Here is a 115,343-nt window from a genome sequence, read left to right on the forward strand (position 1 = left end):
AGAATGCTTTGCTCCGCCGCTGTCGGCTGGTCGAGCAGGCGCAGCGCCTGGTCGCTGTGGCAGGCGAAAATCACCTTGTCGAAATGCTCGATGCCCTGGGCGCTGTGCACGGTCACGCCAAGCTCATCGCGTTCCACTTTCAGCACCGGGCAATTGAGCCGGATGTGCTGGCGGAACGACGCAACGAGCGGCTCCACATAACCACGCGAACCGCCGCTGATCACGTGCCATTGCGGCCGGTTGTTCACCGACAGCAGGCCGTGATTCTTGAAAAACTGCACAAAGAAACGCAGCGGAAAATTGAGCATTTCGCCCAGCGACATCGACCAGATCGCCGCGCCCATCGGCACGATGTAGTGGTCGATAAAGCGCTGACGATAGCCGCGCGTTTTCAAATAAGTCCCCAGCGTCATGCCGGAGTTGATTTGCTGGTTTTCCAGCTCGGCCAGCGCTTCGCGGTTGAAGCGAAGAATGTCGCGCAACATGCCCCAAAACGTCGGTGACAGCAGGTTGCGGCGCTGGGCGAACAGGCTGTTCAGCGTGTTGCCGTTGTACTCCACGCCGCTCTGCAGGTCGTGCACCGAGAAGCTCATTTCGGTGGGCTGGTAGGCCACTTTCAGTTTGTCGAGCAAGCGGATGAAGTTCGGGTAGGTCCAGTCGTTGAACACGATAAAACCGGTATCCACCGCGTAGTCGCGGCCATCGACCTGCACGTCCACGGTATGGGTGTGGCCTCCGATCCAATCGCTGGCTTCAAATACCTGAATATCGTGCTGGCGATTGAGCAGATAGGCGCTGGTCAGCCCTGAAATACCGCTGCCGATAATGGCAATTTTCATACGTCGTCCTTGGCGGAATGCTGAGCAGGCTCAGAGGTGCGGGCCATGCGTTTACCCATGGCCAATTGCACGGTGGAAGGCAGGCTGGCGAGCAGCTTGAGCACGGCGATAAAGGGGCCTGGGAAGGCGATTTCGTGAGGGCGTTTCGGCAGGCGCTTGGCGATGTGTTTGGCGGCTTTTTCAGCGGACCAGGTCATCGGCATGGCGAAGTCATTGCGCGCGGTCAGCGGCGTTTCGACGAAGCCCGGGCTAACCAGCGTGACGTCGATGCCTTCGGCGGCGAGGTCGATGCGCAGCGCCTGCATCAGATAACGCAGCGCCGCTTTCGAGGCACCGTAGGCTTCGGCGCGAGGCAACGGCAAATAAGTCACTGAGCTGGCAACCGCGACCAAATGCGGCTGGTGGCCGGCACGCAACAGCGGCAATGCCGCTTCGATGCAGTAACTGGCCGACAGCAAGTTGGCGCGCATGACGCGTTCGACCATGGCCGCTTCAAAGTGCTGAGCGTCGATGTATTCGCAGGTGCCGGCATTCAGAATCGCGCCATCCAGCGCACCCCATTGCCGGGCGATCTGCTCGCCAATTGCGCGCACTTGTTCGGCTTCGCCCAAGTCACCGGGCACTACCAGAACGCGTCCCGGAAACCGCTCAGCCAGGGCTTGCAACGGTTCCACACGGCGCGCACTGAGGGCGAGGCGGTTGCCTTGCGCCAACAACTGTTCGGCCAGGGCCGCGCCAATGCCGCTGCTGGCGCCGGTCAGCCAGATACGTCTGCCGCTGCTCATGCCAGGCGCCCCTTCAGCCAGTGAATAACCCGGCCCATCACGGGCAGGTGTTCGTACAGCAGGGCGCCGGCATCGAAGTAGTCGTGGTGTGCGTACACCTTGTCGTGCCACAGCAGGTGCGAACAGCCTTGTACCGCGATGGCGTTGCCGCCATTCAAACGCGGGTGGCGGTACGTCATGGTCCAGCGCAGATAACCGGCGCCGGGTGCCAGTTCATCGAAGCCGTGGAATTGAAAGTGCAGGTCCTGAACGTTGGCGTACAGCTGCTCGAAGTACGCACGCATGGCCGGCAGGCCGTGAATCTCATGCAGTGGATCCTGGAAGCGCACGTCGTCGCTGTAGAGCTGGCCGAGTGTGTCCAGATTGTCCGCGTTCAAGGCGGCAAAGCCGTTAGCGAAGCGTCGGAGGAAGTCGCGCTGTTCACTGTCACGCTGCGGCTCGTCGCCGGGCGCTGATGCTCGTTCAAGGGGCATGGCTCAGTTTCTCCAGGGCACATCGCTGTCGTCGCCAAACAGCGGCGGAAGTTGGGCATCGCCCAGGCTCTTGAACGCGCTGATGGCGCGGGCACGGCTACTGCTTAAATCAACAATCGGCGCGGGGTAGTCCACGCCGCCAAACAGGTCGGCGCCTTTGCGCACGTGCGGGTTGTGCACGTCTTTGTCGCTGAGGGCATTCAACTGCGGCAGCCAGTGGCGAATAAAACGGCCTTGGGTATCGAAGCGCTGCGACTGGCTGACCGGGTTGAAAATGCGGAAGTAGGGCACCGAGTCGGTGCCGGTGGACGCGCTCCACTGCCAGCCGCCGTTGTTGGCGGCGAGGTCGCCATCGATCAGGTGGCGCATAAAAAAGCGCTCGCCTTCACGCCAGTCGATTAGCAGGTTTTTGGTTAGAAACATCGCCACCACCATGCGCAGGCGGTTGTGCATCCAGCCGGTGGCCAGCAACTGCGCCATGGCCGCGTCGATCAGCGGAATGCCGGTGCGACCTTCCTGCCAGGCAGCGAGGTCTTTGGGCGCCTTGCGCCAGGCCAGCGCCTCGGTTTCCTGGCGAAACGCGCGGTGCCGCGACACACGGGGGTAGCCGGCGAGAATGTGCTTGTAGAACTCGCGCCAGAGCAGCTCGTTAATCCAGGTAATGATGCCGGTGTTGCCGCTTTCGAACTCACCGTGGTTGCTCATCAATGCGCGGTGCAGGCATTGGCGCGGCGACACCACGCCCGCCGCCAAGTACGTCGACAGTTGGCTGGTGCCCGGTTTGGCCGGCAGGTCGCGGCTGTCGTGGTAGTCGCCGATGCGCTCGTCAGCAAAGGTGTCCAGGCGCTCATGGGCCTCAGCCTCGCCCGCCGGCCACAGTGCTTGCAGGCTGGCAGGTGGCGTGGCGAAACCGGGCACGGAGGAGGGCAGAGCATCGCTGGCAATGCCCAGCGCCGGCTGCTTTTTCGGCAGCTGCACAAGCGGCGGCAGCGCGGTGTGCAGGCGGCTGTAGCAGACCTTGCGGAACTGGCTGAACACCTGAAAGTAATTGCCCGCTTTGGTCAGAATGCTGCCCGGCTGGAACAGCAACTGATCGAGGTGGCTGTGCCACAGCACGCCTTGCTCGCCCAAGCGGTCGGCCACGGCATGGTCGCGCTTGGTTTCGTTGATTCCGTACTCTTCATTAACTTGCACGCAGCCAATTTCATGCTCGTTGCACAGCTCGGCAATCACCTGCGGCGCGTCGGCCCAGGTGTCGGCCTTGCGGACCAGCAGCGGCACGCCCAGCTTTCCCAGCGCGTCGCGCAAGGGCGCGAGGTTGCGCAGCCAGAAGTCGACTTTGCACGGCGCGTCGTCGTGTTGTTGCCATTGCGAAGGGCTGAGTAGAAACACCGCGAGCGTCGGCCCCGCCTGCATGGCGGCGGTTAGGGCGCTGTTGTCCTGCACGCGCAGGTCGGTGCGAAACCACATCAGCTGGCGCATCACGCGTTGGCCTTTTTGGCGCCGAGCAAGTCGAGCTGCTGCAAGGTTTCCAGGGCCAGCAAAGGATCATCGGCCAGGTGCAAGCCGTTGAGCTGGGTTTGTAGTGCGAGCAAATCGGCGTGGTGAATGCGCACGGTCGGGCCCACCAGCAAGCGCGGGCAACTGCTGTCGGCGAGCAGCTTGGGCAACTGCGCGCTGGCCAGCGCCTGGCCGGAATACAACAGCGTGGCGCGCGGCTTGATGTGCTCGATGGCCAGCGCCAACTCCAGCGGCGGCAACGGCCAGTCGAATACCTCGACGGCGCAATCGGCGCTGCTCAGCAGCCAGGCCGACAGCCACAGCGCCGGTTCCATCGGCAGGTCCGACAGGTTCACCAGCAGCAACGGCGCGCCGCTCTGCTGACGGTTGTTTTGATAAATGCGCGAACCCAATTTGCTGCGCAGCCAGGAGAAGAAAAACACCTTCTCCAACTGCGCGCCGAACTGGCCTTGCCAACGCTGTTCCAGCTCGGCAAGCAGCGGCAGCAGCAGTTGTTCGCAGAGCAGTTTCGGCGGGTACAACAGCTCGACGCGCTTGAAGGCATCGTCCAGCCGACGCTCAGCTTGTTCGCTAATGGCATTGAGCAGCGCCACGCGGGCTTCTTCCCAGCCATTACTGTCGACATGGGCGTTAGGCAGCGCGGCGGTTTTCAGCAGCGCCTTGACCTGGCTGACCGCCACGCCGCGATTGAGCCAGGTGAGAATTGCCTGAATACGGGTGATGTGGTCTTGCGTGTACAGGCGATGCCCTTTGGCCGTGCGCTGCGGCACGATCAACCCGTAGCGACGCTCCCAGGCGCGCAGGGTGACCGGGTTGACGCCGGTAATGCGCGACACGTCGCGGATCGGCAACAAGTTATTGGCCAGCGCCGCTTGCAGCTCGGCATCGGTGCTGTCTTCGGGTTCATCGTGCTGGGGGGCGTGTTTATTCATGTGTCTGTTCCAATTCAGAGCGCGTTGCGCAGGCTCAGCGTGGCCGGGTGCGGCTGCAGATAAACCTGTTGCGCAACGTAGTGATCAGGGTGCAAGAGGAAATGGTGTTTAAGCAGCGTGAGCGGCACCACCAACGGTACGTAACCGCGGCGATATTGCTCGATCAGCTGCTGCATTTCGGCTTTTTCTTTGGTGCTCAGCGTTTGCTTCAAGTGGCCGCTGAGGTGCTGCAACACGTTGCTATGAGTGCCGCGCGTGGCGCATTTGCGCAGCGCTTCCATTAGTGCACTGAAGTAGCGTGGGGCGAGGTCTTTCAAATCGTGCAGCACCATGTCGCCAAGCAATTGGCCCAGGGCGCGGTACTGCTCAGGGTTGGTCGCCAGCAACAGGTATTTGTAGCGGGCATGAAAGTGCGTGAGGCGCTGGCGGGTCAGGCCGGTTTGCAGCAGCTCCTGCCAATCGGCATAGGCGTAAACGCGGGTGAGGAAATTTTCCCGCAGCACCGGGTCGTTCAGCCGGCCTTCTTCTTCCACTGGCAAATCCGGCACAGCCGCACAGAACGCAGCGGCGTACAGACCACGACCACCGCCCGGCGCCGGCAAGCCATTGGCCTGATACACCTTGACCCGGTACAGCCCGCACGAGGGCGACTTCTGCATAAAGATGTAGCCGCTGATGCCGGTGAGCTGCGTGGCCATCTTCTCGCCGTAGGCGGTGAGTGCGTCAGTCACTTCCAGCTCAGGGCTCACGGTGCCCACCGCACGCGGTGCAGCGATATCGCCCACCAGGCGGATCGGCTCGCGCGGCGTGCCCATGCCGATCGCCACTTCCGGGCAAACGCCCACCAGATCCACGTGCTCAGTCAGTTGCTCGGTGCACAGCGTTGAACGCTTGTGCCCGCCGTTGTAGCGCACCTCATCGCCCATTAAGCAGGCGCTGACGGCTATTTTCGGTTTGCTCTGACCCATGTCTGCCCCTACGGCTTACTTGTACAAGAGAAAGATCTTGTACAGCTTTAGGCGAGAGACTAGTGATGTACTTGTACAAGTGCAAGCGCCTTGTACAAGTATTTCCGCAGGGGAGCAGCCGCGGCGATTAACGGCGCGTCAGCAGAACGCCCGATTCCATGTGATGGGTGTACGGGAACTGGTCAAACAGCGCGCAGCGCTCGATGCGGTGCGTGTCGTTCAACTGGGCGATGTTCGCCGCGAGGGTTTCCGGGTTGCAGGAGATGTACAGGATGTTATCGAAACGCCGCGTGAGCTCGCAGGTGTCGGGGTCCATGCCGGCGCGCGGCGGGTCGACGAATACGCTGCCGAACTGGTAGGCCTTGAGGTCGATGCCTTGCAGGCGACGGAACGGCCGCACTTCGTTGAGCGCTTCGGTCAGTTCTTCGGCCGACAAACGCACCAACGTCACGTTGCTCACGCCGTTGTCATCCAGATTGGCGAGCGCCGCGTTCACCGAGGTTTTGCTGATTTCCGTGGCCAGCACGTTGCGCACGCGGGTGGCCAGCGGCAGGGTGAAATTGCCGTTGCCGCAATACAGCTCGAGCAAGTCGTCGCTGCGTTGACCGAGCGCGTCGTACGCCCAATTGAGCATGTGCTGGTTCACGGCGCCGTTGGGTTGGGTGAAGGCGCCTTCCGGTTGTCGGTAACTGAAGGTGCGGCCGGCAACATCGAGTTTTTCTACGACGTAATCGCGGTCAACCACCAGCCGTTGCCCACGGGAGCGGCCGACGATGCTCACGCCCAGGTCCGCCGCCAACTGCTCGGCGGCAGCCTGCCATTCCTCGTTCAACGGGCGGTGGTAGCACAGGGTTATCAGCCCGTCGCCGGCCAGCGTGGTCAGAAACTCCACCTGAAACAGCTTGAAGCCCAGCGCCTTGCTGCCCTGCCAAGCGGCTTTGAGCAACGGCATCAGCGCGTTAATGCGCTGGCTGGCGATGGGGAAGTCTTCGAGCAGGATCGGCGTGTGTTTATCGCCGGCGGCGAACATGGCGTAGAAGCGTTCTTCACCTTCGCGCCACAAGCGGAACTCGGCACGCAGGCGATAAAACTCCCGCGGCGACTCGAATACTTGCGGTGCGGGTGCATCAAACGGCGCGAGCAAATCCTGCAGGCGCTGCTTCTTTTCCGCCAGTTGGGCGTCGTAGGTGCTGGGGTCGAATTGGGGCGCGCTCATGCGTTGAACCACCCCAGTTTCACCACAAACAGTACGGCCAGAATCACGATGGCCGGGTTCAGTTCGCGCCAGCGGCCGGCGAGCAGCTTGATCACCGCCCAGGCGATAAAGCCAAAGGCGATGCCGTTGGCAATCGAGAAGGTCAGTGGCATGGCCAGGGCGGTAATCACCACCGGGGCGGCGACGGTGATGTCGCTCCAGTCAATTTCTGCCAGGCCGGCGGTCATCAGCACGGCCACGAACAGCAACGCTGGCGCGGTGGCGAAAGCCGGCACGCTGCCCGCCAGTGGCGCGAGGAACAGCGACAGCAGAAACAGAATGGCCACCACCACGGCGGTAAGCCCGGTGCGGCCACCGGCGCTGACGCCCGCTGCCGATTCGATGTAGCTGGTGGTGGTCGAGGTGCCGAGCACCGAACCGACCATGGCCGCGCTACTGTCGGCGATCAGGGCGCGGCCCATCTTCGGCATATGGCCGTCGGCGCGCATTAGGCCGGCCTTCTTGGCCACGGCGATGAGCGTGCCGGAGTTGTCGAAAATATCCACAAACAGGAAGGCAAACACCACGGTCACCAGGCCGATGTTCAACGCGCCTTTAATGTCCAACTGCATAAAGGTTGGGGCCAAGGACGGCGGCATTGAGAACACGCCGCCGAACTGCGAAACGCCCAGGGCGATGCCCGCTGCGGTGGTCACCAGAATGCCGATCAACACGGCGCCGGTGATTTTGCGAGCTTCCAGCGCAACGATAATAAAGAAGCCGAGAATCGCCAGCAGCGGCGCCGGTTGGCTGAGGTCGCCCATGCCCACCAGCGTGGCCGGGTTGGCGACGACGATGCCCGCTTCTTTCAGCGCGATCAGGGCCAGGAACAAACCGATGCCGGCGGCAATGGCCGAGCGCAGCTCCAGAGGAATGCTGTTGATGATCCATTCACGGATGCGAAAAATCGACAGCACGAAAAACATGCACGCCGAAAGGAACACCGCACCCAGCGCCACTTGCCAGGTGTGGCCCATGTGCAGCACGACGGTGTAGGTGAAAAACGCGTTCAAGCCCATGCCCGGCGCGAGGGCGATGGGGTAGTTGGCGATAAAACCCATGATCGCCGAGCCGATGGCGGCGGCCAGGCAGGTCGCCACGAATATGGCGCCTTTATCCATGCCGGTCTCGCCGAGGATGCTCGGGTTAACGAACAGGATGTAAGCCATGGTCAGGAAAGTCGTGATCCCGGCGAGGACCTCGGTGCGCACCGTGGTGTTGTGTGCAGTGAGTTGGAACAGTCTTTCCAGCATGGGCGGGCTCCGCGGATGTGATCAGTGGCCGTCTTGTTGCTCATCGAAGCAAAGCACAGACGCCTGGCTGGCGCTCTGTGGCTCGGTTCCGAGGAGTCGGGTGCGGCGAAAAAAGCGGCGCATCATACCAGTTCGCAAGGGCGCACTCGTGCCTTGCATCGGGCGCAGGCCGGTACTGCAGGAAACGGTGACTGATGAACGAGATCGGGAGGAGGCCGGGGCGAACGATCCTGCATACTCAAAATGTATGTAGGAAAAGGCTGTTAAGCGCTGGTAGGACTTCCGACTCTAACGAGGTGCTGCAGGTACGCCAAGGGCTTTTCGTCGCACCGAAAAATAAACCTGGCAAACGCAAAAATTACTTTTTCCTGTCACGTTTTTTGGAGTATCTAAAAGGCAGACCGTCGTAACTGGCACGCAGCAGCCTCTTCTCTGCTGGTGCAATTCCCCCGCTGCGGCCAGGGAATGAAACGGCGGTCTGGTGCGGCGGAGCGCTGACCTGGCATTCCGTCGCTTGGCTCCTATAAGAAGGTGACCGAGTATGGATGACCACGGACGCTCCAGCCCTACTGCTCCAATCCTCTACGCCCTCGATACAAACGTTCTGATCCACGACCCCAACGCCCTCCTGAATTTCCAGGAACACCACGTCGCCATCCCCATGACCGTGCTCGAGGAGCTGGACAAACTCAAAACTGGCAAGCAAGGCGTCGCAGCAGAATGCAGGCAAGCCATCCGCCTGATCGACAAGATCCTCGGCGGTGCCTCTCCCGAAGAAGTCGAACACGGTGTACCGATTCAACGCGATAAAAGCGGTCCCTGCGGTTACCTCTCCATCCTCATGAGTCGTCGCGCCGAGCCCATCACCTGGCTGCCCGAAGACCTCAACGACAACAAAATCATCAACCAGCTGGTCGACTTGCAAGCCCGCAAGCCGGGCCTCTCTGTGGTGCTGGTTACCAAAGACATCAACATGCGCCTCAAGGCGCGCGCCTGTGGCATTGAATCCGAGGACTACCACACCGACCAACTGGTCGACGACATCTCGCTGTTGCCGCGCGGGTATCACACCCTCAGCGGCTCGTTCTGGGATCGCGTCAACAAGGTCGACACCCGCCAGGACCATGGCCGTACCTGGCACCGCGTGCAGATGACCGACAACTTGCCGGCCGTACACATCAACGAATTCATCATCGACGAGCAGGGCTTTGTCGGCTGGGTCAAAGGCATCAAAGCCGATGAGCTGCTGCTGCTCGACCTGCACCAGGAACCCTTGCTGCATCAGGAAGCGTGGGGCCTGCGCCCGCGCGACATCTACCAGAGCCTGGCGCTGTTCGCCTTGCTTGATCCGGACATTCACCTGGTCAACCTGTCCGGCGCTGCCGGCTCGGGCAAAACCATTCTGGCCCTGGCGGCCGCCATCGAACAAACCATGGTCACCAAGCGTTACCGGCGCATCATCGCGACCCGTAGCGTGCAAGGTCTGGATCAGGAAATCGGTTTCCTGCCCGGCACCGAAGCGGAAAAAATGGAGCCGTGGCTGGGCGCCATCACCGACAACCTCGAAGCCCTGCACATGGACGACGAGAACACCCACGGCAGCGTCGACTACATCCTTGGCAAAGTGCCGCTGCAATTCAAATCGCTGAACTACATTCGCGGTCGTAGCTTCCAGCAAAGCCTGATCCTGATCGACGAATGCCAGAACCTGACGCCGCACCAGATGAAAACCATCATCACGCGTGCCGGTACCGGTTCCAAAGTGGTGTGCCTGGGTAACCTGGCGCAGATCGATACGCCGTATCTGTCAGCACCCAGCTCGGGGCTGACCTACCTGACGGAGCGCTTTAAAGATTTTCCACATGGGGTGCATATCACCCTGCAAGGCGTGCCACGGTCGGTATTGGCCGAGTACGCGGAAGCGAATATGTGAGGGTTGGATAGGAGGGAAAAAACCGGGCGATTGGGCCCGGTTTTTTTTGGCTTGTAAATCCACAGCCCCTCACCCCCGGCCCCTCTCCCGCGAGCGGGCGAGGGGGGGACGTTTTGCGGGCGAACGGAGATCGGCTCCCTCTCCCGCCTGCGGGAGAGGGCTGGGGTGAGGGGCCGTTTAAAACCTAGCGCACCACCGTCTTCACCTGCACCCCGCTGTCCTCATTGCGCCCATAAATATCCTCATACCGCTCAATGTCGTCCTCACCCAGATAACTGCCGGACTGCACCTCAATAATCTCCAGCGGAATCTTGCCGGGGTTAGCCAGCCGGTGAACCGAGGCGATGGGAATGTAAGTGGACTGGTTCTCCGTCAGCAGGAACACGTTTTCATCGCACGTCACCTCGGCGGTGCCCGACACCACAATCCAGTGCTCGGCGCGGTGGTGGTGCATTTGCAGGGACAACTGCGCGCCCGGTTTCACGGTGATGTGCTTGACCTGAAAGCGCCCGCCCATGTCCACCGAGTCGTACGAGCCCCACGGCCGATACACCTCGCAGTGGTTTTCGGTTTCGCTGCGGCCGGCTTCTTTCAGGGTGTTGACCAGCTGCTTGACCTCCTGCACGCGGTCTTTGCTGGCGATCATCATGGCGTCCTTGGTTTCCACCACCACGATGTTTTCCAGGCCGATCACCGACACCAGCTTGCCGTTGCCGTGTACCAGGCAGTTGTGGCTGTCGCGCACCACCACGTCGCCCTTGGTGACGTTGCCGGCGTCGTCTTTTTCATGCACATCCCACAACGAACTCCAGCAACCCACGTCACTCCAGCCAGCGGTCAGCGGCACGACGCAGGCGCGGTCGGTTTTTTCCATCACGGCGTAGTCGATGGAGTTGTCCGGGCAGCACTCGAAGGTGGCGGCGTCAATTTCGATGTTTTCGCCATCGAAGGTGCTGCGTTCCAGGGCCAGCAGGCAGGTGTCGTAGATGTCCGGGTCGTGGCGTTTCAGTTCGTCGAGGAAGCGGCTGGCGCGGAACAGAAACATGCCGCTGTTCCAGAAATAGCTGCCGGATTTAACAAACTCGGCAGCGCGCTGGGCATTGGGTTTCTCCACGAACTGCTCGACGCGGCTGACGCCTTCGGGCAGCGCGATGTCCTGGCCGGCTTTGATATAGCCATAGCCAGTTTCCGGTTTGGTTGCCGGTACGCCGAACAGCACCAAGTCGCCCGCCTCGGCGGCGATGGTGGCGATGGCCAGGGCACGCTGGAAGGCTTTCTGGTCATCAATGACGTGATCGGCCGGCATCACCAGCAACAGCTCGTCGCGGCCTTCATTGAGCAGCTTCATCGCCGCAATAGCCACGGCCGGCGCGGTGTTGCGGCCGAAGGGTTCCATCAGCACCGCCTGGCTCGCCAGGTTCAGCGCCGAGAGCTGCTCTTGCACGATAAAGCGGTGGTCTTTGTTGCACACAATTACCGGCGGCTGCATGCCTTCGAACACCAGGCGTTCGAGGGTTTGCTGGAACATGGTGTGCTCGCCGGTGAGTGCGAGGAATTGCTTGGGAAACTGTTTGCGCGATAGCGGCCAGAGTCTGGATCCGCTGCCGCCCGAAAGAATAATTGGAATCATGGGAATCTCCTTTACATGTGAGTCCGTGCGATCTGCTGCGCGTCGGCCTGCCTGCGTTAAAACCAGCCCAGGACTGCTCATTGGCTACAGCCAACTGCGCTTCCTGGTCTGGTTTTGCCTTGGCACGCTCTAGCTCGCGAGATCGATATTCACGAAGCGAAAAGCCAAAAGCTGGTTTATTCAGTGGCAGCAGGGCGCTTGACCCACACTGGCGAAAGCTTGCTGCCGGAGCCGGTGACGTACAGCGCAACCGCTTCACCCCGAGCGAGCGAGACCGGCTTCAGGTCGCTAATCTTCTGCGAGCCGTTGAACAGCGCGAGCTTGACGTTCACCGGGTTGATTTCTCGGTCGCCACGGGCGGCGGGGGCGACGTCTTCGACGACGGCGGTTTTACCGTCGGCGGTTTTCAGGGTGACCTTGGTGTCGCTGAGGTTTTGCACGCGCACCAGGGCTTTCTGTTTGTTTTTGAATGGCGGCTCTTCCACCAGTTTCGGTTGGCCGCCGGGCAGGGCGACGATGGTGTAGTACTTATCGGCGGCCAGCTTTACCGGCACGGTTTGCGAGCCGACCTGAGCGCTGTAGTCGCCGCCCGGCAGAAAGCCAAAGTCGCTGCTGCCCAGTGGGCCCACGTCGTTGAGCTTGGCACTGCCCACCGTGGCGTTGATTTCCTGGCTGCCGGCGTTGTACACCCGCACGAATGCCGAGCCCTTCGGCGCGGTGGGGCCGTAGAGCGCGGCTTCGTCGGCGTGCACCTGGGTGGCGAGCAGGCCAACTACCACGAACGCGCAGGCTTTACCGAGGCGGTTGTTAACGATTGCATGGGTGATGGATGGCTTCATTGTGTCGTTCTCCATGATGGGTGGCGCCCGCCCTGAAAGGCGCGAGCAGGGCACCGGTCTAGCGGTTTGCCTGGATTGGCAAGGAGGATTGGCGGCCGGATGCGGCCACGTCAGTAGCCGCACCGGCGGCCTTGAGTTGAGCGACCCACTTGGGATCGAAGTCGCTCAGGTTGGTTTTCATCGGCAAATAGCGCTCGGGGAATTCCCAGATCACCACCTGGGGCGGCGCGTTTTTCAATTCATCGCTTTGCAAATACTTGAGCATCGGCTCAATCGGCCCGTGGCCCTGTTCGGCGTAGCTGACCACGTCGCTTTTCAGCGCTTGTTGCAGCGCGCCGACGAAATTCCAGTTCGGGTTGGCGCTGTAGCTGGTGCCCACCAGTGCCACGGGCACTTGCGCATCAGCGAACAGGGCGTCATCGCCTTCTGCGCCCGGCTCGTCAGCGGCGCGAGTGGTGCGCTGTTGCAACTGGTCCGGCTTGGGCAGCAGGTCGCTGAACAGCGGGTCCAGCGGCAGGAACGAGGTGAGATCGCCCTTGTACGGCTCGGGCTGTTTCGATTCGGTAATGAACTGCTGCGGCGCGGCATTGATCGGCGCCTGTTTCGCCACCGTGGTACTGAGGTTCTGCGCCACCACGTCGGCGCCCATGGGCGTCCAGTGCGTGTCGGTGCGCAGAAACACTTGGCCTTGCAGCTTGGCGTGTTGCAGCGGCATGAGCAGGTCCGGGGCGACAATGCCAGCCTGTTCGGCGCTGGCGTGGAAGCGTTGGTACAAGTCGCTGTGCAACGAGGCCGGGGCTTCGTCGCCCAAGTGCTCGGGATACAACCGCGCCTTGGCCGGCAGAATGGCCAACACCAACTTCACGCCCTGTTTTTCCAACTGCTCCCGGGCGCCCTGAATCAGCGCCAGGTTCTCTTGCTGATAATCCTGGCCGTTGGCGATGGGCTTGAATTCCTCATCGCTGAACAGCCATTGGTCACGGCCCAGCACCACGCCGGGGCGGCCTTCATTGAACAGCGTGTAATCCAGCGCCGCCCATAAGTTCGTGCCCAGGCGTTTAAGTGGGAACTCCTTGTCGTACTGGGTTTCGGCGGCCTTGGCCCATTTGCCGTTCAGCACCGTGTCGGTTGGCGTGGTGCTAAAGCCCATAAAGGCGCGCAGCGACCACAGGCCTAGGCCCAGCAGCAGGCCGAGGAACACGGCGATATACAGAATGCGTAATGATCGGGTCATGGCTGGGCTCGCTCAGAACTGGAAGTAAAGGAAGGGCGAGTAGCTCTGCGCCGAGAGCTTGAGAATCGACGCCACGAACAGCAGCAACACCAGCGCTCGCATGGCGTAGCGCGGCCAGTCGGCGGTCCAGTACGCGGCTTGCACCTGTGCATCGGTGCCCACGGTGAAGCCGGGCACATGAATGTTCGGCTGCTCGCCCGGCACTGCTTTAACGGTGCCTGGTTGCGCAGTGGCGGGGCCGTCGGCCTCGGCGGTTTTGCGCTTGTCGATGGGCAGGTTGGCGTAGAAATCACGCAGCCCGAAGAAGGCGAGGGTGGCGTAAGCAACCACCAGCGTCGCCACTTGCAGGCCGGTGAGGTTGGCGCGGTTGAGTTCAGACAGGTTCCAGTCGCCAAAGCCAAACATGGCGCCGTACATGCGGCCGGCCACGTGCAGGTTTTCCGCGCGGAAAATCACCCAGCCCATGATCACCAGCAAGAAGGTGAAGGCCCAGCGCAGCACGTTGAAACTGCGCGGTGCGGTGTTGATGCCGATGGCTTTTTCAATCGCCAGCCACACGCCATGCCAGGCGCCCCACACGATGTAGGTGATATTCGCGCCGTGCCAGAGGCCGCCCAGCAGCATGGTCAGGAACAGGTTCCGGTACGTCGCCACCTTGCCGCCGCGATTGCCGCCCAGGGTGATGTACAGGTAATCGCGCAGCCAGGTGGACAGGCTGATATGCCAACGCCGCCAGAACTCGGTGATCGATTGGCTGATATACGGCTGCTTGAAGTTCTCCATAAAGCGAAAGCCCATCATCAGGCCCAAGCCGATGGCCATGTCGCTGTAGCCGGAGAAATCGAAATACAGCTGCGCCGTATACGCCAGCGCACCGAGCCAGGCATCGCCGGTGGTGGGGTTTTCCAGAGCGAAGCAATGGTCCGCGACAATCGCCAGGGTGTCGGCGATAAACACCTTTTTGATGAAACCCTGCATAAAGCGCGTGGCGCCTTCGGAGAATTTATCCAGGGTGTGGGTGCGGTTGTTGAACTGGTCGGCCAGGTCGCGAAAGCGCAACACGGGGCCGGCAATCAGGTGCGGGAAGATCGCCACAAAGGCGGCGAAGTCGATGAGATTGCGCGTGGCCGGCGTGTCGCCCCGGTACACATCGATGATGTAGCTGATCGACTCGAAGATATAGAACGAGATGCCGATGGGCAGCAGCACGTGGGTGAGAATGAACGGCTCCAGGCCGAACGAGGTGATGATGGCGTTAAGGCTGTCGACGCCGAAATTGGCGTATTTGAAGTAACCGAGAATGCACAGGTCCACACCCACACCGAGCAGCAGCCAGCGCTGCGCCGGCTTGGTCCGTACCCCGGCGGCACCGACCTTGAGGCCGATCCAGTAATTCCACAGCGTGACGCCGGCAAACAGCGCGAGAAAATCCACCCGCCACCAGGCGTAGAACACGTAGCTGGCAATCAGCAGCAGCAGATTGCGATAGCGTTGCCCGCTCAAATAGTACAAGCCGAGGAAAATCGGCAGGAATAAGAACAGGAACACATTGGATGAAAAAAACCATCCGACTCTCTCCATCGTCACCTTCGGTTCAGAGGACGTGGCTAGCGCCACATCCCCCCCAAACCCCCCCGGGATTTCCGGGTGGATTGTGTTATTTCGAGCTACTCGGTCAGTCCCCTCTCCCGCTTGCGGGAGAGGGTTAGGGTGAGGGCAAACTTGCTGCCCTTACTCAATTGCTCGGGCTGAAATCCAACCCCCTCTCCTAGCCGGCCGCCCCCAGCCCTCTCCCCGCTGGGGCGAGGGGGCCGAATCGCGATACTGCGTCTAGCTCGGTCAGTCCCCTCTCCCGCTTGCGGGAGAGGCGGTTAGGGTGAGGGCAAACTTGCTGCCCTTACTCAATTGTTGGGGCTGAAATCCAACCCCCTCTCCTAGCCGGCCGCCCCCAGCCCTCTCCCCGCTGGGGCGAGGGGGCCGAATCGCGATACTGCGTCTAGCTCGGTCAGTCCCCTCTCCCGCTTGCGGGAGAGGGTTAGGGTGAGGGCAAACTTGCTGCCTTTACTCAATTGCTCGGGCTGAAATCCAACCCCCTCACCTAGCCGGCCGCCCCCAGCCCTCTCCCCGCTGGGGCGAGGGGGCTGAATGGTGTTGCCTGGGCAAACACCATCCGCTTAAAACTCAGGAATCCTTCTTGCCCTTTTCCGCCTGCGGATCAAACACGCGGGTCAAATCGCCACCCAGGCGAAAGGTCTTGAACGGCTGCATCGACTGCTTCCACTTCAACGTATCGCCGGCGCATTGGTAGAGCTGGCAGTAAGGTTCCAGCCAGGCGAATTTGCTGTCGATTTTCAGGTCGTCCATGTCCTGCTTTACGCCGGCTTTGCTGGCGAATTCGCCGGGGTCGTTGACGCCTTCCATCACGCGTTTGGCCAGGCGGCTGAGGGCGTCGCGGTTTTCTGTGCGCAGGTCTACATCGTTGGCTTCGGCGAAGCTGGCGATCATGGCCAGCGGCGGCAGGGCGTAGTTGTGGTAGGCGAGGGCGCGCTGTTTGCGTTTCAGCTCGTTGGGCAAAAAGCCTTCCTCGTCGACCTGATTGGCGCCCACGCGGTATTGCTCGATGGCCCAATCGAACAAGTCTTGCCGGTCGGTCGCCACCGCCGTGGCCATCACCGACCACGCCGCCCAATACGAGTGGTTGTTCACTTGTTTCAGCGGCAGGTAGCTCCAGTCTTTCACCACCTGATCGCCCAACTTGCCGAACCAGCGCTCGATCAGTTGCGCCTGTTGCGGGTACGCCGCCAGCGGTTTCGATTCGGAGAACTTCAAGCGCAGGTACGCCGACGCCACACTGCCCAGCGCCCATTTGCGCATCGACTTGCCGGTGTGGTTGAAGTCAGTGCTGAGCAACGCGTCGGCCTGTGCCCAGGTGGTCAGCCAGCTCAGCGTGCAGTCGAGCTGTTCCTGGCGACCGTCACGCATATAGCCCATCACCTGCTTGCTCACGCCGCGTTCCAGCGTGGTGATGCTGGCGGTGGAGTCGCGGAAGGCTTTTTCCGATTCCTTGTTCAGCGTGGCGCGGGCTTTGTCGGAGCCTTCGTATTTGCTGCGAAACACCAGCTTGTCGGTGTAGGGCTTGGGCGGCGCGCCACATTGTTCTTCCGGCGGTTTGCTTTTCTTGCTTTCAATCGGCGCGTAGTAGCCCTGGGGCGGAACCAGGGCAGCACTGGCGCTGCCGGCCACCAACAAGGTGCTCAACGCTGCACTACGCAGCAAGGTGTGAGGGATGTTCATAGGTTCGTGCCTCCTGCGGCTTTTGCCGTTAGGGTGCCGGCCCCGCCTGCCGGACGTTTGCACAGCGTGGCTTTTACGCTGAGGCCGTCGGGCATTTGCTCGGGGCTGTGAATTTCCATGGCGAGCATGTTCAACTCTGCCCAGCCAGGGTCGTTACGCAGTTGGAACACATAACGGCCACCAGTATCGGCGGCGGCGCTTTGTTCCAGTTTGAGGTTTTCGCGGCGGCCGTTGAGGTACCAGATGGTCGCTTGCAAGGTTTTCACCGAAGGGTCGCTGAAGGTCAGGTCGATCTGGTGTTGACCGCCTTGCAGGTCGAGCAGTTGGCTTTTGCCGTTGACCAGAATCTCGGTGCTGCCGTTGTGCAGTTTCACGTCATTTTTCAGCAGTGCTTTTTGCCCTTCACAGCCGTTGTCTACCAGCGGCATGGCCTGGCGGTAGAAGCTTTTCTGCGCCATGTCGTAGTGGGTGGCGAATTCCCACACGATGATTTTCGGCGGGTGCTCGTGGAACTCCTGGCTGCTCAGGTACTGCAGCAGCGAGCTGTCGAAGCCGCCGCCAGAGATGGCGTTGTTGAGAATTTCGGCACCGCTGTATTGCTCAAGAAAACCGGCGAAGTTGTATGCGGGGCCGCTGTTACTGGTGCCCACCAGCGCCACTTGCGGCTGCGATTCATCGCCGAACAAGTCATCACCGCCGCCGCCTTCACCGCCGCCACTGTCGGCCACGGCGGTTTCGAAACGGTCGACGTACTGAGTGGCGTAGCTGTTGCCGCACAACTGCGCGGCGGCTTTGTGAAAGGTACCGAGTTTCGACAACAGGCCCACGCGCTTGCTTTCGTACTGCTGCTTGGGAATGTCGTCAAAGCCTGGGATTTCTTTCAGCGTGGCGGCGGTGATTTTAGCGGTGCGCTCGGCACCGTAAGGCGTCCAGTGGTGGTCGCCTTTGAAGTAGTAGGCGTGCTGTTCGTTTTCATCGAACAAGGGGCTGAAATCCGGCACCCACATGCCGGTCTGGCGCAGCTTTTCCACGGTGGCGAGGTAGTTCTTTTTCGCCAGCTCGTAGTTGAACGCCTTGCGCTCGTCATCGGTGAGTTTTTCCCGGTTGATAAGGCCGCGTGTCGGTTGATACACCACCACCAGTTCGATGCCTTTTTTCTTCAGGGCATCGCGCAACGCTTTGAGTTTGGCGTAGCCCTCGGGCGTGGTGCCGAAGTCGGTGCGCAGGTCGTAGGTGGTACGGAACAGCCAGTCGTCCTGGGCCTGCACCAAGTGGGTAAAGAAGCCCAGGTACTTGGTGTTGTACAAATTGTTGTTCGCTGCCGCCGGGCACAGCGGCGGATTACCGCGCACGCTGTACTGCGGCGCACCGGTTTCGGCGCCCTCGGTCATAGGGGCGGCGGCGAGCAGGGCGAGCGCCAGTGCAGACGGGGCGAGCCATTTGGCTGGGCGCGTGTCGGTGTGCAGGGGCTTGTGTACGTACATGAAATGCATGCTCCTCAGTCCTGAAGTTCGGCCTGGCTTTCAACGGGGTCGATCAGCACTGCCTTATCCTGGCGAACCATCAGGTCCAGAATTTCGTTTTGCTTGTCGCCGAGAATTCCGGAGAAGCTGATGCCCGACGATTTAGTCGGCGCCAGCATGGCCACCCGGTACAGCTCCACACTCAATGGCGAGTCGATGGACAGCGGCCCGGAGCCGTTGCTGATCAGTTCGCCGCCGACCACGATCATCGACACCTTGGTGTCGAACGGGTCGAGGTCGATGTCGCGGTCGGTGTCGCTCAGGTCTTTGATGTGGCCGTACACGCCGACCAGTTTGTTGTCGGCGGCGAGGTTCTCGTACAGGCGAATGTTCACGCTGTTGCGCAGGCGAATGCCGTGGCGCGCGTTGCTCATCACCTGGTTGCCCCAAATCAGATTGTTGGAGCTTTCGTACAGGGTGATGCCGTCGGATTTATTGCGGTAAACCTCGTTGTAGGCGACGAGGTTGTTCACGCTGTTACGGTCGATGACGATGCCGGACAAGGCGTTGTCGTACACCTTGTTATTGATGATCCAGCTGTCATCCACCTCGCGGGAAATGATGATGCCGTGCTTCTTGTGCGTGCCGTACACGGTGTTGCCGGAAATCACCAGGCGGCGCGAGCGGTCGTGGGGGTCGATGCCGTAGATGATGTTGTCGCGGTAGACGTTGTCTTTGATGACGAAGTCCTGGGTTTCGTAGCAATAGAAGCCGTACCACATGTCCGAGAACTCGGAACCGATGATCCAGCCGGTGGGCATTGGCCGGCCCATCTGCTTGCTCATGTTTGGCGTGTACTGGGAAATACTCACGCCGTACGACTTGCTGGTGCTGTACCCGAAACTGGCGATTTTGCTGTTGACGATGTACGTCTCGGTGCCACCCCAAGAGAGCAGGAACGGGCGAAATTCTTCGGGCTTCTTGAAGGTAGCCGGCGCCTTCTTCGCCTCGTTCCAGCCGGTGAGTTGGGTGTCGGTGATAAACAGCTTGCCGTCGTTGACGATAAACGCGCCGCGGTCTTGCGAAAGGCGCAGTTGCTTCACGTCTTTGTCGATCTGCAGCGTCGCGTCTTTGGCCACCACCAGCGGCAAGCGCAGGGTGAACACGCCATTGGCATCGGCGGTGAAGTACTGCTTGGGCAGCGTTTTCGCCACCTCGCCGAGGCTGACGTAGCCGCCTTCGATAAAGATCGCCTGTGGCATGCCGCGCTGGCGCGTCACCCATTCGGCCATGCGGTTGTTGCCGCCGATAAATTCTTTCAGGGCGTCTTGCTGCACCATGCGCCGCACGGTGACGCTGCCTTTTTTACGGCGGTCGATCTTGGCGTTTACCGCCTCGGCGGTGTAGCCGCTGAGGTCGGGCAATTTCGGTGCGGCCAATTCCAGCGCCTCGGTGGGCGCGGTGGTCACGGTGTAGCTTTTGGCCTGGCGCAATTCCTTGGTGGCCTGCGGCTTGCCGTCGGTGCCAGGCAGCGGCGCATCACTGGCGCGCGCCGCGTCTTGTTGGTTATCGGCGGCGGGCGGCGCCTCCACTGCCAGGGCCGAACCGCTAAGCGCACCCATCAGCAGCAGCGTGCCAGCCAGCAGCAGCGGGTTAAGCGGCAAGGTGTGTGCAGTCATCGCAAAGGTTCTCCTGGGCGCGGTCATCAGTAGCGCCAGATCACGTCTACAAACGCGCGGTGCATGTACGAGTCGGCGTCTGGGCCATAGGCGTCGCCGGGCTTGAACACGCCACCGCGAAAGCGCACCAGCGCAGAGGGTTCGTCGATGCTTTCGCTGACGGCAGCCGGCAGCAGGCCCTGTTTGAAGTACTTGGTGAGCACCACGTCGACTTCCTGGCCGATGTCTTTCTCGCCGTCCTGCATGGCGGCGTTGATGCCGCTGGTGCCGATCGGTTGTTCGTCATCGACGCGCCAGAACTTGTGGTACACCAGGCTCGCGTCGTAGTTCTCGCGCAGCTGCCATGAGCCGAACAGGGTGGCCGCTTGCAGGTTGCTCAACTCGCCACGAAACGCCTCGCCGAAGCGGTGCACCCGCGAGCGCGTGCCGGTGTAGGTGGAGCGGTTACTTTGCAGGCCGGTCTGCTCGAAATTGTCTTCGCCGCTGTCGCCACCGCCGCCGCTGCCTCGGGCATAGGCGGCGCCGACTTTCCAGTTTTCATCCAGATTGAAACGCAGGCCCAGGTCGGTGCCCCAGGCGTTGACGTCGCCGCTTTGCTTGCCTGTGGCGACTTGCTCGCCGCCCACCGTGGTGGTGTTCAAGCGGTCGCGGTCGCCGGTCAGCCAGGTGGCGCTGGCCCAGTAGTTGAGGCGGTTTTCGTTGCGATGGTTGTAGGCATCGCTGTTGGCCTGGATGCCGAGCCAGGTGAGGTCGCCGGTGCTGGTTTTATCCAGCTCGTCGACGGTTTCGCCAGGGCGATTGAGGTCGCCAGCGTCGCGGGCGTGTTGCACGTTGAGGCCGACCCACTGGCCGGGCGTCCACTGCGTTTCCACGTCGCCGTAAAGATGCAGCCGGTCTTTGTCTTTCGGCGCCAGTTCGTCGAGGTCGGTACGGTATTCGCTGAAGCGTTCGGCGGCACCCAGGTGGGCGCGCAGCAAGGTGGTGTCGAAAGTCCAGTTCAGCGCTTCGATATTGGTGTCGCGCCACATGCCGTCGTCGTTGCGCAGGCGCTGGCGGCCCAGGCGCAGCTCTTCGCCGGGGTAGGGCGTAAGGCCGGAGTAGCCGACCCAGAATTCGCGCAGCGCCAGGTAGCTTTTGTCGGGCTGGCGGCTGTCGTCGCTGCTGTTGCTGCTCTCGGCATTTTCGCCATCTTCGGGTTGTTGCAGGGTGTCGGTTTCGATGATGTCGGTGGCGCTCACCGCCTGGCCCATGGCGTAGCCGCTCCAGTTGCCGCGCTTGCCATATACCCAGGGGCGCAGGTCGATACCCACACCGCTGACGTCGCCGCCGCTGCGGGTGCCGAGGTCGCGGTCGTCTTCGGACTGGGCGGTAATCTTCACGTCCAGGCCCCAACTGCTGCTGTCGGTCATTTGCACGGCCCAGGCGGAATGGGCGGTGATCAACGTAGCGCTCAGGCCGAAACCGGCGCTCATCCATGCTTTAGTGGTTTTGCGTTTGGTGTGGCTCATAGCGGCTCCTGCCCGTCCTGAGGTTGCATGGCTTGCATCTGTGTCGCCTGTTGTAGAGCGGCGCCGCGCAAGGCTTGTTCCTGTTGCAGCAGGCGCTCGGCCTGGGGACGTGAGCCAGGGGGTAATTGCTGTTCGATTTGCGCCGCCAGTTCGGGCGCTTGCGCAGTGCCTTTTTGCACGGCGATCTGGCTGAACACGAAGGCATTCACCGGATCGGGCTGAATGCCACGGCCCTGGGAGAACATCTGCGCCAGGGCGAAGTCGGCGCTGTTCTGCCCGGCGCGGGCAGCGGCCAGCAGGTGGTCCAGCGCCTGTTGCGGCTGCACCTTGCCGAGGTAGCCACGGCGATACATCTGGCCCAGGTAGTAATTGGCGCTGGTTTCGGTCGGCGCCGCTTTAAGCAGGTGTTGTTCGGCTTTCTGCGGGTCGGCCGGCAGCAGCTTGCCTTCGTAATAAAGTTTGCCGAGCAACAGTTCGGCGCGCGGTTGTGCGGCGTCGCGGCCGTTTTTCAGATAGCCGAGCATCTTGTCGATGTCGCCTTGTTCCGGGTAGTCGTACAGCAGTTGCGCGAGGCCGACCCACGCGGCGGGGTAGGTGGGGGCAATCTGCTCGAGCAATTCCTGCGCCGTGGCCGGGTCGGTTTTGCCGCCGTTTTCGCTGTCAGCCGAGGCGGCGACCAGCTCCTGATCGGCCAGCACCAGGGCCACACCTTCCATCCGCGCGGCCGGCACCACGCCACGGCCATAGGCGCTGCGCAGTTGCTCGACCAGGGCTTTTGCTTCTCTGCATCGCCGCGTTTCTGGTACACGGTGGCGAGTTCCACGTAGCAGACGTCGGCCGTGGCCAGGGCCTGTTGGCAGATTTTTTCGACGTCGGCCAGATGCGCGTCATACGTGCCTTGCGTGCGGTACAGCAGCACCTGCGCGAGTTCCGCTTGCGGGTGGCCCTGTTCGCGCCATTGGCTGATTTTTTCCTGGGCATTCACCTCGGGAAAAGTCTGCGGATACTGCAAATACAGCATCGCCAGCGGCAGCACAGCGCCTTCTTCGCCGTTGGCAAACGCTTGCTTGAGGCGCTGCTCGGCTTCCTTGTGCTCGGCCTCGGTGGCGTTGGGTTTGGTCGCCAGCAAGCGGCCCAGACGCGACGCCGCGCGCGGCGAGTTGTCCGCTGCTTGCCGGAAGGTGTCCTCGGCGGCGGTCAGTTGCGCCGGGTCGCCGCTTTGCAGCTGGATATCGGCCAGCCCCACCGAGGCGTCGGCGTAGCCCATGTCGGCCAAGGCTTTGTAGTTGGCCTGGGCGGTGGCGGTGTCGCCGTTTTTCAGCGCCTCGTTGGCCAGGCGTTGATCGGGCAGGCCCGCGCAGCCGGCCATGGTCAGGGCGAGCACCAATGGCGTGACGGCCAGCCACGGCGTGCGTGCAAACGAGTGGAGAGTAGGGGCGGCCATCGGTTAAAGCCCTGCCGCCAAGGCCTTGTCGGCGAACCAGCCGAAGGACGGACCGTTGTCGCTGCTCACTTCTACCGGGCGACCGGCCAGGGCGTTATCCAGCGGCTCGTCGGGCTGGATTACCACGCGAATGTCCGACGACAAATTACCGGTGTCATTCAGGCTGCTGCTGAGCACCTTGCCGCTGCGCACGTCGTCCACGCCCGCGACTTGGAAATTCACCCGAGCGCCGGGTTTGATTTCGTTGAATTTGCTGTAGGGAAAACGCGCTTCGATTTGCGCTTTGGCCTCACGAGAAACCAAGTCGAAAATCACATCGCCCTTGCTCGCGTATTGGCCGTCGGCCACGTATTGCTTGGCCAGCACGCAGTCGCATGGGCTGGTCAGGGTGCCTTTCATCTGCTTGCTGAACAGGGTGGCGACGTTGGATGGGCTCAGTTGTTTGTCGTCCAGATGGCCCTTGAGCATTTCCAGCATCGAGGCGCTGAAAGTGGCGATGGGCGCGCCTTTCTTAACCAGGCCATCGGCGCCGATCAGGCTTTGCACCGTGCCTTCGCGCGGCATCGTCACTTGCATACCCGGCACGTTAACCAGCGCCGATTGCGCGTGGGTGACGAAGTACAGGCTGTAGATGGATTTGAACAAAAAGCCGAACGCCAGCAGACCGACCAGGAACACACCGACACTAAAGGTGACCGCGCGCATGCGGGCAAACGCGCTCATGCCGCCGCCGGCTTTTTGCTTGCGCTCTTTGGTGAAGTTCTCGCGCTGCAAGGTGGTGAGCAATTCACCAACGCTGACCAACTCGCCGCTCAAGTGGGCCGTAATCAAATGGCGCAGCGTGGCGATTTCCCGGGGCGCATGTTGCTGAATTGGCAGCCGACGCGCTGGGTGTCGGCGTCTACCGAGCGCACCTGAAATTCGGTGTCGATGGCCAGGGTGATGTTGTCGATCACGAAGAGCATTTTGCCTTTGTGAAAGTCGCCCACCTGCACGTTGCTGGTGGCCGCCGCGTAGCTGAAGCCGCCGGCAGACATGTCGGTAACGGTCTGTTCCACCACTTCGCGGTTCTTACCGCTAAAGCGGATTTTGGCCGGCAGGCGCACCCGGGCGAACTGACGCTGGGCTTCGGATTCGTGCACCACATTGACGTTGACGGCTGTATTCATGGGCTTGTTCCTACTCGAGAGTCGTTGATGCATTGGGGTCGCGCTCACACCACCAGCAGCAGCGTGGCGACAAACACACTGGTGGCAGAGAAGGTCATGGTTCGCGACGACCAGGTGTTGAACCACTGCTGAAAGCTGGCGAGGTCGCGGTTGAGCTTGGTCGGCTGGCGGGTCCAGGATTGCTGGTCAAGGCGGAAGAACACGTAGATCTTCACCATCGCGCCGACGATCTGGTTGTAATAAAGAATCACCGGGTAAGCGGGGCCGATGTGGTGGCCGCTGACTGCGAGCAGCAGGGTCAGCACCAGGCGGGTAAAGCCGATCCACAGCAGGTACACGAGAAAGAACGCGATGCTGTATTTGAGGCTGGCGATGATCGCCACGGTGAGGCCCAGCAGGCAGGTCCACATCGACACGCGCTGGTCGAACAGCACCACGCTGGTGAACAGCCCGAGGCGTTTGACACCCAGTTTCATGGCCCGCGAATTCTGCCGCAGGTTGTTGCCGTACCAGCGAAACATCAGCTTGCGGCTGGCCTTGATAAAACTCTTTTCCGGCGGGTGCTCGACCGTGTTGATCGCAGCGTCGGGCACGTAGAACGTGTCGTAGCCCAGGCGCATCAGGCTGTACCAGCTGGACTTGTCGTCGCCGGTCAGAAATCTGAAGCGGCCCAGGCGCCAGTGGTCGAGCGAGTCGCTTTCCACGTCGGCGATAAATTCAGGGTTGCTGATCACCGGGGCGCGGAACATCGACATCCGCCCGGTCAACGTCAGCACGCGTTTGGACAGGCCCATCGAGCACATGTTGATGTGCCGCTGAGCGAAGCGCAGCTTGTGCCACTCGCTCATGATGTAGCTGCCGCGCACCTCGCAGAACTCGTTGGTGGTGAGGCCGCCGACATTGGGGAACAGCTTGAAATACGGCACGGTGCGGCGCACCACGCCAGGCTCGAGCACGCTGTCGCCATCGATCACCGCCACCACGGCATCGCGGTCAGGCAGGTGCCGGGAAATGGCACGGAAGCCGTGGGCCAAACCATCGCGTTTGCCAGTGCCGGCGATACGCACGAAGTCGAGGGTGACGCGCTCCGGCGGGTTGTATTTCTCCCACAGGCTCTTCACCAGAAATTCATCGGAAAGTTCAACGATCGAGCACACCACGGTGGTGGGGTAGCCGCATTCAATCGCCTCGCGAATCACCGACTGATACACCTGCGCGGTGGTCAGTGCATCGATGCGAAAACTAGTGACCATTAGAAACACGTGGGATGGGTCTGCCGCCTCGCCAAGCTTCTGCGCTTTGCGCCGGTAGTGGGGGAACACCACGTACAAAAACAGCACGCCGCGTAAAAAATGCAGAGCGCCCATGGAGTAGCGCCAGATGCCCACCACACCGATGAGCAGAATGAAGTGTTTGGACTCGGGGTCGAACACTGATCGGGGTAGCGCGAGGGCGAGTGCGCACAAAAGGCTGAGGTAGAGCAGCCACCCCGCGCCTTCTGTTAAACCCTGCTTGAGCCTATCCATTTAGGTGTCCTGTCCGTTTATAAACTAGCCGTCACTCCCCGCGAAGGCGGGGGCCCAGGGACAAATGCAATTGCATTAGGAGAACTGGAGTCCGAATCGTCGAACCGCCGCTTGCGTGGGGCCGACAGTAATTTCGGACTTACGGCTACCAGCAGATGCCTTCGGTAGTGCCGTTGCTGGTGTGCTTCATAAAGCCCACCAGATCGACCACTTGCTTGCCCTCGGGGGCATGCTGCGCCAGTGGCCGGAAACGCTCGTCGCGGTTGCCCAGAACGATGATGTCGGAGTTATCCACCACCTCGTTGAAGTCGCTGTTGAGCAAGGATGAAACGTGGGGAATCTTCGACTCGATGTAGTCCTTGTTCGCCCCGTGCACCCGCGCATATTCGACGTTGCTGTCGTAGATGCTCAGGTCGAAGCCTTTACCGATCAGCATCTCGGCGAGCTCCACCAGCGGGCTTTCGCGCAGGTCATCGGTGCCGGCTTTAAAGCTCAGGCCAAGCAGGGCGACTTTGCGTTTGTCGTGGCTGGCAATGATGTCGAAGGCGTTCTGCACCTGGGCCACGTTGCTGCGCATGATGGCGCCCAGCATCGGGTGTTCGACGTCCAGCTGGCTGGCGCGGTAGGTGAGGGCGCGTACGTCTTTGGGCAGGCACGAACCGCCAAAGGCAAAGCCGGGGCGCATGTAGTACTGCGAGAGGTTGAGGGTTTTGTCCTGGCAGACCACGTCCATCACCTCGCGACCATCGACGCCGACGGCCTTGGCGATGTTGCCGATCTCGTTGGCGAAGGTGACCTTGGCCGCGTGCCAGACATTGCAGGTGTACTTGATCATCTCGGCGACTTCGATGTCTTTGCGGATGATCGGCGCGTCCAGCTCGCTGTACAGCGATTCCAGGGCGTCGCCCGATTGTTTGTCTAACTCGCCGATGACGGTCATCGGCGGCTGGTCGTAGTCTTTGATCGCCGTGCTTTCACGCAGGAATTCCGGGTTCACCGCTACGCCAAAATCCACACCGGCCTTTTTGCCCGAGCAATCTTCGAGCAGGGGAATCACCACATTTTTCACCGTGCCGGGCAGCACGGTACTGCGCACTACCACGGTGTGGCGGGTCGTTTTATCACGCAGTACAAAACCGATTTCGCGGCACACCGACTCGATGTAATCGAGTTCCAGGTCGCCGTTTTTCTTGCTCGGGGTGCCGACGCACAGCATCGAAAGTTCGGTGTCGCGTATTGCAGCGGCAACATCGGTGGTGCCTCGCAGGCGCCCGGTCTCAATACCCTGCTGTAACAAGGCTTCGAGGCCGGGTTCGACAATTGGCGATTTACCGCTGTTGATCAAGTTGATCTTGTCTTCGGATATATCCACACCTACAACTTCGTGACCACGTGCAGACAGGCAGCCGGCACATACTGCGCCGACATAACCTAAACCAAAAATGCTAATACGCATTGTATTCACCTTATTACCTTGAGTTACGCCGTTAAACCGTGGGTGATTAACTAGCCACCGCCCATGTAAAGCGCTTCGCTTATATAAGTCGCAAAAGCGCAGGCATAAAAAGTTCGTCACATCCAACTGCGTGAATGCGTGTTTGGGCATGTTGTAAGAGGATGCGCCCGGCTAGCGGGCCTACGCGCCAACACTGGTCGTAGAGCCTTTGGTGAGGCTGTGCAGGTAGGTCTTTTAGGTACTGCTTCTCCATCGTTTGCTGCTTCGTTTACATCGGATCTGTAGCGCTTTGCTTGTAGCGACTTATAGCGAATAAACAACCACGGCTTATTGCGCAAGTTGGGTCGGCTAGTGCGGGCGGCACTAAGAAAGTCGACCTGTAAAGTCATTACGGGGGTTATGAGCCCGCTGGGGAAATGATAGTTCCTACCGTTCGTCAGGGTTTCGCAATACTTTGCAACAAGCCGTCTGTTTGAGGTGATTTCAATATAGTGGCAGTGGCGCTGTATGCCTCCGGATATATAGGGCGCGGCGCGGTTCAATAACTTTTGGCCACTACTTTAGGATAGTTAAAGTGCCACCAGTTAGAGTTAGGACGATAGTGTTGTAAATGCCCGCTTAAAGTTGGGGTAAAGGTGGGGAACTTTGAATGGCAGCCGGTGTTTGCGGCGCCGTTGCGCAGATGTAAACGTCGGGTTAACGAGAAACGCGTGGTACCTGTGGGAGCGGCTTTAGCCGCGATTGGGTTTGGCAGGATAACGAAGATCGTTTGGCCCAAAAGCATCGCGGCTAAAGCGGATCGCCGCCCGGCCGTTCCCACAGGGCCCGCACAATTCTGTGGGCGCGGCTTTTGCCGCGATTGGGTTTGGCAGGATTACGAAGATCGTTTGGCCCAAAAGCATCGCGGGCTAAAGCGGATCGCCGCCCGGCCGTTCCCACACGGATCGCATCAATCTGTGGGGAGCGCATCAAACTGTAGGAGCGGCCGGGCGGCGATCCGCTTTCGCCGCGATGCTGTTATTCCCCTCTGCCGCGTCGCGCAAGAACACCACGTGATCCGGCTTGGACTGCGCCGCGTCGAACCGGTAACCCTGGTAGTTGAAGTCCTTCAAGCCGGCCGGGTCGGTGAGGCGCTCTTTAATGACGTACCGCGCCATCATTCCCCGCGCTTTTTTGGCGTAGAAGCTGATGATTTTGTACTGGCCGTTTTTCAGGTCTTTGAAGTCGGTGTTGATGATTCGCGCTTTCCAAGGCCTGACGTTTTACCGCGCCAAAGTATTCGTTGGAGGCCAGGTTCAGCAGCACGTCATCGCCTTGCGCTTTGAGCGCCTGGTTCAGCCAGCCGCTGATGCTGTCGCCCCAGAATGCGTACAAATCTTTGCCGCGCGCATTGGCAAGTTTGGTGCCCATTTCCAGGCGGTACGGTTGCATCAGGTCCAGCGGGCGCAGTACGCCGTAGAGGCCGGATAGCATGCGCAGGTGTTTTTGCGCGAAGTCGAAATCGTCTTCGCTGAAGTCGTCGGCATGCATGCCGGTGTACACGTCACCTTTAAACGCCAGCAGTGCTTGCTTGGCGTTCTTTTTGGTGAATTTTGGCGACCAGCTACCGAAGCGCGCCACGTTCAGGGCAGCGAGCTTGTCCGACAAATGCATCAGCTCCGCCACTTGCGCCGGGGTGAAGTCGCGCAGTTGGGCGATCAGTTCCTGGGCATGGTCGATGTGTTGCGGTTGGGTATGGCGGCTGGTAACAGGCGGGGTGTCGTAGTCGAGGGTTTTGGCGGGTGAAATCACCATCAGCATGGCAGGCGTCTCTAAAGGCTGCGGCGATTCTATGCGGTGACGGCCGTTTTGTCTGGCGGCTGTTAACCGCGCGAAGCGTTGGCGAAAGGCCCCAGGCGTTTCGCCGGATAAATGCTTGAACAGTTTGGCAAAAGCCGCACGGTCACCGAAGCCGACGTCGGCGGCCACCTGTTCCAACGAGCGCGCCGGCTGACGCAGCGCCGCCTGGGCCGCGCTAATGCGTAGCCGCTGCAAATACTCGTTGGGCGTGATGCCGGTGCTGGCGCGAAAACGCCGAAGCAAGGTGCGCGGTGAGCAATTGGCCTGCTGGGCCAGGCGCGGGAAGTCCAGCGGCTCGGCGTGGTGTTTGCGCATCCAGGCCAGCAGCGGATGCAGCGGGTCAGTGCGCGGGGTGTCTGGCACCAGTGGTGCAAAGCGGGTTTGCTCGCCACGGCCCTGGTCGAATACCAGCGCGGCGGCCACTTTTTGCGCGAGGTCGGCACCGGCATGCCAGCCGATCAGGTACAGGCATAGGTCTAATCCGGCGTGCGCACCGCCGGAGCAGAACAAGCGGTCATCGTGGGTGAGCAGGTGTTCGGCTTGCAGGTTTACGAGTGGAAAACGCTGACGAAACTGCGGTGCGAGGCTCCAGTGGGTTGTGGCAGTTCGGCCATCAAGAACCCCGGCGGCGCCCAGCAGAAGAGGCGCTGCTGCACAACCTGGCGAGCAAACGGTGCGGCGCCTGTTTCGCGAGCCAGGGCAACAACGCAGCGTTAACGCTCAAGGTGGTGTCGATGGCGCTGCCGGTCGCCGGCAGCAGGATCAAGTCGGCGTTCTCGGCGAGGCTCATGTCTGCGTCTACGCTGATGCTCGCGAACTGCAATTGCACGGCGCGGCCGTCCAGGCTGAAGCGCTGCAAGTTGAACACGCGCTCCCCGGCCAGTTGGTTCGCCAACTGAAATGCGTCCATCGCCATGCTTAGGCTCGAGCACACCGTTTGCGGGCAAATATAAAGGGCGATGCGCAGCATGAAGCGCCAACCAAAAAACGAGAGGGTGGCTATTTTGAACACAAATTTGTCTATTTAGCCAATCGTGGATTTTTGTCAGTGGCTCGATAATGCCGCCACTTCCACCGCCAGCCGGAGCCGCCATGAGCCACCCCAACGCCGAACTGATCACTCGTTTCTACCAAGCCTTCCAGCGCAAAGACGCTGAAGCCATGGCCGCGTGCTATGCCGATGACGTGGCCTTCAGTGATCCGGTGTTTCCCGCGCTCAAGGGCAGTGAAGCCGCTGATATGTGGCGCATGCTCACCAGCCGTGCGCAGAACTTCTCCCTCGATTATTCGAACGTGCAAGCCAACGACCAACGAGGCAGCGCGAACTGGGTCGCTACTTATCTATTCAGCGGCACCGGGCGCATGGTGGTTAATCGTATTCAAGCGAGCTTCGTTTTTCGCGACGGCAAGATCGTTGAGCACCACGACCGTTTTGACTTGTGGAAATGGTCCGCACAGGCACTCGGAACCAAAGGCACGTTGCTGGGCTGGACGCCGTTGGTGCAGGGCGCAATTCGTAAACAAGCGAGCAAGGGCTTGGCGGCGTTTCGTGCTGGGCGGTGAGACGGCCCGTTACCCGCTTTCCGGCCGCTCGGCGCGCTGGTGCAACAGTCGCAGCACCTGAATCTCGTTTTTGACAAATCGATAGGGCGCGATAAAGGGCAACTCGTTTAACACCAGCTCCCGAATGCCGGGAGCCTGTGAGAGCCGGCCCAGCCCGTTGAACCGCTGCAAACAGTGCAGTGAGTCGAGTAGGCGCACCACGAGGGCGTCCGCATGGGCCGCCCCCACTAGAGGTTCATAGTGGTCGTGGATCGCTTGCAGATCGCTTTCGGCTTTATTGGTCAGTACGAGTTTTCGCACGGTTCACCCACTTCGCTTTCACTGCGTCGATATCCGTGAGGTTGCCAGCGTCGGCATCCTCAATTCCTTGGATGGTGGCTTGAAGCTGCCAAGACTCGGCTTCCACATAGCGCGCCAGTGCGCGCTTGAGGTGGTATTGGCGATCACGATCTGTCGCTTGGGCGAGCTCGTCCAAGCGTTCAACCAGATCGTCTTCAACGCGAAATGACAAGACAGGCGATGCCATCACAGGGACCTCATTGGTATACAGCGTTAGCATAGTGTCGCTCCAGTATACGGGAGGCATCAGTGTATTCAGCTTGCTGGGTGGGCGCAGGTCGAAGGATCCTGGGGTGCGGCCTGGAGAGTCCGGCGATGCGCTAGGAAAAATGCGGTGAATCGCCCAACTATGTGCAGCCGTGCCTCGGTTACCATGCCCAACCCCTGCGCTGCCGGCGCAGTAATACTTTCTACAAGGTACTCAGGTTGCAGTTGTCCGCTTCCCCCAGTGATGGCGAATCCCCATCCGTTTGCGAGCCGCCCCCCGTGTGCAAGCCAAGCGGCAAGCCCTGGTTCGTCTACTTGGTCCGCGCGGCCAATGGCGCCTTGTACTGCGGCATCAGCGATGACGCGCATCGACGCTTCGCGGTGCATCAGAGCGGAAAAGGCGCGCGTTTCTTTTATTCCAGTCCGGCGGTGGCGCTGGTGTATGTGGAGCAGTGCGAAAACAAGGGCGATGCGTTGCGACGTGAACGCGCGATCAAACGGCTGAGCAAGAAAGCCAAAGAAGTGCTTGCGGCAAGCGGCACGGTGATTCGTTCGGGTGATAACGCGCCATCAGCTTGATTGGGTGGGCCGGGGCCACTTTGCCGCGTAAGCTTCAGCGTTCATCTAGCGCCCCGGAGCCGTTATGTCTGAGTTGATTCTGCACCATTACCCCACATCGCCCTTTGCTGAAAAAACGCGGTTGATGCTGGGATTCAAGCAGTTGTCTTGGCGCTCGGTCATGATCTCGCCGGTAATGCCCAAACCCGATCTGGTCGCCTTGACCGGCGGCTACCGTAAGACCCCGGTGCTGCAAGTAGGCGCCGATATTTACTGCGATACCGCCTTGATTGCCCGCCGCCTGGAAGCAGAAAAAGCCACGCCCGCGCTGTTCCCGGCTGAGCAATTGTTCGCCATTACCGGCTTTACCAACTGGATCGATTCCGTGCTGTTCCAACACGCGGTGGCCCTGGTGTTTCAACCGGATTCGGTTGCCGTGCGCTTTGGCAAATTGCCGCCTGAGGCGGTGAAAGCGTTTATCGCTGACCGCGCCGGTCTTTTCAGCGGCGGCAGCGCCAGCCGTGTGCCGTTGGCGCAAGCGCAACACCATTGGCCGCAATTCATGGCCCGTTTAGAGCAGCAACTCGCGGCCAGCGGCACCGAGCTTCCTGTTCGGCGATGCCAGCCATGCCGACTTCGCCCTGGCTCACCAGTTGTGGTTCCTCAAGGCCACGCCGGTAACCGCGCCGTTGGTGGATGACTATCCGTTGGTGTCTGCCTGGCTTTGGGCGCGTGCTGGGTTTTGGCCACGGCTCATCCACGCCGATGACGGCAGAAGAGGCGCTGGAAGTCGCTCGTTCCGCCACGCCGGCGCCGTTGCCCGATGAGGCATTCGAAGACCCGAACGGTTTCAAGGCGGGACAACAGGTGACCATCGCCGCGACGGACTACGGCGTCGATCCGGTGGCGGGTGAGCTGCTGTTCGCTGGGCGCGAAGAGTTGATTCTGCGTCGCGAAGACCCACGCGGCGGGGTGGTGCATGTGCACTTCCCGCGGTTTGGTTTCAAGATTGAAGCGCAGTGATTACTGCCGAATCGCCTGTTGCAACAATCGAGGCTGAAGCCTCTCCTACATCAGAAATGCGATCCCTGTGGGAGAGGCTTTAGCCTCGAAGCTCTGCAAGATTAAAGAAAAACGCCCGGCAGACACCGGGCGCTTTTTTGACGCGCTCCGGGTCAAATCCCCGACTTGATCGTGCTCCAGCTCCGCGTAATCACCCGCAGTGCAGCTTGCGACGGTGGCAGGCTGACAAACATTTTCGCGATCAGTTTTTCGTCTGGGTAAATCGCCGTGTTCTCACGCACCGCTTGGTCCTGCAGCGGCTGCGAGGCGGTGTTGGGGTTGGCGTAACGCAGGTAGTTGCTGATGCCGGCGATAACCTCCGGGCGCATCAGGTAGTTGATAAACGCATGGGCGCCGGCGGCATTCTTGGCTGTTTTGGGAATCGCCAGGTTGTCGAACCAGATGTTGCTTCCCTGATCCGGCACGCTATAGGCCACGTCATTTTTCTTGCCCGCGTCGATGGCGCTTTGCCGCGCTTGCAGCACGTCGCCGGAAAAGCCGACGGCCACGCAGATGTCGCCGTTGGCGAGGTCGGCGATGTATTTGGTGGAGCTGAAATAGGTGATGGATGGCTTGAGCGTTTGCAGCAATTTGGTGGCGGCGGCGATCTCCTCGGGATTTTCGCTGTTCGGGTCTTTGCCCAGGTAGAACAGCGCCAGCGGAATAATCTTGGTCGGCGCATCGAGCATGGCCACGCCACAGCCTTTCAGCTTGGCCAGATTCTCCGGTTTGAACACCAGTCCCAGCTGTTCACGGGCGCGTTATCGCCCAGGGCGGCTTTGATTTTGGCGGTGTTATAGCCAATGCCGATGGTGCCCCACAGGTACGGCACGGAGAAGGTATTGCCGGGATCCGACGCCTCGAGGCTTTTCATCAGCTCGGGGTTAAGGTTTCTGGCGTTGAGCAACTGGGTGCGGTCGAGCGGGCTGTAAATACCTGCCTTGATTTGGCGGGCGAGAAACTCAGCGGAGGTCACGACCACGTCGTAGCCGGAGTTACCGGTGAGCAGTTTGGTCTCGAGAATTTCGTTGGAGTCGTAGGGCTCCAGCACCACCTTGATGCCCGTTTCCTTTTCAAAATCGGCGAAGGTGGTGGGGCCGACATAATCGCCCCAGTTGGCGAAGTGAATTTCCTGCGGGGCGGCACTGGCGTGCAGTGAAAACCCCAGAACTAACCCCATGGCACAGCCGAGGGTGGTTTTGCCGAACGAGCCTTTCATTATGCTTACTCCGAAGAACCGAGCAGGTAATTGAGAGTTATGCCTTACATCGATTCGTTGTGGGTTTGCCGAACCACGGCGTGGCCGGCGCGCAATTACGTAAAGCGGGCAGGGGCTCGAATCTAGGGGCTGGTGCGGCGGGAAGTCTTTCTCGCGTGCACGCGCGGAAAAGTGCGGGAGTCAGGCGGGGAGAACGGGGCGGCTGCCCCGTCCGGTAGTGCGCGGGTTGACGAGGGTTTACTCGCCGATGTCTTCATTCCACAGCTGCGGCTGCTCGGCAATGAACTGTTCCATCAGCGACACGCAGGTGTGGTTGTGCAGCACGTCAACCTGCACGCCGCGGCTGCGCAGCAGCTCTTCGTCGCCCATAAAGGTCTGGTTTTCACCGACGATTACCCGGCGAATGCCGTAGAGCAAAATTGCGCCACTGCACATGGGGCAGGGCGACAACGTGGTGTAGAGCACCGCGTCGCGGTACAGGCTGGCGGGTTGGCGACCGGCGTTTTCCAGCGCATCCATTTCGCCATGTTTGATCACGCTGCCCTCTTGCACGCGACGGTTGTGGCCGCGCCCGATGATGCGACCGTCATGCACTAACACCGAGCCAATCGGAATGCCGCCTTCGGCCAGTCCCAACTGTGCTTCTTCGATTGCCGCTTGCATAAAGGCGTCCATGGTTTCTCCTGACATGGGATAGCGATAACCACACCCTAGGCGATTGGGCGCGTGGTGGCGATGGCTTTGTCGCTGCCAATTCACGCTTGCAGGAATGTGCAAACACGCCGCAGTAATCGAATAGCCCTCACTTGCCCGGCGTTCTTAATCTTGATCCCAGACCTGCTCAGGCAGGACCTCTAAAAAACGGATCAGGAGATACGCCATGCAAACAGTTCAGAAAGTCATCGCCATCACCGGCGCCAGCAGCGGTATCGGCGAAGCCACCGCACGCCTTCTGGCCAGCCAGGGCGCCAAGGTCGTGCTCGGCGCCCGTCGCACTGACCGCCTGGAAACCTTGGCCGCCGAAATTCGCGAAGCCGGTGGCATCGCCGATGTGCGGGCGCTGGACGTTACCAATATGGAAGACGTGCAGGCGTTTATCGACTTTGCCGTCGAGCTGCATGGTCGCGTTGATGTGCTGGTCAACAATGCCGGTGTCATGCCGCTGTCCAAACTCGAAGCGCTGAAGATCAATGAGTGGAATCAGATGATCGACGTGAACATTCGCGGCGTGCTGCACGGCATCGCCGCCACGTTGCCACTGATGCAGAAACAACGTGCCGGGCAGATCATCAACATCGCCTCGATCGGCGCCTACGCCGTCAGCCCGACTCGCCGCTGTGTATTGCGCCACCAAGTACGCGGTGCGGGCGATTTCCGAAGGATTGCGTCAGGAAGTAGGCGGCGACATTCGCGTCACCGTCATCGCGCCGGGCGTTACCGAATCCGAGCTGGCCGAAAGCATCTCCGACGAAGGCGGGCGCGCTGAGATGCGTGAGTTCCGCAAGATTGCCATTCCGGCATCGGCCATCGCTCGCGCCATCGCCTACGCCGTTGAGCAACCAGCAGATGTCGACGTCAGCGAGCTGATCGTGCGACCGACCGCAAGCCCGTACTAACCCTCCCACACACTCAGTGGCGACCGGCGCTATCCGCCTGTGCATAGGCTTATATATCTAATAAGTGGATATGTTTAGGCGGATATTTTGCGCTTTTCGCAGTAAATAAATCGATCAATACTAGCTTCACACCCAAGCAAACAAAACTTCTGGAGCGAACATCATGAAAACCAACAAACTGATCCTCAGCTTGACCCTCTCCGTACTGGCCGCCAGCGCTGTGACTGTTCACGCCACCGACCTGTACCAACAACTGAATTCCCAAGCAGTCGCTGAAAGTGGTGCCGACCGTACCGGCGCCAACCGCGTAGCCGAAGGTGGTGCCGACCGCACTGGCGCTAACCGCGTAGCCGAAGGTGGTGCTGACCGCACTGGCGCTAACCGTGTAGCCGAAGGCGGTGCCGACCGTACCGGCGCCAACCGCGTAGCTGAAGGTGGTGCTGACCGTACTGGCGCTAACCGTGTAGCCGAAGGTGGTGCCGACCGTACCGGCGCTAACCGTGTAGCTGAAGGTGGTGCTGACCGTACCGGTGCCAACCGTGTAGCCGAAGGTGGTGCCGACCGCACTGGCGCTAACCGTGTAGCTGAAGGCGGCGCTGACCGTACTGGCGCTAACCGCGTAGCCGAAGGTGGTGCTGATCGTGTAGGTGCTGGCCGTATTAGCTAACAACTGACGCAGTAAAAAACAAAGCCCGGCGGATGCCGGGCTTTTGTTTCTTACGATCAAGAGAATCGAGGCTAAAGCCTCTCCTACAAAATCCGTTGGAGTGTAGGAGAGGCTTCAGCCTCGATTCCTGCAAACGGCGACCGCGAAACTTACACCCGAAACTGATTAATCCAGCCGCCGTTGCTGCTCGGCCAATTTGGTCAATTCCGCGCTCGCCTTGCTGGCCTCATCCGCGCCACCGGCCACCTCGGCCGCCACCTGGCCGATGTTGGTGACGTTGCGGTTGATGTCTTCGGCCACCGCGCTTTGTTCTTCGGCGGCGCTGGCGATCTGGGTGTTCATGTCGTTGATCACCGACACCGCTTCGGTGATCGCATCCAGCGCGCCGGCGGCTTGGGCGGCGTGCTTAACGCTCTCGTCGGTTTTGCCCTGGCTGTCTTCCATGACCTTCACCACCTCACGGGTGCCGTGCTGCAGTTGCTGGATCATGGCCTGAATTTCTTCGGTGGCCTGCTGGGTTTTTTGCGCCAGGTTGCGCACTTCGTCCGCTACCACGGCAAAGCCGCGGCCCTGTTCGCCGGCCCGCGCTGCTTCGATGGCCGCGTTCAAGGCGAGCAGGTTGGTCTGCTCGGCAATGCCGCGAATGGCGGTGAGGATGGCGTTGATGTTTTCGCTGTCTTTGGCCAGGTTCTGCACCACCGCCACGGCGCGACCGATTTCAGTGGCGAGCGAGGCGATGGCTTGCGAGGTGTTGTTGACGATGCGTTTGCCTTCGTTGGCCGAGCGGTCGGCGGCATTGGCGAGACTCGGCTGCCAGAGTGGCGTTACGCGCTACGTCCTGGGCGGTGGCGGTCATCTCGTGCACGGCGGTCGCCACTTGGTCGATCTCGGTCATTTGTCGCTGCACGCCCTGGTTGGTGCGGATGGCGATGTCGGCGGTGTTCTCCGAAGAGTCGCTGACTTTCTGCACCGAGCCCACCACATCACGAATCATGTTTTGCAGCTTGTTGGAGGAACGTGTTGAAGCCGTTGGCGATTTGCCCCAACTCGTCGGCGCGGTCCACTTGCAGGCGCTTGGTCAGGTCGCCGTCGCCTTTGGCGATGTCGTCCAGCATCACCACCATCTGTTTCAGCGGACGGGCAATGCCGTAGCCGACGAACCAGATCACCAACAGGCCGATGCCGGCAATCACCAGGCCCACCAGGGTCATGCCGAGGGTGTCGGTTTGGCGTTGGTCGTTGAGTTTCTGGTGCAGGGCGTTGAGTTCGGCATACACGGCTTTTTCCGGTACTTGCAGCACGAGGGTCCAGCGGCTGCCGGTTTCGGCGATGTTGAATGGCATCAGCAATTGCAGCTCGCCGGTGTCTTTGTTGGTGCTGAAGGTCGCCTGGCCCAGCGGCAGCGATTTTACGTCGCCAATGCCCGGCAGCACTTCGGTGCTTGGCGCGCCGAGTTTGCTGGGGTCTTTGGTGTAAGCAACGATGCGGCCGTTGTTGGAAATCAGGCCCAGCTCACCGGCGCCGTCGTAAAGCTTGGCGTCTTCGGTTTTAAGCAGTTCCTGAATGAAGTCGACGGTGAGGTCGGCACCGACGATGCCTTTGAATTGGCCCTTGGCCAGAATCGGCACGTTGAACGAGGCGAGCATGACCATCTTGCCGCCCATTTCGTAAGGAGCCGGATCGATCAGGCAGGTGCGTTTGGTTTCGCGCGGGCAGAGGTAATACTCGCCGGCACGCACGCCGGTGGGCAGCAGCTTGCTGCTTTCGATATCCGGGCCGAGGGTGTCGAGGGTCAGGCTGCCGTCCTCTTTGCGGTACCACCAGGGAATAAAACGCCCGATGTCGCTGGCGCCCTTGGCGGTCTGCCCGGCGTAGGCGGCGTCATTGCCGTCAAACGCGCCAGGCTCCCAGCCGATATAGGCGTCTACCAGTTTCGGATTCTTTTGCAGGGCGTCGTGCAGCAGGTTGAGTAACTCTTCCCGCGACAGGCTCACCGCCGGCGCGCCGCTGCTGTCGGTTTCGCCCACCAGAGCATTGGTTTGCGCGACGCCGGCGGCGATGACCAAGGGATATTCCAGCTCACGCAAAATTTGACTGACCTGCGCCTGGGCCAGTGTGGTCAGACGCTGGTGAATCATTTCTTCCAGCAACGACTGGGTGCTGGTTTTCACCATGTCCTGGGTGCGCGCACCGGCGAATAGCGAATACAGCACCAGCGCGGCCACGACAGCCAGCACGCTGGCACCGGCCAACAGGGCCACGGAGAACTGGATGGATTTCAAACGCATGAACACCCCCACATCGGACTTTGTTGGCAACCTGTCCCTGGCGTATCGGCCGCCTGCGGCGAAAGCATGAGCGGCGGACATGTGTAGCAAAGATGGCCGATTGCCAGAGCGCAAGTGTGGTTGTTCTGCAAAGGTGGGCGCACTAGCATACGAACCCGTTTATGGAGGACCGGTATGAAGCACTCTTTTCGTTTGACGGTAGTGGCCGCAGGCCTGCTACTGAGCGCCTGTCAGGCGGTCAACACCACCAGCGGCGACTCTGTTGGAGTGGGACGCAAGCAATACATGTTCAGCATGCTGTCGACCCAAGAGGTCAACCAGATGTATGCGCAGTCGTACCAACAAACTCTTAGCGAGGCCAAAGGCAAAGGCCAGCTGGACAAGACCAGCGCCAACGCCAAACGCGTTGACGCAGTGGCCAAACGGCTGATTGCCCAAGCGCCAAAGCTGCGTCCGGATTCGGCGCAGTGGGCGTGGGAAGTGAACCTGGTCGACAGCGAAGAGCTCAATGCCAACTGCGGCCCTGGCGGCAAGATCATTGTGTACAGCGGCCTGATCGACCAACTGAAACTCACCGATGACGAGCTGGCCGCGGTCATGGGCCACGAAATTGCCCACGCCCTGCGCGAGCACGGCCGCGAGGCCATGTCCAAGGCCTACGGCATGGAAATCGCCAAGCAAGGGGCCGGCGCATTGCTGGGGCTGGGCGAAGATTCGATGGCCTTGGCCGACACGGTTGTGGAGTACAGCCTGACGCTGCCCAACAGCCGCGAGAACGAAAACGAAGCTGACCTTATCGGCCTCGAACTGTCCGCCCGCGCCGGTTACAACCCCAATGCAGCGGTAACCCTGTGGCAGAAAATGAGCCAGGCCAGCGAAGGTTCACCACCTGAATTCATGAGCACGCACCCGGCCAGCAGCAGCCGCATCGCCTCGTTGCAGGCGGCGATTCCGAAAGTTGAGCCGTTGTATCAGCAGGCCAAACCGAAGTAATGAAATCCTTGGGAGCGGCTGGCGGTATTGGTTAGCCGCGCTTGGTCAGGCTTAGAAACGGCGACTGACCTATCGCGGCTAAAGCCGCTCCCACAGGTTTTTTGTATTGGTTCAGGGCAACGCTACTTCGGCGAACGGCCAGGTCACCAAACCCAGCTGTGAGCGGAAGCTTTCCATGTCGAAGATGGTGCACAGCTCTTCGATTTCACCGCCGCAGGTCAGCGTCCAGCAGGCCATGGCCGAAATGCTCAGCACTTTGTCACTGGCGGGATAACCGAGGGTGGGTTTTTCCAGCGTGCCGATCAGGGTGCTCCAGGTGAACACCTTGTTGCCTTCGGCCAGCATTTCCTCGACCACTACAACCAAATCGGGCATGGCGCTGCGGATGTCGACGACCATCTGCCCAAAGGCTTCGCTGTCGAGCGGGCGGCCAACGAACGAACTTTTGTAGATAAAGCTTTTGCTGTGCAGTTGTTCAGCGAGGGCGATTCGACCTTTATTCCATGACAGGTCGATGTGGTGGCGGACCAGCCTTTTCATATCATCCAATGACATAGCGGCGCTCGGCAGAGTTGGGCTAGAAGGGCTTCCTTTAACCAGAAGCAAGCCTAGCGGACTCTGCCTGGCGCCGCTGTGAATCGGCATTGGCCGAAACGCCAGTAACCTGGCGTCAGATAGTGGTGCGGGTTAAGCCATGCCGCTCGCTTGCAGTGCTCGGTAAATCGCGATGCCTGCGAGGATGAAAAACGCGCCAGCGGCCAGGCGTCGAATCAAGGTGAGTGGAAGTTTGTCGGCAGCGAAATTGCCGGCCAATACCACCGGCACGTTCGCCAGCAACATGCCCACGGTTGTGCCAATGATCACCAACCACAGCTCGGGATATTGCGCGGCGAGCATGACGGTGGCGATCTGCGTTTTATCGCCGATTTCAGCGAGAAAGAACGCAATCAGAGTCGTGAGGAATGGGCCAAAGCTACGGGCCGTAGTCGTTTCGTCGTCATCGATTTTGTCCGGCACCAGGGTCCACAACGCGGTCGCGGCAAAGCTCACGGCGAGAATCCAGTGCAGAACCACATCGGAGAAAAATCCGCTGACCCAAGCGCCCACCGCGCCGGCGGCCGCATGGTTGGCGAGGGTAGCCACAACAATGCCGGCAATGATCGGCCAGGGTTTACGGAACCGCGCCGCCAAAATCAGGGCGAGCAGCTGGGTTTTGTCGCCAATTTCAGCCAAGGCGACAATAACCGGTTGGAACGAGAAGGGAATCAAGCATCAGGCTTCCTCAGGGGCGGGTAGACACGGCTATGACACGTACTTCTTCCCGCCCCGGGTAAGGAGTTACGTGTCATAGGTCTTGTCAAACCCCTGGGTCCGTCTAGGCGGACCTTGGGTCGCACGCGCCATGCTCTGAGGAGCAAGTATGTTGACGCGTGCCGGGCGAAGCGCTGGCAATTGCAGTGCTTGCGGGAGACTACTCCCCTAGGACGGAGCGGATTCTGCCCGAGGAAGCTGTAAGCGGCAAGCCAAAGTTAATGCCGTTTGGCTCGGTAAACGCGAAAACCCTGACCTTCCCCCAGCGTGGCGCACGGGCCCAGATGCTGTTCGATGAGCGGCGGATATTTCAGAAAACTGTTGGCCACCAGGCGCAGTTCACCTTTGTGCTCCAGGTGTTTTACCGCCTTGCGCAACAGCTCTTCCGTGGCGCGGTAATGGGTGTGCACGCCTTCGTGGAAAGGGGGATTGGTCAGAATGGCCATCAGGTTTTTCGGCGCGGCATCGATGCCATCGCCGGTGATCACATCCGCCTCAAGGCCATTGGCCGCCAGCGTTAAGCGACTGCTGGCCGCCGCGAACGCATCGACATCCAGCAGCGTGACCGAACTCTCTGGATAACGCCGTTTCAGCACCGCGCCCACCACGCCAGCGCCGCAACCGAAGTCGAGCATGTGCCCGCTCGGCAGCTTGTCTAGGTGCTGCAGAAACAGTGCGGTGCCGCGATCCAAACGGCCGTGACTGAATACGCCCGGCAAGCTGAGGATGGTCAGCGGGCCGTCATCCAGCTCCAGCTCGTAGCGCTGCGCCAGGGCATTCAAATCCGGTGCGGCCGGTGCGTTTTCCACCGTCACTTGCCACAGCTGACAGTGCCGCGCGCTGTCGAGTTTGCGTGGGCTGCCGAAGGGTTGCAGTTGCTTGGCCGCACGCTCGATCCCGGCGCGTTTTTCACCCACCAAAAACAACTGGCGACCGGCCAGGCGCGACGCCAACACCGTCAGCAGGTAATCGGTCAGTTCGCGAGACTTGGGCAGAAACACCACGGCGGCATCAAAGGGCTGATCGCTCGGCGCCACGCCGAAATGGCAGCGCTGGGCGAAGCGCTCGCTCAGGTTGTTGTGGTCGCCGGCATGCCAGCTCCAGCCATGTGCAGCAGGCAGTTCGCCGAGTAAACCGTCAGCCGGCAAACCCGCCAACAGCACGTTACCGGTGAACAGTTCGGGCTGACGCAGCAGCACTTCGCTTCGCGGGTCCATGGGCGTCTCCTTGGATGGGGGCGGCAAAAAGCGGGGCAGCTTAGCCGACCTGTCGTTTCGGCGCACCGAGGAAAAATGCCTCGGCGTTTTCGCTCAGTTGGCCAACGATGCGCTGGCGCGCTTCGCGGCTTCCCCACGCGCTGTGGGGCGTGACGATCAGCCGTGGAATGTCGTTCGCCAGCAACGGATTGCCAGCGCTCGGCGGTTCCTGGCTCAGCACATCCGTGGCCGCGCCGCCGAGATGACCCCGGCGCAATGCATCAGCCAATGCTTGTTCATTGACCAGGCCACCACGGGCGGTGTTCAGCAAAAATGCGCTGGGTTTCATCAGCGCCAGCTGCGGTGCGTCTATCAGGTTGCGGGTGTGTTCGTTGAGCGGGCAGTGCAGGGTCAATGCGTCGACTTGCGGCAGCAATTGCTCCAGCGGCAGGCGATTTTCACGGGGCGGCCGTCCCGGCAATTGCCCCAGCAACACGCGCATGCCAAACGCCTCGGCCAGCTTCGCCACCGCGCTGCCCAATTCGCCATGACCAAGCAGGCCGAGGGTTTTACCTTCCAGTTCGACGATGGGGAAATCCAGCAAACAAAACTGCTTGGCCTGCTGCCATTTGCCTTCTCGAATCGCCTGTTGGTAATCGGGCAAACGGGTCGCTAAGGCCAGCAGCAACATCAAGGTGTGTTGCGCCACTGAAGGCGTGCCGTAACCCTGGCAGTTGCACACCACCACGCCGTGTTCACGGGCGGCAGCGAGGTCGACATTGTTGGTGCCGGTGGCGGCCACCAACACCAATTTCAGCGCCGGGCAAGCGGCGAACGTTTCAGCGCTGAGAGGAACTTTATTCGTGATCACCACCTCGGCGTTTTGCACGCGTTCGGCCACTTGCTCGGGCGTGCTGCTGGCATGCAGCGTCAGCTCGCCGAAGGCGGCGCGCAGTGGGGCGAAGTCGAGGTCGCCGAGGTCGAGGGAGTCGTGATCGAGAAACACGGCGCGGCTGCGGCTGGTCATCAGCTGTACCTTTTTTGCGGTCGGGGGAGGGCGTATCGTGGCCAGCCTAACAGACTGCGGAGCGCCACTTATGTACTGGACGGAGTTTCTAACCGTTGCCCTGATTCACCTGTTGGCAGTGGCCAGCCCCGGCCCGGATTTCGCCGTGGTGGTGCGCGAAAGCGTGGCCAATGGGCGACGCGCCGGCACCTGGACCGCACTCGGTGTGGGCTGTGCAATCTTTCTGCACGTTACCTATTCGCTGCTGGGCATCGGGCTGATCGTGTCGCAATCGATTGTGCTGTTCAGTGCGCTGAAATGGCTGGCTGCGGCGTACCTGATTTACATCGGCATCAAGGCCCTTCGCGCGCAGCCGGCGAAGCCCGGCGACGAGCAACAGCAAGCCGTTGAACCGGTCCAGCGCAGCGCCCGCAGTGCGTTTGTCAGCGGCTTTGTCACCAATGGTTTGAACCCCAAAGCCACGCTGTTTTTCCTCTCGCTGTTTACCGTGGTCATTAACCCGCACACGCCGTTGCTGGTGCAGGCGGGCTACGGCGTTTACCTGGCCGCCGCGACGGCTACGTGGTTTTGCATGGTGGCGTGGTTGTTTAGCCAGGAGCGTGTGCGCGCCGGGTTTTCGCGCATGGGGCACTGGTTTGATCGGGCGATGGGCGTGGTGTTGGTGGGGTTGGGGGTGAAGGTGGCGTTGGCGCGGATGCCGTAATGATCAAAAGCCCTGTAGGAGCGGCTGGGCGCCATTCCGATTAGCCGCGATGCCCTTGACCTGAAAAGCATCGCGGCTAAAGCCGCTCCCACAATAGTAATGCGTAAAAAAAGCCAGGCATCAGAGCCGGGCTTTTTCATTTCTGGCGAAGCGTTACAACAGCTCAACCGCCACCGCAGTCGCCTCGCCACCACCAATGCACAGCGACGCCACACCGCGTTTGCCGCCGGTGTTTTTCAGCGCGTTGATCAGCGTGAGGATGATGCGCGAGCCCGTCGAACCCACCGGGTGGCCCTGGGCGCAGGCGCCGCCGTAGACGTTGACCTTGGCGTGGTCCAGACCGTGTTCGCGCATGGCGAGCATGGTCACCATGGCAAACGCTTCGTTGATTTCAAACAGGTCGACGTCGTCTTTGTTCCAGCCGGTTTTGGCGAACAGATTGCTCATGGCGCCGATGGGCGCGATGGTGAATTCGCTGGGGTCTTGGCTCTGGGTGGCGTGACCGACGATTTTTGCCAGCGGCTTCAAACCACGACGCGCAGCCTCTTCGGCTGTCATCAGCACCAGCGCGCTGGCACCGTCGGAAATCGAGCTGGCGTTGGCGGCGGTGATGGTGCCGTCTTTGCGGAACGCCGGTTTCAGGCCGGGAATTTTTTCCAGATTGGCGTTCAGCGGCTGCTCGTCATCCTTCACCACGACCTCGCCTTTTCGGCTGGTAACGGTGACCGGCACGATTTCGGCGGCCAGCGAGCCGTCGGCAATGGCTTTCTGCGCGCGCTTGAGCGACTCGATGGCGTAGGCGTCCATCTCTTCGCGACCGATGCCGTATTTGTCGGCGGTTTCCTGAGCGAACGAGCCCATCAAGCGACCAGTGCGGGCGTCTTCCAGGCCGTCGAGAAACATGTGGTCTTTCACCTCACCGTGGCCCATGCGCAGGCCGGAGCGGGCTTTTTCCAAGATGTAGGGCGCGTTCGACATGCTCTCCATGCCGCCCGCCACCATCACGGTGTTGGTGCCCGCTTTGAGCAGGTCGTGGGCGAGCATCACGGCTTTCATGCCGGAGCCGCAGAGCTTATTGATGGTGGTGCAACCGGTGGCGGCGGGCAGGCCGGCATTCAGCGAGGCTTGGCGCGCCGGGCCTTGCTTGAGGCCGGCGGGCAATACGCAGCCCATGATCACTTCCTGCACATCGGCGGCTTCGATGCCGGCGCGTTGCACCGCTTCACGAATGGCCAGGGCGCCGAGGTCGACGGCCGGAACGCTGGACAGGCAGCCCTGGAAACCACCCATTGGGGTGCGGGCGCCACTGACGATAACGATGTCTGACATGTGAGCTGCTCTCTCTTGTTCTGGTGAAACGTCTGGTGTGGCCGTCGGAGACTGGCCGATGGAGCCGATTCTACCCTCGTGACTAAAAGTGGCCAAAGAGTCACGTGGAAATCATTCTTTTGACTGATTTATGCCTAGCGCAGCGGCTCTAGAGTGCGCCATACAAGAAAACGTGAAACGTCGCGACCGTGCTCGCTGGCCCCAAGACCAGGGGCGATATCGCCAGGTCCGGCGCAGGTGTTTCACTCCATTAGGCCGTGTGCATAGGTGTTTTCCATGCTGCAAACCCGCGTAATCCAACCCGCCGACAATGCGTACCAAGCGCCGCTGCTGATTAAACGCTTGCTGCTGTCGGGCAGTCGCTACGAGAAAACCCGGGAAATCGTTTACCGCGACCTGGTGCGTTACAGCTACCTCACCTTCAACGAGCGCGTCGCCCGTCTGGCCAACGTGCTCACCAATGCCGGCGTGAAAGCCGGTGACACCGTGGCCGTGATGGATTGGGACAGCCACCGTTACCTGGAATGCATGTTCGCGGTACCGATGATCGGCGCCGTGCTGCACACCATCAATATCCGCCTGTCTCCCGAGCAAATTCTCTACACCATGAATCACGCCGACGACCGCTTCGTGCTGGTCAACAGCGAGTTCCTGCCGATTTACCAAGGCATCGCCGGCGCCCTGACCACGGTTGAAAAAAACATCTTGCTCACCGACGGCGCTGACAAAACGGCCGATCTGCCCGGTCTGGTCGGCGAGTACGAAGCACTGCTGCAAGCCGCCAGCGCGCAGTACGACTTCCCCGACTTCGATGAAAACTCGGTCGCCACCACCTTTTATACGACCGGCACCACCGGCAACCCCAAGGGCGTGTACTTCACCCATCGACAGCTGGTGCTGCACACCATGGGCATGGCCAGCATGATGGGCGCGGTGCACACGCCACGGCTGATGGCCAACGACGACGTGTACATGCCCATCACCCCGATGTTCCACGTCCACGCCTGGGGCGTGCCGTATGTGGCGACCATGCTCGGGATCAAACAGGTGTATCCGGGCCGTTACGACCCCGAACTCTTGGTGGGTTTGTGGAAGAAAGAGAAGGTCACCTTCTCCCACTGCGTGCCGACCATTCTGCAAATGGTGATGAACGCTAAAGCCGCACAAGACGTGGATTTCAAAGGCTGGAAAATCATCATCGGCGGCAGCTCGCTGAACCGCTCGCTGTATGAAGCGGCGAAGGCGCGGGGCATTCACCTGACCGCTGCTTACGGCATGTCCGAAACCTGCCCGATGATTTCCTGCGCCCACATGAACGACGAGCTGCTGGCCGGCAGCGAAGACGAACGCACCACCTACAAAATCAAAGCCGGCGTGCCGGTGCCATTGGTGGAAGCGGCCGTCATCGACGCCGACGGCAACTTCCTGCCCGCCGACGGCGAGTCGCAAGGCGAGCTGGTGCTGCGCGCGCCATGGCTAACCCAGGGTTACTACCTGGAACCGCAGAAAAGCGAAGAGTTGTGGGAAGGCGGCTGGCTGCACACCGGCGACGTGGCCACGCTCGACAACATGGGCTTTATCGACATTCGCGACCGTATCAAAGATGTAATCAAAACCGGCGGCGAATGGATTTCCTCGCTGGAGCTGGAAGACCTCGTCAGCCGTCACCCCGGCGTGCGCGAAGTAGCGGTGGTGGGAATTCCCGACCCGCAGTGGGGCGAGCGCCCTTTTGCGCTGCTAGTTGCGCGCGACGGTCATACGCTGGACGCGAAAAGCCTGAAGGAACACCTCAAGCCATTCGTGGAACAAGGGCTGCTGAGCAAGTGGGCGATCCCGTCGCAAATTGCGCTTGTTACCGAAATTCCCAAAACCAGCGTCGGCAAGCTGGACAAGAAACGTATCCGGCTGGATATCGCCCAATGGCAGGAAGCCGGCAGCGCATTTTTGTCCACCGTTTGACTGTATCGGGCCGCACACACAGCGTGCGGCCCGCCTCCCGAGCAAGCGCTTGGCCCCTCAGGCGCTGGCTTTGCGCCACATCCCGCCCTCAGTCACACCCTCAGACCGCCGAAACCTGCATTCCAGAGTGCTTGGCGCGTTCAAATCACACTTTAGATGGATCATTGCGTACGACCTTGTGGCTATAGTCGCTGCCATCCATAACAAAAAAACAAACATGGAGTAGCGTCGATGACAACAACAAGAACGTTCTGGCGCCGGGCAAAAACTGCCACTGGCCGTCAGCCTCGCCACCACCCTCGCCACACCTGCTTTTGCTGTGACCTTTAACGTTGGCGAAATCGAGGGTTCGTTCGACTCGTCGCTGTCTGTAGGCGCGAGCTGGTCGACCCAGGATGCCGATCAGGACCTGATTGGTGTGAATAATGGCGGCAACGGTCTGTCGCAGACCTCCGATGATTCGCACCTTAACTTCAAGAAGGGCGAAACCTTCTCGAAGATATTCAAGGGCATTCATGACCTCGAACTGAAGTACGGCGACACCGGCGTATTTGTTCGTGGCAAATATTGGTACGACTTTGAGCTAAAAGACGAAGATCGCGAATTCAAACAGATCTCGGATAACAATCGCAAAGAAGGCGCTCAGTCTTCTGGCGGCCAGATCCTTGATGCCTTCGTCTATCACAATTACCAAATCGCCAATCAGCCAGGCTCCGTGCGTTTAGGTAAGCAAGTGGTGAGCTGGGGTGAAAGTACCTTTATCCAAAACGGCATCAACGCCGTTAACCCGATTGACGTTTCTGCTTTCCGCCGCCCTGGCGCGGAAATCAAAGAAGGTTTGATTCCGGTAAATATGTTCTTCATGCAGCAGAGCCTGACCGAAAACCTGTCGGCCGAAGCTTTCTACCAGTTGGAGTGGGACCAGACCGTTACCGACAACTGCGGCACGTTCTTCGCACAACCTGACATCGTTTCAGATGGCTGCGATAGCAACTTGGCAGTTCTGCGTACTCGTGAAGGCGTGCGTACAGCCGCGTTCAACCAAGTTATTGCCGGTGGCGGCTCAGTGGGCCTCGCCAACGCAACAGCGAACGGCGCCCTGGCGGGCCTAGCCGCGCGTGGGGTGAATTGGGGCGACCCTGATGAAGGCGTAATTGTTAAACGCTCCGGTGACCGTGATGCACGCGACAGCGGCCAGTGGGGTGGTGCGTTCCGCTATTTCGCTGACGAGCTGAACACTGAGTTCGGCGCGTACTTCATGAACTACCACAGCCGCGCACCGGTTTTTAGTGCTACTGCTCCGAGCGCTGCGACCTACGCTGGCGCGGGCGCATTGGGCGCGAGCCTGGCGCCATTAATTATCGCGGGCAACTCGTCCTACTTTATGGAGTACCCGGAAGATATCCGCCTGTATGGCTTGAGCTTCTCTACCACATTGCCTGAAGGCACAGCGTGGAGTGGTGAACTGAGCTACCGGCCAAATGCTCCGGTGCAGATCAACTCCACAGACATTCTGTACGGCGGTGTGAAACTGCTGGGCGGCGCTTACGCTAACGCCTCTACGTTGAGCGGTGGCATTGGCGAGGACTTGCACGGTTATAAACGCAAGGAAATCACCCAGTTCCAAACCACGTTCACCCACTTCTTTGATCAGGTGATGGGCGCCGAGCGATTCACCCTGGTGGGTGAGGTAGGTGTGAGCCACATTGGTGGTCTGGAGAGCAATTCCGACATCCGCTACGGTCGCGATCCAAGCTACGGTCCAGGCCCACTCGCCGCTACTGGCGGGCAAAACACCTGTAACGTGCTGAACCGCGCAACGCTGGGTAGCAACACCAAAAACGTATCCAAATACTGCGAAAACGACGGTTTTGCGACCGCTACCTCGTGGGGCTACCGAGCTCGCGCTATCTGGGATTACAACAGCGTTTTCGCCGGCATCAATCTCAAGCCAAACGTCGCTTGGTCGCATGACGTAAATGGTTACGGCGCTAACGGCCTTTTCAACGAAGGCGCTAAAGCAGTGAGCCTGGGTGTCGATGCTGACTACCAAAACACCTACACGGCCAGCCTGTCGTATACAAACTTCTTCGGTGGCGATTACAACACCTTGGCAGACCGCGACTTCGCCGCGCTCAGCTTCGGCGTGAACTTCTAAGCAGACAAAGAACTTTGAGGAAGACGATGACTATGAAAATAACAAAGAGTCTGCTCAACACCGGCGCTGCACTGGCGCTGTCGATGTTGGCTACTAGCGTAATGGCCGCTGTTTCGGCCGAAGAAGCTGCCAAGCTCGGTACTACCCTGACGCCGCTGGGCGCGGAAATGGCCGGCAATGCTGACGGCACTATTCCGGCCTGGACTGGCGGTTTGCCAAAGAATGCCGGCACCGTAGATGACAAAGGCTTTATCAGCGACCCGTTCGCCAGTGAAAAGCCGCTGTTCACCATCACCGCGCAAAACGTTGAGCAGTACAAAGCCAAGCTCACCCCTGGCCAGTACGCGATGTTCAAACGCTACCCGGAAACCTACAAGATTCCGGTGTACACCACGCACCGTACCGCTACCGTTCCGGCTGACGTGCAGGAAGCGGCGAAGAAAAACGCCGTTAACACCAAGCTGGTTCAGGGCGGCAACGGCCTGGAGAACTTCACCACTGCGTACCCGTTCCCGATTCCGAAGGACGGTGCCGAAGCGATCTGGAACCAGATCACCCGTTATCGCGGCGGTAGCCTGCGTCGTCTGGTAACCCAGGCCACGCCTCAGGCCAACGGTTCCTACTCGCTGGTGTACTTCCAGGATCAGTTCACCTTCCGCGCCAACCTGACCGACTACGACGCCAGCAAGCCAAGCAACATCCTGTTCTACTTCAAGCAACAGGTAACCGCGCCGTCGCGTCTGGCCGGTAACGTATTGCTGGTGCACGAAACCCTCGACCAGGTTAAAGAGCCGCGCCTGGCGTGGATCTACAACGCCGGTCAGCGTCGTGTTCGCCGCGCTCCGCAAGTGTCGTATGACGGTCCAGGTACCGCCGCTGACGGCCTGCGTACCTCGGACAACTTCGACATGTACAACGGCGCACCAGACCGTTACGACTGGAAGCTGGAAGGCAAGAAAGAGATCTACATTCCGTACAACAACTACCGCCTCGATTCGCCGAACCTCAAGTACGCCGACATCATCAAGGCCGGTCACATCAACCAGGACCTGACCCGTTACGAGCTGCACCGCGTATGGCACGTAGTCGGCACGCTGAAAGCCGGCGAGCGCCACATCTACGCCAAACGTGACTTCTACCTCGACGAAGATACCTGGCAGGTATCCGAGGGCGACCACTACGACGGTCGTGGCACCCTGTGGCGCGTAGCCGAAGCACATGCCGAGTACTACTACGACAAGCAAGTGCCGTGGTACACCCTGGAAACCCTGTACGACCTGTTGTCTGGCCGTTACATCGCTCTGGGTATGAAGAACGAAGAGAAACAAGCGTACGACTTCGACTTCAAAGCCTCTGAGTCGGATTACACGCCAGCAGCCCTGCGCCAGTCCGGCGTTCGGTAAGCGTAGCGCCATAAAAGAACCGGCCTCCTGGCCGGTTTTTTTATGGCTGAGCGATCGGCTGCGCGTCGGCGATGCGGCGTTGCGTCCTCGCTTTAGATGCTCACGTACTGCAGTACGCTGCGCGCTAAAGCTGCGGGGCGCCTTGCCTCGCCTTAGCTCGCTCGATCTCGATTTTCGTCGCGGTCGAAAAGCAAAAGCATCGAGGCTAAAGCCTCTCCTACAGGGACCGAGTTTTTGTAGGAGAGGCTTTAGCCTCGATGCGTTTGATCTACAGCTTTTTTAGCATTTTCACGCAAGTTCACCGGCAATACTTCAAAAGCACGCCTCAAGGGGCTAGGCTGCAAAGCGCCGATGCATTGCCCGCCATGACGTCTACAGGCCCCATAACAAGAAACCGCCGATGACCGATCTTTCTAGTTCCCAAGGTTTGGCTTTTCCTACCATCGCCGGTGGAGAAGGGCGGTTCTTCCGTCCGCCGCTGCCGGCTGGCTATATCACCCGTCCCCGTTTGTGTGAGCGCCTGATCAGCGGTTTGTCGGGCCGTTTGCTGCTGCTGACGGCGCCGGCGGGGTTTGGCAAAAGCTCGTTGGCCATTGAGTTCTGCGAGCGTCTGCCCAGCCGATGGCAAACCTTGTGGCTGGGCCTCAGCCAGATGGACAGCGACCCCGGCCGCTTTCTGGAGCGCTTGGTACTTGGGCCGCAGCGCTGCTTTCCCGGTTTGGGCGAGGAGGCGCTGGGGCTGCTCAAGTTGCGCCAGCGCCATCAGCCGTTCGCTTTTGAAGAGTGGCTCGACGGCCTGCTCGACGACCTGACTAAGCGCCTCGACCCAGCCAACCCGCTGTTATTGGTACTCGACGATTACCACCTGGCCCAAGGCCCAGTTTTGGACCGTTGCCTGCAATTTTTCCTCAACCATTTGCCTGCCGGGCTGCTGCTGTTGGTCACCAGCCGCCAGCGTCCGAATTGGCATCTAGCCCGCTTGCGCTTGTCGCGCCAACTGTTGGAACTGCAAGAGCAGGACCTGCGCCTCGACGCTCGGCGAGTCCAGCCAATTGCTGGAAAGCCAGGGCGTGAATCTGCAAGGCGAGGCCTTGGACAACCTGTTGCAGCGCAGCGAAGGCTGGGGTGGCGGGCTGCGTTTGTGGATGTTGGCCGCCAGCGAAGGCGGCGATACGCAGAATTGGGGCCACCTGCTGGACGGTGCCGATGGCCTGATTCGTGATTACTTGCTCGAAGAAGTGATCGAAAGCCAGGGCGCCGACGTGCAGGAATTTCTCTACGAAACCGCGTTCCTTGAGCGCTTTTGCGTTGAGCTGTGCGACGCGGTGCGCGATGGCGCATGACAGCGCCACCATTCTTCAACACCTGCAAGCGCATCAGGTGTTCCTGGTGCCGTTGGATGAGCACGGGCGTTGGTTTCGCTATCACCATTTGTTTTCCGATTTACTGCGCGCCCGCTTGCCGGTCTCCCTGAGCCAGCCAGCAGCGAAGCTGCACTTGCGCGCGTGTCGCTGGTTCAGCGGGCAAGGCTTGCTGGACGAGGCCATCGAGCAGGCGCTGCGGGCCGGGCAGCCGGATGTGGCCGCCAGTCTTGTGCAAAATTTGTCCGAGGAGCAGTTGCTCGGTGAACAGAACGTGGCGATGTTGCTGCGCTGGAAAATGGACTTGCCCGAAAGCCTGCTCGGCAGTTCGCCGCGGCTGATTGTGTTGTACGCCTGGGCGTTGGCGCTGGCCTGTCAGCTCGATGCGGCTGAAGACTTGGCCAGCCAGTTGTCGCGTTTCTTGCCGGCGGCCAACGCGCGCGCGCAACGGTCCATGATTGGCCAGTGGCTGGCGCTTAGCGGCGTGATTGCTCGCGGTCGTGGCGACAGCACACTGGCCGAAGCGTATTGCAGCGAAGCGCTCTCGGCGCTGCCGCAGGAGCGCTGCGGCCAGCGCCTAATGTGCCTGTCGACCCTGGCCAACTTGGCCATCACCCGCAACGACTTGTGGCGCGCCCGTGGCTTGAACCGCGATGCATTAGAGCTGGCGCAGCGCTACGGCAATCCGCTGTTCGAAGCACTGGCTTATTACGACCGCGCCCGTGTGCTGCAAGCCCGTGGCGAAGTGTTGCGCGCCCAGGAAGAGGTGCGCCACGGCCTGGATTGTTTGCGCGGGCTTTCGTCGCAGCGTCTGTATGCGGTACGCGCGCGCCTGACCTTGTATGAGGGTTACCTGCTCACCTTCGCGCCTCGACCCTGAAGCCGGGCGGGCGCGTTTGTTGGCCGGCCTCAGCGAGGTCCGCGCGCGTGCCGCGACACGAGCGTGCTGATCGGCCATTGCGTGCTCGCCACCATCGAGGGCCGCAGCGGCCGCTTGAACGAAGCGTTCGCCCAGCTCGCCGAAGCCGAGCGCTTGATGCATATCTGGGACGTGCCAGCGATCTACTACCTGGCCATGATTACTGTGGTGAAGTGCGAGTTGTGGCTGATGCGTGGCCAGACTGAATTGGCCAGCGACTGGCTGTATCGCCTGGCCACCACCTACAGCGGCGAACAGGCCGCCGCCGCGCCGGAATACAACCCGCAACTGCCGCTGCACATCGAAATGCAGCAGGCGGTATTGGAACGCTTGCAAGGACGCACGGCCGATGCCGAGCGGCGGTTGCGCTCGTTGATTGCACGAGCGCAAGGCGTGGGCGGTCAGCTCATGGGCGGCTTTGCCCAGGTTCAACTGACGCTGCTGTTGCTTGACCAAGGGCGCGAGCGCGAAGCCCAGCAGCAACTGTTCAGCAGCATGGAGTCGGCGATTGGCGGCGGGCTGCTGCCCTTTAACGAACTGCTCAGCAACACCCCCAGTGGCTGCGTGAACAACTGCTACCCCGTCCCGGTTGCCCGTTGCGCTGAGCGGCTGCCCGGGTTGTTGCCGGCCCTGGAAGAGGGCGAGGTGTTTGAAGCCATCGATAGCAGCGTGCAGGCCGAAGCGCTAAGCAGTCGTGAGCTGTCGGTGCTCAAGCTGATCGCCAAAGGTTGCTCCAATCAGGAGATCAGCGAGCAGCTGTTTATCTCACTGCACACCGTAAAAACCCACGCGCGGCATATCAACAGCAAGCGCAGGTCGAGCGGCGCACGCAAGCGGTGGCGCGGGCCAAGGCGATTGGCGTGCTGCGCTAAGTGCTTCGACCTGATCAACAGCTCGCGGCTGAAGCCGCTCCCCACAACCTGCGCGGACCTGTAGGAGAGGCTTTAGCCTCGAGTTTTTTAGACCCAGATGATCACGGCGCCGTCAGATCGAGCTTTCTTCGCCGCCGGCTTCTGCGGCGCCGGCATCGCCAGCTGATTTTCCACATCCGTTTGAATCGCCACTAGCACCGGCAACAGGTCGTTCATGCTGTTGCGCACTTCGCTGTAGGGATGCTTGCGCCAACTCGTCAATGCGCGCCAGCAGTTGCGGTCGCACCTGGACGTTGAGGTGCACGAACAGCTCAAGCAGTTGTTTGCTGATCTCGGCGGCATACAAGGCCAAATCTTCGCGGCCGAATTGCTTGGTCAGACCCAGGTAATCGAGGGCGCTGGAGGTGAGCATGGCAGCGGCCTCTTTGGTGTCTTGCAGCCCTTGCAGGCGCACCGGGTTGCTTTGCTCGGGCTGCGAGAGGGTCATCCAGAACTCGGTCGTCAAGGTAAACAGCACCGCTTGCTGGCGCAGCGAAGCCAGTCATCAAACCCAGCGCCTCGGCGCCGTAGGGCTGCTGCACGGCGTGGAAATCAAAGTACAGCCGCATCAATTCTTTTAGCTGGAACAGCAGCTCGCGCGCCTCGTTCTGACGCAGTTCCAGCGGCGCGTAAATGTTCAGCTGCGCGCGGAAATTTTCTTCGCTGACCATGCGCTGGTAGATCGGCCCGGTGAATTCGCCGCTGCGCCGGGGCAGGGCGTTGGCTTGGCTGCTGTCGAGTTTTTGCAGCGCTTCGACCAGTTGGTGATAGTCGCGGCTGCTCCACGGTTTCTGGATGTCGGGAATTTTTTCGCCGAGATAAAACAGCTCCGCAGCCGGCAGCGTGCGCGTGATTACCAGCAAAAGGATGGCCAGCGGCCAGAACAGGCGGCGTGATAGCTTCATGGCGTATGCGTTCCGGCAGCGGTTCTTATAAGAATGGGTGCAAGAGTACCCAGCCCGCTTGGCGCCGTCACCGGGCTGAGGGTTGGTTTTAGGAGAACGTGCGATGGAAGCGGAAAAGGCCGTGCAAGGCGCCGTGTTGGCGGTGTTCGAAGACCTCGGCGGCTACGGCGCTGTGGCACGCCAACAAGGTGAAGTGGCAGACGGGCCGCTGGTTGGGCACTTGCAGCGCATCAACATCCAGCTCACGGCCATTCCGGTGTTCGCGCGTAAAGGCTTGAGCGAGACCACCGTGAACGACCTGCTCGCAGCGGCGAACGTGTCGCGCCGGACCTTCTACAAATACTTCGACAACAAAATGGATGTGCTCGAGGGCATTTATCAAACCGCCGTGGTGCTGCTGTTGGCGCGCTTTCGCGACATGCAAAAGGCGCCGGCAGCCCGCAAGATTGGCTGCGCAATATGGTCGGTTGTTTCTTCGACTACCACTCGGCCGTGGGGCCGATCATTCGCCTGATGCAGGAAGAGGCGCTGCGAGCAGACTCGCCTCTGGCCCGTCATCGGCAGCGCGCCCACGTGGAAATGACCGCTTTGTTGGTCGAGCGCCTGGAGCACGACGGCAATCGTCGCGATCCGCTGACCTACCGCGCGCTGATCTGGGCGCTTGAAACCAGCTCTTTGGAATTGCTCGGCCGCTCGGCCACGCGGGTAGAAATCGAACACGCAAAGACGGTGCTGGGCGACCTGTTGATCGCCGCGCTGTGCCCCGTTACAACCTAGGTTGGGCGCCAGGCGCAAACGGCCATGCTTTGATGCGACGACCTATAACAAGCTTGTCGAGGTCTTCGCATGTCTGCTTCCAGCCTGAATTTTTCGCCGCCGCTGGCGGTGGGTTTCGCCCGTTTGGGCTTTGGCGCCTTGCCGCTGGACCGTTTGAAAAGCGCGTTACGCCAATGCCGGACAGCGGCTCCGAGATTCGTGGAGCTGGATGGCTTCAGTGTTCACTACCGCGACGAAGGCACGCGCGATAAACCGGCGCTGGTGCTGATTCACGGCGTGGTTGCGTCGCTGCATACCTGGGACGGTTGGATCAGCGCTTTCGCCGATCAGTACCGCATCATTCGGTTTGACGTGCCCGGCTTCGGTCTAACCGGCCCTGCGCGTGACGGCCAGTACAACGCTGAGCGCATGGTGAAGGTGTTCGGTTTGCTGCTCGACCTCTTAGGCGTGAACAAAGCGGTGATCGCTGGCAACTCACTGGGCGGCTACATCGCCTGGAACTTCGCCCTGGCGCAGCCGCAACGGGTGGAGAAATTGATACCTGATCGACCCGGCCGGCTACCACATGCGCAAAGTGCCGCTGATGATCGCCGCCGCCGCTTTGCCCGGTGCTACCTGGGCCATGCCGATGTGGATGCCGCGCGCGCTGTTTGCCCAGGGCATCAAGGAAGGTGTACGGGGAACACCTGGGCCGCATCAAGCCCGGCGTGGTCGATCGTTACTACGACCTCAGCCGCCGCCCAGGCAACCGTCGGGCAATGATGGATATCTTCCGCGTGCTGCTGAACGTGAACCGCGAAGAACTGCACGGCACTCCGGCGCGCGTCGCATAGATACCACGCCAACGCTGCTGATGTGGGGCGACCGTGACCGCTGGATTTCGCCGAAACATGTGCCGCTGTGGCAGCGCGATTTGCCGGGTATTCAGGTGAAAACCTATCCCGGCGTGGGGCATATCTTCGATGGAAGAAATTCCGGAGCAGAGCGCGGCGGATGCGTTGCGGTTTTTGCAGGGGTGAGCGGGGCTATCGTCGTTTGCAAGGTTGCCCTCACCAGCCCCATCTCAGTAAACGGGCGAGGGGCAGATAGTTCGTTGCGGTGACAAACACCGATCAAGCTCCCTCTCCCGTTTACGGGAGAGGGGTTGGGAATGAGGGCAGGCGACGCCAAGCTCATGAAGCCGCCAAAAATAAAGGGGCCCAGCAAGGGCTCTTCGGGTATCAACTTCAAACTGCTCAAGCCGTCTGCGCCACCGGCACATCAAACTCATCGCGCGTGCTGTGCAGCAGATCAATGTTGTTGAGCTGCGCACAGGATGGAAGCCATCTTTAAAGAAATCGAGGTAGGTTTTGATCAACGGCCGGAAGCCAGCCGTTTTTGCCCCACATCCACTGGATGCCGTCGCGCCACACACGCCAGGTTCCACAGCAATGAAATGCCTTGCTAGAGCATGTGGGTTATGCCTCAGAACGTGTCGAACACGAAAAAGAACGTGCCCATCATCATCGCCCGCCGCAACTTGCGGCTGCCGCACACTTGGTTGTAGACATCGAAGGCGACTCGCTTTGTGCTCGGTTTCTTCCAGCGCGTGCCAGCGCCAAAGACGAATCAGCTCCGGGTGCGCGCCTTGCAAATGGCGCGGCTCTCGCAGCAAACCGTCGGCCATGATCGCGGTGATTGTGCTCCAGCGCGGCGGTCGCAGCCAGCTGGCGCTGCGGTGAGAATTTCTTCTGCGTATAGCGGATTCGGGCCTGGGCGCGTTTCTCTATTCGCGTGATGTTGTAGCCCAGGTCGCGAAGGCGGTTGCTGTATTCCAAGTGCCTCTTGGCTTGTGGTGACCTTCCTGGCCGATAAAGCTCAGAATCTGTTCCTTCAATACCGGGTCGGCGATCTGGTCGCGGTAGTGACGCACCGAATCGATAAAGAAGCGCTCGCCATCCAGGGAACAACACCGGACATGGCGTCGAACAGGTGGGTCTTGAATGCATCGCCGCTGTGCCAGTGCCGAGGCAGTGGATTCGGCAAAGTCGAAATCCAGATGGCGCGGACGAATTTGCAAACCTTCGGGCGTGGTGCTGACCATTGCTGACTCTCGAGTCGTTTACAGCTTTAACCATGGTTGGCACCACGGCCGCGCCTTCAACCCTCGCAAAGGTTGGGATAGCCGCTAATGTGGCGGTCATATATGGCCAGTGGGTGTGTCACCTTGGCTTACACCGGGGTAATATTAAACGCGCTTAGGCATTTGCTCGCTGGCGCCGATTTCCAATCCTTTGATGGTGAGGTTGTGACACCTAGGTACGCCTGGAGTATTCCCTGCGTTGCGCGTCATTTCTGGCCACCGGCCCGACGCTAAAAAGAACAATAAGGAAGAAGTTCAGCCACGATGAAGCAGTCGCACGAATTTTGCTGCCGAGCTGCGTGTCCATCGCCTACGCTAGCGCTTTGATCTGACCTGTGTGCCGAGCTTGGCGTGCCGGGTGATGACCTCGCTGCGCGCCGCCCGAATAAAGCCGCAATTGATGAATCGCCTAACGGGCGCCTATCCGTTTATCGACTTCAACACCGCTCGCCAGCGCTGCGCTCACGCTATGCCAAAGAACCGGCGTTGGGCTTGCTGCTGCAGGCCAGCGCCTGAACGTATCCACCCACGGCATTCTCGGCTACGCCGTGCTGTCCAGCGCCACGCTCGATAAAGCTATTCAATTCGCGCCTGCCAAGTACTACCGCGTACTGGGCCTGGCCTATGAGCTGGAACGGTTGCAGAAGCGTTTGAACGTGTGGAACTGCGCGCCAGCGAGGCAAGCCTGCTTGGCGCACTCAGTCGCTTCGTCGCCGAAGGTTTGCTGGTTCTGTCGCACCAGCATTGCGCAGTTTTTGCTTGGGGAAAAAAATGCACGGTATCGTGAGGTGGGTTTCGCCTACCCGGCGCCGCAGCATGCCGCGCGTTACTCAACGAAGTGTTTGGCGTGCGCGTGCAGATTTTCGACCAGGCCTATCACTGCATCAGCATCCCGCAACATTACCTGCAACGTCCCGCTGCTTCGTCAACCCGGCGACTGTGCACATTGTTAGCAACAGTGCGAAGCGCTGCTCGCCACACTTCGATGTTCAAGACATGCCTTGCTCACCCGCGTTCGCCGCCTGCTGCTGGCATGTTCCGGGCGACTTTCCCGACCTCCGGCAGCGCCGCCAAAGCCCGCACACCAGTGGCCCGCAGCTTGCGCCGGCATTTTGTCGGCGATGGGCACGAGTTATCAGCGAAGATTAACGCTCAGACGACGTACCGCAAACGCCTGGCCCTGGGCAATACCTCAGCACCACGCAGTTGCCGCTGTAGCCTGAAATTGCGTACCTGCTGGGGTTTAGTGATGCGTCGAATACTCCGTCGGGCGTTTAAGAAGTGGGACGGGGAAATTGCCGAGCTGATTGTCGGGGAAGGCTAAGGCCGTTCGAATTTCGTTGAGCAGTTCGGGGTGCGAGTCCAGCAGCCGGAACAATTCCACCAGCGCCAGCGGCGGTTTGGTTTTGCCGGTTTCGTAGCGGGAGAATGCATTTACACCGCCGCCGAAAATCTCTGCGGCTTCGCGTTGGTCCAGGGCGAGTTTTTCCGGACTTGGGCGATGAACGTTGGGTCGACGATCGTCGCGTTGATCTGTCTGGAGAACGTACGCATCGCGCTCATCACGCGATCCGACTCGTTGAGGTCGAGCACCGACTCGTTGCACGCCGGACAAAAGTCACCAGTGACGCCGGTAATAACGGTGGTTTCACCTTTGTAGGTATACGGCAGGTCGCGTGTCACGCACAAGGTGCGCAGCACCGACAAACGGGACATTTCATGTTCATAACTCCTTGAACGAGACGATCAGCAGATCGTCGGAAATCGTCGCTTCAAATACCCAGCACCCATGCAGGTGCTCAGGCAGTAGACGTCTTGCCAGATACGGTGGTCGGCGTGCGTCGTCATGCTTTTTCAGAAATTCATTGGCCTTTAGTGCCATCACCAGCCAACACATCACTCAATTCCAAACCTAATTCACTGGCGCCAATTCGAGCCGCCTGAGTCGTGCGAACCTTGCCTTGCGAAACCAACAACTCACCTGAGCGAGCGAGCGAATGGGGGAGTCCGTTTCTCCATTTCAAATTAACCTTCTTGGTGTTATTTGGCAAGTAGGTTAATAATCCGTCGCCTACTCGTTTCTGTGTCGCCGAGGCCTCTAAGCCGCGGGCCAGTAACGCGTGAAGCCACGAAAAGGGGAATCGAGAAGGAGCCGCATTGTTTGAAGGAAATTTCGCGAGCGCTCTAAACCGGGAGCTAACGGCGAGGTATTGGTGCATTCCATCCTTCATTGGGCGCTTCGTGGCCCTGCGCGAGCGATGGGTGTCGGTTGTTCAACTAGCTCTTGAAGCGCGCGGAACCGAAACCGAGAATGGCACCGATTATTCGAAGGAGCTGTCATGAACCCCACCCTGATCCGCGAAACCTTCCCCGTCGGCCCGTTGCAGTGCAACTGCACGATCATTGGCGACCCGGTGACCAAGAAAGCCATCGTCGTCGACCCGGGTGGCAATCCGGATCTGATCATGGCGCGGCTAGAGGCCCATGGGTTGAAGGTGGTGAGCATCATCCATACCCACGCCCATCTCGATCATTTTCTGGCTTCGGGCCAGATGAAGGAGAAAACCGGCGCCACGCTGCACTTGCACGAGGAGGACGGCTTTCTGTGGGACAACCTGGAGATGCAGTGCCGCATGTTTGGCGTGCCGTATACGCCGGTGCCGGCGCCGGACCAGTGGCTGCGCGACGATGAGGAGCTGGCGTGTGGTTGCGGGGTGGCGCTGCATACGCCAGGCCATACGCCGGGGTCGATGAGTTTCTGGTTTCCTGAGGCCAAGCTGCTGATTGCCGGCGATACGCTGTTTCGCCGGGGCATTGGCCGCGCACCGATTTGTGGGGCGGCGACTACCCGACGATTGAGCGCTCGATCAAGCAGCGGCTGTATACGCTGGATGAAGACGCCACGGTGGTGACCGGTCACGGCGCCGCGATACACGCCTCGGTGATGAGATGCGCGAGAACCCTTGCATTCGCGCCTGACGCCGCTTCGGCTTAGGCCCTCGGCGCCACGGAATTTTCAGCTAACTTTATGCTCCAACGGTGGTCCGCCCAGCGGGGTGGACCGCGTTTTAGGAGTACGCCCCCATGTTTACTTTCGGTCGCCTGATCATTGCCGCTACTGCCGTCGCGCTGTTGGCTGGCTGTGCCTCGCAAAATCCGTATGACAATCAACCCCAAAGCTCCAACAACACCGCGAAATATGGCGGTATCGGAGCGCTGGCGGGTGCCGCTGCTGGTGCGTTGATCAATCATGACAACCGTGGCAAAGGCGCGCTGATCGGCGCCGCCGTGGCCGGCGCAGCGGGCGCGGGTTATGGCTATTACGCGGACAAGCAGGAAGCCGAACTACGCCGCAGCATGCAAGGCACCGGCGTGCAGGTGCAGCGTGAAGGCGACCAGATCAAGCTGATCATGCCCGGCAACATCACCTTTGCCACCGACTCGTCAGACATCGCCAGCAACTTCTATACGCCGCTGAACAACCTCGCCAGCTCCTTCAAGCAGTACAACCAGAACACCACCTTGAAATTGTCGGCTACACCGACAGCACCGGCAACCGCCAGCACAACATGGATTTGTCTCAGCGCCGGGCCGCCAGCGTGGCCAATTACCTGACCTCGCAAGGTGTAGACGGCTCGCGGTTGTCCACTCGCGGTAACGGCCCAGACCAGCCGATTGCCACCAACGACACGGCCGATGGCCGCGCTCAGAACCGCCGTGTGGAGGTCAACCTGAAACCGCTGCCGCAAGCGGTGCAGCAGCCTCGACAATACCAACAGCAACCTCAGCAGTACCAGCAGCAGCCGTATTGCTCAACAAACCACTCAGCAGTACCGAGCAGCCATCCGCAATAAGCGCTAGGCGCTGAGCCCAGGCCTCCCACGTGGAGGCCTTTTTTTGTGCGAGCTTGAGCTGTCCACGCGAAGGCAAAAAGCGCCGAGCTTCATGGCCAGCATAGAGATGGCAGGTCGAACCTACTTTGCGATTGCGCTCGATATCCGCTCGCTGATCTTTTAGTGGCAAAGCGCCGCGCTCGAAATTTCTGACCTAGAACTTTCAGCCCAATGGCCCGATTGGGCCATTGGTCTCAGCCGGGTCTGCTTAACCAAAGGGGTAGGGGACGCTGGCGAAGGATCAGGAGCTTACATGGACGAAAACCCTGGGTTCACATTCGCGCCGCCGCTTGGCTGCCTTTTTGGCAGCGCTGGGACTCACATGGGCGGGGACTTGGCGCGCTGGTGGTGTGGCAGTGACGAGCTGCAGGCCAACAACCGGCGCGAGCAGGAATAACGCCCCAGCATTGCTGTGGACGATGTGCAGCAAAGCATTCTCGAACGCATGCACGCCTATGAAATGGTGCGCGCCGCGGCACTGGTCGGGTTACTGGCTGGCAGCGATGCGGGTAGCGCCGAAGAATGGATGCGCGGCCACCGACCAATTGCAACTCCAAGACCGTTATTGTCGGTATGTCGGTGGCCGTTGCACGGGCCCGCTACTTGCTGCCCGCTGCCGAACTGTCGGCGTTTATCGAAGGGGAGCTTGGACTATGGATGAAAAGACTTCCGTATTTCCCGCCGGCGAGCGTCGATGAATACCTGATTGCCGACTACATCAGCCCGCTCGACTGGCGGAACCGCCGCGGCCTGGGTTTCGACGTGCTGTCCGAGGAAGTACGCCGCAGGCGGTTTTTCAGGCGCGCCGCACGGGCGAAGCAGTGCTTTCCCGCGCCGCTCCGGCTCAAATCCGAAACTGATCAAGATCCACAAATCGGTGCCGTGTTGTACATGCCCGTGTACGCCAACACCGCGCCGGTCACGAGCCCGGAAGAACTGCCAGCAAGCCTTCCTTGGTGCGGTCACGGGCTCGTTCCGAAATGCACGACTTGCTTGAGGGTATCTTGGGCAGTCGCGCTGGAGCTTTTTCAGATCGAGCTGGCCGACAACGCTGACGACGGCGGGGCGCTGCTCCAGGGCGAGTTACCTAGGGCAGTTCGGCGTATCAGCTGACCCGCCGCCTCTCTGTGTTTGGGCGCGAGTGGCAGGTTACGGTCAGTAGCACCGCTGAATACGAGCGACGGATGGAAAACCCACGGTTGCAATTCAACCTGTGGGTTGGGCTGTTGTCGTCGGTGCTACTGGGGCTGATGGTGGGCGGCTATCTGTTGCTGCGCGAGCGAGCGCTGGCCAATAGCGAAATCATGAGTGCCGGATTGCGCGAGCGTGAAGAGCGGTTTCGCCTGGTGGTCGAGGCGTGCCCAACGCCATTGTGTTGGTCGACAGCAACGGCCGCACTGCCATGGTCAACCAGCAGGCCGAGCTGATGTTTGGCTATCCGCGCGATGAACTGGTTGGCGCAGCGGTAGAAAAGCTGCTGCCCGAATCATTACGCCACGCCCACGTTGGAATGCGCCGTGAATTTCAGAAAGCCCCGGAACCCCGGCAAATGGGTGGCAACCACGATCTGTTTGGCCAGCACTAAAGATGGACACTCGATTCCAGTAGAGGTCGGCCTTTCGCCGCTGCGCAGCGGGGGCTGATGTGCTGGTGCAGGCGGTGATCATCGACATCAGCGCGCGCAAGGCCGCCGAGGAGCGCTTCCGTTTGGTGGTCGAGGCGTCGCCCAACGCCATTGTGCTGGTCGACAGCCAAGGGCGGATCGCCATGGCCAATCGGCAGACCGAGCAGCTGTTCGGCTACCCACGCACAGACCTGCTGGGCCAGCCGGTGGAAAAAGTGCTGCTGCCCGAGTCGTTGCAGGAATTGCGTTAAGCGCGTCAGAGCTACCTGCGTTCACCCGAGCCTCGGCAAATGGGCAACAACCGCGAGCTGTTCGGCCGGCATCGGGATGGCGAGTTGATTCCGCTGGAAGTTGGCCTGTCGCCGTTGCGCAGCGGCGAAGACGTGCTGGTGCAGGCAGTAATCATCGACATCAGCGAACGCAAAGCCGCCGAGGCGCGCTTGCGTGAGCAGGCCGAACAATTGGCCTTGGCCAACCGCTATAAGTCCGAGTTCCTGGCCAACATGTCCCATGAGCTGCGTACGCCGCTCAACAGCATCCTGATCCTCAGCGAACAGCTCAAGCAGAACGGCGGAGGTGACCTCAACGACAAGCAGGTCAAACACTCGGACATCATTCACCGCGCCGGCCGCGACTTGTTGCAGTTGATTAACGACGTGCTCGACCTGGCTCGCATCGAAGCCGGGCGCGTGCAGTTGAAGATGGAGAACATGAATGTTCACGACCTGATGCAGGAGCTAGACGCCAGCTTGCGCCCCATGGCGGAACTCAAGGGCTTGCGCCTGATCACGCGCGTCGACCCCCAGGTTCCACGGGTGGTGTACAGCGACCGTGGTCGCCTGCAACAAATTTTGCGCAACCTGCTTTCCAACGCGTTGAAATTTGCCGAGCGCGGCGAGGTGCGAAGTGACTCCGGTTGCGCCCCCTGCGGATGACGGCCGCGAAATGCTCAAGATCGTGGTGCGCGACACCGGTATCGGCATTGCGGCCGACCAGCATCAGCGCGTGTTCCAAGCCTTCCAGCAAATAGACGGCTCCACCAGCCGGGCGTTTGGCGGCACAGGTTTGGGCCTGGCGATTACCCGGCAACTGGTTGAGGTGCTGGAAGGCACCGTGCAGTTGGACAGCGCGCCGGGCCAAGGCTCCGTGTTCACTGTGCAGCTGCCCGTCACTGTGGTGCAAGGCACGGTCGGGCTACCGCAAGTTAGCGCCGTGGCGCACACGGGTGGGGCAAGGTCCGGACGTTGCTGGTGGTCGAGGATGACCGGGGATTTCGCCAATCTGATCGCCGACGAGGCGCAGGCCCATGGATTTGCCTGCGTGCATTGCCGCAGCGGTGCTCAAGCGCTCGGCCTGTTGGAGCGCGAGCAATTTGCCGCTGTGATTCTCGACATCCTGATGCCCGACATCAGCGGCTGGCAGATTTACCGCAGCTTGCGTGCGAGCCCACAGCATCGTGGTTTGCCGGTGCACATTATTTCCTGCGTGCCGCAGCCGGACGACTGGCACGACACCGGCTCGTGCTACCTGGTCAAGCCGATCGCCCGCGCCGATCTCGAGAAAGTCTTCACAGATTTGGCTCGCCACGAGCACGACGAACATAACCGCCTATTGTTGGTAGAGGACGTCGCGCCGGAACGCGAGTACTACGCGAGCACCTCAGCCACCTTGGCTTTTCGGTAACGGCGGTGGAGACCGCGGCGCAGGCGCGTGATGCCTATCAGGAAGACGAGTTTGCGGCGGTGGTGGTTGACCTGGATCTACCCGACCAGGACGGTTTTGATTTGATTGAACTCATGTCGCGCCAGCGTCCTCTCAGCAATACACGGGTGGTCGTGAACACCGGCGTGGATGTGACCCAGCAAAGCCTGCAACGCCTGCGTCGTTATTCGGCGGTGGTGGTGCAAAAAAACGGTCAGGACCTGCAAGCGCTGAGCCTGGCGGTGCAAGGATTTTTGTCCAGTGTGCGTGAGCCACAGCCTGAGGTTGTGGTGCCGGAAATCAACCCGCTGCAAGGCCAGCGGGTGCTGTTGGTAGACGATGATGTGCGCAACATTTATGCGATGAGCGCCTTGCTGGATGAGCTGGGGTTGGAAGTCAGTACGGCCCGAGATGGCTTCGAGGCGCTGGCCGCATTTGCGGAACAAGCGTTTGACCTGATTCTGATGGACATGGCGATGCCCAACATGGATGGCTATACCGCCACTCGTCTGCTGAAGCAGGAAAAGGCTGCACGGTGCCGATCATTGCTCTGACGGCCCATGCGATGAAGGGCGACCGCGAAAAATGTTTAGCCGCGGGCACGGATGACTACCTAGCCAAACCAGTGGCGCGCCAGGACCTGATGGCCCTGCTGCAACGCTGGTTGGCGAATTCGGAGGGACGTAATGGCTCAGGCGCAGCTTAAACCGCAGTCCAGCGAGCAGATCTTGCTGGTGGTCGATGACCCGCGAGGAAACCCTCGTGGCCATGGAAGCCTTGCTGGGCGACAGCCCGTGGGAAGTCCGCACGGTCATGATTCGGGCGAGGCAGCGTTGCAATGCCTGCTCGACAACGATGTGGGGCTGGTGCTGCTGGACGTGCAGATGCCGCACATGGACGGCTTTGAAGTGGCGCGTTTGATGCGCGGCAACCCCAGCACCGATACACCCCCATCATTTTTCTATCTGCCATTGCCCACACTGAAGACTCAGTGTTGCGTAGCTACGCCACCGGCGCGGTGGACTTCATTCTCAAACCCTTCGACCCGCAAGTGCTGCGGCACAAAATCAACGTGCTGCTCGAGCACGAGCGCAACCGCCACGAATTGCAGGTGCTGTCCAAGCAGCTCGACAGCGCTCGTGCCTTCAACGCGTCGGTGCTGGAAAACGCCGCCGAAGGCATCGTGGTGGTCAACGAAGAGGGCAACATCAACTTCGTCAATCCGGCCATGGCCCGCATGCTCAACGGCACGGTGGCGGGAATTGAAGGCACGCCGCTGCTCGATTACCTGGTGACCCCGGCCTGCCCACTGCCTGGAAGGATTCGGAGTTCTACAAACATTGGCTGCGCGGCGAAGCCTATCGCCTGCACGACGCTAGCTTGCGCGCCGTCGGCGGGCAGATGTTGCCGGTGGCGCTGTCCAGTTCACCGCTGCCGCGCCTGCAGCGTTCGATGGTGATTCTGGCGTTGGATATGTCCGTGGTGCGCAACCTCTACGCGCAGTTGGAGTCGCAAGCAGCGACCGATGCGCTGGCCGGTTTGCTCAACCGTCGCGGTTTTCACCAGGCGCTGGAATCGAGCCTGGCGCGCCTGGATCGCAGCGGCAAACGCATGGCGATTTTGTATCTGGACCTCGACGGTTTCAAACGCATCAACGACTCCCTCGGCCACGCGGCCGGCGACCAAGTGCTGCGCCAGGTTGGCGACTTGCTGCGCTCAAGCCTGCGGCCATACGACGTGCTGGCGCGCATGGGCGGCGACGAATTCACCGCCTTGCTCGACGGCTTGGAACACCCGGAAGATGCCGCGCGTATTGCCGAAAAACTGATCGAGCTGGTCTCGGTGCGCCACCGGGGTTGACGGCATGGACGTAACACTCGGCGCCAGCATCGGCATCGCCAGTTTCCCTGAATGCGGGCGCAGCGTGGATGGTCTGATGCGCGCCGCCGACATGGCCATGTACGAGGCCAAACGTGCTGGGCGCCAGCAATACCGCTTCTTCTCTCCGGAAATGAACGGCCGTGCGCGTTCGCGCTTGATGCTCGAAGAGAGCCTGCGCAACGCCATTGAACAGAATGATTTTGTGCTGGTGTGCCAGCCGCAGATTTACCTGGAGACCGGCAAGCTGCGTGGCTTCGAAGCGCTGCTGCGTTGGGAGCACCCGGTGTCGGGCACCATTGCGCCAAATGTGTTTATTCCGCTGCTGGAAGAGACCCGTTTGATCAACCGCCTCGGCGACTGGATTTTCCGGCGCGGCGTGCAGCAGTGTTGCGATTGGCGGCCGACGTTTGGCGAGCAGGTGGTGGTCAGTCTCAACGTCAGCCCGGTGCAGTTCGGGATGCCGCAACTGGTGGATGACTTGCGCCGCGTGCTGGCCGAGCTGGGCTTGTGCCCGGCGCAGTTGGAAGTGGAAGTGACCGAAAGCGCACTCATGCAAGACCTCGACACCACCCGCGAACAGCTCAGCCAGCTGCGTGCGCTGGGTGTGAAAATCGCCATCGACGATTTTGGCACCGGTTATTCATCGCTCGCCTATTTGCGCCACTTCGAGCTGGATACGCTGAAGATCGATCGGCTGTTTATTTCCAACATGCTCAGCTCGCCCAAAGACGCGGCGGTGGTCAGCACCATCATCGACCTGGGGCATCACCTGGGCTTGGAAGTGATCGCCGAAGGGGTGGAAACCATCGAACAGCGCGACTGGCTGCTGGAACACCGCTGCCACATCATGCAGGGCTTTCTGGTTGCCAAGGGGTTGCCGGTCTCGGAGACCGAGCACTTCCCGGCGCAGATTGATTGGGATGTGTATCGCAAGCAGTGACGCTTTGCTCCCCCTCTCCCGCATGCGGGAGAGGGCGGGGGTGAGGGCGCGGTTTTACTCGGCCTTAAAAGGCCCCTCACCCTAACCCTCTCCCGCGAGCGGGAGAGGGGACTGACTTGTTGGGAGTCCGAAGGGGAGACACGCTCACTAACCCTTCGGCGGAAACTCTTCATGCAGCCGCCCCAACTCCGCATCCTTCTCTTCCCACAACTTATTCACCCACTGCTGAAACCCGAGGCGGTAGGTTTCATCGCTGTTGTAATCCTTGCCGAGAAACTCTTTGGGGATTTCCAGCGTGTGATAACGCACCACTACCTTTGGCACTTCGCCGCACAGGAATGACCAGAAGCTCGGGTTGCCTTCGGGGTAGTGGATGGTGATGTTGACCATCGATTTCAGCTGCTTGCCCATGGCATCAAGCACAAACGCGATGCCGCCGGCTTTGGGTTTGAGCAGGTAGCGGAACGGTGAAGGCTTGCTGGTCGTTAGCTTGGCTTGGGTAAAGCGCGTGCCTTCCAGGAAGTTGAAAACAGCGACCGGCACATGCTGGAATTTTTCGCAGGCGCGGCGGGTGGCGGCCGTGTCCTGGCCTTTCTTTTCCGGGTGCTTTTCCAGGTACGCCTTGGTGTAGCGCTTCATGAACGGGAAGTCCAACGCCCACCAGCACAAGCCAATCACCGGCACCCAGATCCAGCTCCTGCTTGAGAAAGAATTTGAAGAACGGCAGGCGACGGTTGAGGGTGTGTTGCAGGACCAGAATGTCGACCCAGCTCTGGTGGTTACTGGTCACTAGGTACCAGCCGTCGTACTTGAACTGCTCCCGCCCTTTGAGGTTCCACTCGGTTTTTGCACCAGCCACATCCAGCCGCTGTTGCAGGCAATCCAGGCTTCGGCCGCCCAGTTCAGCACCCAGTTGCACACGGTGCGCACCGGCTTGAACGGCAGCAGCAGCTTCACCAACGCGGCAATAAACAGAAACCAGCACCAGATCAGGGTGTTGGCGAACAGCAGAATTGTGGCGAGCACACCGCGAAGCGGCGCAGGCAGGAAAGACAGCATGGGGCAGATGCCTCGTGAAGAAATTGTGGTTCCCGCTCTTTTGCAGAAGATGGCGGTTGTTAGGCGCAAAGAGTAACCATTGCCGGGGGAACTGCAAGCGTCTCTGCTTCTTCGCGAGCAGCCTCAAGCGAAGCCGCTCCAACAAAGAAGCGGCGGTGCGCTACGGAAGATTCGCTGCCTGAATCGCGGTCAGGGCGATGGTGTAGATGATGTCGTCCACCAGCGCGCCGCGTGACAGGTCGTTAACTGGTTTGCGCAAACCTTGCAGCATCGGCCCCACGCTCACGCAATTGGCGCTGCGTTGCACCGCTTTGTAGGTGGTGTTGCCGGTGTTGAGGTCGGGAAACACAAACACGGTGGCATGCCCGGCCACGACGCTGTTCGGCGCTTTTTGCAGGGCCACGCTTTCGATGGCGGCGGCGTCGTATTGCAGCGGACCGTCGAGCAGCAGGTCAGGCCGCGCCTGTTTGGCCAGGCGCGTGGCTTCGCGCACTTTGTCGACATCCACGCCGGTGCCGGACTCGCCGGTGGAGTAACTGATCATCGCCACCCTTGGCTCGATACCAAACGCGACGGCCGACTCGGCGCTCTGCACGGCAATTTCTGCCAGCTCCGTGGCCGAGGGGTCGGGATTTACTGCGCAGTCGCCGTACACCACCACCTGATCGGGCAGCAGCATGAAAAACACCGACGACACCAGCTTGTAGCCCGGCGCCGTTTTGATCAGCTGCAAGGCTGGGCGAATGGTGTTGGCGGTGGTGTGAATCGCGCCGGAAACCAGGCCGTCCACTTCGTCCAGCGCCAACATCATGGTGCCAAGCATCACCGGATCTTCGAGCTGCTGGGTGGCCATCGGCGCGTTCAGGCCTTTGCCTTTGCGCAGCTCGACCATGGGCGCCACGTAACGGCTGCGAATCAAATCCGGGTCGAGTATTTCCAGGCCGGGCGGCAGTTCGATGCCATGGGCCTGGGCCACCAATTGCACTTCTTCAGGCTTGGCCAGCAGCACGCAATGGGCAATGCCGCGCGCCTGGCAAATGGCGGCCGCTTGTACGGTGCGCGGCTCGCTGCCTTCGGGCAGCACAATACGTTTGTTCGCCGCCTGCGCGCGTTGCACCAGCTGGAAGCGAAAGGCCGGCGGCGACATGCGGTGTTCGTGCGGCTTGCCGCAGCGCTGGCTGAGAAAGTGGTGGTCGATATGGCTGGCGACGAACTCGGTGACCCGCTCGGCGCGCTCGCGGTCGTCGATGGGGATTTCTTTGTTGAGCTGATTGAGGTTGTTGGCGGTGTCGTACGAGCTGGTGGTCACCGACAGCACTGGCAAGCCGCTTTGCAGCGCGCCACGGCACAGTTCCATGATGCGTGGGTCCGGCGGGAAATCACTGCACAGCAGCAAGCCCGCCAGCGGCATGCCATTGGTGGCGGCCAGGCAGGTGGCGAGAATGATGTCGTCGCGATCGCCTGGAGTAACAACCAGCACGCCTGGCTTGAGCAGTTGGACCGTGTTGGCCACGGCGCGGGCGCACAAGACGATGCGCTGCATGCGCCGCTGCTCGTATTCGCCGGCGTTGATCACGCGGGCACCGAGCATGTCGGCGATGTCGCGGGTGCGCGGGGCGTTCAATTGGTCGAGCCATGGAATGCAACCGAGCAAGCGGAAATCGTGTCGGCGCAGCAGCGGCGAGTGGTCTTTCAGGCGGGCGGCGAAGGCAGTGGCGTTTTCGTCGTCGCGCACTTTGTTAAGGATGACGCCGAGCACCGAACTGTCTTGCGGGCCGCCAAACATCTGCGTCTGGATTTCCAGGCGGTCGGACAGCTCGCTGACGCTGTCGCCTTCCGGCGCGGTGACCAGAATGACCTCAGCGTCCAGGCTCTTGGCCAGGTGCAGGTTAATGCGCGCGGCATAGCTGGTATGGGCGGTGGGCACCATGCCTTCGACGATCACCACGTCTTTATCGCGGGCGGCGTCCTGGTGCAGGCGAATAAATTCTTCCAGCAGGTCGTTGAGTTGGCCTTCGCCGAGCATGCGCTCCACATGGGCGAGGCTAACCGGCGGCGGCGACTGCAAACCGTGGGTGCGCGCCACCAATTCGCTGGAGCGTTCCGGACCCTGGTCGCCAGGCTGCGGCTGCGCCACCGGCTTGAAAAAACCCACGCGCAAGCCGACGCGCTCGAGAGCGCCGACCATGCCAAGGCTGATGGAGGTCAGGCCGACGCCGAAACCGCTAGGGGCAAGAAAATAAGTCTGCATGCAAGTTCCTGAACCGCGCGTGGTTCGCGCTTTTTATAAAGCCTCGCCTGATCGGCAAGGCCCATTGTTCGACAGTGCTGTTAGTGCAGTAGCTGCAAGGTATCGAGGGCGATCTGCCGCTCTTCGTTGGTTGCAATCACCAGGACGCGTGGGTGGCCGTAGGCGTGGATCGTACCGGAAAGGCCACGGATATAACGCTCGTTCGCTTCGTCGTCGAGCTGCACGTTCAGCAGGCGCAAATGGCTCACGGTTTTGCTGCGAATGAGCGGGGAATTCTCGCCGATGCCGCCGGTAAAAATCAGCCCGTCCAGACGCGGCAACGCGCAGCTCATGGCCGCCAGCGACTTGGCCAGGCGGTAGCAAAACACCTCGATGGCCAGCGTCGCGCCTTCATGGCCGTCGCGGTGCGCTTGCTCCAGTGTGCGCATGTCGTTGGACAAACCGGACAAGCCGAGCAGGCCGGCGTCGTGGTTGAGCATGGAGTCGATTTTCTCGATGTCCCAGCCCAGGCTCAGCGCGAGATGGCTGTGGAGGTTGGGGTCGACATCGCCGCTGCGTGTGCCCATCACCACACCTTCGAGCGGCGTCAGGCCCATGCTGGTGTCGCGGCTTTGGCCGTTGACCACCGCGCAGGTTGAGCAGCCGTTGCCCAGGTGGGCCGAGAGCCAGCAACTGTCTTCTACCGGCAGGTGGGTCATTTCGGCGGCGCGGCCGGTGACGTAGCGGTGGCTGCTGCCGTGGAAGCCGTAGCGCCGAATGCCGTGGTCGCGGTAGAGGTTTTCCGGCAGCGCGTAGCGGTACGCGTAGTCCGGCAGGCTGTGGTGGAACGCGGTGTCGAACACCGCCACCTGCGGCAGGTTGGGAAAGAGTTTGAGGGTGGCTTCGATGCCCAGCAGGTTGGCCGGGTTGTGCAGCGGCGCCAGGTGGGCGGTGGCGTTGATTTCGGCCAGCACGCGGGCGTCGATACGGCGCGCTTCGCTGAAGCGTTCGCCGCCATGCACCACGCGGTGACCGATGCCGTGCAGTTTGCCGCCACCGCGCTTTGCACCACCGGCAGCAGCTGCGAGAGCGCGGCGCGGTGGTCGGCGTTGGGAATCATCAGGCTGTCGAACTCGGCGCCCCGGCGCCAATGCAATTCGGCATCGTAGGTGCCGAGGTTTTGCGCTTCACCGCTCAAAAACGTTTGTGAGTGAGCCTCGTGAATCAAGGCGAATTTGATGGATGAACTGCCGCAATTGATTACCAGAATATGCCGTGCTTGCATCACTGCTCCTCGTCTTGCTGTGCTGCTCCATTCAACGGTTCCAGCCCTTGCGCGCACCAACCGCAGGGGAAGGACTGACCGATTTTTTCCGCGCGTTGCGTGGGGTCTTGCACCCAGTCGCGGTTTTGCCAGGGCGGTTGGTGGCGCAGGTGTTGCGTATGGCCGCAGGAAAGTATCGCCACCCAGTGCCCTTCTTCGTCCTGGCGAAAGCCTGTAATACGCGCTGCGCTGCGCGCCGGGGCGTGGGGCCGTCCGTCTGCGCTCGGTTCGCTTTCGGCCGAACCCTTGGTTAAACTTGCCCGTTCTCCACTCTTTCGCAAAGGTTCTGCCCCATGCTGATCGCTGCCAATACGGCTGTCTCCATCGACTATACCCTGACCAACGATGCTGGTGAGGTGATCGACAGCTCTGCCGGCGGCGCTCCGCTGGTGTACCTGCAAGGCGCAGGCAACATTATCGTCGGTCTGGAAAAAGCCCTGGTTGGCAAGCAGGCTGGCGATGAACTGAACGTGGCCGTTGAGCCTGAAGAAGCCTACGGCGAATACAGCGCTGAACTGGTTAGCACCTTGAGCCGCAGCATGTTCGAAGGCGTTGATGAGCTCGAAGTGGGCATGCAGTTCCACGCTTCGGCGCCGGATGGCAGCATGCAGATCGTCACCATCCGCGATTTGGACGGCGACGACGTTACCGTCGACGGCAACCACCCGCTGGCCGGCCAACGGTTGAACTTCCAGATCAAAGTGGTTGCCGTACGTGCAGCCAGCGAAGAAGAAATTGCCCATGGTCATATCCATGGCGAAGGTGGTCACCACCATTGATTCAGCTAAGCTGCTTGAGCGGCTAACTGGATGACCAAAAAGGCGCTCGTAGGGCGCCTTTTTTTGTCCGTAAGGACATTGTTTGATGACAGATTGGGAGTTCGTCATGAGTGCTTTTCACGACATCAATTTACGCGCCTTGGATGGCCAAGAATTGCCGCTAGCGCCCTTGAAGGGCAAGGTTGTGCTGGTGGTCAATGTCGCCTCGAAATGCGGGCTAACCCCTCAGTACGCGGGGTTGGAGAGCTTGTATCAGCAATACAAGGATCAAGGCTTCAGCGTGCTTGGCTTGCCCTGCAATCAGTTCGCCGGTCAGGAACCTGGCAGCGAAGACGAAATTAAAGAATTCTGCAGCCTCAACTACGGCGTCAGCTTCCCGCTGAGCAGCAAGCTCGAGGTGAACGGCCCTGGCCGTCATCCGCTGTATCGCTTGTTGGCGGGCGAGGGCGCGGAGTTTCCTGGCGACATCACCTGGAATTTCGAGAAGTTTCTGGTAGGTCAGGATGGCCGCGTGTTGGCGCGTTTCTCGCCAAGAACGCCGCCGGATGATCCGGCGATCGTCCAAGCCATCGAAAAAGCCCTGGCCTGGATGAAGTTTCTGTAGGAGCGGCTTTAGCCGCGATGCTCTTGAGTTTTTAAAAGCATCGAGGCTAAAGCCTCTCCTACAGAGAGCGGTATAAGCCCCTCACCCCTGATGCGCTTCGCGGCTGCCATTGCTACGGCCCGCGTTCAGTTCATCCATTCCATCAAAGTCGAAATCACGTACTGGCTGGCCCTGCAATTGGGCGCGTTTGAGCTGGTATTCGTCGAACGACAAACCCTGACGACTCAAGTCTTCCAGCGCTTTCTGGTGCAGTTCCACTGCGGTGTAAGGTTTCAGCTCCAGCATGGAGTGACCTTGGCCAGCACAGCCGGTGAGTACGATGGCGGTTAACAGCAGGGCGATAGTCATTAAGCGGTTCATTGGAGCCTCCTATCGGCCCGGTGAGTGAGAGTGGGCTCAGACTATTACTCGCTCCGCTTTTGTTGAAATCGACCCGTTCAATAGCTGGTATCGACGAAACCGCCCCGTTACGAGCAACGATAGATATCGGGATTTTCCGAAGCATTTGTAGGGCTTTATCACCCACATCAATGATGCTGGGCGGGACGAGACGACCGGTCATATGATCGCCGCCATGAACAACGCCACCTCGACTATCCGTCTCGACAAGCGCGATCTGATCCTCACCAAGGGCTCGGAAGTGATGCTGCGTCGCGGCTACCACGGCACCGGCGTACAAGAAATTGTGCCAGGCCGCCGGTATTCCCAAGGGCTCGTTCTATCACTACTTCGCCAGCAAAGAAGACTTCGCCGTGCACGCGCTGGAGCATTTGTACGCGCCGCGTTTGCAGCGTTACGCCACGGCCTTGAGCAACCCGGCGCTAAGCCCGCGCGCACGCATACTGAGTTTCTACGGCGAGCTGCTGAACCACTTTCGCCGCCAGGAAAAACCGCAGTACCACTGCTTTATTGGCAGCCTCAGTTTTGAAATGGCCGAGCCGTCGCAACCCATCGGCTTGCAGGTGGAAAGCATTCTGCAGCGCTCGGTGGACATCCTCGCCGGGTGCTTACTGGAAGCGCGCGAGGCCGGTGAACTGAGCGCCAGTACGGATTGCGTGGAGCTGGCTGAATTTATCGCCAATGCCTGGGAAGGCACGCTGATGCGCATGAAAGCCGGGGCCAATGCCGCGCCGCTGTCCGTTTTTCTGCACCAACTGGAGCGTCTGCTGACGCCCGTTTGATCCTTCAAAAAACCACTGCGCTGCCACGCTGCGCAACCCAGATGCCCGTTAGGAGAACCGCATGACCGCTCTTGTGAAAGCCCTGTTCGAACCGTTCCGCCTCGGCGAACTGGAGTTGCCGACTCGTGTGGTCATGGCGCCAATGACCCGTTCGTTTTCGCCGGGCGGCGTGCCTAACGAGGGCGTCATTGAGTACTACCGTCGCCGCGCTGCCGGCGGTGTGGGGCTGATCGTGACCGAGGGCACCACCGTCGGCCACCAAGCCTCGAACGGTTACCCGCACGTGCCGCGTTTTTTCGGTGAAGACGCCCTGGCTGGCTGGAAAAAGTGGTCGATGCCGTACACGCTGAAGGCGGCAAAATTGTTCCGCAGCTCTGGCACGTAGGTAGCGTTCGCCGCATCGGCACCGAGCCGGACGCCAGCGTTCCGGGCTATGGCCCAACCGGCAAAATCAAAGATGGCGTTGAGGTTGTGCACGGCATGACCAAGCAGGACATCGCCGACGTCATCGCCGCCTTCGCCCAGGCTCGCCAAAGACGCTCAGGCCATCGGCATGGACGGCGTGGAAATCCACGGCGCCCACGGCTACCTGATCGATCAGTTCTTCTGGGAAGGTTCCAACCAGCGCGACGACGAATACGGCGGCAGCCTGGCCAACCGTTCGCGTTTCGCCATCGAGCTGATCAAGGCCGTACGCGCCGCCACCAGCCCGACGTTCCCGATCATCTTCCGTTTCTCGCAATGGAAGCAGCAGGACTACACCGCACGCCTGGTCACTACGCCCGAAGCGCTCGGCGAATTTCTGCAGCCGCTGTCGGATGCAGGCGTGGATATTTTCCACTGCTCCACCCGCCGCTTCTGGGAGCCCGAGTTCGAAGGTTCCGACCTCAACCTGGCCGGCTGGACCCGCAAACTCACTGGCAAGCCGACCATCACCGTTGGCAGCGTGGGCCTGGACGGCGAGTTCATGCAGTTCATGGTCAAGACCGACAAGGTTGCGCAGCCCGAAAAACTCGACGCCCTGCTGGAGCGCTTGAACAAGCAGGAATTTGACCTGGTAGCCGTGGGCCGTGCGCTGTTGGTTGACCCGGATTGGGCGGTGAAAGTACGTGACGGCCCGTGAAGACGAGATTCTTCCGTTCAGCCGTGATGCGTTGACCAGCCTGGTGTGATGTTTCCCTTTGCGGTGCCCTTGCGGCGCCGCACTTCAGGCCCCGCTTTGGCGGGGCTTTTTTTATGGAAAAGATCAACAGCATCGAGGCTGGAGCCTCTCCCACATTGGATTGCGTTCACCTGTGGGAGAGGCTTTAGCCTCGATTGGCCTGGCCTGCAAAGATGAAGTTTTGGACGCAGGCAATTATCTGCGGGGATAAAAAAACGGCGCCACATCAGGCGCCGTTTTTTCGTTCGGGACAGTGATCAAACTGTCGCCGCAGACTCCACCTTACGCGGCGTCAACCCCAGCAGCTCGTTGCTGCGGGCGTTCACTTCGCGATACAGCGTGGCGTCGGTTTCCAGCGCCTTTTCCCGAGCCGGGAAAATCGCTTTCAGCTTCTCAGCCCAGGCCGCGTTCACTTGCTCAGGGAAGCAGCGCTCGATCAGTTCCAGCATGATCGACACCGTGACCGAAGCACCAGGCGAGGCGCCCAGCAGTGCGGCGATGGTGCCGTCTTTGGCCGCGACAAGTTCGGTACCGAACTGCAGGATGCCGCCTTTTTTCGGGTCTTTCTTGATGATCTGCACGCGCTGACCGGCAATCTCCAAACGCCAATCCGAGGCCTTGGCCAGCGGGAAGAAACGCTTGAGCGATTCCATGCGTTGCTCGCTCGATTGCAGCACTTCGCTGATCAGGTACTTGGTCAGGTCGAAGTTGTCGCGTGCCACGGCCAGCATCGGGCCGAGGTTGCTCGGGCGAACCGACAGCGGCAGGTCGAGGAACGAGCCGTGCTTGAGGAACTTGGTGCTGGAAACCGGCATATGGCCCGAACAGCAGAGATTTCTTGCCGTCGACGACGCGGGTGTCCAGGTGCGGAACCGACATGGGCGGCGAACCGACCGCTGCCTGGCTGTACACCTTGGCTTCGTGCTGTTTAACGATTTCCGGGTCATCGCAACGCAGCCACTGGCCGCTGACCGGGAAGCCGCCGAAACCTTTGCCTTCCGGAATGCCGGACATCTGCAGCAAGGGCAGGGCAGCGCCGCCGGCGCCGAGGAACACGAAGCGGGTGTCCACTTCGCGGGTGGCGCCCGACTGGGTGTTTTTGATGCTGACGCGCCAGCCTTTATCGGTGCGCTTGAGGCCGACAACCTTCTGGTTGTAGCTCACGCGGCAATCGCTTTGCTCTCCGAGAAATTTCAGCAGTTGCGTGGTCAATGCGCCGAAATTGACGTCGGTGCCGGACTCCACGCGGGTCGCGGCGACGGCTTCGTCGGCGGCACGGCCGGGCATCATCAGCGGCATCCACTCGGCCATTACGCCTTTGTCTTCGGTGTACTGCATGTCATCGAAGGCATGGTGTTTAACCATGGCGGCGTGGCGGGTTTTGAGGAATTGGATGCCCTTGTCGCCCTGTACGAAGCTCAGGTGCGGAATCGGGTTGATGAAGGCTTTTGGCGAACCGAAGTTGCCTTGCTGCATCAGGTGAGCCCAGAACTGTTTCGACACCTCGAACTGGGTGTTGATGTTCACGGCTTTTTTGATGTCCACCGAACCGTCGGCGGCTTCGGGGGTGTAGTTCAGTTCACACAGACCGGCGTGACCGGTACCGGCGTTGTTCCAGGGGTTAGAGCTTTCGATGGCCCCCGACGCCTGCATTTCAGCGACTTCCAGCTTGATGCCGGGGTCGAGCTCTTTCAACAGCACGGCCAATGTCGCGCTCATGATGCCGGCACCTACCAGCAGCACATCGACAGCCTCGTAATCGTTTTGCGCCATTTGCTCGCCACACTCTTGTGAAGTTGTGAAACCGTTTTTTCACGTTCTTTTTGGAAACGTGAACCTCAAAAGTTCAGGTGCCTTATGGCTACGATCTGCGCGCTTTTACACCCATGAAGACAAGGTGCTGGAGCAAGGCAGAGATAGTGCAAAGGTCACGCGAAGTGGGCGACTCTCTGGGGCGGTGCTTGCTGATGCTGAGTACATCAGGGTAGCTGCGAGGCCCGAGCAGGAGACGTCCTTATAATCGGGGCGCGATTATAACGGTGAAATGACAAAAGTTGGTTTTTTAGCGTGACTTTTATTCACCCATCGGTCAGCCCACCAACACTTGCGTGCCGTTTGCACGCGGGCCGACCGGTAGCAATTGGCCGCTGAGCTGCCTGAAACCCTGCATTTCCGGAACCTCGCAAAGCCGCTTTTGTCTCAACCTTCAGCGCTGTCAGGCCGCCGCTGCGCTGGGTATACTGCGGCCACTTCAAGCGGCCCAACCGGGCGTTCCAACCCTTGTGGAGAGATGAGCATGCTGCACCGTCTGCTGTTAGGTCTGATCGCTGTAGCCAGCCTGGCGCTGGTTGGCTGTGCCCACAGCCCGCAACAACTGAGCCCCACCCCCAAACTCAACGGCAACCTGACGCCGGTTGGCCAAGGCCAGCCCGTTATCGTGCGTGTGGTTGACGGTCGCCCTTCGCCCATTCTCGGCACCCGTGGCGGTCTGTACCCGGAGACCAGCGCCATCAGCGTTGCCGGCGCCGATATCGTGCCCAAGCTGCAACAGCAAGCCGAAGCCGCCGTTCGCCTGCTCGGTTTCACCCCGTCGCCGGGTGCAATGAACGCGCCGCAAATTACCCTCACCTTGGCCGACCTGAAATACCAATCGCCAAAAGAAGGCATGTATGTCACCGAGGCCAACATTGGCGCCACGTTCCGTGTCGATGTACAGAACGCCACTCGCCGTTACAGCGGTCGCTACGGCGCCACCCTGGACCAGAAATTCGGTATGGCGCCGAACCAGGACACCAACACCAAGCTGGTCAGCGACGTGTTGAGCGACGCCCTGACGCGTTCGTTCAAAGATCCAACCATCGGCCAGGTACTGTCTCAGTAAGCGTGGCGTTGAAATGAAAAAGCCCGGCTGATTAGCCGGGCTTTTTTGTGCGCGCAGCGCGCTCTTCTGTGGGAGCGGCTTTAGCCGCGATGCTTTTGAAGCGCTATCGCGACCTCACCTCACCTCACCTCACCCACACAAACAATTACGCCCTTGTTGCTTGGCCTGATACAGCGCGCTATCCGCTCGCGCAATCAGACTTTGCAAGGTGTCATTGGCGCGCATCTCCGCTAAGCCAATCGACATCGTCACCCCTGGCAGCACACCCACCGGCGAGTAAAACGAAGTCACCTGCTCCAACGCCGCGCGCAGCCGTTCGCCGATGGCGCGGGCTTCGTCGGCGTTCATTTCCGGCAGCAGAATCACGAACTCTTCGCCGCCGTAGCGCGTCAGGCTGTCTTTGGGGCGCAGCTGATTACGCAGGGTATGCGCCACCAGACACAACGCGTAGTCACCGGCCAGGTGGCCGTGGTTGTCGTTGTAGGACTTGAAGTGATCGACATCGAGCATCAACAGGCACATCGGCTGACCGTTAAAGGCGCAGCGGGTGTTCTCCCGTTCAAAGATATGTTCCAGCCAACGCCGATTAAAGGCGCCGGTCAGGGTGTCGACGTTGGCGTTCTGCTCGCTGTCGATAATGATCTGGTTACCCTGACGCACACGCTCGCAGAGCAGTTGCAGCAGGTTTTGCATCAGCTCCGGCGATTGCGCGAACAGGCTGAACAACGACTCGCGGTGCAGACGCAGGACCAGGCAACGGCCGGCCGCGACCACATAGGCAGACGGGTGATCGTTGTCGATAAAACTGATTTCCCCCACGCACTCGCCGGGCTGAAGGGTGGTCACGGCAGGGTTGTCCAACGAGCCGAGGAACACCTTGAGTTCGCCTTCCAGCAACACGTAAAGGTGCTGGTTGCGGTCGAACGGAGAGAGGAGCACTTCCTCAGCGTCCAGTTCGAAGGCATGAAACTTTTCCAGCAGGCGCCCCAAGTTATGGGCCGCGACGTTCTGGAACAGACGCATGTCATGGATGGAGTGCAGGTCGGCCTGCCACTGCGCGTTTTTCATCGCAATTGAAGCGTTCCGTGTGTGTGAACAATAGGGAATGGCATCGCGACGCGTCCTTTCGTAAGTGCGAAAACCCGATTTGCTGAACTGCCTGACGAGGCCCCGGTTGGCGCAGGCGATCATCATGTTCGCTGCGCCAGCGGCTGGCGTTTCGCCGTTTCAACGGGTTGGTGAAGACCCAGGTGAACCATAGCTGGCATGGCGGCGCTGTGCTGCTCAGCGGTTCACAGCCCGACAATAATTCTGAGTCTGCTACCGATTTTTCCGTTCACTGTTTATTTGGGTAGCCTCAGGCGCCGGCTACTACCTCGTAGCGAACCGAGTAGCCGGCCAGGCAGTCGTCGACGGCTGCACGGCGCGTCGCGTCTAGCTCTTGTAGGTACACACGTGCCAACTGGCCGTAGCTGTCGTGAGCTGTCACCTCTACCTTCACCTGCGGATCGATATGCCGTAGGTCGGCTTCAAATACCCGACGGATGGCGTCATAGCGCAGCGTTGGTTTAAAGGTTTTGCCCACGGCAGTGAGCGGAATGGCGTCGATGATCCACACATCTTTGGGCACGGCGGCTCGTTCCGGGATATGTGCAGCGGCGTGGGTCATTAGTTCTTCAGCGCTGACCGTCGCGCCTGGAACTAACTGCACGTACACAACCGGCAGTTCACCCGCTTTCGCGCACGGCTTGCCGACGGCCGCGGCCAGCGCCACGGCAGGGTGTTTGTGCAAGGCTTCTTCGATCATTTGCGGGTCGATGTTGTGGCCGCCGCGGATGATCAAGTCCTTGCTGCGCCCGGTGAGCCAGATGTACCCGTCCGCATCGATGCGACCCAGGTCGCCTGTGTTGAACCAGTCGCCATCCACCCAAATGCCCGAATTCTTGTCGGCCTGCAGGTAGCCCTTGAAGACGGTGATGCCGCGCAGCACCAGATTGCCGATTTCATTCTCGGCGGCGTCGCGCAGGTAGTTGCCTTGCTCGTCGAGCACAGCAATTTTCACCTCGCAATAGGGCATGCGAATGCCAATGGACCCCGGCCGACTTTCCCCCGCCGGCGGGTTGCCACAGGTGCCACACGTGCCTTCGGTAAGCCCGTAACCCTCGATCAGCTTCAGCCCGGTTTTGCTTTCGAACTGGCGAATCAATTCCACCGGCATCGGCGCTGCCCCGCACAAGGCATAGCGCAGGCTAGAGCAAGTCATGGCCGGCGCTCGGCACTTGCAACAGGCCGGCGTAAATAGTCGGCACGCCGCTGAAGAAACTGACGCGGTAGCGCTCGATAATTTTCCAGAAGTTCTGAATCAGGCTCGGGTTGCGATAGCCCTGCGGCGTGGCGAGCAGCACTTCGGCGCCGACATAGAACGGCGCCAGTCCGGTGACCATCACGCCGTTCACATGGAACAGCGGCAAACCGCACAGGGTCACGTCGCTGGCATGCAGGTCGATGGCGAAGGCGAGAATCATCGCCATGGCCACTTCGTTGCGGTGCGTGTGCGGCGCCAGCTTCGGCGTGCCGGTGGTGCCGCCGGTGTGGAAGAACGAGGCGATGTCGTCCGGGCTAATGATGCGGCCGCTTTCCAGATGATCGGCGGGGCAGTCGGCGATCAGCTCGTCGAAGTCGAGCACGCCAGCCGGCAAGCCGCCGCGCTGGGCCTTGATGCCGCTTCGCTGTGGTTCGGGAAGGTAGTTGGCCATGTCCACGGTGACAATGTGCTTGAGCTCCGGCAACTGCTCGCGCAGGCCGGCGACTTTGTCCCACAGGTCGGTGCCGGGGAAGGGCGCCAGCGTCACCAGCACCTCGGAGTCCGAAGCGCGGATCAGCTCAGCGATGTGCTCGCTGTCGAGCAGCGGGTTGATCGCGTTGACCACGCCCGCTGCTTCACCGCCCCACAAGGTGAAATGCGTATGCGGCAGATTCGGCAGCAAGAACGACACCGCCTTGCCGGCGCGCACGCCCAAGCGGTGCAAGGCGTTGGCGGTTTGCGTGACCTTGGCGAACAGCTCGCCGTAGCTGAGCCGATACGGCTGTTCTTCACTGTTGCCCTGCAACAAAAAGGTCAGTGCCGTGGCGTTCGGGTTGCGCGCTGCACTGCGTTGCAACACGGCGTAGGTGCTGGGCGCCATGTCGCGGTCTTGCAGGGCTATTTGCTCAATCGCCAGGGTGTCGCGCAACGAAGCGATAGCGGGAACTTGCGCGGGTTGATGAACAACGGCTTGGTTCATGTGCGGACCTTTTCTGCTGTGCGGGTTTCAGCCCAACTGCGCTGCCAGCAAGTGCCGATATCGCGCACTTCCTGCGGCAACACTTCATGGCTCATGGGGTATTCCTGCCAGGTCACGGGCACGCCCTGCGCCTCGAGGCAGTCATGCGCAGCGCGGCCCATGGCCCGCTGCACGATGTCGTCAAACGTGCCATGCAAACAGTAAACCGGCAGTTGTTTTTGTATCCGCCAGCACCACGTCGGGGCTCAAGGTTGGCGAATAGGTAGACAACGCCAGCACGCCACCCAGCGGCCCTTGCCAGCGCAGGAACGCTGCGTGATACACCACCGCGCCGCCTTGGGAAAAGCCGGCGAGGAAGATGCGCGAAGGGTCGATGCCGCCGTCGCGCTGCGTTTCGATCAGCTCGATCACCCGCTGTGCCGAGGCTTCGAGCTGTTCGTTGTTGATCGCCCGCACCGGGCTCATGGCCAGAATGTCGTACCAGCTCGGCATGGCGTAGCCACCATTAATAGTCACCGCTTGGGTAGGCGCTTGCGGCAACACAAAGCGCGTGCTGGTCAGTTGTTGCTGCAAAGCTTCGGCCACCGGCAGGAAGTCGAAGCGATCAGCGCCCAGGCCGTGCAGCCAAATAACGCACGCGTCTGCAGAAAGTGTGGGTTCGAGTATCAGATTTTCGTGCATGCTAGGCTCCAGTTCGGTGCGCATGCCCCGCTTCGGGGCGCCGCTTGAATGAGGGGTTGGTGTATCCGTTACGAACATGTCGCAAGGCTACAAGTTTTGCTCTTGACCTGCCTAATTGGGCCTTTTCAAGAGCGTGTGGTACGGGCTTTGCTATAGACGGGTTAACCGGTTGCATGCCCCAATTTGGGTAACACTCCACCGTTTGTACGGTCCGACTCATGCAAAGTAGAGCGGCACGGTAAACGGGCAATCGCGTTACGCAGGAACATACTTAAAAAAAAGCCACGGGAAATTCCCAACAGATTCGCCGCGGGTCACTTCGGAAAAGTGACTAAGCGAACGGGAAAAATCCCCAACCCGCTTATTTCAGCAAACCCATGCGAAGAGTAAGCGGGGGGTGAGTTTTGGCCGATGGGGGCATCGCCAACTAGACTCGCTCCCAGGTCTGCACCCCGTTTCAACCGTCATCCGATGGACGAGCGTGCCTCAAAAGGGTACGGCGGTGGGGCCAAGACTCCAAACACAACAACAGCAACTGGAGGTTTTAATGAAGATGGTGAAATCCACCCTGGCTATCCTGACCGCAGCGACCATTCTTGGCGCCAGCGGCTTCGCTCAAGCGGGCGCGACTCTGGATAAGGTCAAGAAACAAGGCTTCGTTCAGTGCGGTGTAAGTGACGGTCTGCCGGGCTTCTCGGTTCCAGATGCCAAGGGTAACTATCAAGGTATCGACGTTGATATCTGCCGCGGTGTTGCTGCTGCCGTGTTGGGCGATGCATCGAAAGTGAAATACAGCCCGCTGACCGCCAAGGAACGCTTCACCGCGATCCAGTCCGGCGAAGTCGACATGCTGTCGCGTAACACCACCTGGACCAGCTCCCGCGACGCGGGCATGGGCCTGGTATTCACCGGCGTAACTTACTACGACGGTATCGGCTTCCTGGTTAACAAGAAGCTCGGCGTTTCCAGCGCCAAGGAACTCGACGGCGCGACCATCTGCATCCAGGCCGGTACCACTACCGAACTGAACGTGTCCGACTACTTCCGTTCGAACGGCCTGAAATACACCCCCATCACCTTCGACACCTCTGACGAAAGCGCCAAGTCGCTGGAAGCCAGCCGTTGCGACGTGCTGACCTCCGACCAATCGCAGCTCTACGCTCAGCGCATCAAGCTGGCCCAACCAAACGACTACGTGGTTCTACCGGAAGTGATTTCCAAAGAGCCTCTGGGCCCAGTCGTGCGTAAAGGCGACGAAGAGTGGTTCAGCATCGTTAAGTGGACCCTGTTCGCCATGCTCAACGCTGAAGAAGCAGGCGTGACCTCGAAGAACGTTGAAGCCGAAGCCAAAGGCAGCAAGAACCCGGACGTTCTGCGTCTTCTGGGTGCTGACGGCGAATACGGCAAAGACCTGAAACTGCCGAAAGACTGGGCAGTACAGATCATCAAGCAAGTGGGTAACTACGGCGAAGTGTTCGACCGCAACGTCGGTGCGGGCAGTGAGCTGAAAATCGAACGCGGCCTGAACGCGTTGTGGAACAAAGGCGGCCTGCAGTACGCACCTCCGGTTCGTTAACAGGCTGTCAGCCGTCTGACCGGGTGCGCTCGGTCAGGTGGACGGCCCAGTGATTGCTTTGCGGTCACTGGGCTTTTCCGTTTCAACGTTCCTGGGGCACTCACTCCATGCAAAAACAAATCGGCACCTCGCGGGGCTTTTCGCTAAGCGATCCGCGTTTTCGTGCCTGGCTATTTCAGATCATCACCATTGCGGCGGTGGTCTCAATGGGCTGGTTTCTGTTCGATAACACGCAAACCAACCTGCAACACCGGGGCATTACCTCGGGTTTTGGCTTCCTGGAAAACAGTGCCGGTTTCGGTATCGCCCAGCACCTGATCAGCTACACCGAGTCGGACACCTACGCACGGGTGTTTGTCATCGGTCTGCTCAACACCTTGCTGGTATCGGCCATCGGTATCGTGTTCGCCACGATTCTGGGCTTTATCCTCGGTGTGGCGCGGCTGTCGTCGAACTGGATGGTCAGCAAGCTGGCCACTGTTTATATCGAGACCTTCCGTAATATTCCGCCGCTGCTGCAGATTCTGTTCTGGTACTTCGCGGTGTTGCTGCCTCTGCCGGGGCCGCGCAACAGCCTGAATATCGCCGACAGTTTCTTCCTCAGTAACCGTGGCTTGTACATGCCCGAGGGCACCATGGCCGATGGCTTCTGGGCCTTTGCCGTGGCGCTGTTACTGGCCATCGTCGGCACCGCGCTGATGGTGCGTTGGGCCAACAAGCGCTTTGAAGCCACGGGTGTGCCGTTCCACAAGTTCTGGGCTGGCCTGGCGATCATGCTGGTGATTCCGGCCTTGAGCGTGGTGATTTTCGGTGCGCCTGTGCACTGGGTGGCACCGGCACTCAAAGGCTTCAACTTCGTGGGCGGCTGGGTAATGATCCCCGAGCTGCTGGCGCTGACCATCGCCCTGACTGCGTATACCGCCGCGTTTATCGCGGAAATTGTGCGTTCGGGCATCAAGTCGGTAAGCCACGGTCAGACCGAGGCGGCTCATTCCCTGGGCCTGCGCAACGGTCCGACGCTGCGCAAGGTGATCATCCCGCAAGCCCTGCGCGTGATCATTCCGCCGCTGACCAGCCAATACCTGAACCTGGCGAAAAACTCCTCGTTGGCGGCCGGTATCGGCTACCCCGACATGGTTTCGCTGTTTGCCGGCACGGTGCTCAACCAGACCGGGCAGGCCATCGAAGTAATTGCCATCACCATGAGCGTGTACTTGGCCATCAGCATCAGCATTTCCCTGTTGATGAACTGGTACAACAAGCGCATTGCGTTGATCGAGCGGTGAGGAAAGGCGCATGACGACTCATACTTTCAAACCCGACATGCCACCGCCGCGCAAAAGCGTCGGCGTAGTGGCGTGGATGCGGAGCAATCTGTTCTCCAACTGGCTCAACACACTGCTGACGTTGTTCGCCGTGTACCTGGTCTGGTTGATCGTGCCGCCGCTGCTGAGCTGGACGATTTTCGACGCCAACTGGATTGGCACCACCCGCGCTGACTGCACCAAGGAAGGCGCGTGCTGGGTGTTTATCCAACAGCGTTTCGGTCAGTTCATGTACGGCTTCTACCCCACCGAATTGCGCTGGCGTGTAGACGCCACCGTATGGCTGGCAATCATTGGCGTGGCGCCGTTGTTCATCAACAAGTTTCCGCGCAAAGCTGCCTATGGCATTGGCTTTCTGATCGTGTATCCGCTGGTGGCCTTCTGGCTGCTGCACGGCGGTTACTTCGGTCTGGAAAACGTGCCCACCAGCCGCTGGGGCGGCCTGATGCTGACCCTGGTAATCGCCACTGTCGGTATTGCCGGTGCCTTGCCGCTGGGTATTGTGCTGGCGCTGGGACGGCGCTCGAACATGCCGGCAATTCGAGTGGTCTGCGTGACCTTCATCGAATTCTGGCGCGGCGTGCCGCTGATCACGGTGCTGTTTATGTCCTCGGTGATGCTGCCGTTGTTCCTGCCTGAAGGCATGAGCTTCGACAAACTGCTGCGGGCGCTGATTGGCGTGATCCTGTTTCAGTCTGCCTATGTGGCGGAAGTGGTGCGCGGTGGTCTGCAAGCCATTCCCAAAGGTCAGTACGAGGCGGCAGCCGCCATGGGCCTTGGCTACTGGCGCAGCATGGGCCTGGTGATTCTGCCGCAAGCCCTGAAGATGGTGATTCCCGGCATCGTGAACACCTTCATCGCGCTGTTCAAAGACACCAGCCTGGTGATCATCATCGGCCTGTTCGACCTGCTCAACAGCGTCAAACAAGCGGCCGCCGACCCCACGTGGTTGGGCATGGCCACCGAGGGCTACGTGTTTGCAGCCCTGGTCTTCTGGATTTTCTGTTTCGGTATGTCCCGCTACTCCATGCACCTGGAGCGCAAGCTGGACACAGGCCACAAGCGTTAGGAGTCGATTAAATGAGCGAAGCGATCAAACAGCCTGTGAGCCCTGAAGGCATTATCCAAATGCAGGGCGTGAACAAATGGTACGGCCAGTTTCACGTACTCAAAGACATCAACCTGAACGTGCAACAGGGCGAGCGCATCGTGCTGTGCGGGCCTTCCGGCTCGGGCAAATCGACCACCATTCGTTGCCTCAACCGTCTGGAAGAACACCAACAGGGCCGCATCGTCGTTGACGGCGTGGAACTGACCAATGACCTCAAGCAGATCGAAGCGATCCGTCGTGAAGTCGGCATGGTGTTCCAACACTTCAACCTGTTCCCGCACCTGACCATTCTGCAAAACTGCACGTTGGCGCCGATGTGGGTGCGCAAAATGCCCAAGCGTCAGGCTGAAGAAATTGCCATGCATTACCTGGAGCGCGTACGCATTCCAGAGCAGGCGCACAAGTATCCGGGCCAGCTCTCGGGCGGTCAGCAACAGCGCGTCGCCATCGCCCGTGCCCTGTGCATGAAACCGAAAATCATGTTGTTCGACGAACCCACTTCCGCGCTCGACCCCGAGATGGTGAAAGAGGTGCTCGACACCATGATCGGCTTGGCTGAAGACGGCATGACCATGCTCTGCGTAACCCACGAAATGGGCTTCGCCCGCACCGTGGCCAACCGCGTGATCTTCATGGACAAAGGCGAGATCGTTGAACAAGCCGCGCCAAACGACTTCTTCGACAACCCGCAAAGCGACCGTACCAAGCTGTTCCTGAGCCAGATCCTGCACTAGTAGGGGATGGGTCAGAAAAAGGAGCCGCGAGGCTCCTTTTTTTGTGGGCGTTGAATCGTCCTGGGCGGCGTCGGCTGCGCCTTATTGCAAATGATCCAGCAACCGCAGCGCCGCCTGTTGGCCACTCAGCCAGGCGCCTTCTACGCGGCCGGACAAGCACCAGTCGCCGCACACGTACAAGCCCAGGTCCGCATCCACCAGCGAGCCCCATTCATGGCTGCTGGCCGGCCGTGCGTACAGCCAGCGGTGGGCGAGGGTGAATGCCGGTGCTGGTACGGCGCAGCCGATCAACTCGGCGAATGCGCCGTGCAGGTGTTCGATGGCTTCTTCCTTGGTGAGATCCAGGTGCTGTCGGCTCCAGGCGCTGCTAGCGTGCAGCACCCGGGTATCCATCACGGTTTCGCGGCCGGGTTTGCTGCGGTTGCGGGCCAGCCAGTCGAGCGGGCCTTCGCGCACGAAGCAGCCTTCGACCGGGGTATCCAGCGGTTCGGAGAAGGCGAGGGAAACCGCCCAGGTGGGGTCCATGGCCACGCTGGCAGCAGCGCCGGCCAGTTTCGGCGCGGCGGCGAGCAGACCGCTGGCTTGGGAGGCGGGGGTGGCGATGATCACCTGGCTGAACGGGCCGTGTACCTGGCCTTCGGCATCTTGCAGGCTCCAGTGCTCGGGGCCGCGGAATACTTCGGTAATGCGGCAGGAAAACTTCACCGGCAGGGCGCCAAGCATTGCTCGGGTAATGGCGCTCATGCGCGGGGTGCCGACCCAGCGAACTTGCTCGTCCGGCGATGCGCCCAATACGCCGTTGCTGAAGGTGTACAAGCTGGGCGTCCACTCGGCGACCCAGCCTCGGGCCTGCCATTGGTGTACGGCGTCGATGAAGCGGCGGTCGCGGGCAGTGAAATATTGCGCGCCCATGTCCAGCGCGCCGGCGTCGCTGCGCTTGCTGGCCATGCGGCCACCGCTGCCACGGCTTTTGTCGAACAGTTGAACGCTAAGACCTGCCTCGTGCAGGGTTTGTGCGGCAGAAAGACCGGCGATGCCGGTGCCAATAATGGCGATGGGGAAACTCATGTCTGACCTCTAAATTCGCAAACTGGGCTGACGCTCTCCTGGTTTGGCCATGGGCGTGGAAAAGCAGCTGCCGACGACCCCGCTTGGAATCATCGTGCCTGCTTTTGCGAGTTCCTTCCCTCGCTCTGATTCGCGGATTGGCCACAGGTTCGAACGGCCTGTGTGCTTGTGTTAGGTATAGAACGCTTGAACAGCGGACGCCTGCTTTGTTCGTCGCCTGGCAAACGACAGATTCGCCATTAATCAGCGCAATAGCCATGACCGATTTTGCAATTTCATGCGTTTGCGCGATGCTGTGCGCCGTTTCTTCACAACCGCTCCGCTTTGCTAAGGAATATGCATGACCGATCACGCCTTGCTTCTGGTCAACCTTGGCTCACCGGCCTCGCCGCAGGTGGCCGATGTACGCAGCTATCTCAATCAATTTCTGATGGACCCGTACGTAATCGACCTGCCATGGCCGATTCGTCGACTGCTGGTGTCGCTCATTCTGATCAAGCGTCCTGAGGCTTCCGCTGAAGCCTACGGCTCAATTTGGTGGGAAGGCGGCTCGCCGCTCATTGTGCTGAGCCAACGTCTGCAAGCAGCAATGAAAAACACCTGGAAACATGGCCCGGTCGAACTGGCCATGCGTTATGGCGAGCCGTCGCTGGAAAACGTGCTGACGCGCCTGGCCAAACAGGGCATCAAGAAAGTTACCTTGGCGCCGCTGTACCCGCAGTTCGCCGACAGCACCGTGACCACCGTGATCGAAGAAGCCAAGCGCGTAGTCAGTGAGCACAAGCTGGCATTGGAATTCGCCACGTTGCGACCTTTCTACGCCGAACCGATTTACATCGACGCCCTGGTGGCCAGCGCCAAGCCCTATCTGGAGCAAGGGTTCGACCACCTGCTGCTGAGCTTCCACGGCTTGCCGGAAAGCCATATCCGCAAACTGGTGCGCAACCCAAAACACGACTTGCGTGCGCCTGACAGCAAAGGCGTGAGCGACGAAATCATGGCGTTCTGTTATCGCAGCCAATGCCAGCGCAGCGCCGAAGCGTTTGCCGAGCGTATGGGCCTGAAGCCGGGGCAATGGTCGGTGTCGTTTCAGTCGCGCCTGGGCGCCAACAAATGGATCGAACCGTACACCGAAGCGCGCCTGGACGAACTCGGCAAGCAGGGCGTGAAAAAGCTGCTGGTGATGTGCCCGGCCTTTGTTTCCGACTGCATCGAAACCCTCGAGGAAATTGGCATTCGCGGTGAAGAGCAGTTCAAAGAGGCCGGCGGCGAAGAATTGGTGCTGGTGCCGTGCGTCAACGACCACCCGCAATGGGTTGAAGCGCTGACGACGCTGTGTGAAAACGCGCCGGCGGGGCTGGGAAACCCGTTGAAATCGTAACAGCGCTTTGCCGTTTTGCTCAAAGCCCCGCTTGTGCGGGGCTTTTTTATGCCGATGCGAAAAGCTGCGCGCTCAGGCGGTGGGTCGTTCGGAATCACTGCGACGAGGGCGCCGACGGCAAGGCCAAATGTCCGCCATGAAAGCCGTTTCCAAAGCACCCAAAAGTATGAGTTTTACCGGCCGATTTGCCCGGTCAATCACCCCAAAGTACCAATGCCAGACGGCCTGACTGGTAGGTCATTCGCCAACGCCTTTACGCTGCATTCGCTAGGCTGATAACGACCAAAACCACCCTCTGTTGCGGCTACTCTGCGAGCACTTTCAACGGCCGCGCGTTGCACTGGCAGCGCCGAAGGAGACCATGGTGCATAACAACAATAATGCCGGCTATCCCTCCAGCCTCCGCGCTTGGGGCACCGTCACGATTCTGATGGTGGCGTACGTTCTATCGTTTATCGACCGGCAGATTCTTAACCTGCTGGTGGGGCCGATCCGTCGCGATCTGGAAATCAATGACACGCAAATGAGCCTGCTGATGGGCTTGTCGTTTGCGCTGTTCTACACCATCTGCGGCATTCCCCTCGGGCGCCTGGCCGACACCAAAAGCCGTCGCGGCCTGATCGCCATTGGCGTGTTGTTCTGGAGCGCAATGACCGCCGCCTGCGGCATGGCGCGTATGTATTGGCAGTTTCTGCTGTGCCGCATCGGCGTGGGCGTGGGCGAGGCAGCGTTGTCGCCGGCGGCGTATTCGCTGATTGCCGACAGCTTCCCCAGCGACCGTCGCGCCACCGCCATCAGCGTGTATTCGATGGGCGTTTATCTGGGCTCTGGCCTGGCGTTTCTGCTCGGCGGCTTGGTCATCAAATTCGCGTCGGCGCAAGGCGATGTGGTGTTGCCGGTGATCGGCGAAGTGCGGCCGTGGCAGCTGATCTTCCTGCTGTTGGGCGCAGCCGGCGTGGTGTTCACCTTGTTGATGCTCGCCGTGCGTGAGCCGGCTCGTCGTGGCGTCGGCGCCGGGGTGGCCGTGCCGCTGGCCGAAGTGGGGCGCTACATCCGTGCCAACCGCACCACCGTGATCTGCCACAACTTCGGTTTTGCCGGTCTGGCCTTCGCCGGCTACGGCAGCGCCGCGTGGATTCCCACGTTCTACATCCGCACCTACGGCTGGGACGCCGGCCATGTGGGCGTGGTGTACGGCAGCATCGTGGCGGTGTTCGGCTGCCTGGGCATCGTCTTCGGCGGGCGCCTGGCGGACTGGATGAGCAAGCGCGGCCGTACCGACAGCAACATGCGCGTCGGCCTTATTGCCGCACTCGGCGCATTGCCCTGCGTGCTGGCGTTCCCGCTGGCCAGCACCGGCAATATCGCCTCGGTGATGATGGCGCCTGCGGTGTTCTTCCTCAGCATGCCCTTTGGCGTCGCCCCGGCTGCGATTCAAGACATCATGCCCAACTCCATGCGCGGCCAGGCGTCGGCGATTTACCTGTTCGTCATCACCTTGATCGGCCTGGGCGTGGGGCCAACGGCGGTGGCCTTGGTGACCGACTACGTATTCGCCAACGACAACGACCTCAAGTATTCGCTGCTGATCGTCACCACCGTGGCGGTGCTGTTCTCGGTGGCGTTGCTGGCCAAAGGCTTGAAGCCGTATCGGGCGAGTGTTGAGCGCTTGAAAGGCTGGTCGGCAGAGTCGTCGGTCGACGCGGTTGGGGTTGCGGCCAAGGCTTGATTGCTTGCTGGGCTAATCGCGGCTAAAGCCGCTCCCACAGATCGCACAACTCTGTAGGAGCGGCTTTAGCCGCGATGCTTTTTGCGCGTCAAACCCAGGTATTCAATTCCAGCGCCAGCTTCGACGTCAGCCGCAGGTATTGCTCGCTGGCTTTGTTAAGAAACACCTGGCCGTCCATGGTCAATTCACGGCTCTGTTTGCCGGCTGTTTCGTAGCGGTAGAGCGTTTGCTCGTCCTGTTGGCGCAAGCACTGATAGCGCTGCAGGCGCGGTTGGACGGTGAAGGTGAGCATGTCGACAAAGGCCACTAGCACCTCTTCGCTTTGCCCCACCGCCAACGCGCAGCGCTGCAAGATCGGTGTGTGGGTGAACGGCGTGGTGGAGAGCATCACGTGCTGGCAGTCGCTGAGGTCGTCGCGCGGTTCGCCGCTGAGCGTCCAGCCGCCGTGAACGTCGCGCTCAAGGGTCAGGCTGCGCTGTCCGAGGTTGTCGACCTTCAGCCATAGCCGGCGAAAGCGCCAATCTGGGTCGAAGGCCAGCACATACGTGGCAGCGATGCTGTTGCCGCGCACGCTCTGGATCAGGTGGCTGCTGGCATGAATGCCGTTCTCGTCCTGACGCAGACGCAGGTTTTCCACGCCGGGGTTGAGCCAGGGTTTCCACACAAGGGTTTGTTGCATCGAGGTAGGCTGCATCCGTGCATATCCAGAAATGAACGGTGGGGCGCTGGCGTGCTGCCGCAGGGCACCGTCCATGGTGAACCGGCGAGCAGAATAGACGGATGTTTCTGTGATGTATGTAAGAGTTTTGCTACATCAATTGAATTTTCTGCGACGCGCTAGGCCTTGCGCTTGAGCGGTTGCTGCTCGAAATTCACGCCGCCGAGGCCCGTGTCCTTCAACGCGCGAATGTTGCCGTGGTCAGTGCCGGTCGGCGTCGCCAACACGCTGCGGTAATGCTCACCGAAAGCGCGCAGGGTTTCTTCCAGATTCAACCCCTCCAGCAAGGCCAGGCCGAGGATTTTGCACGAGCCTTCGTTCTGGCCGCTGGCGTTGTTCTGGTTGCCGTTCACAAAGGCGCTGGGCTGGTAGTCGTAATGCTCGGCGATGAACGCCAGGGTGCTGGCGAACAGGTGCTGGTCGCTGCGCAAGGCGGCGCGAAAATCAGACAGTGACATTACTTGTGACCCTTGTTGAACGCCGCTTGCTGATCGCCGCTGGCTTCTTTCTGGTATTTGCTTTTCCACTCGCTGTACGGCATGCCGTACACCTCTTCGCGCGCCTGATCGATGGTCACCGGCAAACCCACGTCGTCGGCGGCGGCCTTGTACCACTTCGACAGGCAGTTGCGGCAGAACCCGGCCAGATTCATCAGCTCGATGTTTTGTACATCGGTGCGGTCGCGCAGGTGCTGAACCAATTGGCGAAAGGCGGCGGCTTCGAGTTCGATCTGTTCTTGCTCGGTCATGGCAACGTACTCCGAGAACGTGCGAAAGGGTGAAGGGCGGAACGGCGCGATGATAGAAGCGCCACGCCCGCACTTCAATGCGGGCGCGCGCAGAAACAGACGAGTTAACGGTGGCCGGCGAGGGTGATCGACACCGACTCGGCAAAACGCAGGGCATGCAGCTTGTCGACTTCCACTTCGGCGTAGCGCACGGCCGGGTGGGCCATCACCAGGTCGAGCAATTCCTGAGTCAGACGCTCGAGTAGGGCGAAGCGGTTGTTTTCGACGTGGGCGATGATCGCTTTGGTGATGGTGCGGTAGTTCAGCGCGTGCTCGATGTCGTTCACCTGCACCGCGTCCACTGCGGGGTAAAGAATGGTCAGGTTGATCAACACGTCCTGCTTGTTATCGATTTCTTCCTGCTTGATTCCAATGTAGGTGCGCAGGCGCAGGTCTTTGACCTTGATGCGCGCCATTCCAGGCTCCAGTCGCGGCATAGCGGTGTACTCCATCGAATCGGTTGCTTACTTCAAATGCCGGCCGCCGTTGACGCTCAGGGTGGTGCCGGTGACGTAGGGGTTGTCGAGCAGATAACGCAGGCTTTGATAGATGACCTGAGCGCCGGGTTCGATACCCAGCGCCGATTTGGCCAGGGTTTTGGCGCGGTACTCGGCGTCGTCGCCCTCGTTGAACAGAATCAATGCCGGGGCGATGCCGTTGACCTTGATCGCCGGCGCGTACTTAGCGGCGAACGACAACGTCAGGCTTTCCAGTCCCGCCTTGCTGGCGCAGTAGGCCAGGTGTTTGGCGCTGCCTTTGTGCGTCACGTCATCGCTGACGTGCACGATGTCGGCCGGGGTCGACTGGCGCAGCAAGTCGGCACAATGCAGGTTGATCAGATACGGCGCGAGCATATGCACGCTGAACATCTGCTGAAAAATGGCCGCCTCATCGCCCGGCGTTTCCGCCAGCCATTGCGAAGCGTTATGCACGATAGCGCGCAGGCTTGTGGTGTGTTTTTTCAGCGCGGCAACAAACGCCAGAATGCCAGCTTCGCTAGAGAAATCCGCCTGGATGGCCACCGCGCCACGCTCGCGCAAGCGCTGCACGCTGGGGCGTTCCTGGCGGTAAGTGATGATCAGTGGGTGGCCGTCATCCAGAAGGCGTTCGGCGCAATGCAGGCCGACGCGTTGGCCGGCACCGGTCAGCAGAATGGGGGCAGAAACAGACATGGGCAACTCGTTGGCAGACAGGCCCGGCAACGTTAACCCAGTCTGCCTCCCGGCACAAAACGCGGCGCGGTGCTCACTTCGCGCCGCTGGCCAAACCCTGCGAGGTCACCGCCGGCAGCGCCTTGCGCTTGTGCAACCACGGCGCCAGCAGGCGAGTGGAAAGGGGAATGAACCAGTAGGTCATCAGCGGCGTGAGTGCCAGCGTGCTGAGCAGAATGCGCACGGCCAACGGCAGCTCGCTCAGAAGCCCGCCAAAAATCAGATTGAACGCCAGCGACACCGGAAAAAACGCCAGCCAGATCGCCACGCTTTGCTTCCACCGTGGGACGTTTCGACTGGCGCTGCCGAACCAGGCGTCGATGCCCTGTACACGGTGTTCCAGCGGCTGTGCGAACAGTCCCTGACCGCGTTGCAGCCAGGCGCGGCGCGAAACGGAGTGTTCCCAGCTGGCGAGCAGCTCGGCGTCGGCGAAGCGGAATACGATTTGGAATTCGTCATCGTCGGGCGGCGGGGCAAGCACGCCAGAGCCTAGATAACCGGGGAAGTCGGTGGCCAGTTGTTCACCTTCACGCAGCCACAGCATGAAGTCTTGGTAGCGCTCGCGCGGCACGCGGCGGGCCACCATCAATGTGACGGGGGAAGCAGACATTATGTATCTCCTCAAAACCGTGCCGCCGCTTGGGTAAAGCCTTGGCAAAAAAGCGCCCCAGGGTGGCGGGGCGTTATGGCGCGAAGAATAGTGGGTTTGCCGGGTGATTTGCCAGCAAAGATGCGGACTAGAGCGGGCAGCTCGTCAGGTGGCAGACGCCTTGGCGACCGGGTTGAGCAGGCGATGCTGTTGATAGATGTACTGACGCAGCCGCTCGCTGTGCTCGGTTTTGCGCCCGCTCAGGCGGTACGCCACCAGCCGCTGATTGCTGCGCCGCGCCAGAATGCCCTGCAAACGAAGCGGTTCAGCGCCGGCTTGCGGCAGCCACAACGTAAAGCTGTTCGGCACCGTTTGATGACGAACTTCCATCAGCAAACCGGTGGTGGAAAGGCTGTGCAGCCACATGCCGCTTGGGTTGCCCTGTTCATCGACCAGCTCGACAGCCGGTTCGATATTCAGGCGCCACGGCCGCTCGGATGGGCCTTGCTCGATCACCTGCGGTGCGCCGATTTCCAGGCTCATGCTGTGGAATTCGTCTTCCACCAGTTGCAGCGGAAACGTCACACGCTCGCCGTTGAAATGGGCTTCGATGGTCAATTGGTCGCTGGCCGCCAGGCGGGTGAGCAGGTCTTTGGTCTGCGTGCCGCCATCCACGCGCAAACTTGGGGTTTGCATCGGGCCGTTCGGGCGAGCAGCGCCTTGCAGGTCCTGTAGAAACTCCAGTTCCTCGCGCGTAAGAATTCGGGGGTCTTGCATGGCAGATGCTCCAGTACTACACGAAGGGCAATCAGATGAGCCAGATGCGTCGGTGGTGGGACAACGCCGTATAGGCTTTATTAGTGAAAGCGTCAGGCTTTCCGACAAACGGCGAGCAGGCGTCTATTACGCAGTCTTTTACCGACGTTCGAGACCGATCGCGACACGGCTCAGGCATAATGCCCGGCGTTTTTTTTAGCCTGCTAACGGAGCGAATAAATGAAAGTTGCGATCTTGTCCGGCTCGGTGTTTGGCACCGCTGAAGAAGTGGCCCGCCACGCTGAAACGTTGCTCAAGGCCGCTGGCTTCGAAACCTGGCACAACCCACGCGCCACGCTGGATGACCTCAAAGCGTTTGCTCCCGACGCCTTTCTGGGCGTGACGTCCACCACCGGCATGGGCGAGCTGCCCGACAACCTGCAACCGCTGTACTACGCCATCCGCGACGAACTGCCGAACTGGCGCGGCCTGCCGGGCGCCGTGATTGCCTTGGGCGACGCCAGCTATGGCGACACCTTCTGTGGCGGCGGTGAGCAAGTGCGTGAGCTGTTCGCCGAGTTGGGCCTTCGCGAAGTGCAAGACATGCTGCGCCTGGATGCCAGCGAGAGCGTGACGCCGGAGACGGATGCCGAGCCGTGGTTGGCCGGGTTTGTGAAAGCGCTAAAGGCCTGAGCCCGCAAGACTCCCTCACCCCCAGCCCCTCTCCCGCAGGCGGGAGAGGGGAGCCAATCGCAGCTTGCCGCGCGATACACGGTCGGCTCCCTCTGCCCGCTTGCGGGAGAGGGTTGGGGTGAGGTTTTTAATCCCATGCTCCGCGCGCTGACCCACAAGGCCACTAAGCTGGCTGCCAGAGCGACTACCGCCCCCGCCATCCCTCGCTAGACTCACCGGCACTGAAAACAAAAACAACCGAGGTGACCGCCGTGACCGCTGCGCAAATCAAATCCGTACCGAACGTCAAAGACCAGGTGTCCGCCGCCGAGTGGCAGGCCCGTGTCGACCTCGCGGCCTGCTACCGCCTTATCGCCCTGCACGGTTGGGACGACCTGATCTTCACCCACATCTCGGCCAAGGTGCCGGGCACCGAAGAATTCCTCATCAACCCGTTCGGCCTCATGTTCCATGAGATCACCGCCTCCAGCCTGGTAAAGGTTGACCTCGACGGCGTGAAGAAAATGGACAGCCCGTACGAAATCAACCCGGCCGGCTACACCATCCACAGCGCCGTGCACGAAGTGCGTCACGACGTCGGCTGCGTGATCCACACCCATACCGCCGCCGGCATTGCCGTGTCGGCGCAGAAACAAGGGTTGCTGCCGCTGTCACAGCAGTCGCTGTTCGTGCTGTCGAGCCTGTCCTATCACGGCTACGAAGGTGTGGCGCTGAACCACGAAGAGAAGGCGCGGCTACAAGCGGACCTGGGCGACAGCAATTTCATGATTCTGCCCAATCACGGCCTGATGACCTGCTCGTCGAGCATCGCCGACGCGTTCCTGATGATGTTCACCCTGCAGCGCGCTTGCGAAGTGCAGGTGATGGCGCAAAGCGGCGGCGCCGAGCTGATCCACATTCCGCAGCAAATTCTCGACGGCGCCAAAGCCATGGTGCAGGGCGTGATGAAAACCTCCCAAGGCATGGGCGGCTCGCTGGCGTGGCCGGCGCTGTTGCGCAAACTGGATCAACAAAATCCGGGCTACACGCGTGATGACGCCGGCCCTCGCCGGCATTCCCCTGCGCGACTGGCGCGCGCAGGCGAAGAGCCTGACCTTTGAGAGTCACAAAATTGCCTATTGGACGGCAGGGCGCGGCGAGCCGTTGCTGTTGATCCACGGTTTCCCCACGGCCAGCTGGGACTGGCATTACCTGTGGAACACCTTGGCTCAGCGCTACCAGGTGATCGCCTGCGACATGCTCGGCTTTGGCGATTCGGCCAAGCCCCGAGGCCACGATTACCGCTTGGTGCAACAGGCCGATATCCAACAGGCGCTGCTGCGCCAGTTGAACATCGACGCGCCAGTGCACGTGCTGGCTCACGATTACGGCGACAGCGTGGCGCAGGAGCTGGTGGCGCGGCACCACGAAGGGCGCATTCGCCTGGCCTCGTGTGTATTCCTTAACGGCGGCTTGTTCCCGGAAACCCATCGCCCGGTGCTGGTGCAAAAGCTGTTGTTGAGTCCGCTCGGGCCGCTGATCGGCCGGATGTTTGGTCGGCAAAAGTTGGCGGAAAGTTTCGCCAAGGTCTTCGGGCCCAACACCCAGCCTAGCGAGCAGGAACTGGACGACTTCTACAGCCTGATCGCCCATAACAACGGGCCAGCGGTGATGCATCGTTTGATTCATTACATCCCCGAGCGCCGGCAACAGCGCGACCGTTGGGTGGCGGCGATGCAGAAGGGCGGTTTGCCGCTGCGGGTAATCGATGGCGCCGTGGACCCGATCTCCGGCGCCCACATGGTGGCGCGCTACCGTGAGCTGATCCCGCAACCGGACACCGTGCTGCTGCAAGGCATCGGCCATTACCCGCAAACCGAGGCGCCTGCTGAAGTGTTGCAGCATTACCAAGCATTTCGCGCCGCCCTCGCTGGAGCTGCGGTAGCCTAGCCGCTGACTTTTAGCGGGAGGCGATATGCGCACGGCAGCGATGTTCACGGCGACACTTCTATTGGGCGGCTGCGCGAGGCAGCGCGCCCACTGAGCAGGCGCCGCTATTTGAAGGCTGGTATGCCCAGCAGCCGCTGGGTAATCCACAGTTCGCGCCGGGGCTTTGGCCGCTGTTGGCCAGTCGCGCCAATTTTCCGGTAAACGATGCGCCGGCCACCGCCGGCCTCGTTCAATTGCACATCGACGCCGACCAACAGCTCACCGTGCGCCTGCATCGGGAAGGGCGCTGCGTTGGGCAGCTCAGCATTGCCGGGCACCTTGACGGCACTCAGTACCAATTTTCAGACAGCGACTTCAACGGCATTCCGCTTATCGCCTGGGGCCATAACGCGCGTGACGTAACGCTTGCACTGAGCGCCCCCGAGCAACTGGCCGCTACGGTGCACACCAGCAGTTTCGGCATGTTCCTGATCATTGCCGGCGGCGCGCCAGACCGCGATGTCACCTATCGCTACACCCGCGTGGAGACGCCCGCCGTCGTCTCGCCGACGTGTCCGGCACCGGCGCCGGGGCGGCAGTGAGCGGCGCGAATCATGCCCTACCGTTATTGCGCGCCATTCAGCCCCGGCCGCTTTTCTTGTAGCCGCCGCCGCGCTCCGCGACACTCGGCGCCATCGCATGTTCTGCTATCTGCCACAGGAGTTTGATATGAGCGAGTCCGTTCGTTTTGAAGACAAGGTTGTGATCGTCACCGGCGCTGGCGGTGGTATTGGCCGCGCGCACGCCCTGGCATTCGCCAAAGCCGGCGCCAAAGTGGTGGTCAACGACCTGGGCGGCAGCACCCACGGTGAAGGCGCCAACGCTTCGGCGGCAGACCGCGTAGTGGCTGAAATCGTTGAAGCCGGCGGCACCGCCGTGGCCAACCACGACTCGGTAACCGACGGCGAGAAGATCGTGCAGAACGCCCTCGACGCCTTCGGCCGCATCGACGTTGTGGTCAACAACGCCGGCATCCTGCGTGACAAAACCTTCCACAAAATGGAAGACGCCGACTGGGACCTGGTTTACCAAGTGCACGTGGCCGGCGCCTATAAGGTCACCCGCGCCGCCTGGCCGCACATGCGTGAGCAGAACTACGGTCGCGTGATTTTCACCTCGTCCACCTCGGGCATTTACGGCAACTTCGGCCAGTCCAATTACGGCATGGCCAAGCTCGGCCTGTACGGCCTGACCCGCACGCTGGCCATTGAAGGCCGCAAGAACAACATTTTCGTCAACGCCATTGCCCCAACTGGCGGCACGCGCATGACCGAAGGGCTGATTCCCCAGCAAGTGTTCGAACAACTAAAGCCTGAACTGGTTAGCCCGTTGGTGGTGTACCTCGGCAGCGAAAACTGCCAAGACACCGCCGGCCTCTACGAAGTAGGCGGCGGCTGGATCGGCAAAGTGCGTTGGGAGCGCAGCAACGGCGCGGGCTTTGATCCGAAAGTCGGCTTCACCGCTGACGACGTTGCCGCCCACTGGCAAGAAATCGGCGACTTCGAAGGCGCCAGCCATCCCGAAGACAGCCTGCAAGCCTTGCAAGCGATGATGGCGAATTTGCAAAAGTACGCCGGCAAGTAAGCACCGCCCTTCGAAACAAACCGGCCCAAGTGGCCGGTTTTTTTTCGCCCGAATTTCTTACCTGTAGGAGCGGCTTTAGCCGCGATGCGCTTGAGCGAAAAGCATCGCGGCTAAAGCCGCTCCTACAGGGTCTGTGGCGAAGGCAAAGTTTTGCGCTGGTTTTCTTACAAACTGCAAAAGTTCCCGCCTCGCCGAATGCCCCTCCATTCATTCCAGTGTTGGTGCCCTGTGATGACCGCATGGTGCGGGCATTCATCCTTTTGAGCGACACGAAGAATCAAACCTTCGTGCGCTTATCCGCGTGTCATCCGCTGAGTACGGTGCACCACAGTTTCACCAACTAGGAGAGCCGCATGACAACAACAAAAAGGCCCGGACTGTTCCAGCCAAAGACTCTGGCAATCGCGATCGCATTGGGCACCTGCGCCCAGGCTCACGCGGTGAATTTCAATATTGGGGAGATCGACGGCCAATTCGACTCTGCCCTTTCCCTTGGCGCAAGCTGGGGTACCGAACGACCAAACAAGGATTTTATCGGCATCAACAACGGCGGTCGTGGCTACGCCCAGACCGGTGATGACGGTCGCCAAAACTTCAAGCGCGGCGAGACTTTTTTCGAAAATCTTCAAGGGCATCCATGACCTTGAATTGAAATACAAAGACACCGGCGTGTTCCTTCGTGGCAAATACTGGTACGACTTCGAGCTGAAAGACGAGAACCGTCTTTTCAAAGACATCGATGACGACCACGCCAAGATGGCGGCCAAATCGTCGGGCTACCAATTGCTCGACGCCTTCGTTTACCAGAATTACACCATCGCCGATCAGCCGGGTAACGTCCGTCTCGGTAAGCAGGTCGTGAGCTGGGGTGAAAGTACCTTTATCCAGAACGGCATCAACTCCATCAACCCGGTGGACGTTTCTGCATTCCGTCGTCCTGGTGCAGAGATCAAGGAAGGTCTGATTCCGGTAAACATGTTCTACATGTCGCAGTCGCTGACCGACCAACTGAGCGTGGAGGGTTTCTATCAGCTTGAGTGGGATCAGACCGTGCTCGACAACTGCGGCACGTTCTTCGCTGCGGATGTGGTGCAAGAAGGCTGTGATACCGGCTACAACGTAGGTAACCCAGCAATCGGTGCATTCCAGCCAGCTGCGGCTGCTTTGGGAATTGGGTTCGACTACACCAGCGAGGGCATCATCGTGCCTCGCGGCGGCGACAAAGATGCACGTGACTCAGGGCAGTTCGGCGTTGCGCTGCGCTGGCTGGGCGACGAGACCGAGTACGGCGCCTACTTCATGAATTACCACAGCCGTACGCCAATCGTGAGCACACAGTCCGGTAATGTAACCACTGCGTTTGGCTTGCCTCTGGTTTTGAGTGGTGTTCCAGGTGCCTTCGCTTCCCCAGTGCTGCAGAGCGCCGCGCTGGGTAACGGTGAGTATTATCTCGAATACCCGGAAGATATCCGCCTTTACGGTGTGAGCTTCTCCACCACGTTGCCTACCGGGACTGCGTGGGCGGGTGAGTTCAGCTTCCGTCCGAACGCCCCAGTCCAGATCAACACTGTCGACGTAACTCGTGCTTTGTTGAAAACCCTTGATCCGGCCGCTTCGCCGGTGGAAAGCACAGGCTCTGGCAACAACCATGGTTATAACCGCAAGCCAATCAGCCAGGTGCAAACCACCTTCACGCACTTCTTCGACCAAGTGCTGGGTGCTGAACGTTTAACGGTTGTAGGCGAGGTCGGCTTCAGTCACGTGTCTGATCTTGAAAGCCGCGACGACCTCCGTTACGGCCGCGACTCGATCTTTGGTACCACCATGGATCCGACCCAATTGCGCCGTTATGGCCGCCACGGTTTCGTGACCGAAAACTCTTGGGGCTACCGTACTCGCGCAATCCTCGACTACAACGACGCGTTCCTCGGTGTAAACCTGAAACCGAACCTCTCCTGGTCGCACGATGTCGACGGTTACGGCGCAAACGGTGTGTTCAACGAAGGTGCCAAAGCCGTCAGCGTTGGTCTCGATGCTGATTACCGCAACACCTATACCGCGAGCCTGTCCTACACCAATTTCTTTGGAGGTGAGTTCAATCCGATGACTGACCGCGACTTCTTCGCAGCCAGCGTTGGCGTGAACTTCTAAGAATTGCTTGCGGAAATAACAGAGGACTACAAGAACAATGAAAACAACGAAAAATCTGTTGGGTGCCCTGGCTCTTTCGCTGCTTGCCAGCAGCGTGTTGGCTGCCGTACCGGCCGCCGACGTGGCCAAGCTCGGCACCACGCTCACGCCGCTGGGCGGTGAGAAAGCGGGTAATGCCGATGGCAGCATTCCGGAGTGGAACGGCGGTCTGGCGAAGAACGCCGCGTCGGTAAACAGCGGTGGTTTCGTCAGCGATCCGTTTGCCGGCGAAAAGCCCTTGTTCGTGATTACCGCCGCCAACGCCGACCAGTACAAAGCCAAGCTCTCGGCTGGCCAACTGGCGATGTTCAAGCGCTATCCCGACACTTACAAAATGCCGGTTTACCCGACTCACCGCACCACCGCCGTGCCGGAAGAAATCAACAAAGCAGCCAAGATCAGCGCCGAAAAAACGGTGTTGCTCGAAGGCGGTAACGGCCTGAAAAACTTCACCGACAGCCGCTACTACGCGTTCCCGATTCCGCAGAACGGCCTGGAAGTGATCTGGAACCACATCACCCGTTATCGCGGTGGCAACCTGCGCCGCAACATCGTGCAGGCCACGCCGCAAACCAACGGCAGCTACACCCTGGTGCACTTCACCGACGAGGTGTCGTTCCCGGCGGGTATGCCTGGCCTGGATCCGGCCAAAGCCGAAAACGCCCTGTTGTTCTTCAAACAGCAAGTGACCGAGCCGGCGCGTCTGGCCGGTAACGTGCTGCTGGTACACGACTCCCTCGACCAGGTTGCCGAGCCGCGCATGGCGTGGATCTACAACGCCGGTCAGCGTCGCGTGCGTCGTGCACCGCAGGTTTCGTATGACGGCCCAGGCACCGCCTCGGACGGTCTGCGTACCTCGGACAACTTCGACATGTTCAACGGTGCTCCTGACCGTTATGACTGGAAGTTGATCGGCAAGAAAGAAATGTACATCCCGTACAACAACTTCAAGCTGCAATCGCCGGACGTGAAATACGCCGACATCCTCAAAGCTGGCCACACCAATTCCGACCTGGCCCGCTACGAGTTGCACCGCGTATGGGAAGTGGAAGCGACCCTGAAAAGCGGCGAGCGCAATATCTATGGCAAACGTAAGTTCTACGTCGACGAAGACTCCTGGCAGATCGCCGCTTCGGAAATGTATGACGGCCGTGGCCAACTGTGGCGCGTAGGCGAAGCGTTCCTGTACCAGCAGTTCGTGGCGCAGGCCCCGGGTTATGCGTTCGAAGCGCTCTACGACATCATCGCTGGCCGTTACCTGGCCATCGGCATGATGAACGAAGAGAAACACTCGGTTGAATACGGCATCAAAACCTCGGCCACCGACTACACCCCGGCAGCCCTGCGTAACGCTGGCGTTCGTTAAGCTTCGAAACAATTTGGACGTAGGTTAGGCCTAGCGCCGCGAAGCCCAACGAGCGTCCATCACACAGCTTAATGAGCACTGCTCAGGTGTATGAATAAGGCGGCCCGCGGGTCGCCTTTTTCTTATTTGGCCGCCCGTTACGAGCTAAGCGTGGTTAAGATCGGGCCTTGTTTCACCTTGAATAAAAACAAAAAAAGCAGAGGCATCGACCATGCATAACGTCCACCCGATTGGACCGCGCCCCCTGCGTTTATCCGACAGTCCGCTGCCGCGTTTGCCGGCGGCCCATTTTCCCCGTCCGCGTCTGGTGCAGGCGCTGCTGGCCGGCGACAGCCGCCTGGCGCTGATTTGCGCACCGGCCGGTTTTGGTAAAAGCGTGTTGCTCAACGAATGCGTGCGCCAGGCGCCGGTCGGCACCCAAGTGGTGTGGCTTGACCTGCTCGGCCGCGCCCTCACGCCTATCGAACTGCTTGCCCGCCTGGCCAAAGCGCTGGGTCGCGCCGTGGAGGAGGGCGACACCTACGACGAGTTGTGCAGCCTGCTCAGCCGCATCGAGCAACCGCTGTGGATCGTGCTCGACGACTACCCGCGCGAAGCCTGCGCCGAGCTGGATGACTGCCTCGACCGTCTGCTTGAACAGGCGCCGCACACCTTGCGTTGGTGGATCGGCGGGCGCCGGCGCCCAGCCTGGAACCTGCCGCGCCTGATGCTGCAGGGTGACTTGCTGGAACTGGACGCCTCGGCGCTGGCCTTGGAAGAACCCGAACTAAACGGTTTGCTGGAGCAACACCACCTCGATCTGCCCGCCGAACTGCGCGCGCAATTGCTACACAACAGCGAAGGCTGGGTGGCCGGCGCTTGCCTGCTGCTGATCAAAGGCACCGCCGAGAATCTGCCCGAACGCTTGGCGTCCGGTACGCCGTTGCTGCACGAATACATCGTGCGCGAAGTGCTTTCCGGCTTGTCGCCAACCTTGCTGCGGGCGCTGTCGGTGCTTGCCCATATGCCGCGGTTTTCCGCCGCGCTGTGCGAGCACGTACTGGATGAAAACGGCGCGCAGCTGTTTGAAGAACTGCATGCTAGGCAGATGTTTTTTCTGGGCATGGACAGCTGCGGCGAATGGTTCCGCCTGTCGCGCCCGCTGGCGGCAGTGCTCAAGCGTCAAAGCTCGGCACCCGCTCCCACGCAGGCCCACGTGCGCGCCTGCCAATGGTTTGCCAGCCACGGCGACGTGCGCGCGGCCGTCGAGCACGCGCTGTTTGCCAATCAGCCCGACGTGGCGGCCAACTACTTGCAGCGCTTCGGCCAGGAACAGTTGCTGGTCGGTCAAAGCGTCGCGCAATTTCTGCAATGGCGGCACGAGTTGCCCGCCAGCTTGTATTCCAGCACCCCCCGGCTGATTACCCTGCAAGCCTGGGCGCTGCTGATTTGCGCGCGTCTGGATGAAGTGGACGATTGCCTTAAAGACCTGGGCCGTTTCTTTCCGCAACCCACGGCCCGGCAACAGCAACAACTGTTCGCCCATTACCAGGCTATTCAAGGCGTGCTGCAACGCCAGCGCGGCCAGCGCAGCGCCCGCGAGCATTCGTTGCAAGCGCTGGAGGTGTTGGCGGACGAAGCGTGGTCGCAACGCGCGCTGTGCTATCAGGCGCTCGCCCAGCAGGCGTTCGCCGAGCACCTGCTCGATGAGGCCTACGAGTACATTCAGGAAGGATTAAAGCTGGCGCGCTTGAACGGCAGCGTGTTGTTCGAAGCGCTGCTAAGCGTCGACCGCGTGCACCAACTGACCATCATGGGCGACACCCAAGCGGCGCTGGAGCTGGCCGACCTGTGCCTGCAACACCTGCAAGCGGCGGGGCGCCAGGGTCCGGTGATGGGGCGCCTGTTGCTCCTGCGCGCTAGCCTGTTCGCCAGCCAAGGTCAAACCGAGGCCGCTCACGCGGCGTATAACGCCGGCTTGCAGGCCGCTGAAGCCTGCGAAGACGCCTACGTTATTTTTGGCTACCACGGCCTCGCCGAATTGGCGGCCCAAGCCAACGACTTCACCCTGGCGTTCCAACTGCTGCGCAAGGCCGAGCGGCTGATGCAATGGCAGCACGTGCCGGAAGTGCGCTATCGCGGCGTGCTGCAACTGGCCCAAGGCGCGCTGTGGTTGCGCCAGGGCGAAGCGCAACGGGCGCGCGCCGTATTGCAAACCACGCTCGACGGCTACCTTGAGCGCGACCTGCTGGCACCGTCGGGTTTCTACGATTTGCTCCCGCGCTTGCGCTACCAATTGGCCCTGGCTGACCTGCAACTGGGCGAAGTGCGCCCGGCATTGGAGGCGCTGCAAGCCCTGAGTGATGACTGCGAGCGCGGCGGTTACCGCAGCCTGCTCAACCGCTGCCGATTCAGCCTGGTGCAGGCGCTGTTGGCGAACGGCCTGGAAAAACCCGCCGAGGCCATGTTACGGCTGGCCCTGGAAACGGCGCAGCAGCAGGGCGTGAGTCCCGACCTGCAGGCGCTGCACGCGCAATTTGGTCCGTGGCTGGAAAACGTGCTGCCGCAGTTGGCGGAGCCATTGGAACTGCGGCTGTTGCTGAGTCAGGCGGGGGCGGGCGCCGAGGCGGCGGCGGAAACATCGCCCCTGAGCGCGCGCGAGAAAATGGTCTTGGAACAGATTGCCCAAGGCTATTCCAACCTGCAGATCGCCGATCGGCTGCACATTTCGCTGCACACCGTGAAAACCCACGCGCGGCGCATCAACGTCAAGTTGGGCGTCGAGCGCCGCACGCAAGCCGTCGCCAGGGCCAAGGCGTTGGGCTGGCTGGTTTAAACAGCTCCGCTGGCGGTACCTGGCCAGGTCAAAAGCATCGCGGCTAAAGCCGCTCCTACAGAACGCGAAATCTGTAGGAGCGGCTTTAGCCGCGATTTCCTGCAAACCCCGCCGGCGTCTCGCCTGCTCGTCCGCGACATCTGACATTTTTTTCACACCCCCTGCCGTACGGTGTTCGCCCTACGTTCCGCTACGCATTGTTTCTTTCCAGCGGATGTCCGGGTTTTTGGCGGAGCAGCGGTATATGCAAGTTCGAAGCGGCAAAGGGTGGGGCATCGACTGGGCCGGAATAGGCTGGTTGTTTCTATTTTTTTGGTATTTCTCCTGCGTTCCGCAGTTGCTCATTCAACTTACCGGCACGTCCGGTTTCACCGGGTTCCGCCAGGCGTTCTTGATGAGCGCGTTGTGGCTGGTGCCGGTGTTGCTGTTCCCGGCAAAAACGCGGGTTATCGCCGGTGTGATCGGGCTGCTGCTGTGGGCCGCGTCGTTGGTGAGCCTGGGTTACTTTTTCATCTATGGGCAGGAGTTTTCGCAGAGCGTGATTTTCATCATGTTCGAGTCGAATCTGGCCGAGAGCAGCGAATACCTGACGCAATATTTCGCCTGGTGGATGGTGCCGGCCTTTGTCGTGCACACCGTGGTGGCCTACGTGTTGTGGCGCCGGGTGCGGCCGATTGAAATGACCGGCCAGCCAGCGTTTGCGGCGGCTGCGTTTATGTTGTTGTGTTCACTCGGTTATCCGCTGATCAGCCAAAGCCTGCGCGAGAAAACCCTGGGCGATGCCTTGCTCAAAGTCGAAGCCAAGTTGGAACCGGCGGTGCCGTGGCAACTGGTGTTGGGCTATCGGCAATACCGTGAGCAGTTGGGCAACATGCAGGGCATGCTCAATGACGTGGCAAAGATTCCGCCGCTCAAACACCTCAAGAGCAGCCTTGGCAACGAGCCGGCGACTCTGGTGCTGGTGATCGGCGAATCGACCAACCGCCAGCGTATGAGCCTGTACGGCTACCCGCGCAACACCACGCCCAATCTCGACAAACTGCGCAATGACATGCTGGTGTTCGACGACGTGGTCACCCCGCGCCCCTACACCATCGAAGCTTTACAACAGGTGCTGACCTTTGCCGATGAAGAGAGCCCGGACCTTTACCTGAAAACGCCGTCCATCGTCAGCGTCATGAAGCAGGCCGGCTTCAAGACCTATTGGATTACCAACCAGCAGACCATGACCAAGCGCAACACCATGCTCACCACGTTTTCCGAGCAGGCCGACGAGCAGGTGTACCTGAACAACAACCGCAACCAGAACGCGCGCCAGTACGACGGTGATGTGTTGGCACCGTTCGCCAAGGTGTTGCAGGAAGACGCGCCGAAGAAATTCATCGTCGTGCACTTGTTGGGCACGCACATGAGTTACCAGTACCGCTATCCGCCAGAGTTCGAGAAATTCACCGACCGCTCGGGCGCGCCTGCCAGCCTGCGTGACGACCAACTGCCGACCTACAACAGTTACGACAATGCCGTGCTGTACAACGATTTCGTGGTGTCGAGCCTGATCGGTGAATACGCCAAGAAAAACGACAACGGTTTTCTGCTGTACCTCTCCGACCATGGTGAAGACGTGTTCGACTCGCCCACTGGCAACGTGCTGGGGCGCAACGAGGCAAAACCGACCGCGCCGATGTACACCATTCCCTTTATGGTCTGGGCCTCGCCGAAATGGCGCGAAGGACACGAGTGGAGCTTTATCGCCGACACCAAGCGGCCGTACAGCAGCTCGCAGTTGATTCACACCTGGGCGGATCTGGCCGGCCTCAGTTTTGATGAGTTCGACGCCAGCAAAAGCCTGGTCAGCGCGCAGTTCAAAGAACGCCCGCGCATGATTGGCGACCCGTACGGCAGCAAGAAATCGCTGATCGACTTCAGCCTGATCAAGCCCAAACAGCCGCCCAAAGAGCTTGAAACCGCCCAGCAATAACGGCGCAACGTGCCATTCAACGCCCCGATTCCGGGGCGTTTTCGTGTCTATTCGCGACGTTTTCGGACAGCCATTAGCGGCGCGCCATACGCGTTGCCCTGGGCTGACCTATTCTTTTGGTCGGGCAGGCGTATAAGTAGGAAAAACCTTACGCATGGTGTCGTCTGTTTTTTGGGGTTATGGGTGTGATGCGGCCGTTTCTTATTAGTGTGCTGAGTGCACTCATTCTCGGGGCTCCAACGCTGGCGCAGGCTGCGCCAGGGATTGCCTGCACCCGCACCATGACGCTGGCGTTGCATGACCATGGCTTGCTGTATTCAGCCGACACCGACGCTGGCATCGATAAAGACTTCGCCGACGAGTTGATAAAACGCAGCGGCTGCACCGTCACCGTGTCGCTGTTGCCGCGCGCGCGCATCTGGCAGTTGATCGAGCAAGGCGCGCTGGATTTCAGCCTGTCGGGCATCGCCAACGAGGAGCGAAACCGTTTCGCCAGTTTCGCCTGGTATTTCTCCGACCAGTTTTACCTGCTGGTTCGCCAGGACGCCGGCGTGCAAACCCTGGCGGATTTCGCTGCCGACCCGGCGCTGCAGCTCGGCATCATTCGCAGTTTTCGCTACAGCCCCAAGGCCAATAATTTGGTGGACCAGCTCACCACGCAGCGCCGCGTGCGCCACGCCAGCCGCCTGGAACCGTTGTATGAAGTGCTGATGGCCAATCAAATCCAAGGCATGATCATCGAGCCGTTCGATTACCCACAGGTGCAAAACGATGACATCCGCCAACAGACGCGCGTGGTGGAAACCGGCGATGCACCCACGCCCCACGGGTTAATCATGTCGAAGAAGTCGCTGTCACCCGAGGAGCAGGCGCAGTGGCGCGCGCTGGTCGATGGCATGCGCGCTGACGGCACGGTGGAGCGCATCTTCGCCAAATACTTGCCGGCCGAATTGGCTCACACGCTGGTTAATTTTTGAGTATGTCGCGCCTTGGCCTTCGCTATAAATTACTGGCGCCGCTGATTCTGCTGGTGTCGTTGGGCGTTACCTATTGGCTCTGGCACCACGAGCAACGCAACGCCCAGCTCGACCGTCTGGAAACCGCCGACTACAACCTGCGTGAAGCCACCAGCGCCATCGACCAACGCATCGCCGCCTACGAACAAGTGTTGCGCGGCGTGCAGGGCCTGTTCGCCGCTTCGGATCTGGTGCGTCGCGAAGAATTCAAAACCTACCTCGACTCGCTGCAGCTGGGCGTTGACTACGCCGGCCTGGAAGGCATCGGTTTCGTGCAATGGAGCAGCCGCGAGGCCTTGCCGGCGCTGATTGCCCAACAGCGGGCCAGCGGCGTGCCGGACTTTCAGGTGCGCCCAGAAGGAGAACGTGAGTTCTACGCGCCGGTGGTGCAGATGGAAATGCTGTCTGGCAACAGCCATCTGGTGCTGGGGATCGACCCCTTCGCCGACCCCGAACGCCGCATGGCCATGGAGCAGGCGCGCGATTCCGGCGACGCGAAAATCACCGGCAAGGTCGAGCTGGTGATTCCCAGCGAAGCCGATGCGCAAAGCAAAGCCGGCTTTCTGATGTTTCTGCCGGTGTACGCCAAAGGCCAACCCCACGTTAATCAGGCACAACGCCGCGCGACACTGATCGGTTGGGTGGTCGCGCCGCTGCGCATCAACAAATTGATGGCCAGCTTGTACGGGCCGCAGTCCAGCGCCATCGCCATCAAAATTCACGAAGGCGTGAAGCGCACGCCGACGTCGTTGTTGTTCGACTCCAGCGAAGGCAGTGTGCGCAGCCCCAGCGGCCCCAGCGATGCGGTCGAGTACCTGGAAGTGGCAGGGCGAACCTGGACCCTGGAAATGCTCAGCGAGCAACAACGCGACCGGCCCATCAGCAAAGACAATTCTGGGCTGATCGCCGGCGCCGGTCTGGCCCTGAGCCTGCTGCTAACCGTGCTGACGTGGATGTTGACCACCGGCCATTCCCGCGCGCAGACCCTGGCGCGGGAAATGACCCGCGAACTGCGCGCCAGCGAAACCCGTTTACGCCACCTGGCCGAGCATGACGCACTAACCGGCCTGCCCAACCGCGCGCTGTTTAGCGACCACCTGACCCACGCCTTGGCCCAGGCTCGGCGCAACCGCACGCGGCTGGCGCTGATGTTTATCGACCTGGACCGCTTCAAACCCATCAACGACACCCTTGGCCACCATGTCGGCGATACCCTGCTGCAAGTGGTGGCGCAGCGGCTGCAACACTGCGTGCGCGAGTCGGACATTGTCGGGCGCATGGGTGGCGACGAGTTTGTGGTGCTGCTGCCGGTGATCGACGGTGACAACGATGCGTTAGTGGTCGCCGAGAAAATTCGCGAAGCCCTGAATCAACCGTTCGACTTGGGCTGTGGGCAACCGTTGAGCCTGTCATCCAGCACCGGCATTGCCCTGTTTCCCGAGCATGGCGAGGACGAGGTGCAGCTCACCAAGAATGCCGACGCGGCGATGTACGCGGCCAAGGACAGCGGGCGCAATCAGGTGAAGTTGTACCAAGGCGCAACCGCCCCAGTCGCTTTGTAGGCTGGTGTTGAGCGAAGCGAAGCCCAACACCCGGCCACCGGTGGATTACAACTTTCCCGCCAAGCCAAACTTGCGCTTCAACACCCACTCCATCAGTCCTTGCGGCAGCAGCAGCGCGAGCAAGGGCAGCGCTCGGCTGCCGTTGCCCAAGCGCAACAAACGCGGCGGCTCCGCGCGCTGTACGGCGCTCAATACGTCGCGGGCAAAGTGGCTGGCCGGCGTCGGGTTGTCTTGTGACGCGCGCGCCCGGGCGCGAATGCCCTCGCGAATCGGCCACCACGGCGATTCTTCGGCAATCAACTGCTCAGCTTCGCGGCTGGCATTGGCGCCAAAGCTCGACGCAATGGCGCCCGGCTGCACTTCCAACACCCGCACACCAAAGGGCGCCAACTCCATGCGCAAGCCTTTGCTCAACGCATGCACCGCCGCCTTCGAGGCGCAGTACGCGGCCGCGAACGGCGTCACCAAAACGCCTGACACGCTGCTGATGTTCACAACCACGCCACGGCTGCGGCGCAACAGCGGAAACAGCGCGCGGGTCACGTCAATGAGGGCAAACACATTGGTATCGAACTGGCGCTGCAACGCCTCGCGGCCGCCATCCAGCAGCGGCCCCATGGCGCCATAGCCGGCATTATTGATCAGCACATCCAGGCCGCCCACTTCATCGCTAAGCCGCGCCGCCAATTGCGCAACGGCGGCGCTGTCGTTGACGTCCAGTTCCACCGCATCGAAACCGGCAGCGTTCAACGCCGCCAGATCGCTGGCCTTGCGCGCCGTGGCCCAGACGCGAAAGCCGGCCGCCTTGAAAGCATCTGCCAGGGCGCGGCCAATGCCGCTGGAGCAGCCGGTGATCAAAACGGTTTTGGACATGGGGGCTTCCTTTGTTGTTCTTGGTCTGTAGGAGCGAGCGCGCTCGCGAAGGCGATAGTGGCCCAACCGCAGAACGCAGGGAAGAATGACGAGCACCGTAGCCCGAAAAACGCTGGATTCCGAGTCGTCGGACCGTCGCCTTCGTGGGAGTGACGGTGGGCTAAACCAAGTCCTCCGTCATCCTCGCGAACGCGGGGATCCAGGCTCGCCTGTCGAACGCCGTAACTTGAAAAACCTGGATTCCGAGTCGTCGGACCGCCGCCTTCGCGGGAATGACGGTGGGCTAAACCAAATCCTCCGTCATCCTCGCGAACGCGGGGATCCAGGCTCGCCTGTCGAACGCCGTAACTTGAAAAACTCTGGATTCCGAGTCGTCGGACCGTCGCCTTCGTGGGAATGACGGTGGGCTAAACCAAGTCCTCCGTCATCCTCGCGAACGCGGGGATCCAGGCTCGCATGTCGAACACCGTAACTTGAAAAACTCTGGATTCCGAGTCGTCGGACCGCCGCCTTCGCGGGAATGACGGTGGCTAGTCGCCGCGGGTGCGGCAGTAAACACGGCCGAAAAAAGCCCCGCGGGTGCGGGGCTTCAAACGTTAAGAAATAACCGGATGGGTGGGTCGACCGTGTTCAATTTCCACCGCCTCGGCATCCGGCTTGGCCAGCAAGCTGTACACGCACGGCAACACGAACAGGGTGAATAGCGTGCCCACCGACATGCCGGTGGCAATCACCAAGCCGATGTCGAAGCGGCTGACCGCGCCGGCGCCGGTGGCGAGAATCAGCGGCACCATGCCGAACACCATCGCTGCCGTGGTCATCAGCACCGGACGCAAACGAATCGCCGCCGCTTCCTCAATGGCGGCGCGGCGGGACAAGCCCTGTTCGCGACGCAATTGGTTGGCGAATTCGACGATCAGGATGCCGTGTTTGGTGATCAGGCCAATCAAGGTCACCAACCCGACCTGGGTGTAGATGTTCATGCTTGAGTAGCCGAGAAACAGCGGGATCAACGCCCCGCAAATCGACAGCGGCACCGTCACCATAATCACCAGCGGGTCGCGGAAGCTCTCAAACTGCGCGGCGAGCACCAGGAAAATCAGCGCCAATGCCAGGGCGAAGGTCACGTACAACGCGCTGCCTTCCTGCACGTATTGGCGCGAGGCACCGGCAAAGTCGAAGGCGAACCCGCGTGGCGCTTCTTCTTGGGCAATCTGGCGCACGGTGTCGATGGCTTCGCCCATGCTGACGATCGGGAAGCCCTGGATGATCGCCGAGTTCAACTGCTGGAACTGGTTGAGCTGGGTAGGGCGGGCGCGGTCGTGCACGGTGATCAGGGTCGACAAGGGCACCATTTGGCCGCTGCCGTTCTTCACGTAGTAGTTGTTCAGCCAGCCCGGATTGTCGCGGTAGGCGCGCTCCACTTGGGCGATCACTTTGTAGCTGCGACCGTCGATGGTGAAACGGTTGATTTCGCCTTCGCCCAGCAGCGTGGACAGCGTGCCGCCCAGGTCTTCCATGTCGACCCCCATCAGGGCCGCCTTGGAACGGTCGATATCCACCACGATTTCCGGTTTGTCGAAGGCCAGGTCGACGTCGAGGAAAGCAAACTTGCCGGATGCCTGCACGCGCGTTTTGATCTTCTCGGTCACCTGCAACAGCGACTCGTAGTCGTTCGGCGTGTTCACCACAAACTGGAACGGCAAGCCTTCACCGGTGCCCGGCAACGAGGGCAGGTTGAAGCCGAAGATCTGCAACCCAGGAATTTCCCCGAGCTTGCCTTGCACGTCTTGCAGCAACTCCATCTGCGTGCGCGAGCGCTCGCTCCACGGCTTGAGCAAAAAGCCGCCGATGCCGCTCTGCACGCCGTTGATTCCGTTGATCTGGAACGAGGAGTAGTACTCGGGGAACTCCTTGAAGATTTTCGGGAACTGCTGGGTGTAGGCGTTGAGGTAGTTGAGGTTGGTCGGCTGCGGCGCCGTGGCCATCATGAACACGATGCCCTGGTCCTCGTCCGGCGCCAGTTCGCTTTTGATCATTTTCAGCATGATCGGGATCAGGCACAGCACCACAATGGCGACAAATATCACCACTGGGCGGGTGTTCAACGTGCCGTGCAGTACGCGTTGATAGCGCACTTTCAGGCCGTCGAAAATGCTGTCGAGTTTGTGCGCCAGGCCGCTTGGGTTTTCTTCGTGGCGCAGCAGCTTGGAGCACATCATCGGCGACAGGGTGAGGGCGACGATGCCGGAGATGATCACCGCACCGGCCAGTGTCAGGGCGAACTCCTTGAACAGCGCGCCGGTCAGGCCATCGAGGAAACCGATGGGGGCGTAAACGGCGGCCAGGGTGATGGTCATGGAAATCACCGGCACGGCGATTTCACGGGCGCCGTCGATGGCCGCGTTGAACGGTGTTTTGCCGTCCTCGATGTGTCGGTGAATGTTCTCCACCACCACGATGGCGTCGTCCACCACCAGGCCGATAGCGAGCACCATGGCCAGCAAAGTCAGCAAGTTGATGGAGTAGCCCATCAGTTGCATAAAGAACATCACGCCGATCATCGACAACGGAATGGTGATCACCGGGATCAGCACCGAGCGGAACGCGCCGAGGAACAGGAACACCACCACGATCACGATCAGCACCGCTTCAAACAAGGTCTTCACCACCTCGTCGATGGACGCCTGAATAAACAACGTGGCGTCGTAGGCGATAGACACTTTCAGGTTCGGCGGCAGCTGCGCTTCCAGCTCCGGCATGGCCGCGCGCACGTGCTTGATCACTTCCAGCGGGTTAGCGCTGGGGGTGGCCTTGATGCCGATATACACCGACGGCGTGCCATCGAACGAACTGATGGAGTCGTAGTTTTCCGCGCCCATTTCCACGCGGGCGATGTCTTTCAACAGCACGCGACTATCGCCAACGATTTTCACCGGAATAGCCGCGAAGGCTTCGGTGGATTTCAGGTCGGTGGTGGCGTTGACGCTGGTGACCACGTACTCGCCTTTGGTTTCACCGGCGGCGGAGAGGAAGTTATTTTTGCGGACCGCGTCGTTCACTTCCTGGGTGGTGATGCCGTAGGCGGCGAGCTTGACCGGGTCCAGCCAGATACGCATGGCGAATACCTGGTTGCCGAGAATTTCCGCTTCGGCCATACCCGGCAAGGTGGCGAGCTTGGGCTGGATCACCCGCGACAGGTAGTCGGTGATCTGCGGGTTGCTCAGCTCATCGCTGTAGAAACTCACGTACATCAGCGCCGAGGCGTCAGCCGCTTCCTTGCTCAACACCGGGTCTTCGGCGTTTTGCGGCAGCTGGTTTTTCACCTCGTTGGCTTTGGCCAGCAGCTCGGTAAACAGGCGGTCGCTGTCGGAGCCGATGCGCGCGTAAATCGAGATCACCGAATAGTTCTGGCGGCTCACCGAGGTCATGTAATCGATGCCCTCGGCGCTGGCC

The 115,343-nt window shown here is 60.5% G+C and carries 81 protein-coding genes, 27 pseudogenes and 1 riboswitch (2 of these 109 only partly in view); of the genes and pseudogenes, 50 read left to right on the forward strand and 58 right to left on the reverse strand.

Going from position 1 to position 115,343, the window contains the following annotated elements:
- The 8 genes from ACZZZP_RS03340 to ACZZZP_RS03375 form a co-directional block, all read right to left on the reverse strand.
- Nucleotides 1-839, reverse strand: the 5' portion of a protein-coding gene (locus ACZZZP_RS03340) for an NAD(P)/FAD-dependent oxidoreductase (RefSeq protein ID WP_463381797.1). It extends 412 nt beyond the left edge of the window; only the first 839 of its 1,251 coding nucleotides appear in the window; its start codon is at nt 837-839; the stop codon falls past the left edge of the window.
- Complete coding sequence (locus ACZZZP_RS03345) at nt 836-1,624, reverse strand: SDR family NAD(P)-dependent oxidoreductase (RefSeq protein ID WP_463381798.1); 789 nt, start codon at nt 1,622-1,624, stop codon at nt 836-838. Before ACZZZP_RS03345 ends, ACZZZP_RS03340 begins: the two co-directional genes overlap by 4 nt.
- Nucleotides 1,621-2,097: a nuclear transport factor 2 family protein gene (locus ACZZZP_RS03350; protein ID WP_463381799.1), complete on the reverse strand. Its 477-nt coding sequence runs from the start codon at nt 2,095-2,097 to the stop codon at nt 1,621-1,623. The genes ACZZZP_RS03345 and ACZZZP_RS03350 overlap by 4 nt, the downstream gene beginning before the upstream one ends.
- Nucleotides 2,098-2,100: 3 nt before the next feature.
- Nucleotides 2,101-3,579 (reverse strand): deoxyribodipyrimidine photo-lyase, encoded by a 1,479-nt coding sequence (phrB, locus tag ACZZZP_RS03355; RefSeq protein ID WP_463381800.1) that lies wholly within the window; start codon nt 3,577-3,579, stop codon nt 2,101-2,103.
- A complete protein-coding gene (locus ACZZZP_RS03360; protein WP_122492882.1) occupies nt 3,579-4,550 on the reverse strand; it encodes a MerR family transcriptional regulator in 972 nt (323 codons plus the stop codon). The genes phrB and ACZZZP_RS03360 overlap by 1 nt, the downstream gene beginning before the upstream one ends.
- Before the next feature lie 14 nt (nt 4,551-4,564).
- Entirely contained in the window at nt 4,565-5,518 is a 954-nt protein-coding gene (locus ACZZZP_RS03365; RefSeq protein WP_463381801.1) for a YbgA family protein, read from the reverse strand.
- A gap of 127 nt (nt 5,519-5,645) precedes the next feature.
- Nucleotides 5,646-6,734 (reverse strand): tRNA (uridine(54)-C5)-methyltransferase TrmA, encoded by a 1,089-nt coding sequence (gene trmA / locus ACZZZP_RS03370; protein WP_463381802.1) that lies wholly within the window; start codon nt 6,732-6,734, stop codon nt 5,646-5,648.
- On the reverse strand, nt 6,731-8,026 hold the full coding sequence (locus tag ACZZZP_RS03375; RefSeq protein ID WP_122492879.1) for an NCS2 family permease: 1,296 nt from the start codon (nt 8,024-8,026) through the stop codon (nt 6,731-6,733). Before ACZZZP_RS03375 ends, trmA begins: the two co-directional genes overlap by 4 nt.
- Nucleotides 8,027-8,567: 541 nt before the next feature.
- On the opposite strand from ACZZZP_RS03375, the gene ACZZZP_RS03380 reads away from it, so the two are divergent.
- Nucleotides 8,568-9,959, forward strand: a complete 1,392-nt coding sequence (locus ACZZZP_RS03380; protein ID WP_122452130.1) for a PhoH family protein — start codon at nt 8,568-8,570, stop codon at nt 9,957-9,959.
- Between the two features lie 184 nt (nt 9,960-10,143).
- Here ACZZZP_RS03380 and ACZZZP_RS03385 read toward each other — a convergent pair whose 3' ends face one another.
- The 15 genes and pseudogenes from ACZZZP_RS03385 to ACZZZP_RS03455 all read right to left on the reverse strand — a co-directional run bounded on the left by ACZZZP_RS03385 (nt 10,144) and on the right by ACZZZP_RS03455 (nt 29,956).
- Nucleotides 10,144-11,589, reverse strand: a complete 1,446-nt coding sequence (locus ACZZZP_RS03385; protein ID WP_463381803.1) for a mannose-1-phosphate guanylyltransferase/mannose-6-phosphate isomerase — start codon at nt 11,587-11,589, stop codon at nt 10,144-10,146.
- A gap of 176 nt (nt 11,590-11,765) precedes the next feature.
- Nucleotides 11,766-12,416, reverse strand: a complete 651-nt coding sequence (locus ACZZZP_RS03390; RefSeq protein WP_463384640.1) for an alginate O-acetyltransferase AlgF — start codon at nt 12,414-12,416, stop codon at nt 11,766-11,768.
- A gap of 70 nt (nt 12,417-12,486) precedes the next feature.
- Complete coding sequence (locus ACZZZP_RS03395; RefSeq protein WP_463381804.1) at nt 12,487-13,662, reverse strand: alginate O-acetyltransferase; 1,176 nt, start codon at nt 13,660-13,662, stop codon at nt 12,487-12,489.
- 12 nt (nt 13,663-13,674) lie between these two features.
- Nucleotides 13,675-15,243 carry an MBOAT family O-acyltransferase gene (locus ACZZZP_RS03400; RefSeq protein ID WP_463536262.1) on the reverse strand — a complete coding sequence of 523 codons (1,569 nt, stop codon included), beginning with the start codon at nt 15,241-15,243 and terminating at the stop codon, nt 13,675-13,677.
- 600 nt (nt 15,244-15,843) lie between these two features.
- Nucleotides 15,844-16,956, reverse strand: a complete 1,113-nt coding sequence (locus ACZZZP_RS03405) for a mannuronate-specific alginate lyase (protein WP_463381806.1) — start codon at nt 16,954-16,956, stop codon at nt 15,844-15,846.
- On the reverse strand, nt 16,953-18,440 hold the full coding sequence (locus tag ACZZZP_RS03410) for an alginate O-acetyltransferase (protein WP_463384641.1): 1,488 nt from the start codon (nt 18,438-18,440) through the stop codon (nt 16,953-16,955). Before ACZZZP_RS03410 ends, ACZZZP_RS03405 begins: the two co-directional genes overlap by 4 nt.
- Before the next feature lie 14 nt (nt 18,441-18,454).
- A complete protein-coding gene (gene algG / locus ACZZZP_RS03415) occupies nt 18,455-20,098 on the reverse strand; it encodes a mannuronan 5-epimerase AlgG (RefSeq protein WP_463381807.1) in 1,644 nt (547 codons plus the stop codon).
- Nucleotides 20,099-20,124: 26 nt separating this feature from the next.
- Complete coding sequence (locus tag ACZZZP_RS03420) at nt 20,125-21,606, reverse strand: alginate export family protein (protein WP_463381808.1); 1,482 nt, start codon at nt 21,604-21,606, stop codon at nt 20,125-20,127.
- A pseudogene (algK, locus tag ACZZZP_RS03425) lies at nt 21,603-23,050 on the reverse strand (alginate biosynthesis TPR repeat lipoprotein AlgK). The gene ACZZZP_RS03420 and the pseudogene algK overlap by 4 nt, the downstream one beginning before the upstream one ends.
- 3 nt (nt 23,051-23,053) lie before the next feature.
- Nucleotides 23,054-24,219: pseudogene (locus tag ACZZZP_RS03430) on the reverse strand (PilZ domain-containing protein).
- Nucleotides 24,220-24,263: 44 nt separating this feature from the next.
- A complete protein-coding gene (alg8, locus tag ACZZZP_RS03435) occupies nt 24,264-25,745 on the reverse strand; it encodes a mannuronan synthase (protein ID WP_463381810.1) in 1,482 nt (493 codons plus the stop codon).
- A gap of 145 nt (nt 25,746-25,890) precedes the next feature.
- Entirely contained in the window at nt 25,891-27,201 is a 1,311-nt protein-coding gene (gene algD / locus ACZZZP_RS03440; RefSeq protein WP_122492868.1) for a GDP-mannose 6-dehydrogenase, read from the reverse strand.
- A gap of 968 nt (nt 27,202-28,169) precedes the next feature.
- Nucleotides 28,170-29,001: pseudogene (gene yaaA, locus ACZZZP_RS03445) on the reverse strand (peroxide stress protein YaaA).
- Nucleotides 29,002-29,136: 135 nt separating this feature from the next.
- Nucleotides 29,137-29,355, reverse strand: a pseudogene (locus ACZZZP_RS03450) (helix-turn-helix domain-containing protein); the annotation flags it as partial.
- 298 nt (nt 29,356-29,653) lie between these two features.
- A complete protein-coding gene (locus ACZZZP_RS03455) occupies nt 29,654-29,956 on the reverse strand; it encodes a hypothetical protein (protein WP_463536263.1) in 303 nt (100 codons plus the stop codon).
- Nucleotides 29,957-30,132: 176 nt separating this feature from the next.
- Between ACZZZP_RS03455 and ACZZZP_RS03460 the strand changes: the two genes are divergently transcribed.
- Nucleotides 30,133-30,603 (forward strand): nuclear transport factor 2 family protein, encoded by a 471-nt coding sequence (locus ACZZZP_RS03460; protein ID WP_463381813.1) that lies wholly within the window; start codon nt 30,133-30,135, stop codon nt 30,601-30,603.
- 9 nt (nt 30,604-30,612) lie between these two features.
- On the opposite strand, the gene ACZZZP_RS03465 is transcribed toward ACZZZP_RS03460, so the two are convergent.
- Both ACZZZP_RS03465 and ACZZZP_RS03470 read right to left on the reverse strand, forming a co-directional pair.
- Nucleotides 30,613-30,903 carry a type II toxin-antitoxin system RelE/ParE family toxin gene (locus tag ACZZZP_RS03465; RefSeq protein ID WP_463536264.1) on the reverse strand — a complete coding sequence of 97 codons (291 nt, stop codon included), beginning with the start codon at nt 30,901-30,903 and terminating at the stop codon, nt 30,613-30,615.
- The gene (locus ACZZZP_RS03470) at nt 30,878-31,129 is read right to left on the reverse strand and encodes a ribbon-helix-helix protein, CopG family (RefSeq protein ID WP_122492864.1); all 252 of its coding nucleotides are present in this window, start codon (nt 31,127-31,129) and stop codon (nt 30,878-30,880) included. Before ACZZZP_RS03470 ends, ACZZZP_RS03465 begins: the two co-directional genes overlap by 26 nt.
- Before the next feature lie 299 nt (nt 31,130-31,428).
- Between ACZZZP_RS03470 and ACZZZP_RS03475 the strand changes: the two genes are divergently transcribed.
- Entirely contained in the window at nt 31,429-31,728 is a 300-nt protein-coding gene (locus ACZZZP_RS03475; RefSeq protein ID WP_463381815.1) for a GIY-YIG nuclease family protein, read from the forward strand.
- Nucleotides 31,729-31,792: 64 nt separating this feature from the next.
- Nucleotides 31,793-32,730 (forward strand): annotated as a pseudogene (locus ACZZZP_RS03480) (glutathione S-transferase family protein).
- A gap of 152 nt (nt 32,731-32,882) precedes the next feature.
- Here ACZZZP_RS03480 and ACZZZP_RS03485 read toward each other — a convergent pair.
- Together ACZZZP_RS03485 and ACZZZP_RS03490 are read right to left on the reverse strand one after the other, a co-directional pair.
- Nucleotides 32,883-33,988 (reverse strand): annotated as a pseudogene (locus ACZZZP_RS03485) (polyamine ABC transporter substrate-binding protein).
- A 237-nt stretch (nt 33,989-34,225) separates the two neighbouring features.
- Nucleotides 34,226-34,663: a nucleoside deaminase gene (locus tag ACZZZP_RS03490; RefSeq protein ID WP_463381818.1), complete on the reverse strand. Its 438-nt coding sequence runs from the start codon at nt 34,661-34,663 to the stop codon at nt 34,226-34,228.
- 205 nt (nt 34,664-34,868) lie between these two features.
- Here ACZZZP_RS03490 and ACZZZP_RS03495 point away from each other — a divergent pair.
- Both ACZZZP_RS03495 and ACZZZP_RS03500 read left to right on the forward strand, forming a co-directional pair.
- Nucleotides 34,869-35,604 (forward strand): annotated as a pseudogene (locus ACZZZP_RS03495) (SDR family oxidoreductase).
- A gap of 163 nt (nt 35,605-35,767) precedes the next feature.
- Complete coding sequence (locus tag ACZZZP_RS03500) at nt 35,768-36,271, forward strand: phage infection protein (RefSeq protein WP_463381819.1); 504 nt, start codon at nt 35,768-35,770, stop codon at nt 36,269-36,271.
- A gap of 165 nt (nt 36,272-36,436) precedes the next feature.
- Here the strand turns inward: ACZZZP_RS03500 and ACZZZP_RS03505 are convergent, their stop codons facing one another.
- The 3 genes from ACZZZP_RS03505 to ACZZZP_RS03515 are packed head-to-tail and all read right to left on the reverse strand — an operon-like array spanning nt 36,437 to nt 38,559.
- Nucleotides 36,437-37,033, reverse strand: a complete 597-nt coding sequence (locus ACZZZP_RS03505; protein WP_463536929.1) for a methyl-accepting chemotaxis protein — start codon at nt 37,031-37,033, stop codon at nt 36,437-36,439.
- Nucleotides 36,990-37,265, reverse strand: a complete 276-nt coding sequence (locus tag ACZZZP_RS03510; RefSeq protein ID WP_463536265.1) for a hypothetical protein — start codon at nt 37,263-37,265, stop codon at nt 36,990-36,992. The genes ACZZZP_RS03505 and ACZZZP_RS03510 overlap by 44 nt, the downstream gene beginning before the upstream one ends.
- Nucleotides 37,255-38,559, reverse strand: a complete 1,305-nt coding sequence (locus tag ACZZZP_RS03515) for a methyl-accepting chemotaxis protein (protein WP_463536266.1) — start codon at nt 38,557-38,559, stop codon at nt 37,255-37,257. The genes ACZZZP_RS03510 and ACZZZP_RS03515 overlap by 11 nt, the downstream gene beginning before the upstream one ends.
- Nucleotides 38,560-38,733: 174 nt before the next feature.
- On the opposite strand from ACZZZP_RS03515, the gene ACZZZP_RS03520 reads away from it, so the two are divergent.
- Entirely contained in the window at nt 38,734-39,552 is an 819-nt protein-coding gene (locus tag ACZZZP_RS03520; protein WP_122492856.1) for a M48 family metallopeptidase, read from the forward strand.
- Nucleotides 39,553-39,663: 111 nt separating this feature from the next.
- On the opposite strand, the gene ACZZZP_RS03525 is transcribed toward ACZZZP_RS03520, so the two are convergent.
- The 4 genes and pseudogenes from ACZZZP_RS03525 to ACZZZP_RS03540 all read right to left on the reverse strand — a co-directional run bounded on the left by ACZZZP_RS03525 (nt 39,664) and on the right by ACZZZP_RS03540 (nt 43,086).
- A complete protein-coding gene (locus ACZZZP_RS03525) occupies nt 39,664-40,107 on the reverse strand; it encodes a ketosteroid isomerase-related protein (protein WP_463536267.1) in 444 nt (147 codons plus the stop codon).
- 132 nt (nt 40,108-40,239) lie between these two features.
- Nucleotides 40,240-40,825: pseudogene (locus ACZZZP_RS03530) on the reverse strand (TMEM165/GDT1 family protein).
- An 86-nt stretch (nt 40,826-40,911) separates the two neighbouring features.
- Nucleotides 40,912-41,045: riboswitch (yybP-ykoY riboswitch) on the reverse strand.
- 36 nt (nt 41,046-41,081) lie between these two features.
- On the reverse strand, nt 41,082-42,080 hold the full coding sequence (locus ACZZZP_RS03535; protein ID WP_463381821.1) for a methyltransferase: 999 nt from the start codon (nt 42,078-42,080) through the stop codon (nt 41,082-41,084).
- Between the two features lie 40 nt (nt 42,081-42,120).
- Complete coding sequence (locus ACZZZP_RS03540) at nt 42,121-43,086, reverse strand: 2-hydroxyacid dehydrogenase (RefSeq protein ID WP_463381822.1); 966 nt, start codon at nt 43,084-43,086, stop codon at nt 42,121-42,123.
- Nucleotides 43,087-43,156: 70 nt separating this feature from the next.
- Between ACZZZP_RS03540 and ACZZZP_RS03545 the strand changes: the two genes are divergently transcribed.
- Nucleotides 43,157-43,789 (forward strand): LysE family translocator, encoded by a 633-nt coding sequence (locus ACZZZP_RS03545; RefSeq protein ID WP_463381823.1) that lies wholly within the window; start codon nt 43,157-43,159, stop codon nt 43,787-43,789.
- A gap of 153 nt (nt 43,790-43,942) precedes the next feature.
- On the opposite strand, the gene ACZZZP_RS03550 is transcribed toward ACZZZP_RS03545, so the two are convergent.
- On the reverse strand, nt 43,943-45,118 hold the full coding sequence (locus ACZZZP_RS03550; RefSeq protein WP_463381824.1) for a thiolase family protein: 1,176 nt from the start codon (nt 45,116-45,118) through the stop codon (nt 43,943-43,945).
- Nucleotides 45,119-45,394: 276 nt separating this feature from the next.
- On the opposite strand from ACZZZP_RS03550, the gene ACZZZP_RS03555 reads away from it, so the two are divergent.
- From ACZZZP_RS03555 to ACZZZP_RS03570, 4 genes and pseudogenes are all read left to right on the forward strand, one after another.
- Entirely contained in the window at nt 45,395-47,077 is a 1,683-nt protein-coding gene (locus tag ACZZZP_RS03555; RefSeq protein ID WP_463381825.1) for a fatty acid--CoA ligase, read from the forward strand.
- 319 nt (nt 47,078-47,396) lie between these two features.
- A complete protein-coding gene (locus ACZZZP_RS03560) occupies nt 47,397-49,235 on the forward strand; it encodes a DUF1302 domain-containing protein (protein WP_463536268.1) in 1,839 nt (612 codons plus the stop codon).
- A gap of 32 nt (nt 49,236-49,267) precedes the next feature.
- Nucleotides 49,268-50,638 (forward strand): DUF1329 domain-containing protein, encoded by a 1,371-nt coding sequence (locus ACZZZP_RS03565; protein ID WP_463381827.1) that lies wholly within the window; start codon nt 49,268-49,270, stop codon nt 50,636-50,638.
- Nucleotides 50,639-51,038: 400 nt separating this feature from the next.
- A pseudogene (locus tag ACZZZP_RS03570) lies at nt 51,039-53,790 on the forward strand (LuxR C-terminal-related transcriptional regulator).
- Between the two features lie 101 nt (nt 53,791-53,891).
- Here ACZZZP_RS03570 and ACZZZP_RS03575 read toward each other — a convergent pair.
- Nucleotides 53,892-54,734, reverse strand: a pseudogene (locus tag ACZZZP_RS03575) (hypothetical protein).
- Between the two features lie 103 nt (nt 54,735-54,837).
- Between ACZZZP_RS03575 and ACZZZP_RS03580 the strand changes: the two are divergent.
- Together ACZZZP_RS03580 and ACZZZP_RS03585 are read left to right on the forward strand one after the other, a co-directional pair.
- A pseudogene (locus ACZZZP_RS03580) lies at nt 54,838-55,511 on the forward strand (TetR/AcrR family transcriptional regulator).
- Between the two features lie 69 nt (nt 55,512-55,580).
- Nucleotides 55,581-56,530: pseudogene (locus ACZZZP_RS03585) on the forward strand (alpha/beta fold hydrolase).
- Between the two features lie 44 nt (nt 56,531-56,574).
- Here the strand turns inward: ACZZZP_RS03585 and ACZZZP_RS03590 are convergent.
- Nucleotides 56,575-57,594, reverse strand: a pseudogene (locus ACZZZP_RS03590) (metal-dependent hydrolase).
- 461 nt (nt 57,595-58,055) lie between these two features.
- Between ACZZZP_RS03590 and ACZZZP_RS03595 the strand changes: the two are divergent.
- Complete coding sequence (locus tag ACZZZP_RS03595) at nt 58,056-58,586, forward strand: AraC family transcriptional regulator ligand-binding domain-containing protein (RefSeq protein ID WP_463536930.1); 531 nt, start codon at nt 58,056-58,058, stop codon at nt 58,584-58,586.
- Nucleotides 58,587-58,876: 290 nt separating this feature from the next.
- Here the strand turns inward: ACZZZP_RS03595 and ACZZZP_RS03600 are convergent.
- Nucleotides 58,877-59,349: pseudogene (locus ACZZZP_RS03600) on the reverse strand (type II TA system antitoxin MqsA family protein).
- Between the two features lie 30 nt (nt 59,350-59,379).
- Nucleotides 59,380-59,481 carry a type II toxin-antitoxin system MqsR family toxin gene (locus ACZZZP_RS03605; RefSeq protein ID WP_463536269.1) on the reverse strand — a complete coding sequence of 34 codons (102 nt, stop codon included), beginning with the start codon at nt 59,479-59,481 and terminating at the stop codon, nt 59,380-59,382.
- 491 nt (nt 59,482-59,972) lie between these two features.
- Here ACZZZP_RS03605 and ACZZZP_RS03610 point away from each other — a divergent pair.
- The 13 genes and pseudogenes from ACZZZP_RS03610 (at nt 59,973) to ACZZZP_RS03670 (ending at nt 67,672) form a co-directional block, all read left to right on the forward strand.
- Nucleotides 59,973-60,612: pseudogene (locus tag ACZZZP_RS03610) on the forward strand (MBL fold metallo-hydrolase).
- 105 nt (nt 60,613-60,717) lie between these two features.
- Nucleotides 60,718-61,487: pseudogene (locus tag ACZZZP_RS03615) on the forward strand (OmpA family protein).
- Nucleotides 61,488-62,048: 561 nt separating this feature from the next.
- On the forward strand, nt 62,049-62,639 hold the full coding sequence (locus ACZZZP_RS03620) for a CHASE domain-containing protein (RefSeq protein WP_463536270.1): 591 nt from the start codon (nt 62,049-62,051) through the stop codon (nt 62,637-62,639).
- Nucleotides 62,640-62,883: 244 nt separating this feature from the next.
- Nucleotides 62,884-63,111, forward strand: a complete 228-nt coding sequence (locus ACZZZP_RS03625; protein WP_463536271.1) for a PAS domain S-box protein — start codon at nt 62,884-62,886, stop codon at nt 63,109-63,111.
- Between the two features lie 152 nt (nt 63,112-63,263).
- A pseudogene (locus ACZZZP_RS03630) lies at nt 63,264-63,533 on the forward strand (PAS domain-containing protein); the annotation flags it as partial.
- 120 nt (nt 63,534-63,653) lie between these two features.
- Nucleotides 63,654-64,085 (forward strand): sensor histidine kinase, encoded by a 432-nt coding sequence (locus ACZZZP_RS03635; RefSeq protein ID WP_463536931.1) that lies wholly within the window; start codon nt 63,654-63,656, stop codon nt 64,083-64,085.
- Nucleotides 64,086-64,095: 10 nt separating this feature from the next.
- Nucleotides 64,096-64,833: an ATP-binding protein gene (locus ACZZZP_RS03640; RefSeq protein WP_463536272.1), complete on the forward strand. Its 738-nt coding sequence runs from the start codon at nt 64,096-64,098 to the stop codon at nt 64,831-64,833.
- Nucleotides 64,834-64,838: 5 nt separating this feature from the next.
- The gene (locus tag ACZZZP_RS03645; protein WP_463536273.1) at nt 64,839-65,405 is read left to right on the forward strand and encodes a response regulator; all 567 of its coding nucleotides are present in this window, start codon (nt 64,839-64,841) and stop codon (nt 65,403-65,405) included.
- 11 nt (nt 65,406-65,416) lie between these two features.
- Nucleotides 65,417-65,557: a hypothetical protein gene (locus ACZZZP_RS03650; RefSeq protein ID WP_463536932.1), complete on the forward strand. Its 141-nt coding sequence runs from the start codon at nt 65,417-65,419 to the stop codon at nt 65,555-65,557.
- A pseudogene (locus ACZZZP_RS03655) lies at nt 65,538-65,726 on the forward strand (hypothetical protein); the annotation flags it as partial. The gene ACZZZP_RS03650 and the pseudogene ACZZZP_RS03655, both read left to right, overlap by 20 nt.
- 116 nt (nt 65,727-65,842) lie before the next feature.
- A complete protein-coding gene (locus ACZZZP_RS03660) occupies nt 65,843-66,310 on the forward strand; it encodes a PAS domain-containing protein (protein WP_463536274.1) in 468 nt (155 codons plus the stop codon).
- Nucleotides 66,232-66,711, forward strand: a complete 480-nt coding sequence (locus ACZZZP_RS03665) for a diguanylate cyclase domain-containing protein (protein WP_463536275.1) — start codon at nt 66,232-66,234, stop codon at nt 66,709-66,711. The genes ACZZZP_RS03660 and ACZZZP_RS03665 overlap by 79 nt, the downstream gene beginning before the upstream one ends.
- 4 nt (nt 66,712-66,715) lie before the next feature.
- Nucleotides 66,716-67,672 (forward strand): putative bifunctional diguanylate cyclase/phosphodiesterase, encoded by a 957-nt coding sequence (locus ACZZZP_RS03670; RefSeq protein WP_463536276.1) that lies wholly within the window; start codon nt 66,716-66,718, stop codon nt 67,670-67,672.
- Between the two features lie 147 nt (nt 67,673-67,819).
- On the opposite strand, the pseudogene ACZZZP_RS03675 reads toward ACZZZP_RS03670, so the two are convergent.
- The 4 genes and pseudogenes from ACZZZP_RS03675 to ACZZZP_RS03690 all read right to left on the reverse strand — a co-directional run bounded on the left by ACZZZP_RS03675 (nt 67,820) and on the right by ACZZZP_RS03690 (nt 72,428).
- Nucleotides 67,820-68,731: pseudogene (locus tag ACZZZP_RS03675) on the reverse strand (acyltransferase).
- 160 nt (nt 68,732-68,891) lie between these two features.
- Nucleotides 68,892-70,982 carry a phosphate acetyltransferase gene (gene pta / locus ACZZZP_RS03680; RefSeq protein ID WP_463536277.1) on the reverse strand — a complete coding sequence of 697 codons (2,091 nt, stop codon included), beginning with the start codon at nt 70,980-70,982 and terminating at the stop codon, nt 68,892-68,894.
- An 80-nt stretch (nt 70,983-71,062) separates the two neighbouring features.
- Nucleotides 71,063-72,246 (reverse strand): annotated as a pseudogene (locus ACZZZP_RS03685) (acetate kinase).
- Nucleotides 72,246-72,428, reverse strand: coding sequence for a DUF3565 domain-containing protein (locus ACZZZP_RS03690; RefSeq protein WP_463381839.1), 183 nt, complete (start codon nt 72,426-72,428; stop codon nt 72,246-72,248). The pseudogene ACZZZP_RS03685 and the gene ACZZZP_RS03690 overlap by 1 nt, the downstream one beginning before the upstream one ends.
- A gap of 150 nt (nt 72,429-72,578) precedes the next feature.
- On the opposite strand from ACZZZP_RS03690, the gene ACZZZP_RS03695 reads away from it, so the two are divergent.
- Together ACZZZP_RS03695 and ACZZZP_RS03700 are read left to right on the forward strand one after the other, a co-directional pair.
- On the forward strand, nt 72,579-73,064 hold the full coding sequence (locus ACZZZP_RS03695; RefSeq protein WP_108096087.1) for an FKBP-type peptidyl-prolyl cis-trans isomerase: 486 nt from the start codon (nt 72,579-72,581) through the stop codon (nt 73,062-73,064).
- A gap of 106 nt (nt 73,065-73,170) precedes the next feature.
- Complete coding sequence (locus ACZZZP_RS03700; RefSeq protein WP_463536278.1) at nt 73,171-73,668, forward strand: glutathione peroxidase; 498 nt, start codon at nt 73,171-73,173, stop codon at nt 73,666-73,668.
- 81 nt (nt 73,669-73,749) lie between these two features.
- On the opposite strand, the gene ACZZZP_RS03705 is transcribed toward ACZZZP_RS03700, so the two are convergent.
- Complete coding sequence (locus ACZZZP_RS03705) at nt 73,750-74,016, reverse strand: hypothetical protein (RefSeq protein WP_463536279.1); 267 nt, start codon at nt 74,014-74,016, stop codon at nt 73,750-73,752.
- Between the two features lie 214 nt (nt 74,017-74,230).
- Between ACZZZP_RS03705 and ACZZZP_RS03710 the strand changes: the two are divergent.
- Together ACZZZP_RS03710 and ACZZZP_RS03715 are read left to right on the forward strand one after the other, a co-directional pair.
- Nucleotides 74,231-74,849: pseudogene (locus tag ACZZZP_RS03710) on the forward strand (TetR/AcrR family transcriptional regulator).
- Between the two features lie 61 nt (nt 74,850-74,910).
- Nucleotides 74,911-76,021: pseudogene (locus ACZZZP_RS03715) on the forward strand (NADH:flavin oxidoreductase).
- Nucleotides 76,022-76,268: 247 nt separating this feature from the next.
- On the opposite strand, the pseudogene mqo reads toward ACZZZP_RS03715, so the two are convergent.
- Nucleotides 76,269-77,784 (reverse strand): annotated as a pseudogene (gene mqo, locus ACZZZP_RS03720) (malate dehydrogenase (quinone)).
- 523 nt (nt 77,785-78,307) lie between these two features.
- Between mqo and ACZZZP_RS03725 the strand changes: the two are divergent.
- Nucleotides 78,308-78,892, forward strand: a complete 585-nt coding sequence (locus tag ACZZZP_RS03725) for a YajG family lipoprotein (RefSeq protein ID WP_463381842.1) — start codon at nt 78,308-78,310, stop codon at nt 78,890-78,892.
- Nucleotides 78,893-79,021: 129 nt separating this feature from the next.
- Here the strand turns inward: ACZZZP_RS03725 and ACZZZP_RS03730 are convergent, their stop codons facing one another.
- From ACZZZP_RS03730 to ACZZZP_RS03740, 3 genes and pseudogenes are all read right to left on the reverse strand, one after another.
- Entirely contained in the window at nt 79,022-79,960 is a 939-nt protein-coding gene (locus ACZZZP_RS03730) for a GGDEF domain-containing protein (RefSeq protein ID WP_463381843.1), read from the reverse strand.
- A gap of 289 nt (nt 79,961-80,249) precedes the next feature.
- A pseudogene (locus ACZZZP_RS03735) lies at nt 80,250-82,176 on the reverse strand (acyl-CoA synthetase).
- A 27-nt stretch (nt 82,177-82,203) separates the two neighbouring features.
- Nucleotides 82,204-82,857, reverse strand: a pseudogene (locus ACZZZP_RS03740) (alpha/beta hydrolase).
- Nucleotides 82,858-83,404: 547 nt separating this feature from the next.
- On the opposite strand from ACZZZP_RS03740, the gene ACZZZP_RS03745 reads away from it, so the two are divergent.
- From ACZZZP_RS03745 to ACZZZP_RS03760, 4 genes are all read left to right on the forward strand, one after another.
- Complete coding sequence (locus ACZZZP_RS03745) at nt 83,405-84,433, forward strand: amino acid ABC transporter substrate-binding protein (protein ID WP_122492822.1); 1,029 nt, start codon at nt 83,405-83,407, stop codon at nt 84,431-84,433.
- A gap of 107 nt (nt 84,434-84,540) precedes the next feature.
- Entirely contained in the window at nt 84,541-85,719 is a 1,179-nt protein-coding gene (locus ACZZZP_RS03750; RefSeq protein ID WP_463381845.1) for an amino acid ABC transporter permease, read from the forward strand.
- 10 nt (nt 85,720-85,729) lie between these two features.
- A complete protein-coding gene (locus ACZZZP_RS03755; protein WP_463381846.1) occupies nt 85,730-86,827 on the forward strand; it encodes an amino acid ABC transporter permease in 1,098 nt (365 codons plus the stop codon).
- Nucleotides 86,828-86,838: 11 nt separating this feature from the next.
- On the forward strand, nt 86,839-87,603 hold the full coding sequence (locus ACZZZP_RS03760; RefSeq protein WP_122452069.1) for an amino acid ABC transporter ATP-binding protein: 765 nt from the start codon (nt 86,839-86,841) through the stop codon (nt 87,601-87,603).
- Between the two features lie 81 nt (nt 87,604-87,684).
- Here ACZZZP_RS03760 and ACZZZP_RS03765 read toward each other — a convergent pair whose 3' ends face one another.
- Entirely contained in the window at nt 87,685-88,671 is a 987-nt protein-coding gene (locus tag ACZZZP_RS03765) for an NAD(P)/FAD-dependent oxidoreductase (RefSeq protein WP_463536280.1), read from the reverse strand.
- Between the two features lie 340 nt (nt 88,672-89,011).
- Here ACZZZP_RS03765 and hemH point away from each other — a divergent pair, with 340 nt between their 5' ends.
- Both hemH and ACZZZP_RS03775 read left to right on the forward strand, forming a co-directional pair.
- Nucleotides 89,012-90,052 carry a ferrochelatase gene (gene hemH, locus ACZZZP_RS03770; RefSeq protein ID WP_463381847.1) on the forward strand — a complete coding sequence of 347 codons (1,041 nt, stop codon included), beginning with the start codon at nt 89,012-89,014 and terminating at the stop codon, nt 90,050-90,052.
- A 364-nt stretch (nt 90,053-90,416) separates the two neighbouring features.
- On the forward strand, nt 90,417-91,781 hold the full coding sequence (locus tag ACZZZP_RS03775) for a spinster family MFS transporter (protein ID WP_463381848.1): 1,365 nt from the start codon (nt 90,417-90,419) through the stop codon (nt 91,779-91,781).
- Between the two features lie 88 nt (nt 91,782-91,869).
- Here ACZZZP_RS03775 and ACZZZP_RS03780 read toward each other — a convergent pair whose 3' ends face one another.
- The 7 genes from ACZZZP_RS03780 to ACZZZP_RS03810 form a co-directional block, all read right to left on the reverse strand.
- A complete protein-coding gene (locus ACZZZP_RS03780; protein ID WP_463381849.1) occupies nt 91,870-92,460 on the reverse strand; it encodes a putative glycolipid-binding domain-containing protein in 591 nt (196 codons plus the stop codon).
- Nucleotides 92,461-92,618: 158 nt separating this feature from the next.
- Nucleotides 92,619-92,957, reverse strand: coding sequence for a HopJ type III effector protein (locus ACZZZP_RS03785; protein ID WP_463381850.1), 339 nt, complete (start codon nt 92,955-92,957; stop codon nt 92,619-92,621).
- The gene (locus ACZZZP_RS03790) at nt 92,957-93,247 is read right to left on the reverse strand and encodes a DUF1244 domain-containing protein (RefSeq protein WP_122492816.1); all 291 of its coding nucleotides are present in this window, start codon (nt 93,245-93,247) and stop codon (nt 92,957-92,959) included. Before ACZZZP_RS03790 ends, ACZZZP_RS03785 begins: the two co-directional genes overlap by 1 nt.
- A 104-nt stretch (nt 93,248-93,351) precedes the next feature.
- Nucleotides 93,352-93,723: a dihydroneopterin triphosphate 2'-epimerase gene (gene folX, locus ACZZZP_RS03795; protein WP_122452064.1), complete on the reverse strand. Its 372-nt coding sequence runs from the start codon at nt 93,721-93,723 to the stop codon at nt 93,352-93,354.
- Between the two features lie 27 nt (nt 93,724-93,750).
- Nucleotides 93,751-94,458 carry a dihydromonapterin reductase gene (folM, locus tag ACZZZP_RS03800; RefSeq protein WP_463381851.1) on the reverse strand — a complete coding sequence of 236 codons (708 nt, stop codon included), beginning with the start codon at nt 94,456-94,458 and terminating at the stop codon, nt 93,751-93,753.
- Nucleotides 94,459-94,531: 73 nt separating this feature from the next.
- On the reverse strand, nt 94,532-95,107 hold the full coding sequence (locus ACZZZP_RS03805; protein WP_463536281.1) for an antibiotic biosynthesis monooxygenase: 576 nt from the start codon (nt 95,105-95,107) through the stop codon (nt 94,532-94,534).
- Nucleotides 95,108-95,251: 144 nt separating this feature from the next.
- Complete coding sequence (locus ACZZZP_RS03810) at nt 95,252-95,863, reverse strand: hypothetical protein (RefSeq protein ID WP_463381853.1); 612 nt, start codon at nt 95,861-95,863, stop codon at nt 95,252-95,254.
- Between the two features lie 219 nt (nt 95,864-96,082).
- Between ACZZZP_RS03810 and ACZZZP_RS03815 the strand changes: the two genes are divergently transcribed.
- From ACZZZP_RS03815 to ACZZZP_RS03865, 11 genes and pseudogenes are all read left to right on the forward strand, one after another.
- The gene (locus ACZZZP_RS03815) at nt 96,083-96,535 is read left to right on the forward strand and encodes a flavodoxin (protein ID WP_463381854.1); all 453 of its coding nucleotides are present in this window, start codon (nt 96,083-96,085) and stop codon (nt 96,533-96,535) included.
- Nucleotides 96,536-96,801: 266 nt separating this feature from the next.
- Nucleotides 96,802-97,560 (forward strand): annotated as a pseudogene (locus tag ACZZZP_RS03820) (class II aldolase/adducin family protein); the annotation flags it as partial.
- Nucleotides 97,561-97,567: 7 nt separating this feature from the next.
- Nucleotides 97,568-98,464, forward strand: a complete 897-nt coding sequence (locus ACZZZP_RS03825; RefSeq protein ID WP_122492810.1) for an alpha/beta fold hydrolase — start codon at nt 97,568-97,570, stop codon at nt 98,462-98,464.
- Nucleotides 98,465-98,637: 173 nt separating this feature from the next.
- Nucleotides 98,638-99,045, forward strand: a complete 408-nt coding sequence (locus tag ACZZZP_RS03830; protein WP_463536282.1) for a hypothetical protein — start codon at nt 98,638-98,640, stop codon at nt 99,043-99,045.
- Nucleotides 99,046-99,172: 127 nt separating this feature from the next.
- Nucleotides 99,173-100,087 (forward strand): SDR family oxidoreductase, encoded by a 915-nt coding sequence (locus ACZZZP_RS03835; protein ID WP_463381856.1) that lies wholly within the window; start codon nt 99,173-99,175, stop codon nt 100,085-100,087.
- Nucleotides 100,088-100,440: 353 nt separating this feature from the next.
- Nucleotides 100,441-102,238 (forward strand): annotated as a pseudogene (locus ACZZZP_RS03840) (DUF1302 domain-containing protein).
- Nucleotides 102,239-102,275: 37 nt separating this feature from the next.
- On the forward strand, nt 102,276-103,643 hold the full coding sequence (locus tag ACZZZP_RS03845) for a DUF1329 domain-containing protein (protein WP_463381858.1): 1,368 nt from the start codon (nt 102,276-102,278) through the stop codon (nt 103,641-103,643).
- 211 nt (nt 103,644-103,854) lie between these two features.
- Entirely contained in the window at nt 103,855-106,458 is a 2,604-nt protein-coding gene (locus tag ACZZZP_RS03850) for a LuxR C-terminal-related transcriptional regulator (RefSeq protein ID WP_463536283.1), read from the forward strand.
- Nucleotides 106,459-106,702: 244 nt separating this feature from the next.
- Nucleotides 106,703-108,436 (forward strand): phosphoethanolamine transferase CptA, encoded by a 1,734-nt coding sequence (cptA, locus tag ACZZZP_RS03855; RefSeq protein WP_463381859.1) that lies wholly within the window; start codon nt 106,703-106,705, stop codon nt 108,434-108,436.
- A 281-nt stretch (nt 108,437-108,717) separates the two neighbouring features.
- Nucleotides 108,718-109,413 carry a substrate-binding periplasmic protein gene (locus tag ACZZZP_RS03860; RefSeq protein ID WP_463536284.1) on the forward strand — a complete coding sequence of 232 codons (696 nt, stop codon included), beginning with the start codon at nt 108,718-108,720 and terminating at the stop codon, nt 109,411-109,413.
- Between the two features lie 2 nt (nt 109,414-109,415).
- Nucleotides 109,416-111,014, forward strand: coding sequence for a CHASE domain-containing protein (locus tag ACZZZP_RS03865; RefSeq protein WP_463384644.1), 1,599 nt, complete (start codon nt 109,416-109,418; stop codon nt 111,012-111,014).
- A 45-nt stretch (nt 111,015-111,059) separates the two neighbouring features.
- Here the strand turns inward: ACZZZP_RS03865 and ACZZZP_RS03870 are convergent, their stop codons facing one another.
- Together ACZZZP_RS03870 and ACZZZP_RS03875 are read right to left on the reverse strand one after the other, a co-directional pair.
- Nucleotides 111,060-111,887 carry an SDR family oxidoreductase gene (locus tag ACZZZP_RS03870; protein WP_463381861.1) on the reverse strand — a complete coding sequence of 276 codons (828 nt, stop codon included), beginning with the start codon at nt 111,885-111,887 and terminating at the stop codon, nt 111,060-111,062.
- A gap of 596 nt (nt 111,888-112,483) precedes the next feature.
- Nucleotides 112,484-115,343: the 3' portion of a multidrug efflux RND transporter permease subunit gene (locus ACZZZP_RS03875; RefSeq protein WP_463381862.1), read on the reverse strand. Its footprint extends 212 nt past the window's final position; only the last 2,860 of its 3,072 coding nucleotides appear in the window; its start codon lies off the right edge, out of view — the gene reads right to left on this strand; the stop codon is at nt 112,484-112,486.

It is taken from the genome of Pseudomonas sp. AC211 (assembly GCF_979258055.1).

Bases quoted from the DNA above. Each gene is read 5' to 3' on its own strand.
- ACZZZP_RS03345 (WP_463381798.1), bottom strand. From the start codon at position 1,624: ATGAGCAGCGGCAGACGTATCTGGCTGACCGGCGCCAGCAGCGGCATT.
- ACZZZP_RS03350 (WP_463381799.1), bottom strand. From the start codon at position 2,097: ATGCCCCTTGAACGAGCATCAGCGCCCGGCGACGAGCCGCAGCGTGAC.
- phrB (WP_463381800.1), bottom strand. From the start codon at position 3,579: ATGCGCCAGCTGATGTGGTTTCGCACCGACCTGCGCGTGCAGGACAAC.
- ACZZZP_RS03360 (WP_122492882.1), bottom strand. From the start codon at position 4,550: ATGAATAAACACGCCCCCCAGCACGATGAACCCGAAGACAGCACCGAT.
- ACZZZP_RS03365 (WP_463381801.1), bottom strand. From the start codon at position 5,518: ATGGGTCAGAGCAAACCGAAAATAGCCGTCAGCGCCTGCTTAATGGGC.
- trmA (WP_463381802.1), bottom strand. From the start codon at position 6,734: ATGAGCGCGCCCCAATTCGACCCCAGCACCTACGACGCCCAACTGGCG.
- ACZZZP_RS03375 (WP_122492879.1), bottom strand. From the start codon at position 8,026: ATGCTGGAAAGACTGTTCCAACTCACTGCACACAACACCACGGTGCGC.
- ACZZZP_RS03380 (WP_122452130.1), top strand. From the start codon at position 8,568: ATGGATGACCACGGACGCTCCAGCCCTACTGCTCCAATCCTCTACGCC.
- ACZZZP_RS03385 (WP_463381803.1), bottom strand. From the start codon at position 11,589: ATGATTCCAATTATTCTTTCGGGCGGCAGCGGATCCAGACTCTGGCCG.
- ACZZZP_RS03395 (WP_463381804.1), bottom strand. From the start codon at position 13,662: ATGACCCGATCATTACGCATTCTGTATATCGCCGTGTTCCTCGGCCTG.
- ACZZZP_RS03400 (WP_463536262.1), bottom strand. From the start codon at position 15,243: ATGGAGAGAGTCGGATGGTTTTTTTCATCCAATGTGTTCCTGTTCTTA.
- ACZZZP_RS03405 (WP_463381806.1), bottom strand. From the start codon at position 16,956: ATGAACATCCCTCACACCTTGCTGCGTAGTGCAGCGTTGAGCACCTTG.
- ACZZZP_RS03410 (WP_463384641.1), bottom strand. From the start codon at position 18,440: ATGTACGTACACAAGCCCCTGCACACCGACACGCGCCCAGCCAAATGG.
- algG (WP_463381807.1), bottom strand. From the start codon at position 20,098: ATGACTGCACACACCTTGCCGCTTAACCCGCTGCTGCTGGCTGGCACG.
- ACZZZP_RS03420 (WP_463381808.1), bottom strand. From the start codon at position 21,606: ATGAGCCACACCAAACGCAAAACCACTAAAGCATGGATGAGCGCCGGT.
- alg8 (WP_463381810.1), bottom strand. From the start codon at position 25,745: ATGGATAGGCTCAAGCAGGGTTTAACAGAAGGCGCGGGGTGGCTGCTC.
- algD (WP_122492868.1), bottom strand. From the start codon at position 27,201: ATGCGTATTAGCATTTTTGGTTTAGGTTATGTCGGCGCAGTATGTGCC.
- ACZZZP_RS03455 (WP_463536263.1), bottom strand. From the start codon at position 29,956: ATGGCGATGGACGCATTTCAGTTGGCGAACCAACTGGCCGGGGAGCGC.
- ACZZZP_RS03460 (WP_463381813.1), top strand. From the start codon at position 30,133: ATGAGCCACCCCAACGCCGAACTGATCACTCGTTTCTACCAAGCCTTC.
- ACZZZP_RS03470 (WP_122492864.1), bottom strand. From the start codon at position 31,129: ATGGCATCGCCTGTCTTGTCATTTCGCGTTGAAGACGATCTGGTTGAA.
- ACZZZP_RS03490 (WP_463381818.1), bottom strand. From the start codon at position 34,663: ATGGACGCCTTTATGCAAGCGGCAATCGAAGAAGCACAGTTGGGACTG.
- ACZZZP_RS03500 (WP_463381819.1), top strand. From the start codon at position 35,768: ATGAAAACCAACAAACTGATCCTCAGCTTGACCCTCTCCGTACTGGCC.
- ACZZZP_RS03510 (WP_463536265.1), bottom strand. From the start codon at position 37,265: ATGATTCGTGATGTGGTGGGCTCGGTGCAGAAAGTCAGCGACTCTTCG.
- ACZZZP_RS03515 (WP_463536266.1), bottom strand. From the start codon at position 38,559: ATGCGTTTGAAATCCATCCAGTTCTCCGTGGCCCTGTTGGCCGGTGCC.
- ACZZZP_RS03520 (WP_122492856.1), top strand. From the start codon at position 38,734: ATGAAGCACTCTTTTCGTTTGACGGTAGTGGCCGCAGGCCTGCTACTG.
- ACZZZP_RS03525 (WP_463536267.1), bottom strand. From the start codon at position 40,107: ATGTCATTGGATGATATGAAAAGGCTGGTCCGCCACCACATCGACCTG.
- ACZZZP_RS03535 (WP_463381821.1), bottom strand. From the start codon at position 42,080: ATGGACCCGCGAAGCGAAGTGCTGCTGCGTCAGCCCGAACTGTTCACC.
- ACZZZP_RS03540 (WP_463381822.1), bottom strand. From the start codon at position 43,086: ATGACCAGCCGCAGCCGCGCCGTGTTTCTCGATCACGACTCCCTCGAC.
- ACZZZP_RS03545 (WP_463381823.1), top strand. From the start codon at position 43,157: ATGTACTGGACGGAGTTTCTAACCGTTGCCCTGATTCACCTGTTGGCA.
- ACZZZP_RS03550 (WP_463381824.1), bottom strand. From the start codon at position 45,118: ATGTCAGACATCGTTATCGTCAGTGGCGCCCGCACCCCAATGGGTGGT.
- ACZZZP_RS03555 (WP_463381825.1), top strand. From the start codon at position 45,395: ATGCTGCAAACCCGCGTAATCCAACCCGCCGACAATGCGTACCAAGCG.
- ACZZZP_RS03565 (WP_463381827.1), top strand. From the start codon at position 49,268: ATGAAAATAACAAAGAGTCTGCTCAACACCGGCGCTGCACTGGCGCTG.
- ACZZZP_RS03605 (WP_463536269.1), bottom strand. From the start codon at position 59,481: ATGACGACGCACGCCGACCACCGTATCTGGCAAGACGTCTACTGCCTG.
- ACZZZP_RS03620 (WP_463536270.1), top strand. From the start codon at position 62,049: ATGGATGCGCGGCCACCGACCAATTGCAACTCCAAGACCGTTATTGTC.
- ACZZZP_RS03635 (WP_463536931.1), top strand. From the start codon at position 63,654: ATGTCCCATGAGCTGCGTACGCCGCTCAACAGCATCCTGATCCTCAGC.
- ACZZZP_RS03640 (WP_463536272.1), top strand. From the start codon at position 64,096: ATGCTCAAGATCGTGGTGCGCGACACCGGTATCGGCATTGCGGCCGAC.
- ACZZZP_RS03650 (WP_463536932.1), top strand. From the start codon at position 65,417: ATGAAGGGCGACCGCGAAAAATGTTTAGCCGCGGGCACGGATGACTAC.
- ACZZZP_RS03670 (WP_463536276.1), top strand. From the start codon at position 66,716: ATGGACGTAACACTCGGCGCCAGCATCGGCATCGCCAGTTTCCCTGAA.
- pta (WP_463536277.1), bottom strand. From the start codon at position 70,982: ATGCAGACTTATTTTCTTGCCCCTAGCGGTTTCGGCGTCGGCCTGACC.
- ACZZZP_RS03695 (WP_108096087.1), top strand. From the start codon at position 72,579: ATGCTGATCGCTGCCAATACGGCTGTCTCCATCGACTATACCCTGACC.
- ACZZZP_RS03700 (WP_463536278.1), top strand. From the start codon at position 73,171: ATGAGTGCTTTTCACGACATCAATTTACGCGCCTTGGATGGCCAAGAA.
- ACZZZP_RS03705 (WP_463536279.1), bottom strand. From the start codon at position 74,016: ATGACTATCGCCCTGCTGTTAACCGCCATCGTACTCACCGGCTGTGCT.
- ACZZZP_RS03725 (WP_463381842.1), top strand. From the start codon at position 78,308: ATGCTGCACCGTCTGCTGTTAGGTCTGATCGCTGTAGCCAGCCTGGCG.
- ACZZZP_RS03730 (WP_463381843.1), bottom strand. From the start codon at position 79,960: ATGAAAAACGCGCAGTGGCAGGCCGACCTGCACTCCATCCATGACATG.
- ACZZZP_RS03745 (WP_122492822.1), top strand. From the start codon at position 83,405: ATGAAGATGGTGAAATCCACCCTGGCTATCCTGACCGCAGCGACCATT.
- ACZZZP_RS03750 (WP_463381845.1), top strand. From the start codon at position 84,541: ATGCAAAAACAAATCGGCACCTCGCGGGGCTTTTCGCTAAGCGATCCG.
- ACZZZP_RS03755 (WP_463381846.1), top strand. From the start codon at position 85,730: ATGACGACTCATACTTTCAAACCCGACATGCCACCGCCGCGCAAAAGC.
- ACZZZP_RS03760 (WP_122452069.1), top strand. From the start codon at position 86,839: ATGAGCGAAGCGATCAAACAGCCTGTGAGCCCTGAAGGCATTATCCAA.
- ACZZZP_RS03765 (WP_463536280.1), bottom strand. From the start codon at position 88,671: ATGAGTTTCCCCATCGCCATTATTGGCACCGGCATCGCCGGTCTTTCT.
- hemH (WP_463381847.1), top strand. From the start codon at position 89,012: ATGACCGATCACGCCTTGCTTCTGGTCAACCTTGGCTCACCGGCCTCG.
- ACZZZP_RS03780 (WP_463381849.1), bottom strand. From the start codon at position 92,460: ATGCAACAAACCCTTGTGTGGAAACCCTGGCTCAACCCCGGCGTGGAA.
- ACZZZP_RS03785 (WP_463381850.1), bottom strand. From the start codon at position 92,957: ATGTCACTGTCTGATTTTCGCGCCGCCTTGCGCAGCGACCAGCACCTG.
- ACZZZP_RS03790 (WP_122492816.1), bottom strand. From the start codon at position 93,247: ATGACCGAGCAAGAACAGATCGAACTCGAAGCCGCCGCCTTTCGCCAA.
- folX (WP_122452064.1), bottom strand. From the start codon at position 93,723: ATGCCGCGACTGGAGCCTGGAATGGCGCGCATCAAGGTCAAAGACCTG.
- folM (WP_463381851.1), bottom strand. From the start codon at position 94,458: ATGTCTGTTTCTGCCCCCATTCTGCTGACCGGTGCCGGCCAACGCGTC.
- ACZZZP_RS03805 (WP_463536281.1), bottom strand. From the start codon at position 95,107: ATGTCTGCTTCCCCCGTCACATTGATGGTGGCCCGCCGCGTGCCGCGC.
- ACZZZP_RS03810 (WP_463381853.1), bottom strand. From the start codon at position 95,863: ATGCAAGACCCCCGAATTCTTACGCGCGAGGAACTGGAGTTTCTACAG.
- ACZZZP_RS03815 (WP_463381854.1), top strand. From the start codon at position 96,083: ATGAAAGTTGCGATCTTGTCCGGCTCGGTGTTTGGCACCGCTGAAGAA.
- ACZZZP_RS03825 (WP_122492810.1), top strand. From the start codon at position 97,568: ATGACGCCGGCCCTCGCCGGCATTCCCCTGCGCGACTGGCGCGCGCAG.
- ACZZZP_RS03835 (WP_463381856.1), top strand. From the start codon at position 99,173: ATGAGCGAGTCCGTTCGTTTTGAAGACAAGGTTGTGATCGTCACCGGC.
- ACZZZP_RS03845 (WP_463381858.1), top strand. From the start codon at position 102,276: ATGAAAACAACGAAAAATCTGTTGGGTGCCCTGGCTCTTTCGCTGCTT.
- ACZZZP_RS03850 (WP_463536283.1), top strand. From the start codon at position 103,855: ATGCATAACGTCCACCCGATTGGACCGCGCCCCCTGCGTTTATCCGAC.
- cptA (WP_463381859.1), top strand. From the start codon at position 106,703: ATGCAAGTTCGAAGCGGCAAAGGGTGGGGCATCGACTGGGCCGGAATA.
- ACZZZP_RS03860 (WP_463536284.1), top strand. From the start codon at position 108,718: ATGACGCTGGCGTTGCATGACCATGGCTTGCTGTATTCAGCCGACACC.
- ACZZZP_RS03865 (WP_463384644.1), top strand. From the start codon at position 109,416: ATGTCGCGCCTTGGCCTTCGCTATAAATTACTGGCGCCGCTGATTCTG.
- ACZZZP_RS03870 (WP_463381861.1), bottom strand. From the start codon at position 111,887: ATGTCCAAAACCGTTTTGATCACCGGCTGCTCCAGCGGCATTGGCCGC.